Raw genomic sequence first — 115,343 nt, forward strand, 5'->3', positions numbered from 1 at the left:
CGCTGCGCCTCGCCGCCGGACAGCGTGCCCGAGGGCCGGTCCAGGCTCCGTCCACAGTGGACGGAGCGGCGGGAGGGCTCACAGCGCCGAGTAGTGCGCGGCGTCGCCCTTGCGGACCACGCTGGGGGTGCCGTCGATGCTCACCGGGACGTCGCCCGCGAGCGTGATGCGGTGCAGCCGGCGCGCCTGGTCGTCGTAGTCGGCGATCGCGTAGTGCTGGGTGGCGCGGTTGTCCCAGATCGCGACGTCCCCGTCCTCCCACTGCCAGCGCACGGTGTGCTCCAACCGGGTCACCCTGGCCTGGAGCAGCTGGAACAGCGCCTGCGACTCGGTGGAGGACAGGCCGACGAGCCGCTTGACGAAGTGGCCCAGCAGCAACGCGCGCTCGCCGGTCTCCGGGTGCACCCGGACCACCGGGTGCTCGGTCTCGTACAGGTCGGAGACGAACTCCTTGCGGTACTCCTCGGTCTTGACGTCCACGCCGCCGATGCGCAGCTCGTCGATGTTGGCCGCGTAGTCGTAGGAGTTGGTGTGCACCGCCCACAGCTGGTCGACCAGCGCCTTGAGCGAGGGCGGCAGCGTCTCGTACGCGGTCACGGTGTTGGCCCACGTGGTGTCGCCGCCGTACGGGGGCAGGTGCACCGCGCGCAGGATGCTGATGGCGGGCACCCGGTCCACGAACGTGACGTCGGTGTGCCAGCTGTTCGCCTTGCCGTAGTCCGAGTCGATCGGCAGCACGTTGACGTTGTCCTTGCCGCGCACGGTGGGGTGCGCGAGCGTCGGTGTGCCGAGCAGTCCGCCGAACGCGAGTTGGCCCGCGTCGTCCAGGTGCTGCTGCCGGCGGAAGAAGATCACCTTGTGCTCCAGCAGCGCGGCGCGGATCTTGGCCACGGTGTCCGCGTCCAGGTCGCCGCCCAGGCGCACGCCGTCGATCCGGGCGCCGATGGCGGAGCCGAGCCGGGCCACCGACACGTCGGTTCCCACGTTTTCCACAGACAGGCTCACGGTGTTCCTCCGGGTGTGTGTGCCGCGGACCCGCGGCGGACGGCGGGGTCGACCCGCCCGACGACGGTACGAACGGCCGCTCGCGGCCAACAAGCTTCCGCAAAGCACTGAAAAAAACTGCGGCCCGCCGTTCCATATCCCGGACGTCGTTGACTTCCCATGTGGACACACGGATTCTTCGGCTGTGCGCCACTGTTGTTGACCTTCGCCGTCAGCCCCCTCCCCGTCCTCGTGACTTCTTTGCCCGCCGAACAAAAGCGGGTGATCTCCCGTGCCCCGAGAGGTTCGAACCACCGTGACCGAACACCCGCGTGCGCCCCGCCCGAGCGTCCGCGCCGCCAACGCCGCCGCCGTGCTGGCGGCCATCCGCCGCGAGGGACCGCTGTCCCGCGCGGCGATCGGCGAGCACACCGGGTTGAGCCTGCCGACGGTGAGCAGGCAGGTGGCCGCGCTGATGGAGGTGGGCCTGCTGCGCGAGTCGCTGGACCTGGTGCCGCACGGCGCGATCGGCCGACCGCGGGTGCCGATCGGCTTGGACGACACGGTGTTCGCCGCGTGCGGCGTGCACATCGGTGTGAGCACCACCACGTACGGACTCGCGGACCTGCGCGGGAACCTGCTGGACTCGGACGAACTGCCCACACCGGGCGGCAGCGCGGAGGACGCGCTGGCCTACATCGCGGGCAAGGTGCGGGCGTTCCTGCGCCGGTGGCCGCGGCGCACGGTGGTCGGCATCGGCCTGGCCAGCGGCGGTCTGGTCGACTCGGCGCGCGGTCTGCTCGACCACGACCGGCTCGGCTGGCACCGGGTGCCCGCGGCCGACCTGCTGCACCGCGCCACCGGCTACCCCGTGCACCTGGACGGGCACGTGGCGGCGATGGCCAACGCGGAGCTGCTCTTCGGCCGCGGATCGCCCAGCATGCTGTACTTCTACGCCCGCGAGGTGGTCGGCATCGCGCTCGCCGTCGACGGCAGGCTGCACCGCGGTCCCGGTGGCGGCGGCAGCATCGCGCACCTGCCCATCGGTGGCGACACGCGATGTCCGTGCGGCGCGACGGGCTGCCTCGAGGCGAGTGTCGCGGACCGCACGGTGGCCGAGGCCGCGGTGCGCGCCGGCGTCGTCGCCGAACCGGACATCCGGCTCGTCCGCGCCGCCGCCCAGGGCGGGGACCCCAGGGCCGGCCGACTGCTCTCCGACCGCGCCACCGCGCTCGGCCGCGCCGTCGGCCTGCTGCGCGACGCGCTCAACCCCGACCGCGTCGTGCTCGGCGGCCAGGCCATCACCGATCCCGCCGAACGACTGCCCGACCTGCTGCGGGCCTACGCCACGACCACCGCGCTGCCCGGCGCCGACATCGTCTCGGTGACGACGCTCGGCCCGACGCTCCAGGCGACGGCGGCCTGCACCGGTCTGCTCAACCGACTGTTCGACCACCCGCTGGACCTGCTCGACGACGCCAGAAAGGCACCGGCCCGATGAAGACCACCCTGACCAGACGCGCGCTGTTCACCGCACTCGGCGGAGCGGCGCTGCTGCTCGCGACGTCCGCCTGCCAGTCGGCCGTGGACGCGCAGACGTCGACCGGCGCCACGTCCGCCGCCCCGAAGGCGGGCGGTGTCGCCGAGGTCGGCGTCAACATCGACCTCGTGCCCGCCAACGTGTTCACCAACAGCAACGCGTCCATCACCACCCTGGTCGGCCTGGTGTACGACACGCTGGTGCGCTACGACCTGTCGGGCGTCGAGCCCAAGCCCCGGCTGGCGACCGAGTGGAAGGCCGCCGACGACGGCCGCACGGTGACCCTCAAGCTGCGCTCCGGCGTGAAGTTCCACAGCGGCCGGGCGTTCTCCTCCGCCGACGTCAAGTTCTCGCTCCAGTCCTACGCCGACCCGAAGTGGAACGGCCAGCTGCTGAGCACCGCGAAGACCATCACCGGCATCGACACGCCGGCCGCGGACCAGGTGGTGCTGCACCTGGAGCACCCCGTCGCGAACCTGTACGACCTGCTGGAGACGGTGCCGATCATCGACTCCGACACGGCCGCCGACATCGGCACCGGCAAGAAGTTCGTCGGCACCGGCGCGTTCCGGTTCGAGGAGTGGAAGCCCAACACCGAGCTGAAGTTCACCCGCAACGACGACTACTGGGACGGCAAGCCGTATCTGGACGGCGTGCACGTGCGGATCATCCCGGACGCGCAGTCGCTGCTCGCCGCGGTGAAGTCCGGTCAGGTGCAGCTCGCGCGCGGCATCGGTTACCGGGACGCGGAAACCGCCGGCACCACACCGGGTCTGCACGCGACGAACCTCGAGGGCGCGGAGCTCCAGGCGTACGTGGGTCTCAACGTGACCGCGCCCGGCCTGGAGGACCCGAAGGTCCGGCAGGCGGTGGCGTTCGCGCTGGACAAGGAGCGGATCATCAAGGAGGTCTTCCGCGACCGCGGCTACCCGACCTCCCTGCCGTGGCCCAAGACCAGCCCGGCCTACGACAAGGACCTGGACGGCCGGTACCACCACGACGTGGCGAAGGCCAAGTCGCTGCTCGCCGAGTACGGCAAGGAGGTGCCGGAGATCCCGCTGACCTACGTCGGCAACGACCAGGTGTTCACCGCCATCGCCCAGATCGTGCAGAACAACCTCGCCGAGGCCGGTATCAAGGTCAAGCTGGACCCGGTCGACTCGACCCAGTTCGTCAAGCAGCTCATCGGCGCGCAGTTCCCCGGCCTGTGGACCACGAACCACTCGTGGGCGCAGTTCACCCCGTCCACGCTGACCGTCAGCGCCTACCCGTTCAACGCCCGCCGCAACGCCTCGAAGTTCTCCTCGCAGACCTACACCGACGCCGCCGAGAAGGCCTGGCAGCTGCCCGCGAACGGGGACGCGAAGGCCGCGTACAAGGAGCTGTCGAACCAGCTGCTGGACGGCGCGTTCCTGGCCGAGATCGGCGTGGTGTTCGAACAGGTCGTGACGCGCGACCAGCTCCAGGGCTTCACGTGGTCCAAGCGGCGGGAGCTCGACCTGTCGAAGGCGCACCTGACGTGACCCGCTACCTGCTGCGCCGCGCGCCGTCGGCGCTGATCGTGCTGTGGCTCGCCTCGGTGCTGATCTTCCTGGTGATCCGGGCGATCCCGGGTGACGCGGCGTCGGTGCTGGCGGGCGCGGACGCCTCGCCCGAGGTCGTCGCGGGCATCCGGGCCGACCTCGGCCTTGACCGGCCGGTGGTGGAGCAGTACCTGCACTGGGTCGGCGGGTTGCTCACCGGCGACCTCGGCCGGTCCTACCTGATCGGCGGCGACATCGCGTCGCTGGTCGCGGACGGCCTGGGCAACACGGTGGCGCTGACGCTGGCCGCGCTGGTGTTCGCGGTCGTGGTGGCCCTGGTGCTGGGGCCGCTGTGGGCGTCGACCCGCCGGGCGTGGGTGGACCGGGTGCTGACCGGGTTCCACACCGCGTCCGTGGCGCTGCCGACGTTCGTCACCGGGGTGCTGCTGATCATCGTGTTCGGCGTGCTGCTGCGGGTGCTGCCGACCGGTGGCGTGCCGCCGGACGGGTTGTTCGCCCGACTGGACTTCACGCTCCAGTACCTCGCGCTGCCCGCGCTGTGCCTCGGGCTGCCGGTGGCCGGTGTGCTGACCGGGTTCCTCGCCGAGACGCTGCGCTCGGAGCTGCGGCAGGACTACGTGACGACGGTGCGGGCGGCCGGCGTGCGTCCGCGCGAAGTGGTGGTGCGCCACGCGTTGCGCGGCGCGCTGCCGGTCGCGGTGACCACGCTCGGCCTCCAGACCGGTGCGCTGCTGGGCGGCGCGGTGCTGGTGGAGTCGATCTTCGCCTGGCCCGGGCTCGGGCTGCTGGTGGAACAGGGCATCACCCGCCGCGACTACCCGGTGGTGCAGGTGCTGCTGATCCTGTCGGTGGCGGTGTTCGTGCTGGTGCAGCTGCTGACCGACGTGGTGCACGCGTACCTGGACCCGAGGATCAGGTTGGGGGGCACGTCATGACCGCGATCGCCGAACCGGTCGAACCCGTCGAGGTCGCGATCGCCCGGCCGCGCGCGTTCCGCCGGGGCAAAGGACTTGTCGGGCTGGTGCTGGTCGCGCTCGTCGCGGCGGCCGGGCTGATCGGACCGCTGCTGGTGTCCTGGGACCCCTACGAGCAGATCGCCGGCGCCAATCTGCTCGGCCCGTCGGCCGCCCACCCGCTGGGCACCGACGACCTCAACCGGGACGTGCTGGCCCGGTTGCTCAGCGGCATCCGGGTGGACCTGCTGATCAGCTTCACGGCGGTGCCCGTCGGCGCGCTGCTCGGGTGCGCGATCGGCGCGCTGGCCACGTTCAACAACGCCTTGGACGTAGCCGTGCAGCGGTTGTTCGACGTGCTGCTGGCGTTCCCGCAGCTGATCCTGGCCATCGGGCTCGCGGCGGTGATCGGTCCCGGCACGTCGTCGGTGATGATCGTGGTGATCGCGGTGGAGGTGCCGATCTTCGGCCGGCTGCTGCGTGCCGCGGTGCTGAAGGTGCGCGAGGCGCCGTACGTCACGGCGGCCGAGGTGATCGGCGGCGGCCGGCGGCACGTGCTGTGGACGCACGTGCTGCCCAACTCGCTGGAACCGGTGCTGGTGCAGCTCGCCCTGTCCATGTCGGTGGCGGTGTTCATCGAGGGCGCGATGAGCGTGCTCGGCATCGGCGTGAGCCCGCCCGAGCCGTCGCTGGGCGCCGTGCTCACCACCTCGTTGCACTACCTGGACCTCAACCCGCTGTTCGCCGTCGGACCGCTCGCCGTCACCGCCGTGCTCGTGCTGGGCTTCCAGCTCGTCGCGCAGGCCGCCAACGCCGCCCGCGCCTGAGAAAGGACTCCACTCCCGATGACACTCCCACCACACGCCCGGGGTTACCGCGACTTCGCGGGCGAGGTCGGGCGCACCTTCGGCGAGTCGCGCCCGTCGTGGCCGGCCGAACCGCGCCGAGGCGGACCGAACATCGTGCTGGTCCTGGTCGACGACCTCGGGTACGCCGACATCGGCCCGTTCGGCGGCGAGGTCGAGACACCGACACTGGACGCGCTGGCGGCCGGCGGCCTGCGGTTGACCAACTACCACACCACCCCGCTGTGCTCGCCGTCCCGCGCGGCGCTGCTCACCGGGCTCAACCCGCACCGCGCCGGTTTCGCCTTCCCGGCCAACGCCGACCCCGGCTACCCGGCGTACTCGTTCCAGCTGCCCGACGACGCGCCGTCGCTCGCCGAGTCGCTGCGCGCGTCCGGCTACGCGACGTTCGCCGTCGGCAAGTGGCACCTGACCCGGGACGCGGCCTCGCACGACGCCGCCGACCGCGGCTCGTGGCCGTTGCAGCGCGGGTTCGACCGGTACTTCGGCAGCCTGGAGGGGTTGACGAACCTGCACCACCCGCACCGGCTGGTGTGGGACAACAGCCCGTACGACGTCGGCGACTACCCCGACGGCTACTACCTCACCGACGACCTGACCGACCGGGCCGTCGGCATGATCGACACGTTGCGCGCCAACGATCCCGACAAGCCGTTCTTCCTGTACTTCGCGCACCACGCGATGCACGGTCCGTTGGGCGCCAAGGAGTCCGACCTCGAGCGGTTCCGCGGCCGGTACGACGAGGGCTGGGACGTGGTCCGCGAACGCCGGTTCGCCAAGCAGCTCGCCGAGGGCCTGTTCCCGCCGGACACCGTGCTGCCGCCGCGCAACAGCGAGCCGCACCGCGACGTGCCGGCGTGGGACGACGTGCCCGAGGACCGGCGCGCGCTCTTCGCCCGGTACCAGGAGGTCTACGCCGCGTCGCTGTCCAATGTGGACCAGAGCCTCGGCCGGATCGTGGAGGCGCTGCGCAAGCACGGCGAGCTGGACAACACCATCATCGTGTTCACCTCGGACAACGGCGCCACCGCCGAGGGCGGCCCGGAGGGCACCCGCAGCTACTTCAGCCAGTTCGTGCACGTGGACGGCGTGCCGGGGGACTGGGACCGGGACGTGGCGCGGGAACTGGACCTGCTGGGCGGCCCGCAGACCACGATCCACTACCCGCGCGGCTGGGCGCAGGCGTCCAACACCCCGTTCCGGCTCTACAAGTTCGACACCTTCGCGGGCGGCGTGCGGACGCCGTTCGTGGTGCACTGGCCCGCCGGGCTGGACACCGGGTTGCGGCACCAGTACGTCTACGTCACCGACGTCGCGCCCACGTTGCTGGACCTCGCGGGCGTGCCGCGGTTGGCCGACCGCCAGGGTGTGGCCGCCGTCGAGGAGGACGGCGTGAGCGCCGTGCCGGTGCTGCGGTCGGCGGACGCGGAGAGCGCGCACACCAGCCAGTACACCGAAACCGGCGGCAACCGGGGCTACTACGCCGACGGCTGGAAGGTCGTCACCCGGCACCGGCCCGGAACCCCTTACGACGACAAGGAATGGGAGCTCTACCACGTCGCGGTCGACCCGACCGAAACCACGAACGTCGCGGCGGAGCACCCGGAGAAGCTGGCCGAGCTGGCGGCGGCGTGGGAGCAGGCGGCCTGGCACAACGCGGTGTTCCCGTTGACCGACCACGGTCCGGGCGCGAACCTGCGCCGACCGTCGGACGAGCGGTTCGAGCGGCCCGTGACGCTGTACCCCGGCACGCCGCTGCTGGAGCGCTACCGGTCCGCGCAACTGGTGCAGTTCCGGGACTTCACGGCGGTGGCGAGCGTCGCGCCCGCGCCCGGCGACCGCGGTGTGCTGTTCGCGCACGGCGACCAGGGCGGCGGGTACGTGGTGTACGTGGAGGACGGGTCGGTGTTCCTGACCTACAACGCGTACGGCGACGTGCACCGGGCGGGTCCGGTGCCGCTGGGCGACGGCGAGGTGCGGCTGTCCGCGCGGGCGTTGCCGGAGTTCCGCTGGTCCTTCACGCTCGCGACCGACGCCGGCTCGGCGGAGCTCGGCCCGGTGCCGCAGCTGATCGGGATGGCGCCGTTCACCGGGATCAGCGTCGGCGCGGACCGGGGCGGACCGGTCGACTGGGACCTGCACGCGCGGGAGCGCACATTCCCGTTCACCGGCGTGCTGCGGCACGTCCGGTACGAGCCCGGCGCGCAGGCCGACTACGACCCGAAGCTGCTGGCGCGACTGTGGGCGGAGGCCGAGCGTGTCTACGACTGACCTGTTGCGCGTCAAGGGGTTGACCGTGTCGTTCGGCGCGGTCGAGGCGGTGCGCGGTGTCGACCTGACCGTGGCGCCGGGCGAGATCGTGGCCCTGGTCGGCGAGTCCGGCTCGGGCAAGTCGGTGACCGCCCGCGCCGTGGTCGGCCTGCTCCCGCCGACCGCGGCGGTCACGGGCAGCGTGCGGCTGGGCGACCAGGAGCTGGTCGGCGCGGACGAGGAGGCGCTGCGGTCGGTGCGCGGCTCGCGGATCGCCATGGTGTTCCAGGAACCCGCGACCGCGCTGAACCCCGTGCACACCGTGGGGTGGCAGATCGCGGCCGTGCTGCGGGCGCACCGGTCGCTCACCAGGGCGCAGGCGCGCGCGGAGGCGGTGCGGCTGCTGGACCTCGTGGGCATCCCGGAGCCCGGACGGCGCGTGCGGCAGTACCCGCACCAGCTCTCCGGCGGTCAGAAGCAGCGCGTGGTGATCGCGCTGGCGCTGGCCAACGACCCCGAGCTGATCATCGCCGACGAGCCGACCACGGCGCTGGACGTGACGGTGCAGGCCGGGATCCTGGCCCTGCTGCGCGACCTGCGCGACCGGCTGGGCACCGCGATCCTGGTGATCACGCACAACATGGGCGTGGTCGCGGACCTGGCGGACCGGGTGGCGGTGATGCACCGGGGTGAGCTCGTCGAGCAGGCGCCCGTGGAAGATCTGTTCGCCCGCCCGACCCGGGCCTACACCAGGGAGCTGCTCGCCGCCGTGCCCCGTCTGGGCCACCGCGCGCCCGCGTCGCCGCACACCGCCGACGACGCGCTGCGCCTGGACGGCGTGACGGTGCGCTACGGCGCCTTCACCGCGGCCGCCGACGTGCGGTTGCACGTGGCCCGCGGCGAGGTGGTCGGCCTGGTGGGGGAGTCGGGTTCGGGCAAGTCCACGCTGGGCAAGGTCGCGGCGGGGTTGCTGCGCCCGTCCGCGGGCACCGTGTCCGTGCTGGGCGGCGACCCCCACGACCGCGAGGTGCGCAAACGCCTGGGCTTCGTCTTCCAGGACCCGGGCGGCTCGCTGAACCCGAGACTGTCCATTGAGGACTGCGTCGCGGAACCCCTGAAGGTGCACGGAGTCCGCTCTTCAACCCGGGTGGCCGAACTCCTGGACGCCGTCCGCCTGCCCGCTTCCTACGCCTCCCGCCGCCCGCGCGAGCTCTCCGGCGGCCAACGCCAACGCGTGGGCCTGGCCCGTGCCCTGGCCCTGGAACCGGACCTGCTGATCGCGGACGAGCCGACGAGCGCGCTGGACGTCTCGGTGCAGGCGTCGATCCTGGAGTTGCTGACCGAACTCCAACGAGCCCGCGAGTTCGCCTGCCTGTTCATCAGCCACGACCTGGCCGTGGTCGACTCCCTGGCCCACCGGGTGGCCGTCCTCCACGAGGGCCGAGTGGTCGAACAGGGTCCACACCACGAGGTCCTACGCGCCCCGAAGGCGGAGTACACGAAGAACCTGGTGGACGCCGTCCCCCTGCCGGACCCGGTGGCCCAACGCGCCCGCCGCGCCGAGGTACCGGAACTGTCCCAGGTGGTGGGCTGACCGGGCAACGGTCGGTGGGAGCGGAGACGGGTTCGGCTCCCACCGACCGCGGTCCGAGGTCCTGATCAGGGCATCGGGAGGTGGGCGAGCGCGCCGTACTCCAGGGCCACCCACAGGCCTCCCGGGCCGGTGCACAGGCCGTGTGGTTCGGAGGACGGGGTCGGCAGGGGGATGGTGGTGACGGTGCCGTCGGTGGTGATCCGGCCGATCCGGTTGCCCGCCCACTCGGTGAACCACAGCGCGCCGTCCGGGCCCGTGGTGATGGCATGCGGCCGGGTGGTGGTGTCCGGCAGCGGGAACTCGGTGATGACGCCGTCGGTGGTGATGCGGCCGATCACGCCCGCCAGGATGCCGACGAACCACAGTGCGCCGTCGGGGCCGGCGCAGATCCCGACCGGGCCGGTGCCCTTGGTCGGCAGGGGGAACGTGGTCACCTCTCCGTCGACGGTGACGCGGCCGATCGCGTCGGCCGCGTTGAGGGTGAACCAGAGCGCGCCGTCCGGGCCGGCCGTGATGACCGCCGGGTAACCGGGTGCCGGGAACTCGCGGGCCACGCCGTCGCGCACGCGGCCGACGGTGCCCGAACCCGAAGCGGTGTACCAGAGGGTGACGTCCGGGCCGGTGGTCAGGCCGTAGGGGGCGGTGCCCGGCAGTGGCAGGCGGGTGACCTCGCCGTCGACCGTGACGCGGCCGATCGCGTTCGCCGCGTTGAGGGTGAACCACAGCGCGTCGTCCGGGCCGGGGGTGATCACCATCGGGCCGGTTCCGTCGCCGAGCGCGATCGTGGTCGTGCGGCCGTCGGTGGTGGTGCGGCTCAGCAGGCCCGCGTGCACGTGGGTCGCCCACAGCGCGCCGTCCGCGGCCGCCGCCACGCCGTACGCGCCCGCGGGCACCGGGAACTCGATGATCGACACGTCCCAGGATAAGCCGCACGCACCGAAGTCGGCGACCGCGCTCTCCGTCCGAAGACGAGGATTCGCACTAGCCTCGGGAAAGACCGGATCATGTCGGGACTCACCGAGGTGCTTGTGAACGTGTCCGCGGGACCTTTGTCGCACACGCGCCGGTGGAACCTGGACGTCGTCCAGGCCATGGCGGAGCCCGGTGTGGTCGATCTCGCGCCCGGCTACCTCGACCCGGACCTGCTGCCGGTCGACCTGCTGCGGGCCGGGTACTCGCGGGCGCTGGTCGAGTTCGGGTCGGCGGCGCTGTCCTACGGCGCGATGCCGGGTGCGCTGGCGTTGCGGGAAGCGGTGGCGGCGCGGATCTCGGTGGCGGACGGGATCGGGTGCGGTGCGGAGCAGATCGTCGTCACGGCGGGCACGTCGCACGCGTTGTACGTGCTGGCGGCCAGCACCACGAAGCCGGGGCAGGTCGTGTTCGTGGACCGGACGTCCTACGACTTCGGGCGGCAGATCCTCACCGACCACGGGTTGCGGCTGCGCGAGGTGCCCGGTGACGGGCGGGGGATGGACCCGGAGGCGCTCGCGCGGGCGATCCGCGCGGAGCCGGATCCGGCGTTCGTGTACTTGACGCCGACGTTCCACAACCCGACCGGGCGGTTGGTCGGCGCGGTGCGGCGGCGGGAGTTGCTCGCGGTGACGGGTGCGGCCGGGGTGCGGGTGGTCGAGGACGACGCGTACGCCGACCTGCACCTGGACGACCAGCGGTTGCCGCCGTCGATGGCCGGGCTCGCCGGGTACCGCGGCGTGATCCGGCTCGGCACGTTCTCCAAGACGATCGCGCCCGGGTTGCGGCTGGGGTGGCTCGCCGCCGACCCGGACACCGCGCGCTGGGTCGCCGACCGCGGTGTGTTCGTCAGCGGCGGCTCGGCGAACCACGTCACGTCGCTCGCGGTGGCCGAGTTGGTGCGCAACGGCGACTACGAGCGGCACCTGAAGTGGTTGCGGGACCGGTTGCGGGACCGGCGGGACGCGCTGGTCGGCGCGGTGCTGGCGGGGTTCGGGGACGCGGTCCGGGTCGACCGCCCGGGCGGCGGGTTCTTCCTGTGGCCCACCTTCACCCGCCACACCGAGCCGGAGTTGCTGGAGGCCGCCGCGCGAGCGCGGGTCCAGGTCGCGGCGGGCTCCCGGTTCGGCACCGCGGACGGCGCGCTACGCCTGTCCTTCAGCTTCAACCCGCCGGAACGACTCGCGGCGGCGGTCACGGCCTGGGCGGCGGAACTCGGCTGAGGGCACGCCGAAGCCGGTCACCCCGCCGGACCGCCCCGCCCGCGAGTGGATCAAGCCATCGGGTGCCGGCCGGAGGCACGCGGGTCCGCAGAAGTGCGGGTGGGCTGGGGAAAAGGGGGCGACCGGGCGGTCGGCGGGTCCCGCCGTCGCAGTAGTCTGCCCGCTCAGGCGAGACGAGGGGTGACCCGATGGTCGCGGGGGATTCCGCCGATTTCGGACCGTACCTGGTGCACGAGCTGCTCGGGCAGGGCGGCATGGGCGTCGTGCACCGGGCGTACGACACGGTGCACGGCCGGGTCGTGGCGTTGAAGAGGTTGCCGTCGTCGGTGACCGACCGGGAGTTCCGCTCCCGGTTCCAGCGCGAGGCGCGGTTGGCGGCCGCCCTCAAGCACCCGAACGTGGTGCCCGTGCACGACTTCGGCGAGATCGACGGCAACCTGTTCCTGGACATGGAGCTGATCGACGGCGTCGACCTGCGCCGCGCGCTCGCCGGCGGACCGCTCGACCAGGAGCGGGCGCTCGGGTTGCTGAGCCAGGTCGCCGAGGCGCTCGACGCCGCGCACGCCGAGGGCCTGGTGCACCGGGACGTCAAGCCCGCGAACATCCTGATCGGGCCGGACGACCACGTGTACCTGGCGGACTTCGGCATCGCCCGGGAAACCTCGCCCGAGGCGACCGCGCTGACCCTGTCCGGCGACCTGATCGGCTCGTGGGACTACATGGCGCCGGAACGGCTGTCCGGCAACCGGGTCGACGCCCGGTCGGACCAGTACTCGTTGGCGTGCGTGCTGTTCGAGTGCCTGACCGGTCGGCTGCCCTACCCGGCGTTGGACCCGGCCGCGAAGGTCGCCGCCCACCTGCTGCACCCGCCGCCCGCGCCGTCGGTGTTCAGCCCGACCATCACCCCCGCGCTGGACACCGTGGTGCTGCGCGGTCTGGCGAAGGAGCCCGAGCGCCGGTTCCCCTCCGCCACCGCCCTGCTCGCCGCCGCCCGCGAGGCCGCGCGGTCCGGCGGCACGGTGAAGGTCGCCGCGGACACCGCGCCCGGTCCGTCCAAGGAACGCGACCAGGGTCGGATCGTGCGGGCCATCCTGCGGTCCACCGCGGTGGGCAAGCCGCGCACCCTGGTGCTGCCCGAGGGGTACACGCCGACCTCGCCCTACCCGGGCCTGAGCGGGTTCGACCTGGCCGACGCCGGGTTGTTCCACGGCCGCGACCCGGTGGTCACCGAACTGCTCGTGCGGCTGGCCGAGCAGCTCGACGTCGGCGAGCCGGTGGCCCTGGTCGGCGCGTCCGGTTCGGGCAAGTCCTCGGTGCTGCACGCGGGTCTGCTGCCCGCGCTCGCCGCCGGCGACGGGCCGGACGGGACACCGTGGCCGCGGATCGTGCTGACGCCGGGTCGCGACCCGATCGGCAACCTGGCGATGGCGATGGCCCGCAACACCGCCGGCACCACGACCGGCGAGTGGCTGCGGTCGATCCGGGACGCACCGGCCGAGTTCGGCGCGCGCGGCGCGGCGTCGTTCGACGAGCGCGGCCGACCGGTGATCGTGGTCGACCAGTTCGAGGAGTTGTTCACCCACGGCGCGCCGGAGGCCGACCGGCTGGCGTTCGCGACCGCGCTGGCCAACGCCCGTCCCGCGCTCGTCGTGCTGTCGATCCGGGCCGACCTGGTCGACCGGTGCATCGACCTGCCGCCGCTCAAACCCGCGCTGACCGCGCCGGTGCTGCTGGGCGCGATGGACGCGGTCGAGCTGCGCCAGGCGATCGTGACACCGGCACGCGACTTCGGCGTCGACGTGGAACCCGGCCTGCCCGAACGGCTCATCGCCGACCTGGGCGTGCGCGGCGAGATCGGTTACGACCCGGGCGCGCTGCCCCGGCTCGCGCACGCGCTGCGGGAGACGTGGAACCACCGCGAGGGCCCGGTGCTCACGCTCGCCGCGTACCGCCGCGCGGGCGGCATCGACGGCGCCGTCGCGCGCACCGCCGAGGAGATCCACCAGGCGCTCGACCCGGCGGGTCGGGACGCGCTGCGGGCGTTGCTGCTGCGACTGGTGACCGTGGTCGACGGCGGCGGCGTGGCGCGGCAGCGGGTGGACCCGACGGAGCTCGGCCGCTCCGCGGTGCTGGACCGGTTGATCGCGGCCCGGCTGGTGACCGTGGACGCCTCGGGCGCGCGGCTGAGCCACGAGGCGCTGCTGACCGCGTGGCCCCGGTTGCGCGACTGGATCGACGAGGACCGCGCGGGTCTGGTGCAGCACCGCCGGTTCGCCGACTCGGTGCGGGCCTGGACCGAGTCCGGGCAGCACGACGACGACCTGTACCGGGGCGTGCGACTGGCCGCGCTGACCTCCTGGCTCGACTCCGCGCGGGACCGGGTCGCGCTCGCGCCCGTCGAGCAGGAGTTCCTGCGCCGGTCCGACGCGGCCGAGCACGCGGGCCAGATCGCGGCGAGGCGGCGCACCCGGCGGTTGCGCACCCTGGTGCTGGCGCTGAGCCTGCTGCTGGTGGTCGCCTCCGCGGCGACCGGGATCGCGGTCGTGCTCCAGCGGTCCGCGCAGGCCGCGCGGGAGCGGGCGGACACCTCGCGGCAGCTCAGCCTGGCCGGCCGGTTGGCGGCGGAATCGGCGCTGGCGCGCGGGGTCGACCCGCGGCGCACCGCGATCCTGGCGCTGGCCGCGTGGCAGGCCGCGCCGACCGCGGAGAGCCGCAGCGCGCTGCTGGAGGCGAGGGCCGAGTCCTACCGGGGTCGGATCTCCGGCCACGAGGGCGCGATGTCGTCGGTCGCGGTGAGCGCCGACGGCACGGTCGCGGCCTCCGGCGGGCGGGACGGCACGCTGCGGTTGTGGGACGTGCCGGGCCGCAGGCAACTCGCCGAGCTGAAGCGGGTGACCGGCGAGAACTCCTGGTACCGCACGGTGTCGATGAGCGCCGACGGGAAGCTGCTGACCGCGGCGAACCTGGCGGAGAAGGTGGTCGAGCTGTGGGACGTGCCGGGGCGCAAGCTGCTCAAGGCCTTCCCCGGCGGCATCGACACCGCGATCGCGGCGGACGGCAAGACCGCCGTGGGCTACACCGACCGCGGCGTCGTGGTGTGGGACACCGCGACCTTCGCGGAACGCGTGCTCTACCGCGGCGGCACGTCGATCACCATGGCCTACAGCCCCGACCACTCCCTCGTCGCGACCTCGGACCAGGAGAAGATCGACGTGCACCGGGTGTCGGACGGCGGGTTGGTCAAGACGCTGGTCGGGCACACGGACGCGGTCATGTCGCTGGCGTTCGACCCGAAGGGCCCGACGCTCGCAAGCGCGTCGATGGACGGCACGGTCCGCTTGTGGGACACCAACACCATGGACAACCGGCTGACGCTGTCGCCGTCCATGGGCAACTTCAACACGGTCTCCTACAGCCCGACGGGCAACGGGCTCGTGGCGGGCGGCCCGGCCACCTCGGTCGTCGTGTGGGACCGGACGACGGGCGCGCTCCAGGCCGCCCTGCACACCGGGTCGGCGGGCACGATCGGGTCGGCGGTGACCGGCGACGGCCACACGGTGCTCGTGGCGGACGCGAACGGCTCGATGACGCTGTGGGCCTACAAGCGCGGCACGCTGGACAACCAGGACTACTCGGTCATCGGGATGGACTTCGCGCCGGACGGCTCGGGCTTCGCGGCGGCGCACGGCGGCGGGCTGGTCCGGGTGTGGAACGACAAGAACGAGATGGTGCACGAGTGGAAGGCGCACGAGGTCAACACCTTCGCGGTCGCCTACAGCCCCGACGGCAGGCACCTGGTGACCGTCGGCTCGGACGGCGCGGTGGTGATGTGGTCCACCGAGACCTGGAAGGAGGAGAAGCGGTTCTCCCGACCGGGCACCGAGTTCGGCGCGGTGGCCTACAGCCGGGACGGCACCATGATCGCGGTCGCCGGTCGCACGCCGGTGGGCGCCGAGGTGGACCGGGACGAGGTGCTGTTGCTGTCCGCGGAGGCGCTCAGCGTGGTCGAACGCCGCGCCACCCGCGAGGAGCCGACCAACAAGCAGAACAACGAGGTCAAGTTCAACCACCCGACGGCGGTCGAGTTCAGCCCGGACGGCCGCACCCTCGCGGTCACCCTGTCCGGCGGCAAGATCGGGCTGTGGAACCTGGCCGACCTCGGCTCGGCGTGGAAGCTCCTGCCCGGGCACGACATCCTGGCCACGGACGTCAAGTTCAGCCCGGACGGCACGATCCTGGCCTCCGGCGGCGCGGACCGGCTGATCCGGCTGTGGCGGGCGTCCGACGGGCAACCCGTCGGCGAGCTGACGGGCAGCGACTCGACGGTGCGGATGGTCGCGTTCAGCCCGGACGGGAAAACCCTCGCGACCGCGAGCCAGGACACCGTGGTGCGGATGTGGGACGTGGCGAGCAGGCAGCCGCTGGCCCGGCTCGACCGGCACGGCGACGACCTGAACGACGTCGTGTTCGACCCGAAGGGCGGCCGGCTGGCGAGCACCGCGTCCGACGGCACGCTGCGGCTGTGGTGGCTGAGCACGGACGACGCCGAGGCGATGCTCTGCGGCCTGCTGGACAAGGACCTGCTGGCCGAGGAGTGGCGCGCCCTGGGCGGCGACCGCGGCGACCCGCCGAAGTGCCCGTGACGCTGCGGCCCGCCCACCGGGGTCGGGTCGGCGGCCGGCAGGCTGCCCGTGGCACGCGGGACGGACGCCGCGTTCGGGAAGGCGGTGCGGCGTGACGCGGGTGGTGGTGCGGAGCGCGGGTGTCGGCGCGGTCGGGCTGCGGGCCGGTGAGGCGCTGGTGTTCGGCCGGGCGCCGCACTCCGCCGTCGGAGCGGAGGCGGGTCGGGTGGTGCTGGCGCTGCCGCAGTGCGCGCCGCACGTGTCCCGGGTGGTCGGTGAGCTGGTCGTCGGCGAGGACACCGTGCAGCTGAACTGGCTCGGCGCGGGCGAGGCGCAGTTGTCGAGCCTGTTCGACGCGCCCGGCGGCGCGCGGCGGGTGGTGCTGACCCGGTCCATGTCCGCGCTGCTGGACGTCGGCGAGAACCAGCTCGTGCTGCTGCTGGGCCGGATCGACCCGCGCGGGTTGACCGACCTGGTCGTCACCGTCGAGGTCGAGCCGTCGCGGGCGGCGTTCTTCGCGCTCGCGGGCGGTGGTGCCGACGACGGCGACGAGACCAGGACCGGACCGTTGCTCCCGCGCGGCAGTCGCGAGTGGTTCGTGGCGCTCGCGCTGTGCGAGCCGTGGCTCAAGGGCGAGGACGACTACCCGCGCCCGCCGTCGAACAAGGAGATCCACGACCGGGTGCTGGGCTGGTACGGGTACGCCTGGAACCTCCAGCGGGCGCAGCGGGTGGACGACGCGATCCGGGTGGTGTCGGCACTGGCGTTCGGCGTGCGCGACGACCCGTTCGCGGCGCCGCACGAGGGTCGGTTGCAGAACGTCCGGTTCGCCGTCGCCCGCCGCGCGGCCGAGCTCAGGCTGGTCACCGCGGCCGACCTGGACGAGGTGGAACGGGCCGCCCGCAAGCGGAGAGCCGGCGAGCAGGCCTGACCCCTCAGTCGTCCACTGTGGACACCAGGGCGGGTTTCCGGCCGGCCCGCGAGCGTTCCACGACCATGCCGACCGCGCCCGCGAGACCCGCCAGCCCCAGGCAGCCGCACAGCACCGCGAGCAACCCGAGCGTGCCCGGTGACGTCGCCGCGCCGCCGCGGCCGAGGGCCGACTCCCGGTACTCGGCGGCCCGCGGGTGCCCGGCGGCCAGCGCGGCGTCGAACGACTCCACCGCGCCGTCGTAGTCGTCGGCGAAGTACCGCTCCACGCCGGTCCGGTAGGCGAGGTCGCCGGGACCGGGCACGAGCTGGATCCCCTTGCCCCGCACCAGGTCCGCCAGCGTCGACGCCGAGGCGGCCACGGTGTGGGACTCGGCCGACACCCGTCCGACGACGCCGACGAGCGCGCCCGTGCCGTCCACCACCGGCCCGCCGCTCTGACCGCGGGTGATCGTGCCGGCGAACTCGAGGTACGGCTTGCCGTTCTGCTCGCGCCGGCCCGCGATCGCGCCGCCGCGGTGGTCCACCTCCAGGTCCTCGGTGGACGAGTGGCCGAGGACCGTCACCTCGGTGCCGACCTCCGGCGCGTCGGGCCGGATCGCCACGGTCGGCAACCCGGTCCGCTCCACCTTCAGCACCGCCACGTCGCCCGCGTCCGGCGCCGTCAGGTCCACGACGGTGGCCGGCGCGACGTCCCGCCCGTCCCGGTCCCGCCGCTCGACCCGGATGTCCCGGTCGAGCGGTCGGTCCGGCGAGGCGCCCTCGGCCACGCCGTGGTCCGCGAACTGGGCCGCCGCCTTGCCCTCGTCGCCGACCCGACCGGCCTTCTTCAGCTCCGCCACGGCCGCCGCGAACAGCGCGCCCGCGCCGCCCAGCGGTCCGGTGTGGACGCAGTGGCTCGCGGTCGCCACGTACCCGTCGGCCGAGATCACCGTGCCCGCGCAGGTCACCGCGACGTCGTAGCCGGTCCGGCCGCCGAACACCTCGCCGGTGCGCGTGTCGCGCACCCAGCCGTGCCACCCGACCGTCACCAGCACGACGGCCGGTCGCGCGGTCGCCGCCGCCCGGGTGTCGTCCGAGGACTGCGCGAACGCCGTCGCGGGGAACAGGACCAGCGCGACGACCGCCAGCGCGGCCCTCACCCGTACACCCCGTAGGCGGTGGTGCGGTTCCACACCGACCGGTACTCGACGTCGCGTCGGCTCTCCACGGCCCGCCCGCGCTCGCAGGTGAAGTCGTTGGTGTCGTAGAGGTCGCCGGGACCGGCCGCCGGGTGGCTGTCGAGCAGGCCGCGCTGGTCGTAGTAGGAGTACACGAGGGTGGAGGACGTGCGGGTCAGGTAGGTGATCGTGCCGTCCTTGGTCGTCCAGGTGAAGTCCTGCGCGCCGTTGCTGACGATGCGGATCTCGTTGCCCTCGAACGTGGACTTGAGCACGTGGTTGTCGTGCTTCTCGGTCCCGGTGCCGTCCGGCCGGAACTCGAACAGCCGACCCGAACCGGTGAACGTCGTGGCGTCCGCGTCGGTGTAGAACTTGATCTTCACCGTGTCCTCGGCGACCTGCCACGACCCGATCACGCAGAGCGGCGGACCCGGTTCGCGGGTGGACGACGACCGGGGTGTGGGCGACGGCCGGTCGCCCTCCTGCGCGGCGGCGGGCCGGCGCGGCAGGTGCCGGACGGTGGCGGCGGTCAGCAGGACCGTGCCCGCCAGCGCGCACAACGCCGTCAGGAGGACGATCAGAACGGTGGGCTTGCCCGGCAACCGGGACGGATCGGTCACCCGGGCATCGTATTGAGCGGGCCCGTGCCGGTGGTATCCGCCGATCCGGAAGTTTCCGCGCCGGAGGGACCACCCGGTCAGCCCGCGGACTTCTCCAGGTCGACCAGCGCGGCGGCGGCGCGGAAGTACTTGTTGGCGCCGAGGTCGCGCACGGTCTTGATGTTGAACGCCTCGCGCAGCTTCTCCGCGTCGGAGTCGCTCACGCCCGCGAGCCCGGCGACCGGCGCGTCGAGCACCTCGGAGAGCGTGAGGTTCTCGTACTGCTTGTCGAGTGCCTTGTCCAGGTTGGCCGAAACCGGCATGACTGCTCCTCGGTCGTGGGGGCGGACATCCCGAATGATGACCCCCGCGACGGCCGGGCGCGAGGTGATCACGCGGGCGCGCCGTGCCGATCGGGCCGGGTGCGCGCGTAGTGGCGGTGCGCTTTGGCCCGGTTGCCGCAACCGGTCATCGAGCACCAGCGCCTGCGGCCGTTCTTGGACGTGTCGTAGAAGTGCAGCACGCACGACGGCCCCGAGCACGCCCGGATCCGGTCCGGGCCGCGGCGCAGCAGGTCGAGGTAGTCGCGGGCGGCCAGCCAGCCGGGCAGGTGCGCGGGCGCGGCCTCGACGTCCTCCGCCGGCACGCCGTCACGCAGGCACAACCGCAGTCGGCCGTGGTCGAGCACCTCGTCCAGGGCCGTGCCGTCGCCCGCGACCGCCGCGGCGAGCGCGTCCCTGGCCCGGCGCACGGCCCGCAGCGTCGCGTCGTCGGCGACGCACCGGTGCAGGCCCGCGCTGCGCAGCCACGTCGCCAGGCCCGCGGTGTCGGAGAGCAGGTCGCGCGGCGTGCCGTCGACCCACCGGGTGTTGAGCAGGTCGAGCGACAACGGCTCGCCGATCAGCGGACGCGGGTCCGGTCGCGTCTCGGACACGGCGCACCTCCTCGCGACTCGTCCGACCGGCGCCAACCTACTTCGTCCCGGCCGACGGGGTTGACCCGACGCTCTCTAACTGGCTAACGTAATTTTACAGGTTAGAACATCGGACAGGGGGACGACGGGATGACGATCGAAGCGGTGCGGACCGGCCACGTCGGCCTGAACGTCACCGACCTGGAGCGCTCGCTGGCCTTCTACCGGCGGGTGTTCGGGTTCGAGGTGCTGGAGTCGGCCGACGGGCACGCGTTCCTCGGTCGGGACGGCCGGCTGCTCGTGACGCTGTGGAAGCAGGGCGAGGGGGAGTTCCCGACCGCGCGGCCCGGGTTGCACCACCTCTCGTTCGAGGTCGACACGGTCGAGGAGGTGCGCGCGGCCGAGGGGGTGCTCCGCGGGTTGGACGTCCGGTTCGCCCACGACGGCGTGGTGCCGCACGGCGAGGGCGCGACCTCGGGCGGGATCTTCTTCACCGACCCGGACGGGATCCGGCTGGAGATCTTCACCGCGTCCGGAGTGTCCGGCGACGCGCCCACGCCCGGCGCGCCGACCTGCGGGTTCTTCTGATGGCCGGCTACCACCGGGGTGAGCGCGCGGTGCAGCGACGGGCCGGCGCGCTCGACGCCTCGGAGCACGTGCGGCGCGCCATCCGGGACACCGTGCCCGCCGTGGCGGCGGAGTTCCTGGCCCGCCAACCGGTCGTGTTCGTCGGCGCGGAGGACGCCGAGGGCCGGCTGTGGTCCACCCAGCTCACCGGCCCGCCCGGTTTCCTGGACGCGCCGGACGAGCACACCGTGACGGTGGCCGCCCACCCCTCGTCCGTCGACCCGCTCGCGGACGCGCTGACCCGGCCGACGCCGGTGGGGATGATCGCGATCGAGCCCGGCAGTCGGCGGCGGATGCGGGTCAACGGCGTCGCGCAGCCGGACGGGCGGGGGTTCGCGGTCGAGGTGGCGCAGGTGGTGTCCAACTGCCCGAGGTACATCCAGCAGCGCTCGCCGAGCGCCGGGTCCGCGCCACCCGAGGCGCGGGCGTGCCGGACCGACGAGTTGACCGCCGCGCAGCGGGAGCGGATCGGCGCGGCCGACACGTTCTTCGTCACGACGGCGGGCGAAGGCTCGGTCGACACCTCGCACCGGGGTGGCAGCCCGGGTTTCGTGCGGGTGCTCTCGCCCACCGCGCTGGAGTGGCCGGACTACCCCGGCAACGCGATGTTCCTGACCCTGGGCAACCTGGAGGTCGACCACCGCGCCGCGCTGCTGTTCCCCGACTGGGGCACGGGCTCGGCGATCCACCTGTCCGGCACCGCGCGCGTCGACTGGTCGGCCGAGCACGCGGCCACCCACCCCGGCGCGGAACGCGTGGTGCGCTTCGAGGTGGCGCGCGTGGTGGGCCTGTCCGGCGCGAGTCCGCTGACCTGGACCCCGCCGACGCCGTCCCGGTTCAACCCGGTGCTCCCGGGAGGTTGATCACCGGGCGGCGTCTCGGGTAGGCATGTCGCCATGCGGCAGGCGTTGCGGGCAGGCCTCTGGTGGTTGCTCACGGCGGTGTCCGTGGTCGGCCTGGTCGCCGTGGTCCGGTGGCTGTGGACGGTGCCCGGCGGGGACGGTGACTCGCTCCTCGACCTGCTGGACAAGCGGGCGAGCGTGATCGGCGCGGTGTCCGCCGTGCTCGCGCTCGCCGGCACCCTGCTCGCGCCGGTCATGGCGGTCCGCGAAACCCGCCGGGACACCACCGAGGACCTCGCGGCCGCGGCCCGGCGGCTCGCGGACCGGGTGCGTGCGCAGTGGGTCGAGGAGGCGGTGCTGCGCCGGGTCCGCCAGCCGCTGCCGCTGCGGCTGAGCTGGTCGTCCACCACCCGTCCGGTCGCGGCGTCCCGCGCGGTGGTCGCGGGTGACGGGGTGCCCGGCGACTGGGAACTCCTCCCGCTGGAAGGGGATTCGACCACCCTGGTGGCGAGGTGGCGCGACCTGCCGCTGCGCCAACTCGTCGTGCTGGGCGAACCCGGCGCCGGCAAGAGCGTGCTGGCGATGCTGCTGACCCTCGGCCTGGTCGAGCACCCCGAGCCCGGCGAGCCGGTGCCGGTGCTGCTGGCGATCAACTCGTGGAACCCGACGACCGAGCCGCTGGACCGGTTCCTCGCGCGCCGGCTGGCCGAGGAACACCCCTTCCTGGCCGCCGGCGGCCGGCGCGCGGAGTCGACCGCGGCCCGGCTCGTGGCGGACGGCCTGGTGTTCCCGGTGCTCGACGGCCTGGACGAGTTGGCGCCCGAGCAGCGCGTGGAGGCGATCCGGCTGCTCGACCACCGCGCCGCCGCCGGCCGGCCGTTCGTGCTGACCTCGCGCGGACGCGAGTACCAGTGGGTGGTGGAGGACAGCGGCGTCGTGCCGTCCCGGGCCGCGGTGGTCGAGCTCCACCCGATCGACGTGGCCGCGGTGAAGGCGTTCCTGAGCCACCCGGCACCCGCGCAGGCCCGCTGGGAACCGGTGTTCGCCCACCTCGACGCCCACCCGGACGGCCCGCTCGCGCAGGTGTTCTCCTCACCGCTGATGGTGTCCCTGGCCCGCGCCGCCTACACCGACCCGCGCACCCGTCCGGCGGACCTGCTCGACCTGCCCCGGCGGAACACGGTGGTCGACCGGCTGATGAAGGCCTACCTGCCCGCCGGGTACGCCACGAGCTCCCGGCGGACCCGGTCGCGCGCCTCCCGCTGGCTGGGCAACCTGGCCACCGGCCTGCACCGCGCGGGCACCCGCGACCTGTCGTGGCGGCACCTGAGCTGGGACGCGCTGGCCCACCGCCCGGCACTCGGCAGGGTCCTCGTGGTCGGCCCGCCGGTGCTGGTGATCCTGGTGGGCTTGGGCGCGCTGGCGATCACCCTGTTCGCCCCGGGCATGGCGCCGCTGATGGTCGTGTTCGCGGCCGCCGCCGCGGGCTGGTTCGTCGCCACCACCAGGGGGTTGTCGAAGGAGGTGTGGATCGGGGGCGAGCCGCCGCGCCGACCGTCCTCGACGGCCGCGTCCCGGATGGGACGTGCCGCGATCGGCTTCGGCTTCGGCCTGGTCTTGCCCCTGTTCTCCTTCGCGGACTTCCAGTCGGCGGGCGGCGGGCTGCCGTTCCACGTCGGGTGGCCGCTGTACCTGGCCGCCTGCGCGTGCGGGCTCGTCACCGCGTTCGTCCCGCCCCGGGTCCGGGAGAACCTCCGGGAGCCGAGCCGACCGCCCCTCGGCTACCCGCTGCTGATGGCGCTCGGCCACGGGTTGCCGGCCGGGGCGGCGGTGTACGCGGGCGCGGTCCTGGCCGTCGGCGCGCAGTCGCCCCGTCCCGGCGCGATCGGGATCTTCACCGGCGCGGTGTTCGCGGTCGACGCGTTCGCGTGGGCGGGCGGCTGGGTCTGGACGGGGTACTGGATCCAGCGGGTGCTGCTGGCCGCGACCGGTCGACTTCCCTGGCGGCTCGACGGTTTCCTGGCCGAGTCCCACCGGCTCGGCACGATCCGGCGCGCGGGCCGCGTCTGGCAGTTCCGACACGCGCTGCTCCAGGACCACCTCGCCCGCGCCGCCCGAGTCCGCCTGCTCCAGGCCCGGGCCGACCTGGGCGACCCCGAGTCGGCGGTCCGACTCGGCGCGCTGCTGGCCGCGACCGACGAGGTCGACCTCCTGCGCGCCAGGACCGACCCGGAGAGCCGGCGGCGCTACGCGGCGACACTGGCGGCCGCGGGCCGGGTCGACCGGCTGGTCGAACTCGCCGACGCGGGCAGCACCGAGGCGGCCCGCCGACTCGCCGCGATCCTGTCGGCGCGCAACGAACTCGCCGAGTTGCGCGCCCGGTCCGCCGCCGGTGACCACGAGGCGATCGCAGCGTTGGCCGAACACCGGATCGACCGGGGTGACTTCCCGGGCGCGCTCGCGCTGCTGCGGCCCCTGGCCGCGCGACCGGCCGAACCCCGGCTCCCGTTGCCGGAACTGGTGGCGCTGCACGACTCCCGGGTTCGCGCCCAACCAGGAACGCCGCGTCTGTCCGGGCCCGGTCGGCACACCCGGCGGGCCGCCGAACTGCTGGAGCACCTCGGTGCACCCGTCGAGGCGATCGTGCTGCTGCTCGCGGCCGACGACCTGGCGTCGAGCGACCTCGCCGTGGAGATCATGGGGCGGCACCACCAGGTCCCGGCGTTGCGCGAGATCCGGTCGAAACCCGGGCGCGCGGTCGAACTCCTCGCGCGCAACGGAGGCCTGATCGACCCGCGCGACACCCGCCGGTCCTACAACAGCCGGTTCCAGAAGGACCCGATGACCCCGCAGATGCGGCGGATGATCCCGTGGTTCGCGGAGTTCCTCGCCCTTCACAGGTGCGCGGACGACCTGGCGGCGTGGGCCGACGGCGACAGCGTCGGGGCGCGGGAGGCGGACGCCCGGCTCGTGCGGCTGCTGCTGGACACCGGCGACCTGGCCCGGCTGGAGGAGCGCGCGCGGTCCGGGAGCAAGCCGGCCCGGATCGCGTGGGCACCGCTGCTCGCCGCACGGGGCGAGGTCGAGGAGGCTCTGCTGCTGGTGCGGCCCCTCGCGGAGTCCGACCCGACCTACGCGCGACTGCTCGCCGAGCACGGCCGGGTCGACACCCTCCGCGCGCTCGCCGAGGCCGGTGACGTCGCGGCGGCGGAACTGCTGGTCCCGCTGGTCGACTCCGCCGAGGCCGAGGACCTGTTGCGCCGCTTGACCACCGCGGGCGACCCGCGCGCGGCGCGCGTCCTCGCGTCGTTCCTCGCGGACCGGGATCGGGTGCCGGACGCGGTCGCGGTGCTGACCGCGCGCGGCGACGCGGGTGACCGGCACGCGTCGGCGGATCTGGTCCGCCTGCTGGCGCGGCACCACCGCGAGGACGACCTGCACGCCCGTGCCGACGCCGGCGACGAGGTGGCGACCGAGCACCTCGTGGCGCTGCTGGTCGAGCAGGGTCGCACGACCGAGGCCCTCGCCCTGCTGCGGGAACGGGTGGAGGCGGGCGACCCCACCGCGACCGACCGCCTGGTCGACCTCCTCGCCGCCGACGGCCGGTGCGCCGACCTCGAGGCCCTGGTCCGCCAAGGTGACGACCACGCCGCCCGGCACCTCGTGCTGCTCGCCACCGCCCGCCGGGACACCGCCACCCTCGCCTGGCTCGCCGACATCGGCGTGCCCGCGGCCCGTCCACTGTCCTAAGAGGACTGTACGGGGCGTCCCGACGGGTGGGACACCCACGGCACGGATCGGCCCGACAAGCAAGGGTTTTCCGCGAAGGTTTCCACTCCTCGGGACACGGCCGAACGGCGGGTGCGCTTCGGTACATTCGGCGCGAACTCGCCCGTCCCCGGCCAGCGCGGAGCCCCCAGATGCCTCACGTCGACACCCGAACGGCGCTGTCCGCCTCGCGTTCGGTCCTCGTCCGGGTGGCGGCCGTGGTGGTGCTGCTCGCGATCTGGGAACTGCTGGTGCTGGCCGAGTTCTGGCCGCCCGCGATCCTCCCCGGACCCGGTCAGGTGTGGAACCAGCTGCTGGCCACCTCCGACGCGGGCAACGGCCAGGGCGGCTACGCCGGGTCCACTGTGGTCGAACGGCTCGGGGTGAGCCTGCGCCGGGTCGGCTACGGGTCGGCCTACGGCGTGCTGATCGGCGTCGGGCTCGGGCTGGTGATGGGGCTCGTGCCGCTGGTGCGGGCGGTCACCGAGCCGTTCGTGACGTTCCTGCGCGCGCTGCCGCCGCTCGCCTACCTGAGCCTGCTGGTCATCTGGTTCGGCATCGACGAGGAACCCAAGGTGTACCTGCTGATGGTGGCCGCGTTCCCGCCCGTCGCGGTGGCCACGGCGGCGGCCGTCACCGGCGTCAACCGGCAGTACGTCGAGGCCGCGCACGCGCTCGGCGCGAGTCGGGCGAACGTGGTCACCACGGTGATCCTGCCCGCGTCCGCGCCGGAGATCCTGACCGGCGTGCGGTTGGCCGTCGGCATCGCGTACAGCTCGGTGGTCGCCGCCGAGACCGTGAACGGCGCGGACGGCATCGGGGGCATGGTCCTCAACGCCCAGCGCTACAACCAGACCGCGGTGGTCATGCTCGGACTCGTCGTCATCGGCGTGACCGGCCTGCTCATCGACACCGCCATCCTCGCCCTCCAGCGCGCCCTGTCGCCCTGGCGCGGACTGGCCTGATCCGCACACGACACCAGGAGCACGCATGTCCGTCACCCGCAGATCGCTGCTGTCCCTGCTCGCCGCCGCGCCGGTGCTGGCCGCGTGCGGTGTCGGCGGCTCGTCCTCGGGTTCCGGCGAGCGGACCAAGGTCCGGATCGCCTACCAGAGCTTCGCGGACAGCACGCTGCTGCTCAAGGACCAGGGCACGCTCGAGAAGGCGTTGCCCGACCACGACATCACGTGGACCTCGTTCGACTCGGGCGGCAGCATCAACACCGCGTTCCTCGGCGGCGCCATCGACCTCGCGGTGATCGGCAGCAGCCCGGCCGCGGCGGCCCTGTGCCCGCCGCTGAACATCCCGTACCGGGTGATCGAGCTGCTCAACGTGATCGGCGACAGCGAGGCCCTCGTGGTGCGCAAGGCCAGTGGTGTCACCGACATCAAGGGTCTCGTCGGCCGCAAGGTCGCCGCGCCGTTCAGCTCGACCGCGCACTACAGCCTGCTGGCCGCGCTGCGCCAGGCGGGCGTCGACCCGGCGTCGGTGACGCTGGTGGACCTGGAGCCGCAGAACATCCAGGCCGCCTGGCAGCGCGGCGACATCGACGGCGCGTACGTCTGGACGCCCGCGTTGAGCGTGCTCCAGAAGGACGGCCTGACGTTGACCGACAGCGCGAAGCTGGCCGCCGCCGGCAAGCCGACGCTGACCTTCACCGTGGCGCGCACGGAGTTCATCGACCGCAACCCGGTCGTGATCGACAAGTGGCTGGCCGCGACCGACGACGCGCTCAAGAAGATCAAGACCGACCCGAAGGTGGTCGCCGAGGCGGTCGCGCGGCAGATCGGCGCGAGCGTGGACGACGCGCTGTCGCAGCTCAAGCAGAACATCTACCTGGACCACGCCGAGCAGCGCACGCCGGAGTACTTCGGCACCGCGGACGCGCCGGGCAAGCTGGCCGAGCAGTTGCGCGCGGCGGCGCAGTTCCTCCAGGAGCAGAAGAAGGTCGAGTCGGTGCCGGACCTGGACGTGTTCCGCAAGGCGCTGCGGGTGCCCGGTGCCTGACGCGCTGGTCGAACTCCTCGGCGTCGCGCACAGCTACCGGACCCGGGGTGGCGCGGTGCCCGCGCTCGGCCCGCTGGACCTGCGGGTCGACCCGGGCGAGTTCGTGGTGGTCGTCGGTCCGTCGGGCTCGGGCAAGAGCACGTTCCTGCGCGTGGTCACCGGGTTCGAGCGGCCGTCGGAGGGCGAGGTCCGGCTGCTCGGCCGCCCGCCGGTGCCCGGCCGCGACGTCGGCATCGTGTTCCAGCAGCCGAGGCTGTTCCCGTGGCGCACCGTCGCGGGCAACGTCGACACCGCGCTGAAGTGGGCGGGCGTGCCGCGCGCCGACCGTCCACAACGGACTCTGGAGCTGCTGGGCCAGGTCGGTCTCGCGGAACTGGGCCCGCGCCGCACCTGGGAGATCTCCGGCGGTCAGCAGCAGCGGGTGGCGATCGCCCGCGCGCTGGCCGCACGTCCCCGGCTGCTGCTGATGGACGAGCCGTTCGCCGCGCTCGACGCGCTGACCCGGGAACGCCTTCAGGAGGACGTCCGGTCGCTGACCGCGGGCGGCAGTCAGGGCGTGGTGTTCGTGACGCACAGCGTGGACGAGGCGGTGTTCCTGGCGAGCCGCATCGTGGTGCTGACCGACCGCCCGGGCCGCATCGCCCTGGACCTCCCGGTGCCGTTGCCGCGCGAGGGCGTGTCGGCCGACGAGCTGCGGGGTTCGGCGGAGTACGCGGCCCTGCGCGGCGAGGTGGCCGCCGCCGTCCGCTCGACCGTGCTGGAACCGTCGTGACCACCGCGCGCCGCGCGACACCGGTACCGCCTCGCCGACCGCGCTTCCCGTCGGCGGGCACGCGGGTGCCGGCTCCACCGAGCCGCGCGGAGTTCGGGCCGCCGGTCGCGAGGCTCGCCGCCCTCCGCCGGGAGCCGTCGTGACCGCCGCCGGCGAGGACGCCGCGCTCGGGGGCCTGGTGGCCGCCTCCGGCCAGGACACGCTCGTGGGGGCGCCAGGACCGCCTCCGACCAGGACAGCGCAGTGGGAGGCGTCGTGACCGCGTTCGAACAGCTCACCACGACCATCGGCGCGCGGGTCACCGGCGTCGACCTGAACGACCCCGGCGACCAGGTGCCCGCCCTGCGCGCGGCGCTGGTGGAGCACAAGGTGTTGTTCTTCCCCGGTCAGGACCTGACGCCGTCGGCGCACCGCGCGTTCGCCGCCGCGCTGGGCGAGCCGACGCCCGCGCACCCCGTCGTGCCGGGCCTGGACGCCGAGCACCCCGAGATCTACGTGCTCGACAGCGGTGACGGCGGCAAGTCGCCGGTGTGGCACACCGACGTCACCTTCATGGCCCGGCCGCCGCTGGGCTCGGTGCTGCGCGCGGTCGCACTGCCGCCCACCGGCGGCGACACCTGCTGGACCGACCTGGAGGCCGCCTACCTCGCGCTCTCGCCGCCGGTGCGCGCGCTGGCCGACGGGCTCACCGCGCTGCACGACGGCCGCCGGGACTTCGAGGAGTACCTGCGCGACCGGCTCGGCGGCGAGGGCAACACCTGGGAGGGCGAGCGGATCCGGTCGTTGGAGCCGGTGGCGCACCCCGTCGTGCGGGTGCACCCGGAGTCCGGGCGGCGCGCCCTGTTCGTCAACCCCGGCTTCACCACGCGGGTCCTGGGCGTGACCGAGCACGAGAGCCGGGCGCTGCCGGAGGTGTTCTTCGCGGTGATCGGCCGGCCGGAGTTCACCGTGCGACACCGGTGGAGCCCGGGCGACGTGGTGGTGTGGGACAACCGCAGCACCGCCCACTACGCCGTCGACGACTACGGCGACCAGCACCGGGTGATGCACCGGATCACGCTGCGCGGCGACGTGCCGGTCGGCGTCTGATTTGTCAACCGCGTTCAGCGGGTGGACGCCGGAACGTTCCCCTTGCCGTTGTGCCGCAAGGGTTCCTAACGTGGGTGTCGACGGGTTCGACGGTAGACCGGTCAGGCGGTCGGCGGTCGGACGCGGGTGCCGAGTGGTGCGGCGACAGGGGAGAGAAACCGAGCCCGCGAGGGGCGGCGACCGGGAGACCGGCGCCGATCCCTCGCGGGTCGGCCGCGTTCCGGAGCGGGAACTCCCGGCGCGGCGAGGATCAAGCCAGGAACCCGGCCAGCGCGGCCACGAAGGCGGCGGCGGAGAAGTCCGGTCGCGGCGGTTCCGGTGTGCTCGGCAGTTCCACCGCGCCCGGCACGAGCCGCAGTAGCGCGTCGGCGGTCCGGCGCTGGTGTGCCGGGTTGTCCGGCGCAGGCAGCACGGCGACCGGCATCGTCAGCGCGGCCAACTCCTCGTCCGCGACACCCCGCAGCACACCGCCCGCCAGCAGGGACGCGGGCGCGGCGCTGCGGGCGTCCACGCGCGGGTCGTGCGCGGTGGCGGGCCACGCGAGCACCAGCCGGGTCACCAGCGAGGGCGCGGCGAGCGCGAGCCGGACCGCCGGCGTGACCCCGTTCGACCCGGCCACCAGCACCGACCGCGGCAGGTCCGGCAGCAGGTGCGCGACCTCGGCCTCCCAGGTCGGCGGCCGGCGCGGGCGGTCCGGCGCGTGCACGGCGAGCCCGGACGCGCGCAACGCCGCCACCACGCCGGGAACGTGCCAGAACCGGTGTGCGTCCAGGTCTTCCCAGAGGCCGCCGTGCAGCAGCGTGACGGTGTCCACAGTGGACACTTCGGGGTGAGGTGCGCGCGGGTCCACATGGTGAGCGAACCACAGGTGGACGTCGTTGACACGCGAATCACCTGTCCTTACGTTCAGTACATGGTGGGTGGGCGCAGTGTCACGCGGACGTGGGGAGTGCACTCCGGTCGGGCGGACCGCTGTTGCTGAACGTGTCGTTCAGCGAGCCTTTGCCCCCTGCCTGGAGGAGTTGACCCCCGATGCGCGCCGAATCCTCGGCCGATCTCGCCCGCCTGCTCGCCGAGGGACCGTTCCCGGACGCCCTGCGCGCCGCGATCGACGCCAGCGGCCTGTCGCTCGACCGGGTGCGGCACCGGCTCGGTCAGCGCGGCGTCTCGGTGAGCGTGCCGACGCTGAGCCTGTGGCAGTCCGGACGACGTCGCCCGGCGCGCCCGGAGTCGTTGCGCGCCCTGGCCCACCTGGACCAGGTGCTCGGCCTGCCGCCGGGCTCGCTGACCGCGCTGCTCGGTCCGCGCGACCGGGACGGGGTGACGCACCTGAGCCAGCAGGACCGGGTCGAGGTCGACGGCCGGCTGCTCGTCGCGCACAGCCGCACCGTGCTGCGCGGCGGCCGCGCCGACCGCTGGCAGGCGAGCTGGGAGTTGGGCGAGGGCCCGCCGCCCGCGATCGAGGCCCGGCGCAACTGCCGGGTGGGCCGGGTGGAGCACGATTTCGACCGCGGCACCGCGACCGCCGAACTCGTGCTGGACGAGCCGATCGAGGAGGGCGCGTCGGTGATCCTGGAGTACGTGGCGGTGTTCGACGACCCGACCTCCGGCCGCTACCTGCGACTGCTCGACCGCACCGCACGCGACTACCTGTTGGAGGCCAGTTTCGCGACGCCGCCGCGGGTGTGCGTCCGCGAGCCCGACGCCCGCGCGCTGACACCCGACCCGACCGGCGCGGTGCACTTCGTCGCGGCCGACGTCACCGGCCGGGTCGGCATCCGCTGGGCGCACTGAGCAGACGGGTGTGGCGGCCCCCCCCCCCCCGGGGCCCCCCCCCCCGGCCGGGCCCCGTCCCCCCCGGCCCGCCCGGCCGGGCCCCCCCCCGGGGGTAGGCGCCCCCGGCCTCCCACGGCCGTGCGCCGGGTGCGTTTTCAGTGCGCGTCCTCCGGTCGGGCCCGGCGGGGGAGCAGGAAGCCGAGGGCGGCGGTGGCCACCACGAGGCCCGCGGTCGCCCACAGCACCGTGCGCAGCGCGTCGACCTGCTCGCCCTTCTCGAAGAGCTGGAAGAACACCGTGCCCAGCACCGCCACGCCCGCCGCGCCGCCGAGCTGCTGCACCGCGTTCAGCACCCCCGACGCCGAGCCCACCAGCGGCAGCGTCACGCCCGCCATCACGATGTCGAAGAACGGCGCGATCAGCAGGCCCATCCCCAACCCGCACACCAGCAACCCCGGCACGAGCCGCCACGCGGTGACCGGCCCGGTCAGGTCGAGGGTGACGATCAGGCCGACCACGCCCGCCGCCATCACCAGCGCGCCGACCTGGAGCACCGGACGGCCGTACTTGCGCCCGAGCACCGCGCCGGACAGGGCCGCGCCGATCGCCACGCCCAGCGCCCACGGCGCCTGCGCCAACCCCGCGTCCAGCGCGCTGAACCCCAGTCCCAGCTGGAGGTACAGGCCCAGCGCCAGGACCAGGCCGCTGATCGCGCCGAAGAAGATCACCCCGACCGCCAGCCCGCCGGTGAACGCCCGCGACCGGAACAGCGCGGGCTCGACCAGCGGCGACCGGCCCGACCGCGACCGGCGCACCTGGTGCACCCCGAACGCGGCCAGCACCGGCGCGGACGCGGCGAGCATCGCGAAGCACCACCCGGGCCACCCCAGCTCGCGGCCCTGGACCAGCGGGTACACCAGCAGCACCAGGCCGAGGCTGACCAGCGCCACGCCCACCGGGTCCGGGCGGGGGCTGTCCGACGCCTTGGACTCGGGCATCACCTTCGCGGCCAGCGCGAGCGCGGCCAACCCGATCGGCACGTTGATCAGGAACACCGTCCGCCAACCCGCGCCCCCGAGGTCCCAGCTGATCAGCGCGCCGGCCAGGATCGGCCCGCCGACCGCGGACAGGCCCATCGCCGGCCCGAACGCGCCGAACACGGTGGGCAGTTCGCGCTGCGGGAACATCGACCGGATCACGCCGAACCCCTGCGGGATCAGCGCCGCGCCGAACAACCCCTGGAGCACCCGGCTCACCACCAGCATCGTGGGCGACACGGCGAACCCGCACAGCACCGAGGCCAGCACGAACCCCGTCAACCCGAACAGGAACATCCGTCTACGCCCGTAGAGGTCGCCCAACCGCGCCCCGGTGATCAACCCGACCGCGAACGCCAGCGTGTAGCCGGCCGCGATCCACTGGATCACCGTGCTGCCGCCGCCGAGGTCGCGCTGGATCGACGGCGCGGCGATGCCGACCACCGTCCCGTCGAGCAGGTCCATGATCTCCGCGGTCAGCACGGCGACCAGCGCCCACCACCGCCACCGGTACGCGACCGGCTCCGCCGCTTCCACCACCTGGGTCATGTGCCCCACCCCTTGTCGAACACTGTTCGTTGACGAACGCTGTTCTACTTACGAACGGCGTTCGTGTCAACTAGGCTGTGGCGCATGTCCGACGTCGAGCCCCCGTGGTGGACCCCGCGCAAGACCACGACGCGGCGCAGCCTGAGCCGGGAGGCGATCGTCGACGCGGCGCTGAAGCTGCTGCGCGCCGAGGGCGTCGAGGGGTTGAGCATGCGGCGGGTGGCGGGCGAGCTGGGCACCGGCCAGGCGTCGCTGTACGCGCACGTGGCCAACAAGGACGAACTGCTCGAGCTGCTGTTCGACCGCGTGGTGGCCGACGTGCCGCTGCCCGAGCCCGACCCGCAGCGGTGGTACGAGCAGACCTTCGAGCTGTGGACGGCCGCGCACGCCGCGTTGTTGCGCAACGGCGACATCGCCCGGGTCGCGCTCGCCCGGGTGCCGCTGGGCCCGAACGCGCTGCGACTGTCCGAAACCGCGATGACGATCATGCTCGGCGGCGGTGTGCCGCCGCGGGCGGCGGCGTGGGCGCTCGACGTGGTCGGTCTGTTCGTCTCGGCGAGCGCGGTCGAGGACGCGATCGGCGCGGAGCTGAACAAGCGGGGCCGCGACCCCGGCGAGTACTACGCGGCGGTGGCGGGCTACTTCGCCGACCTGCCCGCCGAGCGGTTCCCGAGGTTGGTGGAGCACAGCGCCGAGCTGGCCTCCGGCGAACGCGACGCGCGGTTCCGCTTCGGACTGTCGATGTTGCTCGCCGGGCTGGCCGCGCAGGCGCGCCGGGACTGAGCCGGTACCGCGCCGGGACACCGACCGGCACGCGCGGCGCGGGTGGCGGTGTGGTTGGGTGGCACCCCGTGAGCGATGGGCACGCTGCCGCCGAGCGGCACGCAAGCTGGCTGGAGCTGTTCTTCGACCTGGTCGTCGTGGTGGCGGTGGGCCAGCTCGCGCACTTGGTGCACGGCGAGGCGCACCACGGACCCGACGCGCTGTCGATCGTCACGTTCTTCGCGCTGTACCTGGCGATCTGGCTGGTGTGGACGACGTTCACGCTGTACGCCAACGTGGTCGCGGACGCGGTGCGGCAGCAGGCGATGTTCGTCGGCATGGCGGGCATCGCGCTGATGGCCGCGACCGTGCCGCACGGCATGGGCGAGCGGTCGACCGTGTTCGCGGTGGCCTACCTGGTCACGGCCGGCGTCGGCGCCTCCGCGTTCACCCGCTCCGGGCAGGTGCTGCTGTCCTGGGGCGCGGCGACGCGGAACGCGGGCCTGGTGCCGTGGGTGGTGTCGTTCTGGGTGCACGAGCCGTGGTGGCGGCTGGGTTTGTGGCTGCTCGGCCTCGCGATCACGGTGGCGTTCAGCGTGTTCGGCGGTCGCGACGACGAGCGGCAGCTCGCCGAGCTGAACCAGCGGATCGAGCAGCGGTTGGAGCAGGTGCGCGACGAGCGCCGGCGCGAGAGGGCCCGGCGCGAACACCCCCTGCTCACCGCGGCCCGGCTCGACCCGGCGCACCTCGGCGAACGGCTGGGGCTGTTCGTGATCATCGTGCTGGGCGAGGCGATGCTCCAGCTGATCGGCGCGATGTCCGAGGTGGAGGACTGGTCGCCGGGCCGGGGTGTCGGCTGGGTGCTGCTGCTGACCGTGGCCGGCGGGTTCGTGCTGCTGGTGTTCCTGTGGGCGCTCAACGTCCGGCACGGCTTCGCCGAGAGCACGTCCCTCGCGCCGGGCGCGCTGCTGCCCGCGCACTTCGTCGCGATCGCGTCGATCACCACGATCGCGACGGGCCTCGGCGCGGCCGTCACCGACTCCGCCGAGCACCTGCCGACGGGCACCGCGTGGCTGCTGTGCGGCGGGGTTTCGGCCTACCTGCTGGTGATCACGTCACTGGCGCGCCGGCCGCGGTGGGCGTGGAGCGCGCTCGCCGCGGCCCTGCCATTGGCCGCCGGCGTCGCCGCGCCGGTGCTGCCGGCCGCGGCGGTGGTGGGTGTCGTGCTGCTGGCGGCGGCCGGGCAGACCTGGAACCTGGGCCGGGCACGCGGCTGAGCGTTCGGGGAGCCGCCGACACCCGTGCGGGGTCGGCGGCCTCGTGCGTCAGAAGCGGAACACCGCGCCGGTGGCGGCGTCCAGGGCGCACGAGTTGCGGTACGTCCTGGTCCACGACACCAGCGCGTCGGCGAACAGGCCCTGCGCGGTCGCGACGACCGGGTCGCGCTCGCACGTGCAGAAGTGCGGTGTGCCGCGCAGGTGGTCGAAGTCGCCGTCGGCGTCCAGCAGGTCGGCGCACGCCTGGTCGCCCGCCGGGTGGTAGTGGCCCTCCTCCCCGGCCGGACAACTCAGGAAGATGGCGCGGCTCCAGGTGTCGTCCGAGCCGGACACGGACAGGAACAGCGCGCTCGGTTCCGCGGCCTGGGCGGGCGCACCCGTGCCGGCGAGCACGAGGACGACGGCGGACGCGGCGGTCAGGACGGACTTTCCGGTTCTGCGCATGGGATGCCTCCGGTGATCGGTGTCCGGAGTGGACACATCTCGGAGGGTTCCCCCTTTGGTCGCTTCACAGGACCCTCGGCACGCCGAGATCACCCGGACGTGTGCCCGTCCGCCGGTTCCGGTGTCACGGCGTGGCCAGCGCGAACGCGAGCACGAGGTCCGCCTTGTGGGTGATCGACACCCGGACGTCGAGTCCGGCGGCCACCTCGGCGGCACGGCCCGTCAGCAGCACGACGGGCCCGCCCGCCGCGTCCCGCAGCACCGAGACCTGGTGCGGCCGCACCCCGAAACCGGTGCCCAGAGCCTTGAGCACCGCCTCTTTCGCGGCGAACCGACCCGCGAGGAACTCCCGCCGCCGGTCCGCGCCGAACCCGTCGGCGACGGCGAGCTCGGCGGGGGAGTAGGTGAACGCGCGGAACCACGGCCGGGTGAGCAGCGCGTCCAACTCGTGCGCGCGCAGCAGATCCACCCCGATGCGCACGCCGTCACCGATCCGTGGAGTCGAACACCGCCGCGTGGCTCACGCCCGTGCGCGGATCGGTGTCGCACAGCACGACGCGACCGCCGCCCTCCCGCCACCGCGCCCAGTTCTCCGCCAGGGCCAGCCACACGCTGGTGCAGTACGAGCCCGGCGGCACCCGGTGCGCTGGCACGTCCGGCAGGTCGACCCACGGCCCCAGCACGACCACGTCGTCCGGCCGCCGGTCGCGCACCAGGTCCGCGGCCGCGCCGGAGGACACCCCGACCAGGCGCGGACCACCGCCCGGCGCGAACACCAGCACCGCCGCCGAGTCCACCGCCGGCGGGTGCGACACGGGCGCGGGCAGCGTGGTCTGCTCCAGCACGGCCAGCACGACCTCGTCGGTGTGCCCGGTCCGCTGGTGCGCCGCCGCGATCCGCAGCGCGGTGAACGGCGCGGCCAACCCCTGCTGCGTCACGGAGAACGCGGTCGCCCGCACACCCAGCCGGTGGGCCAGGTACGGCGCGACGACGGTGAACGGCAGCACGTCCGGCAGCGCGTGCGCCACCAGGACGAGCCCCGGCCGGGCGTCGCCGACACCGGGCAGTGCCAGCAGCAGGTCGGTGAGCGCCTTGTGCGTCACGTGGTTCCCGCTCCGGAACAGCTCCTCGTCCACCTTCTCCCCGAACGGCTCCAGCAGGTCGCGCAGGAACCCGTCGGCCACCGCGTCCGGCCGGTGCCCCGGTCCGGGCGGCGCGACCACGCTCCCGGCCGCGCGCAACGCCAGGCCGCTCATCGCACGGCCTGCCGCGACTCGACGTAGTCCGCGAAGGACCGCACCGACCGCAGGTAGTCGATGTCCAGGTCCTCCGGGTCCACCGTGATGCCGGTGGCGTCCTCCACGATCATCAGCAGCTCCAGCACCGACGACGAGTCCAGCCGCAGGTCGTCGAACAGCCGGGTCTCCTCGGTCAGCGCCACCTCCCGCTCCAGCACGTCGGCCAGCGCGGCGCCGATGGCCGCCACCACCTCCTGCCTGCTCACGTCCCCTCCCGGTGGGTGATCACCATCGCGCCGAACGTCGCGCCCAGGCCCACCGACACCAGCACGTAGTGCCCGCCGTCGACCAGCGACCCCGCGTCGCGCATGGTGGTGTAGTTGACGAACACGTCCGAGGCGTAGGTGTGGCTGTACCGCTTGACGTTGTCCAGGAACACCTTCTCCGCCGGCACGCCGAGCGCCTTGATCGTCTGCTTCCAGGCCAGCCCGTTGACGTTGTGCGGGATGATCCGCTCGACGTCGTCCAGCCCGACACCGGCCCGCGCCAACGCCTCCGCGACCACCTCGGCGAGCACCGGCCCGTACAGCTGCCCGAACTCCGTGCTCCGCTCGGGTGTCAGCGCGAGCCAGTCCGCGTACTCGCCGAGCGTGCGGGTGGTGAACGAGCGCACCACGTCGCCGCGCCCGTCCGCCGCGACCAGGCACGCACCCGCCGCGTCGGCCATGATGGCCATGTTCGGGATCAGCTGGGTGGCGGGGGAGAACGCCCGTTCGCCGGTCACCACCAGCGCGTACCCGTCGGTGCCCGCGAGCAGCCGCGCCACCACGTCGATCGCGCCCAGGCTGCTCACGCACGCCTGCTGGCTCAACCCGAACGCCTCGCCGGACAGGCCGAGCTCGGCGCGCAGCACCTGCGCCGCCTCGACGTCCGGCGGTGTCACGGCCTGCGTGGTGTGCGCGTAGACCAGGTAGTCGACGCGACCGCCCTCGGGCAGCGCGGCGAGCGCCCGGCGCGCGGCGGGCAGCGCGAGGTCGAACAGCGTGAGGTCGGGGTCGTAGCGCAGTTCGTCCAGGCCGTAGAACTTGCGGAACACGCCCAGTTCGGCCCGCCGCAACCCCAGCCGCTCGCCGAAGTCCTCGATCCGCGCGACCTTGGCCGGCACGAACGACTCGACGCGCTCCAACGTCGTCATCCGCGCACGACCTCGGCCCGGATCAGCCAGTGCCTGCTCGCGCCGCGCCGCGACCGGGGGTGCACCTCGTAGGGCCACCGCCGTTGCCCCACACCGGGTTCGCCGGGCTCGCGCAGTTCCACGACCTTCCAGCCGTGCGCGGCCAGGAACTCCTCCGGCTCGTCGGTGCCGAACAGCCACGGCGTGCCGTCGGCGGCCAGCGCGTCCAGGAACGGCTTCGAGAACGGGTTGCGCAGCAACGCCTTCCCCATGATGTCCACGGCCAACCCGCTGCCCGGCGCGCTGGCGCCCCGCAGCACCGCGAGCAACCCGGCCACCTGCTCCTCGGTGAGGAAGAACGTCAAGCCCTCGGTCACCCACAGCGTCGGCCGGTCCGGCGCGAACCCGGCGGCCACCAGGTCCGGCAGCCACTCGGTGGTCAGGTCGGCCGCGACCGCGTGCCGGGTCACCGTCGGCACCGCGCCGAGCGCGTCGAGCCGGCGCTGCTTCTCCGCGATCAGCGGCGCGTGGTCGACCTCGAACACCTCGACGCCGGCGGGCCAGGTCAGCCGGAACGCGCGGGTGTCCATGCCGGCCGCGATGAGCACGACCTGCGCGACGCCGTCGAGCCGGCCGATCAGGTCGTCCAGGAACCAGGTCCGGATGGCCACGAACTCGCGGAGCCCGCCGCCGCCGTACCGGTCGATCAGCTCGAAACCCTGCGGCGCGGCCAGGTCGCGGGCCAGCGGGTCCACCACCAGGGGGTCCTCCCGCTCGGACTCCAGCGCCCTGGCCGCCGCGGTCCACTGCGCGGTGTAGGAGACGGCGTGCACGGCTCAGCCCTCCCCGCGGGCGAAGAACGCCCGGTCGATCGCCGCGATGGTCTGGAAGTCGGCCAGGTCGATCGCGTCGAAGTCGATCTCCACGCCGCTCGCGTCCTCGATCACGTAGACCAGTTCCACGAACGACAGCGAGTCCACGAGCCTGCTCTCGATCAGGTCCTCGTCGCGACCGATCGACGTGCGGTCGGGGTGCCTGCCGAGGATCCAGTCCTGGACCTTCGCCACGCCGGGTGTGCTCATCTCGCCTTCCCCATTCCTCAGGTGACGGCGGCGGCCACCGCGATGGCGCACGCGTCGTCGTGGGTGATGCTGACGGTGATGTGCTCGATGCCCGCCTCCGCGGCGAGCCGCGCCGCGCGGCCGTGCAGCCTGACCTCGGGCCACCCGCCCGCGCCGCGCAGGATCTCGGTGTGCAGCCACGGCATCGTCTCGCCGGTGGCGTGGAACAGCTTGAACACCGCCTCCTTGGCGGCGAGCCTGCCCGCGACGCCCGCCGCGTCCACACCGTCCGAAGTGGACGACAGGAGCAGCTCGTCGGCGGAGAGCATGCGGCGCAGCGCCGGTTCGCCGATCAACCGCCGCGCCCGGTCCAGCGGCACGACGTCGACCCCGATCCGGCCGATGCCCACCCGGTCGACCACGTCAGCGCGCGGCGACGACGGCCGCGCGCGCCGCGTCCAGGTCGCCGCCGTGCAGGTCGCCCAGCACGGCGAGCCAGCGTTCCAGGCCGAACGCGACGCACGCGGTGTAGGCGTGCTCGCCGGTGTCGCGCAACCGGATGTCGCACCGCTCGCCGAAGAAGTTCCGGTGCGTGTTCACCGAGGCGATCGCGAGGCCGTCGTGCACGAACTCGTGCTTGACCGGCTTGAGCTTCTGCAACAGCGCCCGGCCGCCGTCGGCGGTGAAGAACGGGTCGACCGCGGCCTCCCGGTCCAGGTGCAGGCCGATCGCCGCGGCGAACTCCCCGATCCGGGTGGTGAACCGGGCGAGCACGTCCTGGGTGTGCCGGAAACCGCCCAGTGCCACGATCTCGCGCATCTGGAAGCTGGCGAGCCTGCGCAGCCCGCCGTAGCGCTCCTCGTTGCGGAAGCACCGGTTCACCAGCGTGACCAGGGCGTCGTCGGCGACCACGCCGCCCTCGTGGAACAGGTACGCGCCGAAGCACGTCGCGTGCGGCAGCCCGTAGCGGCCGTCGACCAGGTCCTGGCGGGCGAACCGGCCGTCCTCGGGTTTGGCCGCGCCGCCCAGTTCCAGCGGTCCGGCGACGAACGCCAACTGCGGGAAGTTGGTGTAGACGTCGAACTTCTCCAGGTCCGCCACCGGGTACAGCGGCGGCACGCTGATCTCCTCCGCGCCCGCCTCGACGCCCCAGCCGGCGAACGTGTCGTCCAGCGCGCGCACCAGCCTGGTCTCGGCCGGTCCGAGCAGGGCCAGGGCGGGCGCCGCGTCGACGCCGGTCGTGCGGGTCATCGGACGAGTCCCGTCTTCTCCAGGTACCGGCGGGTTTTGCGGAACACCTGCGCCTCGGCCTCGGCGCGGGCGGGCGACTCGAGCAGCGCGCGCCGCACCTCCAGCGGGTTCGCGATACCGGCGTCCTTGTAGGACTGCGGGTTGTACAGCGACTCGAAGCTGTAGGTCAGGTACCGGCGCAGGTAGTCCGAGATGCCCTGGAGCTCCTGCTCGGTCGAGGTCTTGCGGACCTCCTCGAACAGCAGCTCGACCAGCTCACGGCCGAACGCGATGTGCCGCGACTCGTCCTGGTGGTGGATCCGGTTGATCGCGCGGATCGTCTCGTGCAACCGCTCGTCGGCGGCCATCTTGGCGTTGTAGTGGTCCACCAGCTCCTCGAAGATCAGGATGCGGGTGAACACCAGCAGGCTCTCGACCGCGGGCGACTGCTCGGAGGGCGAGGCGACACCGCCGCCCGGCTGGCGGTAGATCCGGCCGCCGTAGCGCAGGCAGAACTCGGCGAAGAACCACATGTGCTCGTTCTCCTCACCGATGAAGTGGTGGAAGAACTCCGACGGCGTCTCGAAACCCGTCGTGTGGATGCGGCGCACCACCTCGATGAGCAGCTCGCGGATGCCGTGCACGTTCAGGCTGTAGAAGTTCATGCTCTCATGGCGGGACAGCGCGTGCAGCTGCTCCTCGCCCAACCCGGCCGCGATGTCGGTGCCGTGGGTGGTGGTCAGCTCGGGGCTCATCCACCACATGTCGGCCGGCAGCGCGTCCGGCCACTCGAACAGCCGGTACGGGTTGTAGTAGTCGTCGATCGACTTGGACGACAGGCGGTCGAGGATGCCCCGGAAGCGGTCGTCGCGGTCGATGAGGTCGCTGATCATGGCGAAGCCCTCCTGCGCCGTTTTCCTTGCCCTGCAACCGAAGCTAGGCACCCCGGGGCACGGCTTCAATGTCCACAAGAGGCATGTCCGGCCCCGGTCAGTCGCTCGGTGGCCCGGATCGGCGCGGCACGGCCGGACCCGCGCGGTCCGGTGACGCGGGGGCGGGGCTCGGGGGCGCGCTGTCGCGGCACAGGCGGAACCGCGTCCGCGGTGGGTCACCCGCGGTGTGCTCGGCGGGCGGCCCGGCGTGATCGCCGGCGGGCGGGCGGGTGCGGTGCGGTCACTCGGGGAGCGCCGCCAGGAGGTGGGTGGTTTCGGTCGAACCGCAGCCGCGGATCAGGTCGATGGCCTGGCGGAGCAGGGCTCGGCCGCCCGGCACGTCGTCCTGGGCCAGCGCGATCCGGCCCAGGACGCCCAGGGTGCGGCTCTCGCCGATGCGGTTGCTGGTGCGGCGGTGCAGGTCCAGAGCCAGGTGTGCCTCGGTGCGGGCCTGGTCCGGGCGCCGGCACGCCAGGTGCGCGTTCGCGGCGAGCATGTGCGCCTTCGCCTCGGGCAGGCGCAAGGTGTGCCGGGCGGCCAGGTCGGCCGCCGCGACCGCGGTCGACAGCGCCTCCTCGAACCGCCGGTCGCGCAGGTGCGCGGCCGCCAGCGCCAGCAGCGCCTCGGTCTCGGCACGCGGGTAGTCGATCTCCCGGGCCAGCCGCAACGCCTGGCCCGCCAGGGTTTCCGGGTCCGGGGCGCCGTCCAGCCCGGCCAGCGCGGCGAGCACGGACGCCTCGGCGCGCCGGTCGCCGGTTTCCCTGGCCAGCTCGAGCGCCGTCCGTCCGCACGTCGCGGCCTCGGCGTGGTCGCCGGTTTCCGCGTGCACGGCCGTCAGCGAGACCAGCGCGGTGATCTCGCCGTACCGGCCGCCGGTGTCCCGGTGCAGCCGCAACGCCTCGCGCAGCGAGTCCCGCGCGTCGGACAGCCTGCCGAGGTCGAAGAACGCCTCCGCCATGTTCGCGTGCGCGTGCGCCGCGCCGCTCTTGGACCCGATGCGCTCCTGGATCTCCAGCGCCAGCGCGTGCTGCTCGGCGGCCTCGTGCGGTCGGCCCAGCTCCCGGTACAGGGTGCCGAGGTTCAGCAGGTTCGTGCCGAGCCCGGGCTGCCACCCGGTGCGCCGGTTCAGCTCGATGGTCCGGTTCAGCTCGGCCACCGCGTCGTCCAACCGGCCCAGTTCCCAGTACAACCCCGCGACGTTGCCGCGCGCCGCCGCCTCCGCCTCGGTCCAGCCGTCCTGCTCGGCCAACCCCACCGCGCGGGTGTAGTGCACGATCGCCCGCGCGTGGTCCCCGACGCCGCGGTAGGCCTGCGCGAGGCTCTGCTCGGCGGAGATCAACCCGCGGACCGCGCCGTCCGCCCGGGCCGCCGTCGCGCCGAGATCGGCCACCAGCAACCACTCCGCGGCGTGCCGGCGCAGCCAGAAGTACCCGCGCAGCGCGTCGGCCAGCAGCCACGCGATGGGGCGCGGCCCGCGTTCGGCGGCGTCCCGCACCACGGCGACCAGGTTGGCGCGCTCGGTTTCCAACCAGGCCAGCGCGGCGGCGTCCGCGTCGAACTCCACGGCCTGCGGCGGGGTCGGCCGGGGCAGCCGCAGCATCTGCGGCGTGAGCCGGGCGCTGGCCGCGGTCGCGGTGTCCCGGTACCGGTCGTAGAGCCGCCCGCGCGCCTCCTCGCGGTCCTCGTCCGCGACCGCCGCCAACTCCGCCGCGTACAGCCGGAGCAGGTCGTGGCAGTGGTGCCGGCCGTCCGCGTCGACCTCCAGCAGGTGCGCCCGCACGAGGTCGCCCAGCCCGCGCCGGGCCACCGCCACGTCCGCGTCCAGCAGCACGGCGGCGGTCTCCTCGGTGACGTGGTGCGTCGGCACCGACCCGATCAGCCGGAACAACCGCCTGGCCGCCCCGTCCAGCGTCCGGTAGGACAGCTCGAACGCGGTCCGCACGGTCGCCGACGGGTCACCGGGCACGCTGAGCCGGTCGAGCCGGTCCGCGCCGCCCAGCGCGGCCACGCACTCGGCCAGCGTCCGCTCCCGGCCGGACGCCAGGTGGGCCGCCGCGATCCGCAGCGCCAGCGGCAGCCGGGCGCACAGCCGCACCAGGTCCAGCGCCGCCGACCGCTCGGCGGCGACCCGGTCCACGCCGACCACCCGCTCCAGCAACCGGGTGGACTCGGCCGAGGTCAGCACGTCGAGCCGGAGCACGGTCGCGTCGTTGCTCACCGCCAGCCCGCGCAGGTCGTCCCGGCTCGTCACCAGCACCAGGCTGCCGGGCGTCCCGGGCACCAGCGGCCGCACCTGGTCCACCGAGCCCGCGTTGTCCAGCACCACCAGCAGCCGCTTGCCGCGCACCGTCGAGCGGTACAGCGCGGTCAGCTCGTCCAGGTGCGCGGGCACCCGCTCGGCCGGCACGTCCAGCGCGCGCAGGAACCGCGCCAGCACCTCGGCCGGCGTCGTGGCGGACGCGGTGCCGTAGCCGTGCAGGTTCACGTACAGCCGGCCGTCGGGGAACAGGTCGGCCACCCGGTGCGCCCACCGGACCGCGAGCGCCGTCTTGCCGACACCCGCCGTGCCGGTGACCACCACGATCGGCACCGCGTCGCCGGGCGCCACCGGGTCGACCAGGTCGGCCGCCGCGTCCAGCGCGCGCAGCGTGGACTCCCGGCCGGTGAACGTCGCCACCCCCGGCGGCAGCTGGTCCGGCGGCGGCGACACGGGCCGCCGGGACACCGGGTCGAGCCACCGGTCCGACCGCAGGATCGCCTGCGCCAGGTCGCTCAGCTCGCTGCTCGGCCGCAGCCCCAGCTCGCTCGCCAGCACGCCGCGCACCCGCCGGAACACCTCCAGCGCCTCGGCCTGGCGCCCCGACCGGTACAGCGCGAGCATGAGCTGCGCGTGCAACCCCTCGCGCAACGGGTGCTCGGCGACCAGTTCGCGCAGCCGCGGCACGACCTCCTGGTGCCTGCCCAGCTGGAGTTCCGCCTCCAGGTGCAGGCCCAGCACCGCGAGCCGGCGCTCGCCGAGCCGCTCGGCCTCGGTGCGCAGCGCGCGCACGTCGTCGGCCAGTTCGCCGAACGGGCTGCCCTGCCACATCGCCAACGCCTGCCGCGACACGGCGTCGGCGGTCAGGAAGTCCTCGCGCTCCGCGGCGTCGCGGGCCTGCGCGGCGAGCACCTCGAACCGCTCGGCGTCGAGCTCGCCGGGCAGCACGGTCAGCGCGTAGCCGCCCGCGCGCAGCGACACCCGGTCCGGCTCGCCGAGCGAGCGTCGCAACTGATGCACGTAGAGCTGGAGGTTCTTGGCCGCCGACCGGGGCGGGCTGCCCGCCCACAACCCGTCGACGAGCGTGCCGACGGGCACGGGCTCACCCGGTCGGCACAGCAGGAGTGCGAGCAACGTCCGCACTTTGGGTGCGCCGAGTGGCCGCTCCCGGACTCCGTCACGAACCGCGAGCGTGCCGAGGATCGAGAAATCCACCGTCGTTCATGTCCCCCAGTAGACGGAACGCGGATTGTTCGCCGCACACGGTTCGTGCACCCCGTGGTGGTCTATACCAAGTATATACCGGGCCTCAGCATGATTTCGGTAGCCGGGATGTGGACACGGTGACCGAATGCCTGTGGGGAGGCCTTTTTCATGATCACCGGATTTCGTCGGGCCGGCCCGGAACCGGTCCGTGAGGTCGACCGGGCGAGGGTGCTGGAACTGGTTCGCGGCGCGGATCGGGAAGTGTTCGCGACGGGCGGCGGCGCGCCGTCGGACTTCCGCGACACGCTGCTGCGCGCGGTGCGCGGCGGGGTGTGCGGGCCGCAGGTGAAGGTGCGGTTCCTCGGCGGTCGGGCCGAGGACCGCGACTGGGTGCGGGAGGCGTTGCGGCACCGGGTCAGGGTTCGGGTCGCCGAAGCGTCGTCGCACGGGTCGTTGCTGGTCGACCGGTCGGTCGCGGTGGTGCCGTCGGGTCGGGCGGACGGCCTGCTCGTGGTGGTCGAGCCGTCGCTGGTGACCGCGCTGGTCGAGTCGTTCCTGTCGAGGTGGAGCGTCGCGACCTCGTGGGTGGGCGTGCACGGCGTACCGGACGAGTTCGAGCGCTCCGTGCTGCTCTGCCTGGTGTCCGGCATGACCGACGACGTGGCGGCGGGCAGGCTCGGCGTCTCCGCGCGCACCGTCCGCCGCCACGTGAACGGCATGATGGACCGGGTCGGCGCGCGCAGCAGATTCGAACTGGGTTTCCGCGCCGCCGAGTTCGGGTGGCTGGAGCCGGGAATTCCGCCCGACGGCGGGACCGCCGCCCGGGGTGGTCGGGTACCGGCCGGCTAAGCGGGCGGGTAATGCCCGTCGGCGGCGGCGGAGAACGCGCAGAGAACCGCGGTCGCGTCGTCGTGCGGTTTGCCGGCTAAAGGGGAGTCGCGTTCGGCGGAACGGGTCAGCGCGACCAGTTCCGCCGGACCACCCCGGTGCAGCACGGCGAGCAGTTCCGGCCACGTCCAGCCGTACTTGTCCACCAGCCGAGTCGCGCCGTCGGTGAGCAGCGCGGCCGACCGCACGTCGGCGAGGCGAACGCTGCCGGTGACCGCGTGCCGGGCCGCCTCGGGCACCGCGCCCGCGATCCAGAACCCGCCGGGCACGTTGCGGATGTGCCGCAGCCCGGACCACGGTCCGGTGTAGCGGGCCAACCGGTCGTCCACGATCGGCAGCGGGGTGCCGTCGACGCGGGTGAACACGATCGGCGAGTCGCCCAGCACGAGGTAGTCGAGCCGGTCGCCGGCGCGGCGCAGGACGGCCGCGGTCGCCGTGGGGCTGCACGGGTTCGCCAGGTCGCAGGTGTCCACATGGGACAGCGCGACGGCGGTGATCGCGTCGTGCAGGAGGTCGGTCAGCGCGCCGCCGGCGAGCAGTCGCGCGGCCAGGTGGCCGGCCAGCCGGCGGGCGAACCAGGCGACACCGTGCACGCAGCCGCTGTCCGTGTCGGGCTCGGCGGTGGCGCCGTCGAGCACCACCGCCCACCCGTCGCCCGCCACGACCGCGTCCTCGTTGTCCGCGCCGACGCCCTGATCCGTGGTGAACGAGATCCGCACGCCCTCACCCCGCCTCGTAGGCGAGCCACTGGGCCAGCAGCCGGATGCCCTCGCCCAGGTCCAGTTCCGGCCGCCACGCCCAGCGCCGGCCGCGCGGCGGGTCGCCGTCCCGCGTCGTGACCGCGGACAGGTCCACCTCGACCCGCCGCACCACCGACCCGATCAGGTCCGCCAACTCCTGCGGCTTGGGCGTTTCGTCGTGCCACACGGCGAGGTCGCCGGACGAGGTGGGATCGTCCAGCACGTGCTCGATCGCGCCGGCGACGTCCCACACGTGCGTCCACCGGGTTTCGGTCGCGAGCACACCGCCGACCCGCATCGGGTGCCGTTGCAGGGACTGGAGCACGAGCGCCGGCAGCGGCCCGTCGGCCAGGCCAGGCCCGTAGGGCGTGCCGAGCCACAGCACCGCGTCGTGACACCGCACCCGGTCGTGCTCCACCACGACCTCGACCCCGCCGCCGAGGTCGTGCCCGCGGTCGCGCAGGTCGTCGGCCACGAGGGAGCGCACCGCGGAGTCGTTGCCGGACAACGAGATCCGGTGCTGGCGCCGCTCGACCGGTGGCGCGGCGGCACCGGCCCGCAGGGCGCGGAACGCCCACTCCCGCCAGGCTTCCTCCAGCCGCCGCAACTCGTGCGCGCCGAGCGACGTGCAGAGCAACCCGGGCCCCAACGACGCCACCGCCGACCGCACGAGCGGGTCGGCCTCGTCGTGGTCGGGCTGGAGCCTGCCCAACGCGAAGGCGTTGCGCCACAACGCGACCGCGCCCGGCAGCCCGCCGGCGGGTCCGGGCCGCCGGCTCTGGTCGGCGCCGGGGGTCGAGGCGCGGGTCAGGTCGGCGGGGCGCACGTCCGGGGCAGATTCGCCGAGGAACGCCGGGGGAGCGGCTCCCGGGGGTGCGTCGTCCGACCCGCTTCGGGCGGTGAGCGCCGATGGTTCCGCCGTCGAGACCCCGCGCGCCACGTCGCCCGGCTCGCCGTCGGTCGTCGGTCCAGCCTGCGCGAGCACGTCGGCCGGCGGTTCCGGCACTCCGAGCAGGCGGTCCAGGCGGGCCGCGCCCACGGTCGACCACCCGCCCTCCCGGCGCACCGTGCCCAGCGCCAGGCCGAACTTGACGAACGGCACCGCGGTCGGCGTGACGATCCGGTCGGCCGACCAGTCGTCGTCCGGCGGCACGCCGAAGCACGCCGCCTGCCGCAGCCCGTGCAGGTCGTTGCCCGACACGCTGGGGAACTCGCCGTGCTGCACCAGGTTCGGCACGGTCAGCAGCGTCCGCACCCCCGCGTGCCGCAGGTACCGGGCCAGCACCACGTCGTCCGGCCACGAGCCGCCGGAGGCGCGGGCGAACGGGCCGAAGCGCGCGGCCACCGCGGCCGGCAGGACGAGTGCCACGTTCGGCGTGTACTCGGTCGGGGGCACGGCCCAGCGCGCGCCCGCGAGCGCGCCCAGCCGGACCGCCGCGCCCGCCCGGGAGTTCCAGTTGGTGTACAGCGCGATCGCCGCGTCCGGCGCCTTCGCGACCGCCCGCTCCAGGTGCGCCACGAAGTCCGGCGCCAACCGGGCGTCGTCCTCCAGCACCAGGTGGTGGGTCGAGCCGGCGGGCACCGTCGACCAGGCCGCGATCGAGGTCCGCAGCCCCGACGGCGGTCCGCCCGGGTCGGGGTCGCGGACCAGGTCGAGGAACCCCGGCGGCGCGGAGGCGATCAGGGCCCGCGCCGCGTCCGCCCGCCGGGGGTGCGCCATCACGGCGCCGGTCAACCGGATCACGGCGCCACCACGTCCAGCATCCCGCGCAGCTCCTCGACCGACAGCCACTGGTCGTTGGTGTCCGAGCGGTAGCTGAAGCCGACCGTCACCGGGCGGCAGTCCGGCGCCGGCTCGTACTCCACGGGCGTCGTGGGCAGCACCAGGTAGCGGTCGTCCAGGCGGTAGGCCCGGCTGCTGTCCTCGGCCGCGATCATCTCCTCGTGCAACCGCTCGCCGGGTCGCATGCCCACCTCGTAGCTCGGCCAGCCGGGCGCGACCGCCTCGGCCAGGTCGGTCACCTTCATGCTCGGCAGCCGGGGCACGAACAGCTCACCGCCGCGCATCGCGTCGAACGTGTCCACGATGAACCGCACCGCGTGCTCGCCGGTGATCCAGAACCGGGTCATCCGCTTGTCGGTGATCGGCAGCTCGCCGCCCTGCGCGACCAGTCGCCGGAACAGCGGGATCACCGAGCCCCGACTGCCCATCACGTTGCCGTAGCGCACCACGGAGAACAGCGTGCCGTGCCCCTGCGCGGAGGTGAACAGCTTGTCCGACACCATCTTCGTGGCGCCGTAGAGGTTCGTCGGGCTGGACGCCTTGTCCGTGGACAGCGCCACCACCCGGCGCACACCCGTCTCGACCGCGGCTTCGATCACGTTGCGCGAACCCACGATGTTGGTCCGGGCGAACTCGTAGGCCTGGTACTCGGCGGTGTCCACCTGCTTGAGCGCCGCCGCGTGCACCACGTGGTCGACCCCGCGCATCGCGCCCACCAGGCTGTCCAGGTCGCGGACGTCGCCCAGCACGAACCGGATCCGGGAGTCGGCGAACTCCCGGCGCATCTCGTACTGCTTCTGCTCGTCGCGGGAGAACACCACGAGCCGCGCCACGCCGAGGTCCTCCAGCGCGTGCCGGGCGAACGCGGTGCCGAGCGAGCCGGTGCCGCCGGTGACCAGCACGGTCGAATCGCGCAGGACGCTCACGCCCGACCACCGACCTCGGCCGCGTGCGCGTGCACCCGGCGGATCGACTCGGCGATGCCGTCGACCACGTGGTCGGGCATGTGCGAGTGCAGCGGGAGGGTGAGCGCGGTGCGGGACAGCTCCTCGGTGTGCGGCAACGACTCCTCCACGGCGGTCGGCAGCGCCCGGTAGGCGGTCTGGCGGTGCAGCGGCGGGTTGTAGTAGTCGCGGGTCGCGATGCCCTCCGCCTTCAGCGCCCGCCCGAGCGTGTCGCGGTCGACGCCGAACGCGGCCGCGTCCACGGTCACGCAGAAGTCCTTGTACGTGCTCACCGCGTCGTCCGGGATCCGCTGGAACCCCAGTCCGTCCACTTCGGACAGTGCGGCCAGGTAGCGGCCGGCGAGCACCTGCCGGCGCGCGATCAGCTCGGGCAGCAGCGGCAGGTGGTGGTTGCCGACGGCGGCGGACAGCTCGGGCATCCGGGCGTTGAGGCCGAACGCCACGCTGTCGTAGTCGCCCGGGTTGCCGTACTCGCGCAGCACCCGCAGCTCCTTGGCCAGCGCCCGGTCGTTGGTCGCCACGATACCGCCCTCGCCGGTGGTGAACGGCTTGGTGGGGCTCAGGCTGAACACCTCGGCCACCCCGCGGGTGCCGACCTTCGTCCCGTCGGGGTAGCTGCCGCCGAACGCGGGCGCGGCGTCGAGCACCAACGGGACGTCCCACCGCGCCGCCACCTTGGCCAGCGCCTCCGCGTCGCACGGCGAGCCGAACGTGTGCACGCCCAGCACGGCGGCCGTCCGGTCGCCCACCACCTCCTCGACCCGGTCCGGTGCCACCGCGAACGTGTCCGGGTCGATGTCGGCGAACCGGGGCGTCAAGCCGTTCCACGCCGCGGCGTGCCCGCTGGCGATGAACGTGAAGCTGGGCAGCACCACCTCGCCGCGCAACCCCAACGCCCGTAACAGGAGGATCAACCCGCTGGTGCAGCTGGACAGCGCCACCGCGTCCTCGACGCCGAGGAACGCCGCCACGCCGCGCTCGAACGAGTCCAGGTGCCGCCCCTTGGTCAGCAGCCCGGACGCCAGGATGTCGCCGAACGTGGCCAGCAGGCCCGGGTCGACGTCGAGCGTCGGCCTGGCCAGCGGCACGCCCTCGGGCAGGATCGGCTCGCCGCCGAGCACTACCGGTCTGTTGGTTGACACTGGAGGTCTCCTTGGGTGTGCGTGGTTCGGGAACGGAGCAGACCCGCCTCGGCGGCGGCGAACCCGGCCTGGAATCGGCTCTCCGCCGACATGTCCCGCATGATCGCGGCGATGTGCCGGCGCAGCGTCCGCTCCGAGATGCCGACGCGGCGGGCGATGACGTCGTCGGTCAACCCGGAGGCCAGCAGCCGCAGGATGCTCGACTTGAGCGCGCCGAGCGCGCTCCCGTACCCGGTCTGACCCGGGCTGAAGCGCAGCGCGGACTGCCACACGTGGTCGTGGATGCGGTGCAGGAACCGGGCGAGCACCGGCTGGTCGACCACCGCGCCCGCGTGGTCGACGCCGTCCTCGCCGAGCAGGAACGCGATCCGCCGGTCGAACACCACGAACCGGTCCGGCACCTCGCCGGAGGTCCGCACCTCGCCGCCCGCGTCGGTCACGTCGCGCAGGTACGCGCGGGTCACCGTGTCGCCGCGACCGGTGTGCGGGAACAGCAACCGCACCGGCACGCCCCGCTTGGCGGCGGCCACCACCAGCGGGCGGACGAACCGGGCCCGCGGCGTCTCCTGCGCGACGCAGGTGTGCATCACCACGATCTCGGTCGCGCACGACCCGGCGACCTCGGCCAAGCGCGACCCGAGGTCGTCCGGCGCGGCGCTCCGGGTGCGGTGGAACGCGTCCTCGAACGGCCGCAGCCGCCGGTCCCGGTCGTCCGCGACGCGTCGCAGCTCGGCCTGCGCGACCTCGGGGTCGACCGCCTCCCAGCCCTCGCCGCGCGGCCGCACCAGCCGCAACCCGCGCAGCACGTCCACCGCCCGGTCGAGCTGCTCGGGCGCGATGGCGGGCGCACCGCCCGGTTCGGCCAGGATCCGTTCGTACACCTCGACCACGACGTCGTCGACGTCCATCGACCCTCCCCTCAGTTGGCGCGGCGCAGTCGGCGGATGGCGGGTGTGACCAGCAGCAGCCCGGTGCACACCAGTCCCAGCGCGGTCGACAGCAGCATCAGGGTGCGCGGTCCGACGGCGCCCGCCAGCGGACCGGCCAGCGTGCGACCGAGCGTGAGGGCCAGCAGCGAGCCGGACACGTCGTAGGCGTACACCCGGTTCAGCAGGTGCTCGGGCACGTGCGTCTGCACGGTGGTCGCCCACACGACTCCCCAGTACGCCAGGCCGAACCCGGCGACCAGCCAGCCGGCGTGCAGCAGGATCGCGGGCGGCCCGAACACCGGCGTGAACGGGTAGACCGCGAACAGCGCCCAGCCGATGCTGCCCGCCACCAGCGGTCGGGCCGGTTTCGCGCGCATGGCCACCAGACCGCCCAGCACGCCACCGCCGCCGAACGCGCCCAGCGCGATGCCCAGCGTGGTCGAGCCGTAGTCCGCGTTGACCAGCTCGGCGGTCACCGGCAGCGACACGCCGGGCACGAAGCACCCGTACACCAACCAGATCGCGATGACGCCCCACAACCAGTTGCGGGACCGGAAGTCCTGCCAGCCCTCCACGAGCTGCCGCCAGTACGACTGCGCGCGGTCGGCGACCGGCGAGTCGCCCAGCCGCAGCGCGGCCAGGCACAGCGCGCTCACCGCGTAGGTCGCCGCGTCGATGCCGAACACCACGGCCGCGCCGAACAGGCTCACCAGCAGACCGGCCACCGCCGGACCCAGCACGCCGGTGATCGCCTCGGCGATCCGCAGCACGCCGTTGGCCTTCTGCACGTCCTTCGCGACCTTCGGCACCATGCTCGCCACGCCGGGTTGGAACATCGACGTCGCGACACCGCTGAGGAACTGGAGCACGACGATCAGCCACAGCGCGGGCGCGCCCAGGGCGAAGGCGACCGCGATCCCGGCCTGCACGACCAACCGGATCAGGTCGGCGAGCACCATCATCCGGCGCGGGGTGAACCGGTCCGCCAGCACGCCGCCCATCAGCGTGCACAGCGCCATCGCGGCCATCCACGCGCCGAGCGCGTAGCCGATGCCGGTGATGCCGTGCCCGGCCGCGAGCACGCCGACGGACAGCGCCACCGGCAGCATCGCGTCGCCGAGCAGCGACGTCGCCCGCGCGCCCAGGTAGAGCCGGAAGTTGGCGGACCACAGGGAGGTCCGGGGCAGGGTGTCGGTGGTCATGCTTCCTCCTCGCGCACCACGTACTCGTGCGGTGCGACCACGGTGGGACCGAGCGCGTTCAGGAACCGCTCGCGGATGTCGGCCACCTCGCCCGCCAGGTGGCACACGAGCCGGTGGCCCAGCACGGCGTCGGGCACCGCCTCCAGCCCGCGGAACCGGTCGCCGAGCAACGCGGTGGCGGTGGCGCGCGCCGCGTCCAGGTCGACCCAGCACGAGTCGACCAGCCGCCACCGCCCGTCGCGCGCGACCGGCCGCAGCGCGGTCGACCCGACCAGCTCGGTCAACGGCACGTCCCGCGCCGCCGCCGCGCGCAGCACGGCCAGCAGCGCGCGGGCGAACTCGGCCAGTTCGTCCTCGTCCAGGCACGCGGTGTCGGCGTGCAGGGCCACGTCCACCTCCGCGTCCAGCCGGTAGACGAACGCGATCAGCCGGCACGGCACGGGTTCGGCCGGCAGCCGCTCGAACTGCGCGTCGCCGTCGTTCGGGGCGAACGGCGTGCCGCCGGGCACCCACACCGCGGGCAGCCGGCGTCGCGCACCGCGGTCCACCACCTCGTCGTCGGCGCCCGCGAGCGGGCTCATGTCGTTGAACACCAGGTCGCGCGCGTACCGGATGCCCCGCCGGTCGCTCGCCGCCGAGATCGCCTTCCACACCTGCTCGGGGTCGAACCACGCGGCCCGGTACGCGGGCAGGGTCGCCGCGCGCACCGCCGCCACCAGCGCGTCGAACGTGCCGTCGGCCGGAACCGGCACCCACACCAGGGAGTCCTGCGAGACGGTGCCGAAGTAGTTCCGCAGCTGCTTGAGGTTCCGGTTGCCGGACAACGAGGTCGTGACGCACGACGAGTGGCCCGTCCGGTGCGCCACCAGCGCCTTGATCGCGGCCAGCAGCACCGTGGAGGCGCTCGCGCCGGTTCGCGCGGCGATCGCGGCGAGGTGCTCGGCCGCCCGTTCCGAGCGCACCCGCAGCCCGGGCCTCGGCGCGTCGCCGCCGGTGGTGAACATGGTTTGCGGCACCCGGTCCAGCAGCGACTCCCAGTACCCGACGGCGGCCTGCCGAAGCCGCGCCACGGCGGGTTTGCGCTCCAGCTCCACCAGGTCCAGCGGCTGCGGCGCGGGGTCGGGCAGGGGAGTGCCCGCGGTCAGCGCGGTCCACTCGCGGAACAGCAGCTCGCACGTCGCCACGTCCATCGCGAGGTGGCTCACCACCCACACCAGCCGCCGCCCGACCCCGCCCGAGGTGACCACCGCGATCCGCAGCGGCGGCGCGGCGGCCAGGTCGAACTCCACGCCGCGCCACCGCTGGGCCAGCGCCTCGGCGGCGGGCAGCGGCTCCTCGGCCTCGACCACGTCGACCGCGATCGCGCCCTCGCCGCGCACCCGCTGCACCGGGCCGGGGTGGTAGGTGGTGCGCAGCGACTCGTGCCTGGCCAGCACCACCTCGACCAGTTCGACCACCCGCGCCGGCGGCAGGTCGGGCACCGGGAACACCATCGCGAGGATGTCCCTGGTCTTGTCGGTGTCGGCGTCGATCGCGCGCAGGATGTTCGCGTGACCGGACGCCAGCGGCCCCGACCTCTCGTGCTGCCGGGGGAAACGCGCGGGGATCTGCGTCATGTCCTCACCTCGTGCGCGGCCGGGGAACTGCCGGACGTGACCGAAGCTAGCTCCGCGCCCGCGCCGTCGACCACCGTCTGACCGGAAGCGGCCCGCGCGCCGCGGCCACCCGCCGGGAAAGGGGACTCGACCGTCCACAGTGGAGCGGCGGGGAGGCCGGATCCGGCCGACGTCGGACGTCCGGTCCTCTTGCGGTCATTGAACCGCGTTCGCGCGCCGCCCTACTGTGCCGGATCGACAAGTGTCTTGACGATCGGGCGGTGGGGTGTGGAGGTCACCTTCGCGTCGCGGTCCGGCGCGGTGGACGGCGACTTCGTCCTCTCCGGCGACCGGTTCGTGGCGGTGCTGCGGGGTGGGCCCGCCCTCGCGCCCCACCTCGACCTCCTGCTGCCGTCCGACGAGCCGCTGGACGCGGTGGTGGACGAGGCGCTCCGGCACACCCGGCCGCACCCCGACGGCGTCGCGATCGTGCGCGACCGGTACGACGTGGTCGACTACCTGGTGCGCGGCGACCTCGTCGTGCTGCTGGACCACACCGACGGCCGGTTCGAGCACCTGACCGGTCGACGCGCCGGCAGCGCGACCGCCCTGCGCCGTGCCGCCCTGCTCACCCCGGGCGCGACCGCGCCGGCCGACCGCGGCCGCTCGTGGCGGGAGGTCCTGGACCTCGCCGACCACCTCGGCCCGGTCCGGCTGATCGCCCGCGCCCGCGCCGGCGCCGGTCCGCACCCCGACGCCGCGGTCGCCGTGTGCCGCTTCCGCCGCTGACCGCTCCCGGTCCACAATGGACGAAAGGCGATTCCGGGTCGCGTGGCGTGGAAAGCCTTTGGGTGCAAGGACATTCCCGGTGACTACCCGTGTCGGGCCGGTAACGCGGAGTCCGAACCCGTCGACATAGCCGGTGCGGTTCCACGTCGTCACGTCCCGTGGGGAGACCATGAAGCAGACCTGCACAAGACTTCTCGTGATCCTGACCGCCCTGTTCGGCGCCGCCGCGCTCGTCGGCACGCCGGCGAACGCGCTGCCCGGCACGCCCACCCAGCTGACCGCGACCGCCTCCGCCACCGAGGTGGACCTCGGTCAGCAGATCACGGTCGGCGGCACGCTCCGCTCCCAGCGGCCCGACGGCTCCTGGGGTGGCGTCGGCGGCGGCCTGATCCGCGTCCGGGTGTGCCGGACGACCGGCTGCGACGAGATCTGGGGCGGTGAGGACGCGGTGACCATGGGTGGCGACTGGAGCGTCACCTTCCGGCCGGGCCGCACCGGCTACCTGGTGGTGCGCTTCGACCCGTTCGCCAGTGAGCGGACCTGGAGCCTCGACGGCGCGTCCGCCGTGCCGGGGAGGATCGTCACCTGGCAGTACAACAGCACCTCGGTGTTCTCGATCCAGCGCTCGACGCCCACCGGGGTGTCGATCGTCGGCGGCACCACGTTCCCGAACAAGATCCTGCCGCCCGCCACACCGACCCTGCGCGTCGAGTTCTCCCCGGACGGCACGACGTTCACCACCGTCAAGACCGTCGACCAGGAGTACCTCCAGGCGGGCGGCTACTGGGCGCACATCGGCGTCACCGCGCCCGATCCCGGCTACTGGCGGCTGTCCTACGACGGGTCGCCGGAGTTCGCCAAGCCGACCTCCAGCGGTACCTACTTCATCGCCTGACCACCGGTGCGCGGCGGCCGACGCGGGTGTCACCGGAGCCGCCCGCGTCGGAGAGGGGCGACCGGGCGCGCCGGTCCGCGATGACCTGCGCGCCCGGTCCGGTGATCACGTGTACCAGGTGGGCTCGGGCAGTGCGCCCAGCAGCGCGAACCTCCCGACCTCGGCCCGCTTGTACGCGATCGGGTCGTGCAGGCTGTGGGTGCGGATGTTGCGCCAGAAGATGTCCAGCCCCACCGCGTTCGCGCTGGCCCGCGCGCCGGTCACCTCGAACACCCTGGTGCCGATCTCGAGACCCGCGTCCACCGCCCGCTGCTTGGCCGCCGCCACGACGACCGCCGCCTCACCGCGCTCCTCCGGCGTCACCTCGTCCGGGTGCGCGTTGATCCTCTCGATCAGCCCGGCCGCGCGGTCGGCCAGCGCCTCCGCCGCCCACAGCTTGGACTGGAGGTCGCCGTAGGTCTCCAGGACGTGGAACTCCTCGGCCGCCGACTCCTTGTTGTCGCCGCCGTAGGGCCACGGCCGGGTCCGGTCCCGGGTGTAGGCGGTCGCGGTGGTCAGCGCGCCGCGCGCGATGCCGAGGTAGAAGTTGGTGAACACCAACTGGATCAGCGGCACGTTCAGCGTGTTGTACGTGCGGGGCGCGAACTCCTTGTCCACGTACCCCGCCGCCTGCTCCCACGGCACCCGCACCCCGCGCACCTCGACGCTGCCGCTCTCGGTCAGCCGCTGGCCGAGGTTGTCCCAGTCGTCGTGGTAGACGATGCCGTCCTGCGCCGACGGCACGATCGCGAAGACGTGCTTGTCCGTGCCCTCGACCACGCCCTCCAGCACGGTCACGTCGGACACCCGGCCGCCGGTGGAGAAGGACTTGCGCCCGTTGAACACGATCTCGTCGCCCTCGTCGGTGATGACCAGGTCGCCGTCGCGCGGGTTGACCGCGCCGCCGTAGAACCACCGGCCGCGGGTCGCCTGCTCCTCCACGACCGCGATCTGCTCCGGGGTCGCGACCAGTCGCGCCGCCCACGCCCACAGGTAGTGGTAGCCCAGGAGCTGCCCGATCGACCCGTCGCCGACGGCGACCTCACGGATCACCAGGTAGGCGGTCGTCCAGTCCTGCCCGCCGCCGCCGTGCTCGACCGGACCCAGGAGCGTGACGAGCCCGGAGTCCTTGAGCAGGGCCACCTCGGCGTGCGGGGTGGCGCCGGCGCGGTCGCGCTCGACGGCGTCGGTGGCGAGCAGCGCGGCCACCTCGGCCGCACGGGCGATCCACTCGTCGGAGGTGGTGGGCGTGCCGGTCCAGGCGCGCCGGGTGTACGTGGTCACGGTCGGACTCCGATCGGCTCGGGGGTGGCGGCGGTGCGGTCCAGGGACGCTTCGAGGTCGCGGACGATCGGCAGCACGTGCCGGCCGAAGTAGGCCACTTCCTCGTGGTAGTGCAGGAAACCGAGCAGCAGCAGGTCGACGCCGCGCCGCCGGTACTCGACGATCCGGTGCGCGATCTGCTCGGGCGTGCCGATGAGCTTCGACCGGAAGCCGTCGTTGTACTGCACGAGGTCCTCGAACGACGAGTCCGCCCACATGCCCCGGTGGTCGCCGGTGGACGCACCGGCCTGGCGCACCGCGTCGCGGAACCCGTGCACCGCCTCGACGTCGGCCTTGGCCACGATCTCGCGCAGCGTCTCGCGCGCCTCCGACTCGGTGTCGCGGGCGATGAGGAACCCGTTCAGCCCGAACCGGACGGTCCGGCCGTGCTCCCGCGCGGTGCGGCCCACCTCCTCGACCTGCTCGGTGATCCCGTCGAAGTCCTTGCCGTTGCTGAAGTACCAGTCCGACACCCGACCGGCCATCGCGCGCGCCGCCGTCGAGTTGCCGCCCTGGAAGATCTCGGGGTGCGCCCGTCCCGGCACCTCCACCGGTTTGGGCTTCAGGTCGTACCCGCGCAGCCGGTAGAAGTCGCCCGCGAACTGCGCGGACTCCTCGGTCCAGCCGGCCCGCAGCACCCGGATGAACTCCTCGGACCGCCGGTAGCGCTCGTCGTGCTCCAGCCACGGCTCGCCCAGCGCGGTGAACTCGCCCTTGAACCACCCGCTGACCACGTTGACCGCGGCCCGGCCGCCGGAGAGGTGGTCCGCGGTGGCGATCAGCTTGGCCAGCACGGCCGGGTGCCACAACCCGGGGTGCACGGCCGCGATCACCTTCAACCGGGTGGTGGCGAGCAGCAGCGCGAGGCTGAACGAGGTCGACTCGTGCTGGTAGGACGCGCCGTAGCTGGCCAGGTACCGCACCTGGCTGAGCGCGTACTCGAACCCGTTGTCCTCCGCGAGCACGGCCAGCTCGCGGTTGTACTCGTACGACCAGTCCGTGCGTTGTTCGATGGTGCTGACGACGAGACCGCCGCTGACGTTGGGCACCCAGTAGGCGAACTTCAGCGGCTCCCGTTCCCGTTCCTCGGGCACGACGGGACTCCTGGTGTGGGCTGACTGTCCGAAGAGGACAGACGGTGAACGCTGTCGTGCCCACTCCAGCAGCGCAGAGCGACCGAGTCAACACCGAGCGTGACTCGTCCAAATGCTGAGCCGCACTTGCCGAACGTCCGCTCCCGTGCGTAGCGCCGCCCGAGCGCCCGTGCTCCGTTCAGCCGCTGCCACACCCGCGCGCGAAGAGGGTGCTCCCGCCCCGCGGTGCGGGACAGGAGCACCCTCTTCGGTTCAGCCGGTCGACTCGCGACCCGTGCCGCGGCGGGCGGTCACGCCGCGCTCGGCGGAGCTAGTCGACGCCCGACCTCCTGGCCGCCGACCTTCGCCTGAGCAGGACTTCGACCAGGGCGGTGGCGGCCGCCGCGACCAGGGCGACGATCGCCAGTTCGACCACCCCCACGTTGCCGACCTGCGCCACGACGAGCGAGAGGACGAGGATCGATGCCAGGAAGACGAGCAGCGTGCGGATGATCGTCATGAGCAGTCCGTTTCGCCGATTCAGTGCCCCCACCCGACACTGGTGTCCCCGTTACCGTACAGGTAAATCCGGCTCCACGGGTAGTTGGTTCGAATGCAGCCGTACTTCAGGACGCAGTTCTCGATCGCGCCCTGCATGAACGACTGGGCCTCCCAGTTCGGCGTCGGGGTGGCGGAATTGCCGACCAATCCCCGCCAGTACATGTTGCCGTCCAACTCGCTGGGCCACGCGTTGCGGTAGTGCATGCCCAGCACGGTGCTGCCGTTCGTGCACCAGTGCACCTCGTGGTGGAAGACGTAGGCGACAAATCCCAATACGGTGTAGCCGTACACCTTGTAGTCCCAAGTCCAGCACCCCGCTCCGAGGGCGTGCGGACCGCCGCCGGCGACGACCGGTGCCTCGGTGGTGTCGGCGACCTGCGGGCCCGTCGACTCGACCGTGGCCCGATCCGGGTCGAGAACCTGCGCGGCGACCTCCGGATAGGAGACCAATACCGCGCGGTCGGCCGCGTCGAGTGGGTTGCCCGCGGCCAGTCTGTCGAGCACGGCCGTGACGGGGCCGGGCAGTTCCGGGGCGGGCGCCGCGGACGCGACGGGTGTGAGCAGTGCGAACGCGGCCACGATTGCCGCGAGTAGGGAAAGAACAGCACGAAGACCGAACTGCATGGCACTCACCTTTCTTGTGCTCAGCATGGGATGGGCCGAACCGGACTCCCCGGTGCGCGCCCGCCCGGACGGGTCGGGGCGCGTCACCGGAACCGCCGGTGCGCGACCGTCAGTCGCAGGTCACCTGGACGAACTTGAACCCGAACAGGTTCGGCACCTTGTAGTAGTCGAGGTGATGGCCTCCGACGACCGCGCTGCCGAGGTACTCCCCGTCCTGGGGCGCCGCCTCGGGGCAGTAGGGGACCTCCAGGACGTCCGCCGGTCGCCCCGTCGCCGGCTGGGCACCCGCGACGGCCTCGGCGGCCACCAGGGCACCCGCCGTCAGGACCACGGCCACGACCGCACTCCGCAGAACTCTCATCGAGATCACCATGTTTTCCCCCTTGTCCCGGTACTCGACACCGGACCGGCCGCGTCGGACACACTACTTCGACGTAGCGTCAGAATTTTCCGGCCCGCCCATTGTTCGGGCGCCGCCGGTCGGTACTCGCAGTCGGTCCGGGCACCGACCATAGGGGAAATTCGGGTAATTGGGCAACGGCATAAGGAACATCGCCCGACCGATCTCCCGAGCAGTCTCCCGACCTGCGACTCAACGTGACCCGACCTTGTCGAAGCGGCTGGATACGTGGCAGTGGAGTGAAGTTCGAATTGTCTCGCCGAGCAAAGAGCTAGCCTATTCGGAGCAGGCTCGAATGATCTTCCGGAACACATTTGTGCACCGGGGTGGGTGCACCGGTAGGGTGCGCCCGTGGGGGAGCGAGAGCTGGTCGAAAGCCAGGCGAGAAGAGCTGAATCAGAGATTGCGGAAGCTCTGCGCGAGCGATTTCCCGAGCCTGTTCTCGCGCGGTTGTGGGCAGCCGAGCAGGTGCGCCGCGCCGCCGACGACCACGTCGGTGAACTGCTCCAGGAAGCTCACGACGGCGACACGCCGCAACATTTCACCTGGGAGGAACTCGGCATGGTGCTGGGCATGTCCGCTCAAGGCGCCCGTCAACGAATGCTGCGGTGGCGCGCCGTCAAGCCGCCGCCGTGACGCCGTCCCCGCCGGCCGCCTGGCCGGGCCGCGCGACGACCGGTGGCGTCGTCACCGGAGAGTGCCGAGCGTGACCCGGCACGACCGGGTCAGGCGTGGTCCGCGTCGTAGGCCCGACGGGCGGCGTGGATCGTGGTGCGGTGGCGCTCGGCCCAGTCGGTGAGGCCGAGCAGCGAGGCGTGGAGTTCCACGGCCATCGGGGTCAGGGCGTACTCGACCTTCGGCGGCACCGTCGGGTGGACGGTTCGGGTCAGCAGGCCGTCGCGCTCCAGGTTGCGCAGCGTCAGGGTGAGCATCCGGCGGCTGATGCCCTCGATCGCCCGTTCCAGCTCGGTGAACCGCACCGGGCCGCGCGCGGCGGCGACCACGATCAGGATGCTCCACTTGCCGGCCACCCGGTCGAGCACCTCGCGCACCGGGCACGCCTGCGCGATGACCTCGTCGGACACACCGGTGTTCCTCGGTGACATGGAAGTGCCTCCTTCCGCACCGGGTCATGGTCACAGACGATGACCCCCGTTACAAGGAGTGCACTCAAGGAAGGTCGACCCGATGGAACACCGGTACCGCGCCCTCGCGGTGTTGTGCGTCGCGACGCTGATGATCGTGGTCGACCAGACCGTGGTCGGCGTCGCGCTCCCCGTCCTGCGCGCCGACCTCGGCTTCACCGACGCCGGTCTGGCGTGGGTGGTCAACGGCTACGTGATCCCGTTCGGCGGGTTCCTGCTGCTGTCCGGCAGGCTCGGCGACCTGCTCGGCCGCCGTCGGGTCTTCCTCGCCGGGCTCGCGCTGTTCACCGCCGCCTCGCTCGCCGCGGGGCTCGCGACCGACGCGGGCACCCTCGTCGCCGCGCGGGTCGCGCAGGGCGTGGGTGGCGCGCTGGTGTCGGCGGTGACGCTCGCGATGCTCGTGCCGCTGTTCCCCGATCCCGCCGAACGGGCGCGGGCGCTCGGGGTGTTCAGCTTCGTGCAGGCGGCCGGCGGGTCGCTCGGCTCGGTGCTCGGCGGCGTGCTGACCCAACTCGCGTCGTGGCCGTGGATCTTCTACGTGAACCTCCCGATCGGCGTCGCGGCCGGGCTCGGCGCCCGCTACCTGACCCGCGACCGGCGGGGCGAGGGCGCGGCGGACGTGCTCGGCGGCGTGCTGGTGACCACCGGCGTGCTGGCGCTGGTGTACGCGATCGTGCAGGACGCCCGGGTCGCGGTGCCCGCGGTGCTGCTGCTGGCCGGGTTCGTGGTGCGGGAGGCCGCGGCCCGCGACCCGCTCCTCCCGCCGCGCACCTTCCGGTCCCGCGCGGTGGCGGGCGCCAACGGGGTGCTCGCGCTGCTGACCGCGGCCGTGTTCGGCTTCCTGTTCTTCGGGGTGTTGCACCTCCAGTGCGCGCTCGGCTTCGACGCCCTGCGCACGGGTTTCGGCCTGGTGCCCGTCGCCCTGTGCATCGGCGCGGTGTCCCTGGGGCTGTCCGCGCGGGTGGTCACCCGGTTCGGCGCGCGGCCGGTGCTGCTGGTCGGGCTCGCGCTGGTCGTGGTCGGCTTGGCGCTGTTCGGCCGGGACGCGTCGTACACCCTCGGCGTGCTGCCGTCGACGCTGCTCCTCGGCGTCGGTTTCGGGCTGGCCATGCCGGCCCTGATGGGGCTGGGCATGGCCGAGGCGACCGAGCGCGACGCCGGGCTCGTCTCGGGGGTGTTCAACACCAGCCAGCAGGTCGGCGGCGGGCTCGGACTCGCGGTCGCCACGGCCGTCGCGGGCGCGGACCACTCCGCTGCTTTCCTGGTGTGCGCGGGGTTCGCGCTCGCCGCGCTGGTCCTCGCCGCGGTGGTGACCCGCCGGGACCGTCCGGTCCGGACGGCCGCACCGTGATGTCGTTTTTCTGCCGGCTCCCGCTCCGCGCGACGGCCATGATGGGTGCATGCACACCGACGTCGACCGCTGCGTCCGCGCCGTCCGGTCCCAGGACGCGCGGTTCGACGGCTGGTTCTTCACCGCCGTCCTGACCACCCGGATCTACTGCCGGCCGAGCTGCCCCGTCGTGCCGCCGAAAGCCCGGAACATGACGTTCTACCCGAGCGCGGCGGCGGCGCAGCAGGCCGGTTTCCGGGCGTGCAAGCGGTGCCGGCCCGACGCCAGTCCCGGGTCGCCGCGGTGGAACGAGCGCGCCGACCTGGTCGCCCGCGCGATGCGGTTGATCGCGGACGGCGTGGTCGACACCGACGGGGTGCCCGGCCTCGCGAGCAGGCTCGGCTACAGCGTCCGGCAGGTCGAACGGCAGCTGCGGGCCGAGCTGGGCGCGGGTCCGCTGGCCCTGGCCAGGGCCCAGCGCGCGCAAACCGCCCGGCTGCTGATCGAAACCACCGCGCTGCCGATGACCGAGGTCGCCGCGGCGGCCGGGTTCGCGGGCGTGCGGTCGTTCAACGAGGCGGTCCGCGAGGTGTTCGCGCTGACCCCGACCGAGTTGCGCGCGGCCGGGCGGCGGGACGGCCCGGTGACCGGCACGGCGCTGACCGTGCGGCTGCCGTTCCGCGCGCCGCTGTGCCCGGACAACCTGTTCGGGCACCTGGTGGCCACCGGCGTGCCGGGCGTGGAGGAGTGGCGCGACGGCGCGTACCGCCGCACGCTGCGCCTCCCGCACGGACCGGGTCTGGTCGCGCTGCGGCCGCGCCCGGACCACGTCGCGTGCGAGCTGACGCTGGCCGACCTGCGCGACCTGACCACCGCGATCAACCGCTGCCGGGTGCTGCTGGACCTGGACGCGGACCCGGTCGCGGTGGACGGTCAGCTCGCCGCCGACCCGGTCCTGGCGCCGCTGGTCGCCGCGCACCCCGGCCGCCGCGTGCCGCGCACGGTCGACCCGGCCGAGTTCGCGGTGCGCGCCGTGCTGGGCCAACAGGTGTCCACCGCCGCCGCGCGCACCCACGCGGCCCGGCTCGTCGTCGCGCACGGCGAGCCGGTCGAGGACCCGAACGGCGGGTTGACCCACCTGTTCCCCTCGCCCGCGGCACTGGCCGAGCTGGATCCCGGGTCGCTGGCCATGCCCGGCGCCCGCCGGCGCACGCTGACCACCCTGGTCGGCGCGCTGGTCGACGGGCTGGAACTGGGACCCGGCGGCGACTGGGACCGGGCGCGGGCCGAACTGCGCGCGCTGCCGGGGTTCGGGCCGTGGACGGTCGAGGTGGTCGCGATGCGCGCGCTGGGCGACCCTGACGCGTTCCCGGCGGCCGACCTCGGCGTGAAGCTCGCGGCGCGCGACCTCGGCCTGCCGGAAGCGCCGAAGGCCCTGACCGAGCGGGCGCGGGCCTGGCGACCGTGGCGCGCCTACGCCGTCCAACACCTGTGGGGCACCAGCGACCACCCGATCAACACCATGCCCGCTTCGAGCTGAAGGAGAGCGACTCCCGTGGCACGCGTCCACACCACCATCGACAGCCCCATCGGCGATCTCACCCTGGTCGCCACCGACGGACTGCTGTCCGGCGTCTACATGGTCGAGCAGCGGCACCGGCCCGCGCAGGACACGTTCGGCACGCCCGACGCGACCCCGTTCGCGGCCGTCACCGAGCAGCTCGGCGAGTACTTCGCGGGCGAGCGCACCACGTTCGACCTTCCGCTCTCCTTGGCGGGCACCGAGTTCCAGCGCCGGGTCTGGGACGCGCTGCGCGACATCCCCTACGGTGGGACGGTGACCTACGGCGAGTTGGCGCGGCGGCTGGGCAACCCCACCGCGTCCCGCGCGGTCGGCCTGGCCAACGGCAAGAACCCGGTGAGCGTGGTCGTGCCGTGCCACCGGGTGGTCGGCTCGACCGGCGACCTGACCGGCTACGGCGGCGGCCTCGAGCGCAAGCGGTTCCTGCTCGACTTCGAGCGCGGCGCGCCGGCCGTCCACAACGGACTGTGGTGATGCTGGAAGCGTTACACGTCAAGGACTTCCGCCTGCTGTGGGGTGCCCGCTCGATCAGTCAGCTCGGCTCGTGGCTGCTGGTCGTGGCGGTGCCCGCGCAGGTGCTGGCCCTGACCCACTCGCTGCTCGCGACCGGGTACGCGCTCGCCGCCGAGTTCCTGCCGCCGGTGCTGCTCGGCCCGATCGCGGGCGTGCTGGTGGACCGCTGGGACCGGCGGCGGGTGATGATCGCGGCCGACCTGCTGCGCGCGGTCGCGGTGCTCGCGCTGTTGCCGGTGCGCGAACCCCGGCACCTGTGGCTGGTCTACGTCGCGCTGGTGGTGGAGAGCGTCGGCACGCTGGCCTTCCGCCCGGCCGCCCAGGCCCACGTGCCCGCGGTGGTCGGCACCGGCCGGCTGCTCGGCTCGGCGAACGCCCTGAACTCGCTGACCGACGGCGCGGTCCGGCTGATCGGCGGCCCCCTGGGCGGAGTCCTGTTCGCCACGGCGGGTTTCCACACCGTCGTCTGGCTGGACGCGGCGACCTACCTGATCTCGGTCCTCGCCCTCACCCGCACCACCCGCCGCCCCCGCACGGACCTCACCGACCCCGCCACCACCGACCCCAACCCCGACCCCGACCCCGCCACCCCGACCGCGCCGGGCACCGCCGATCCCGTCGCGACGCCCGGCCGGTCCGCACCTGCCGCCGCCACCCCGCCCGCGTCGTCCGCCCCCGTCCCGACTACGGCCACGACCACCGGTACTGCCGCCGACTCGACCGCGGCCACCACCGCGCCCGTCGGAACCCCCGTCGGCGTGCGTGGCGTCTTCGCGGACCTGGTGGCGGGGTGGGGTTTCCTGCGCCGGTCGGCGACGCTGTCCGCCCTGTTGGTGGTCACCACGCTGTTCCTGGGCGCGAACGCCTCGCTCACCGCGTTGCTGATGCCCTTCGCCGTCGAGTCGCTCGGCGGCGCGACCCAGGGCGGCGTGCTGATGTCCGGGCTCGGCGTCGGCTTCCTGCTCGGCGCGCCGGTCGTGCGGTGGGCCGTCGACCGGGTCGAGGTGCGCGCCCTGCTGGGCGTCGCGCTCGTGCTGACCGGCCTGGGTTTCGCGCTGCTGTTCGGCTCCGCCTCGATGCTGGCCGCGGTGCCGTCGGCGGTGCTGATCGGGATGGCCGGCTCGACGGTCGTGGTCGGCACGCAGACCGCCGTGCAGCGGGCCACCCCGGACGCCGTCCTCGGTCGGGTGAGCGCGGCGCTGTTCACCGGCGAGGCGGCCGCGACGCTGGTCGGCGCGCTGGCCGGACCGGCGCTGGCCGAGGCGACCTCGATCCGGGTCGTCGCGCTCGCCGCGTGCGGGTCGACGCTGGTGGGCGCGCTGTCGGCGGCTCTGCTGATCCCCGCACCGAGGAGGGCGACGTGAACCACCCCACCACCCTGACCCTGCCCGACGGGTTCCGCCCCGAGGGCATCGCGATCGACGACCGGTACGCCTACTTCGGGTCCATGGGCACCGGCTCGATCTTCCGGGTCGACCTGGCCGACGGCACCGGCGCCCACCTGACCCGGACCGCGGACGCCGCCGCGCTCGGTCTGAAGATCGACCGGCACGGCAGGCTGTTCGTCGCGGGCGGTGGCGGCGGGGACGCCCGGGTCCTCGACACCCGCACCGGCGCGCTCCTGGCGTCCTACCGCTTCGCCACCGAGGCCACGTTCGTCAACGACGTGGTGCTGGCGCCCGACGGCGCGTGGTTCACCGACTCGACCACACCCGTCCTCCACAAGATCCCCCGGACCGCGGACGACACCCTGCCCGCCCACCACGAGACGCTCCCTCTGTCGGGGGACATCCGCTTCCGTCCGGGTACCAATTCCAACGGCATCGAGACGACCCCCGACCTCCGGGCCCTGATCGTCGCGCAGCACAACACCGGCGTCCTGTTCCGCGTCGACCCGACCACGGGCCGCACCGCGGAAATCCCGATCACCGGCGGCCCGCTGTCCAACACCGACGGGATCCTGCGCGCCGGCACGACCCTCTACGTCGCGGAGAACCGGGACGACCGCGTCGCCGTCGTCACCCTCGACCCGACCGGGTCCCGTGCAACGCTGGTCGCGCGGGTGACCGACCCGAGGTTCGACGTGCCGACCACGATCGCCCGCCACCGCGACCGCCTCTACCTGCCCAACGGCCGCTTCACCACCACGCCCACCCCGACCACCACCTACACCGCCGTGGCGATACCCCTGCCCTGACGGCTAGTACCGGGCGGGGATCGCGGTGTGGCCGTTGGACAGGAACGTCCGCAGCCTGGCGAGTTCGGCGGGGGAGACCGCGAGCTCGAGGTCCGGGAAGCGGTCGAACAGGGCGGGGAGCGCGATCGCCGCCTCCAGGCGGGCCAGGGGAGCGCCGATGCAGTGGTGCACGCCGTGGCCGAACGAGTGGTGCTGCTGGTGCGGCCGGCCCGGCTCGAACACGTCGGCGGTGTCGCCGTGCAGCGCGTGGTCGCGGTTGGCGGCGGCGTAGGCGGCCAGGATGGCGTCGCCGCGCGGGATCGTGACCCCGTCGATCGCGATGTCCTCGGTGGCGTAGCGCAGCGGCAGGTACGGCACGGGCGCCTGCCAGCGCAGCGTCTCCTCCACGACGTCGGACCACGTCAGGTCGCCGGCGCGGACCCGGCGGAGCTGGTCGGGGTGGGTCAGCAGCGCGGTGATGGCGTGGTCGAGCAGGTTGACCGTCGTCTCGTGGCCCGCGGTGAGGAACAGCCGCAGGGTGTCGATCAGCTCGGGCTCGGTGAGCGCGCCGTCGTCCTCGTCGCGCGCCGCGATCAGCGAGCTGGTCAGGTCGTCGCCGGGCCGCTCCCGCTTGTGTGCCACCAGTTCCTCGAACAGCCCGTACATGCGCTGTGCGTTGGCCACCGCCACCTCGGGCGTGGCGGCGCTGTCGAACACCACGTCGACGGTTTCCTTGATGCCCGCGCGCAGGTCGTCCGGCACCCCGAACAGCCGGCAGATCACCTCGATCGGCACCGGGTACGCGTAGTGCGCGCGCAGGTCGGCCGGGTTCGGCAGCGCGTCGAGCAGGTCGGCGGTGATGCGCTCGATCTCGGGGCGCAGCGCGGCCGTGCGCCGGGCGGTGAACGCCGACGCGGTGAGCGACCGCAACCGCCGGTGCTCCGCGCCGTACGCGGTGAACATGTTCCGCACGCTGACCCACAGGAACAGCGGCCACTCCTCGGACACCTCGCCCCGGGCGAGCGCGCCCCAGTGCCGCCTCGCGTCCTTGGACACCCGCGGGTCGGCCAGCAGCGCCCGCAACGTCGCGGCCTCTCCCACCGCCCACGCCCGCACCCCGCCGGGCATCTCCACCAGCGCGATCGGCCCCCGGGCCCGGATCCGGGCCCCTTCGCCGTGGATGTCGACGCCCTCGGCGTCCAGCACGATCGGTTCCACGAAGCGCCCCCACCCCTGAGCGGCAATCCCGTGCCCGGACGGTAGCAGCGCCCCGCGACCCGCCCGGAAAACTCACCTGCGCGGCGGAACCCCGTTACCCGTTCGGTCGCGCCCCGAGCGCGTCCGCCGGCGCGTCCCGGACCTCGCCCTCGGCGGGCACGAGCCGCCCCTCCCGCTCGGCGATCCGGCGCAACGACGTCATCGACCCGTCCATCCCGCAGGCCACGAAGTGGTCGTACACGGCCATGTCCGGATCCACGTCGACCGCGAACCCGTGCGTGCTCACCCCACCCCGGATCCGCATCCCGATCGACGCCACCTTCAGGTCGTCGGCAGTCCACACCCCGACCAGGCTCGGCCCACCTGGCTCGGTGTCCCGCCGCCGCGCGGTGAACCCCAACGCGCCCAAGGCGTCCACGATCCCGTGCTCCACCCACCGCACCACGTCCGCCGGCCCGCGCTCGCGCACGTTGGCCACCAGGTACCCCACGACCTGCCCGGGCCCGTGGTAGGTCGCCTGCCCACCCCGGTCCACCGCGACCACCTGGAGCCCGGCGGAGGGCGTCGGCAGATCGGCGGGGTCGGTGCGCTTGCCGTAGGTGACCACGGGCGGGTGCGACAACAGGAACAACCGATCGCCACCCCCGGCCCGGCACTCGTCGGCCCACCCACTCATCGCCTCGACCGCCTCGACCGCCTCGACCGCCTCGACGTACGGAACCTCGCCCAGGTCGACCCGCGCCAACGCCGCAAACCCCACCACACCACCATGCCACGCCCGCGAGTTCAGCCGGCGTGGCGGGGCTCCGGGTGCGCACCGCGACGAGAGGCCGGTGCCGCACGTCCGGGTGGCCCGGTGGCCACGGGCTGTCCTCATCGGACGGTCGCCGGTCGGCGTTCGGATGAACCCGTGGCACGTCCAGGTGGAGTAGTGCCGGCGCGGCTAAGGGGGTTCGGGTTTCGGCACGACACCACTGGAGGCCAGGTCGAACGTCGGCGGAGGGTTCTCGATGGGTGCAGCACCAGCACGTGCGGTCGCGCTCGCGGCGGTGCTGATCGTGCCGTTCGTGGTGGGGGTGGCCCGGGCGGCCGCCGCGGAACCGGTGGTGTTCGGGGAGGACTTCGAGTACGGGCAGGCCCGGCTGCTCACCGACTACACCGGCGCGACCGGGCAGACCTACGCCGCCGACGCGGAGTGGCGCGGCGGGTGCAACGGGGTGCTCGTCACCGGTGACGCCCCGGACGCGCCCGCGCCGGGATGCCGGCCGTCGAGCTGGACGGCGTTGCGCGGGCTCGCCGCCGAACTCGGGTCGTGGTCGGGCCAGTCGAACCGGGTGGTGGGCGCGTACACCGAGCGCGATCCCGGGCCCGACCGGGTGGTGCTGGAGACGCGACGCCCGATCCCGGTGGCGCCCAACCGGTTCGTGGCCTTCGGGATCGACGTGGCCGCCGCCAACTGCTTCGCCGACCACGCGAAGCTCGCCTTCCACCTCGTGCAGCACGACGTCGCCATCCCCGCCACCACCACCCCGATCGACGCCTGCGCCGCGCCACAGCGGTTCGAACGGGGTGTCGCCGTCGGCACCTACCTCTCCGACACCCCGGTCCTGTTCGGCGGCACGGGTCTGGGGGTCAGGCTCACCAACGCCCAGGGCAGCGGCGTCGGCAACGACTTCGCGTTCGACAACCTGCGGGTGTTCGACGTGACGCCGAAGCTCGACGTGGCCTACGACGGACCCGCCGAGGTCGGCCGAACGGCGACGCTCGCCTTCACCGTCACCAACACCCCCGAGCGCGCGCCGAAGAACGGCTGGTCCTTCCGCGGCCAACTGCCCGTCGGCCTGACCGCCACCGCCGACCCGAGCACCGACTGCGCCGACGCGACCACCGGTTTCGACGAGGGGGCCGTGGTGGCCATCGCGAGCCTGGCCGCCGGCCGGGCCTCGTGCACCGTCACCGTGCCGGTCCGCGCGCGCCGGGCGGGCACCTACACCACGTGCGCCGCCGACACCCAGCTCACCGGCCTCGACGCGCCCGGCTGCGCCGCGGTCCGCTTCACGCCGCCCACCCTGTCGTTCGACGCCCACGCCTACGGCGCCCGACTCGGCGGACCGGCCCTGGACGCGCGTCCCGTCGCGTCCGCCGACCTGACCTGCACCCCGACGCCGGGCACCGACCAGAACCGGCGGTTCGGCGCCGGGTGGCCGGGCGTCGGGTCGGTCGGCGTGCTCACCGCCGGCGTGGTGGGCGCGGTCGACGCGGCGGGCCTGCGCACCTCGACCGCGTTCGCCCGCTCCGCCGGCGTCGTCCTGCTCGGCGGTCTGATCACCGCCGACGAGATCGGCGCCGCCGCGCAGGCCAGGGACGACGACACGGGCGCGGTCAGCACGGCGGACTCGGTCGTGCTGACCGGGTTGCGGGTGCTCGGCCGCCCGGTGAACCCCGGCACCACCACGCTCACCCTCGACCTGCCGGGCGTCGGCACGGTGGTGGTCAACGAGCGGGTGCCGCTGGCCGACGGCGTGCGGGTCACCGGGCTGAAGGTGACGCTGCGGTCGGGCGTGGTGCTGGAGGTGGCCCAGGCCAGGGCCGTCCTCGCCACCCCGTGCACGCCCTACCCGGCTCAGTAGGCGACCGGGCGCAGTCGTCCCGCCGGCGGCAGCACGCCGGTCGCCAGGTACCCCAGCCAGTCCGCGGGCCGGAACGTGCAGTTGCCGGTGCGGACCTCGGTCAGGTCGCGCACCCCGCTCACCACGGTCCGCACGGCCCACCACAGGTCCGCGCCGGCACTGGACCGGTGGAAGCTGCGGGCCCGCCCGACGTGCCGCGCGTGCCACACGCCGCCGGAGGTCGTGTCCAGGTCGGCGGCCAGCTGGAGGAAGCAGCCGTCGGGGTCGAGCCCGGCCGGTCGCGCGCCACCGCCCAGAGCCCGCCACACCACGGGCGCGCCCAGCAGCGCGCCCACCGCGTCGACCCAGAACCCGTCGTCCCGCTCGGTCGCCAGCACCGCGGTGAACCGGTCGTCCTGCACGGACGGCGCGGTCCGACGCTCCACTGTGGACAGTTCACGGACCTGGAAAGCGGGTGCCTCCAACCGGAACGTGCCGGGCGCCCAGGTCTCCACGAACAACCCGCCGGCCGTCGCGCCGCCCTCGACCTCCTCCAGGAAGTGCGCCGGGTACAGCGGAACCGGCTCGGTGCACGCGGTCGGCGCGGCGGCGGCCAGTTCGCGCACCGCGACGACCAGCCGGTCACCGGGCAGCGGACCGTGCCGCAGGTAGTGCTCGAACCGGGCCGCGACCCGACCGGAGGGCACCCTGCCGACCGCCGCGAGGTGCCCGTCCACGAAGTGCCCGCACTCGGCCAACCACGCGTCCAACGCCTCGGGCGTGGCGATCCGGTGCGCGCTCATCCGCCGAGGAAGTCCAGCACGAGCGGGCCGGCGACGTCGTGGAACTCCTCGAAGTACGCGTGCCGCGCGTCCTCGACCAGGTGCAGCCGCGCGCCGGGGATCCGCCCGGCGAGCAGCGGCGCGTTCGCGGTCGGGTTGAACAGGTCGTCCGCGCCGTGCACGACCAGCGTCGGCGCGCCGATCGACGGCAGCACGGCCCACGCGTCGTGCCCGGCGCTTGCCGACAGGTGGGCGCGGCGGGCGTGCGGCGGCATCGTCGGGTCGCCGAGGGTGGTGAACGGGCCGTCGTGCCGGGCGAGCCACGCGGGCGTGTACATCAGGTCCAGCAACGCCTTCCGGGCCGCCGCCTGGTCCACCTGCGCCAACGACTTCCGCACCCGCGCGTCGCGTTCGAACCCGTGCGCCCCACCCGGCGAGGTGCACCCGAGCACCAGCCGGTCGACCCTCCCGGGGTGGTCGGCGGCCAGCCACTGCGCGACCCGACCGCCCATCGACGTGCCGTAGACGTGCGCCCGCGCGACGCCGAGCGAGTCCAGCACCGCGACCGCGTCTTCGGCGAACCCGCGCGTGCGGTACTCGGCGTCGGGCTTGTCGCTGCGCCCCGTGCCCCGGTAGTCGAACGCGATGGTGGTGAACGCCGCCGCGAAGTCGTCCCGCACGGGATCCCACCAGTGGTGGTCGTTGGCCTGCCCGCCCAGCAGGAGCAGCGGCGCGCCCGTGCCGCGGACGTCGACGTGCAGCGCGACGCCGTCCGTAGTTCTCACGCCCGGCACCTTAAACCCCCGTGCCGTCGATCATGGTCGTGACTATCGTGACCGGATGCCCGAACCCGTCGCGTACCTGCTCACCGGCCTGCCGGGGGCCGGCAAGTCCACCTACGCGCGCGCCCTGGAACGCGCCGGCGTCACCCGGCTCTCGGTGGACGACCGCCTCGTCGCCGCCCACGGCCGCCTCGGCAAGGACTACCCCGAGGAGGACCACCTCGAGCTGCTGTGCCCGGTCGTGGCGCGGGTCCGCCGGGACCTGGCCGACCTGCTGGAGGCCGGCGTGTCGGTGGTCCTCGACCACGGCCTTGGCCGGCGGGCCGAACGCGACGACTACAAACGCCTCGTCACCGCGCACGGCGGCCGTTGGCGACTGGTCCACTTCCCGGTCGACCACGACGAACTGCTGCGCCGGCTGGCCGTCCGCAACGCCGATGCCACCGTCGGCCGGATCACCCCCGAGGTCCTCGCCTGGATCGCGGAGCGGTCCGAGGACCCGGTGGGCGAGGGCGAGGAGTTGCCGGACCCGTCCCTGACCGCGCGCCGTGACTAGGGCCGGTCCCGGGGGCCGACCGGAACGCGCGTCGCGGCTGGTCGGACAGGGTCGGTGGACGTGGCGAGTCCACCCGGCGACCTCCCGAGTGCGGGTGACCACCGAGTGACCGGCGCGCCGGCGAGCGTCACCCGGTGGGTGGACGACGGCGCACGGCGGGGTCGGGGTGGTTGTCCGGGCGCGGGAACGGTGGTTTGGCTTCGGGTGACGCGCTCCCGCTCAAGGAGGTTCGGCCATGACCCGCCAACTCGACTCCCGGACGACACTCGGCGTGCTCGACGGGCACGACGTCGCGCGGCTCGCCCGGATCCCCGACGAGGAGCAGCGGGGTCTCGCGTTCCGCGAGCTGCTGCGCAGGCGCGGCCGGACCGAGGAGATCGCCGACCTGTCGATCGCGGAGAACGCGCTGCTGTACCCGTCGCTGTCGGCGAAGATCTTCGCGGGCCTGCCGCACCCACTGCCCGTCCACTCGACCCGGTACGTGCCGCCCCAGGACACCCAGCGGCTGACCACCGCGATCGCGGGCCAACTGGCCGCGTCGTTCCACGCGCCGGTCGACCCGAAGGACGTCTACGCGACCGCCGGCGTCTCCTCCGCGCTGGAGATCATCGCCCTGGCCCTCCAGACACCGGCCCGCGGCGGTGTGCCCGCGCCGCGCGGCGTCGACGCGGTACCGGTGCCGCGCGGCAGCAGCGTGCTGATCCCCGCGCCCTACTGGCAGGGGTTCAACTGGTCGTTCGAGGAGGTGCCGGCGCTGCGGTGCGTGCCGGTGCCGACCTACAAGAAGGGCGCGCGGCCCGAGGACGACACGTTCGAGCTGACCGTGGAGGACCTGGAGAAGGCCTACCTGGCGTGCGCCGAGCCGCCCCGGCTGCTGGTGCTCACCAACCCGCACAACCCGTTGGGCGGCAACTACCCGCCGGAGCTGCTGCACGAGGTCTACGCGTGGGCGCTCGCGAAGTCGCCCGAGATGCACGTGATCTCCGACGAGATCTACCGGCACTCCCAGCTGCCGCACACCACCGACCGGTTCGTGAGCGGCCTGCGGCTCGCCGCCGAGCACGGCGCCCCGGACCGCGTCCACGTCGTGTGGGGTTTCGCCAAGGACTTCGGCCTCTCCGGCTTCCGCACCGGGTTCGTCGTGTCCCGGTCGCCCGAGGTGCGGCAGGCGATGACCGACGCGGGCGACCCGCTCGAACGCCACCGCCCGCTGTCCTGGTTCAGCCAGTTCGACGCGCTCAAGCAGTTCTACGTCGAGCCCATCGCGACGCTGCCGGTCGCCGGGTGGCACGACCTGATGGCGGGCTACGCGCTCGACCTCCAGGTGTCGTTCCGCGCCGTGAGCGACACCTTGACCACGAACGGGATCCGCTTCCACCGCCCGGAGGGCACCAACTGCGCCCAGTTCTTCTGGCTCGACCTGCGCGAGTACCTGCCCCTGGCCCCACCGCCGAGCGGCCCGGAGGCGGTCCTGTTCGGCGACGACCCGACCGACCGCGAGCAGAACCTGGCCACCTACCTGCTGACCGAGGCGAAGGTCAAACTCCTCACCGGCGCGACCATGTTCCAACTCGACCCGCGCGGCTTCTACCGCCTCTGCTTCACCGCCGCACCCGCCGCCGTGGTGGTCGAGGCCGTCGAACGGCTGTGCGCCGCCCTGCGCAAACTCCTCCCGCGCCCCTGACCGCCGCCACGTGCCCGCGGCGGAGGACCACCGCCGCCACGAGTGAGTGAGGCCACCACCGCCGCATCGGATCTCCGTTGAGCAGACCACGCCTTCGGGTGCGAACATCACGCTAGCGAGAACAACGTGGTGACCGAAGGTGACCAGTAGGGGGCGGTCAGCCCCGGCTGGGCGGAGCGAAACCCGAGGGTGTGACGCGTGCCATCCACGCCGGATGTTGAAGTTTCAACCTCCAGGGACGACCCTGATGATTGAGACTTCAAGTTCCGGAGGTGGCCATGACGACCAGCAGTCCGCCGGCGGCGGTGCGCGCACGGGTCGAGGTGCCGCTGACCTTCCCCGACGGCTTCGCCGTGACCGCCGAGGTGATCACCTTCCGCGGCCTCGCCGACGGCCGCGAGCACCTCGCGCTGGGCCTGGGCGACTGGCGCGCCGCCGCCACACCGCTCGTGCGACCGCACAGCGAGTGCCTCACCGGCGACGTGTTCGGCAGTGCCCGGTGCGACTGCGGGCCGCAGCTGCGCGAGGCCGTGGAGCGGATCGCCGGGCACGGCGGGTTCCTGCTCTACCTGCGCCAGGAGGGTCGGGGCATCGGCCTCTACGCCAAGCTCGACGCGTACGCGCTCCAGGACACCGGCCTCGACACCTTCCAGGCCAACCTCGCGCTCGGCCACGGCGAGGACGAGCGCGACTACACCCCGGCCGCCCAGATGCTGCGCGCCCTCGGCGTCGACCGGATCGCGCTGCTCAGCAACAACCCCGACAAGGCCGACCAGCTCGCCGCGCTCGGCGTGGACGTCGTGGAACGGGTCCGCACCGGCGTGCACCTGTCCGAGTCCAACGCCCGCTACCTGGCCGCCAAGGTCGACCACACCCACCACACGCTCGACCTGCGCCTGGCCGGCTGAGCGAGGAGGACACCATGAGCACCAGCACCGCCCGCGCCGACGCGCTGATCCCCGCGAGCCACCCGTTCCGCCGGCACCTCGACCTGGTCGCCGCGAAGGCCGGGCACCGGGCGTGGACCCCGGACGACGGCCCGCTGCCGAGCCTCTACATCAGCCACGGCGCGCCGCCGCTGTTCGAGGACTCGCCGTGGATGGCCGAGCTGCACGCGTGGGCCCGCGACCTCCCGCGACCGCGGGCGATCCTGATCGTGAGCGCGCACTGGGAGTCCGCGCCGCTCTCGATCAGCGGCAGCGCCGCCGGCACCGGCCTGGTCTACGACTTCGGCGGCTTCGACCCGATCTACCACCGGATGCGCTACGACACCCCGGACGCGGGCGACCTCGCCCGCCAGGTCGCCGCACTGGTGCCCGGACCCGTCCACGAACACCGGGGGAGAGGCCTGGACCACGGCGCGTGGGTGCCGCTCAAGGTCATGTACCCGGAGGCGGACGTGCCGGTGCTCCAGCTGAGCATCCCGACCCACGACGCCACCACGCTGCTCGCGCTCGGCGAGCGGCTGCGCCCGCTGCGCGAGCAGGGCGTGCTCGTCATCGGCTCCGGCTTCATGACGCACGGCCTGCGGTTCCTCACCCGGGAGATGGTCGTCGAGGGCAAGGTCCCCGGCTGGTCGGCCGATTTCGACGCCTGGGCCGCCGACGCCCTCGCGCGCGGCGACGTGGACGAGCTGGCCGCGTTCCGGGATCGCGCGCCGGGCATGCCCTACGCGCACCCGACGGTCGAGCACTTCACCCCGCTGTTCGTCACGCTGGGCGCGGCGGCCGACCCGACGGCACCGGTCACGACCACGATCGACGGCTACATGATGGGTTTCGCCAAGCGCTCGTTCCAGGCCAGGTGACCGTGGAGCGGACACCCGCGCCCCGGTGGCTGGACGACCGGGAGATCGACGTGTGGCTGGACCTGGTCCGGCTGCTGGTCGTGCTGCCGACGGCACTGGACCGGCAGCTGCGCGAGGACACCGGCATCCCGCACGTCTACTACCAGATCCTCGCGATCCTCAGCGAGCACCCGGACCGGGCCGCGCGGATGGCCGAGCTCGCGCGGCTCACCGGCACCACGCCCAGCAGGCTCTCGCACGCCGTCGCCAGCCTCGAGCAGCGGGGCTGGATCCGCCGCCAGGCGTGCCCGACCGACAAGCGCGGCCAGATCGCGACGCTCACCGACAAGGGCATGGGCGTCCTGGAGTCCGCCGCGCCCGGTCACGTCGCCGAGGTCCGCCGGTTGATCTTCGACCACCTCACGGCGGACGACATCGCGACGCTGCGCGCCATCACCGGCAAGATCGTGCCGCACCTGCCGCCCGCCGGCTGACCCCTCAGCACACCGGTCGCGGCGGCAGCCCGGCCAGCGCGTCCAGGCAGCGCGCGGTGGCCGCGCCGTCGCCGTACGGGCAGCCGCCGCGCGTCATGCGGGCGTGCTCGGCGGGGTCGTGCAGCAGCCGGGTCGCCAGCGCCACGATGTGCTGCTCGCAGGTGCCGACCAGCCGGGCCGCGCCGGAGTCGAGGGACTCGGTGCGCTCGGTGGCGTCCCGCAGCACGAGCACCGGCGTGCCCAGCGCCGGCGCCTCCTCCTGGAGCCCGCCGGAGTCGGTCAGCACCAGGTGCGCCTCGGCGACCAGCCGCACCGTGTCGTGGTAGCTCAGCGGTTCGGTCAGCAGCACGTTCGGCACGCCCAGCAGCCGCGCGCACAGCACGTGCCGCACCACGGGGTTGCGGTGCAGCGGCACGACGAACACCACGTCGGGCTCGAGTTCGGCCAACGCGCGCACCGCGCGGGCGATCCGGTCCAGCGGCTCGCCCCACGACTCGCGCCGGTGCGCGGTGACCAGGACGTGCCGGCGCGCCGCGAGGACGCCCAGCACGGGATCGTGGTAGGCGCCGAGCCCGGTGGCGACCGACCACAGCGCGTCCAGCCCGGTGTTGCCGGTGACCGCGATCCGGTCCGCGGGCACGTTCTCCCGCAGCAGGTTGTCCCGGTTCGCCGGGGTGGGGGCGAGGTGCAGCGCGGCCAGCACGGTGATCAACCGCCGGTTGGCCTCCTCCGGGAACGGGTCGGGCGCGTGCGACCGCAGGCCCGCCTCCAGGTGCGCGACGGGCACCCGCGCGTAGTGCGCGGCCAGCGCGGCGGCGAACGCGGTCGTCGTGTCGCCCTGCACCACCACGACGTCCGGCTTGAGCGCGTCGAACCGGGGCACCAGCGCGCGCACCACGTCGGCGGTGAGGCTCTCCGGGGTTTGGCCCGGCGCGCACAGGTCGAGGTCCTCGTCCGGCTGGATGTCGAACAGCCGGTTCACCTGGTCCAGCAGTTCCCGGTGCTGCCCGGTGACGAGCACCGTCGAGCGGAACCTCGGGTCCGCCCGCAGGCCGGCGATCAGCGGCGCGGTCTTGATCGCCTCGGGTCGGGTGCCGTAGACGGCGAGGACGTGCCGCATCAGTCCTGTCCCGAGCGGACGCGGCGGCGGGTGGCGCGCACCAGGAACAGGCCGGCGACCAGGCAGGCCACCCCGAGCGCGAGGTACCAGGCGAGCTCGGAGCCGGTGAACGCCAGCACGCCGCCGACGCCGAGCGTGGTCCCGCCGACGGCGGGTGGTCGGTACACCTCCGTCACCGGGTGGTGAGGCGACGGCGGGCCAGCACCGCGACGACCACCAGACCGCCGAGGCCGAGCCACAACCCGAGCCCGGACGCGAGCGGGATCGGCGGCGCGGCCGGTCCGCAGGTCGCCGAGGAGAACACCACGTCGCCCTGGCCGACCAGCGTGCCGATGATCGAACCCGGCAGCACGCGCAGGTGCAGCGCGTTCACCGTGAGGCTGCCGTCGGGGTTGGTGGTCTGCTCGTTCAGCGTGATCGACCCGATGGTGATCGGCCCGAGCGGTCCCGGCACGGAGACGCTGCGCACCGTGTTGGGCGCCGGGTTCGCGGCCAGGGTTTCGCCCAGCACGACCAGGCTGCCGAACGTCGACGTGCCCGTGTTCCCGGACTGGGTGGCGGTGCAGGTCGCGTCGAGCGAGCCGGCGGACAGGCCGAGCGCGCCGAGCGTCAGACCGACGTCCTTGATCGTGGCCTGCGACTGGACCACGCCCGTCGAGTCGTCGCGGACCGCCGAGGTGGTCGCCAACCCGGCCGACAGCAGCGTGTTCGCGGGCAGCGACGCCAGGCTGCCGGTGGTCGGACCGTCGGCGTCGGCCGGCGCGATGGGGCCGAGGTTGACCGTCGGCACGCCCAGCGGGCCGGACAACGTGGCCCGCGCGGCGTACGCGGACCCGTCACCGGGAGCCGCCGACGCGGACGTCGCGGACAGGACGAGTGTCGCGGCCACCGCCGCGCCCACGAGGAGTTTCGTGCCGTGCCACCTGGGGATCACCCCGGCACCCTCCGTCCGATCACCCGTCCGCGCCAACCGGAACCGGTGATTCACTCCACAGTGGACGAACTCGGCGGCGGGTGGCGGGGTGCGCCTAGGGTGGCGCGTTGTGACCCCGGAACCGCTGCTGAAACGTTGGTGCGCCGGGGTGTTCGCGGCCCTCGCGGTCGCCCTCGTCCTCGCCCAGACCTGGTACCGCACCGCGGAGGTGCGCCTGGCCGGCGTGCTGGTCGACGCGGTGACCTCGACCGGCGTGCACGTGGCGGCCCGCCGGCAGACCGTCTACTTCGGACTCGGCGGCGACACGCCGTTCGGCCTGCGGATGACACCGGAGTGCACGTCGGCGTTCCTGCTGGTGCCGCTGCTGCTGGTGGCCGCGCTGATGGTGGGCCTGCGGCCCGGGGTGACCGGTCGGGTCGCGGTCGCGCTGCTGGCCGCCGCGGTGGCCGTGGTCGTGGTGAACCAACTGCGGGTGCTGACGCTGGTCGGGCTGATCGGGTGGTTGGGCACGGATCGCGGCTACTACTGGGGGCACACCCTGTTCGGGTCGATGGTGAGCGTGTTCGGCGGCGCGGCGGCGCTGGTGCTGTTCGTGGCGCTGGCCACCCGGGCGGCGCGGTGACCGTCGAGCTGGTGCTGGGGTTGACCCAGGCGCTGGCGCTGACCATGAGCGTGGCGTTCGTCAGCTACGTGTGCGTGATCGTGGTGCCCTTCCTGCGGCACCGGCCGCGCCCGGACGGCGACCCGGCCGCGTTCCGCTGGCACTTCCTGGTGCCGTGCCTGGACGAGGAGGCCGTCATCGGCGACACCGTCCGGTACCTGCGGCGCGAGTTCCCGCAGGCCGACGTGTGGGTGGTGGACGACGATTCGTTCGACGGCACCGTCGCCGAGGTGACCCGGCTGCGCGACGACCGGGTGCACCTGGTGCGCCGCCGGCTGCCCGCGGCGCGGCGGGGCAAGGGCGACGCGCTCAACGCCGGGTACCGGGCGCTGCTCGCGTCGCTGGACGACTTCGCGGATCCGGACCTCGTCGTGGTCGCGGTGGTCGACGCGGACGGGCGGCCGGCGGCGAACTGCCTCGCCGCGTGCGCGGCGGAGCACCTGTTCGGCGACCCGGCCGTCGGCGCGGTGCAGATCGACGTCCGGATGGGCAACCGGGACGCGGGCGGGTCGTGGTTCGGCCGGGCGCTGGTGCGCATGCAGGACCTCGAGTTCCGCACCGCGATCGCCGCGATCCAGCTGTCCCGCCGGTACTCCGGCACGATCTCGATGGGCGGCAACGGCCAGTTCACCCGGCTGACCGCGTTGATGACCGTGGACGACGGCGACTCCGGCGCGCCGTGGCGCGGCTCGCTGCTGGAGGACTTCGAACTCGGCGTCCACCTGCTCACCGCCGGGTGGCGCACCGCGTTCACCGTCGACACCCACGTCGACCAGGAGGCGCTGCCGCACCTGCGCCGGTTCCTCGCCCAGCGGACCCGCTGGGGTCAGGGCACGATGCAGTGCGCCCGCTACCTGCGGCGGATCTGGTCGTCGCGGCACATCAGCACGCTGGGCGCCGCCGAGATGCTGTACTACCTGGCCCAACCGTGGCTGCAACTGCTCGGCACGCTGGTCTACCCGGTGCCGTTCGTGCTGCTGGCGGTGCGCGCGTCCCACGAGCCGGAGGTGGTGTGGGGCTGGCTGACCGGCGGCGCGTGGATCCTGTTCGTCCTCTACGGCACGTTCGGCCTGCTGCCCTTCCTGATCTGGGGTCCGATCTACCGGCGGCGGTGCGAGCACCGGAGCGGCGTGCTGCGCGGACTGGGCTACGGCGTGCTGTACGCGCTGTACATCCTCTCCTTCTACCTCACCTCGTGGCGCGCGCTGTGCCGGCTGGTCCGCGGGCACGACGGCTGGGTCAAGACCGCGCGCAACGCGTCCACCGAGGCCGGCCCGGTGCGGGCCCCCTGACGTCGGGGAGCGGCTCCGTGCGAAGGTGGCGGCACCGTCGACACCGCCCGAGGAGACGCCCGCGTGACCCGCATTCCCGGCTTGGCCCTGACCGAACACCGCCTCACCGTGCCGCTGGACCACCACGACCCCGCGCGCGGGGAGATCGAGGTGTTCGCCCGCGAGGTGGTCGACCCGGCCCGCGTCGAGGACGACCTGCCGTGGCTGCTCTACCTCCAGGGCGGTCCGGGCGGTCAGTCGCCGCGGCCGGTGGACCGGGGCGGGTGGCTCGGCCGGGCGCTGCGCACGCACCGGGTGCTGCTGCTCGACCAGCGGGGGACCGGGCGCAGCACGCCGGTCACCGCGCGGGTCGCGGCCCGGGCCGACGGGGAGTACCTGGCGTGCTTCCGGGCCGACTCGATCGTGGCCGACGCGGAGGCGTTCCGGCGCGCGCTGCTGGGTGACCGGCAGTGGGAGACGCTGGGGCAGAGCTACGGCGGTTTCGTCACGCTCACCTACCTGTCCCGGGCGCCCGAGGCGCTGCGGGCGTGCTACGTCACCGGCGGGCTGCCGGGTCTCGACGTGACCGCGGACGACGTCTACACCCGCGCCTACCCGCGCGTCCGGGACAAGGTCGCGGGCTACTACGCGCGCTACCCGGAGGACGAGGAGTCGGTGCGGCGGATCGCCGAGCGGGTCGACGCCGAGGAGGTGCTGCTGCCCGACGGCGACCGGCTGACCTCGGACCGGTTGCGCAGCCTGGGTTTCGCGCTCGGTCAGGGCAGCGGCGCGGAACGCGTGCACTGGGTGCTGGAGCAGGCGTTCGACGGCCCGGAGCTGTCCGACGCGTTCCGGTACCGGGTGATGGCCGCGACCGGGTTCGTGGACCGACCGCTGTACGCGGTGTTGCAGGAGTCGATCTACGGTCAGGGCGCGCCGACCCGGTGGGCCGCCCAGCGGACGCGTCCCGACGGCGGCGACCCGGCCCGGTTCACCGGCGAGATGGTGTACCCGTGGATGTTCGAGGAGCAGGGCGCGCTGCGGCCGTTCGCGCGGGCCGCGCACGAGCTGGCCGAGCGGTCCTGGGCGCCGCTCTACGACCTGGACCGGTTGGCGCGCAACGAGGTCCCGGTCGCGGCGGCGGTGTACCACGACGACATGTACGTCGACACCGGCCACTCGCTGGACACCGCGCGCCGGGTCGGGTCGGTGCGGGCGTGGGTGACCAACGAGTGGGAGCACGACGGCGTCAACGCCTCCGGCGGCAAGGTGCTGAGCCGGTTGATGGACCTGGCGGCCGGGCGGGCCTGAGTCAGTCCCAGTGCGCGTGCGGGCGCGCGTCGCCCGCCGCGTACTCCAGCAACAGCACCGAGGTCACCGGTCCGTCGACCGTCTCGTAGATGTGCGGCCCGGCGGCCGGGAAGCTCACGTAGTCGCCGGGTCCGACCTCGTAGGGCGCCTCCGGCGGGCCGACCCGCAGCACGCCCTCGGTCACCAGCACGTGCTCCCGGCCGGGGTGGCCGGTCGAGCGCTGCACCTCGCCGGGGCGCACCCGCTGGTCGTAGACCTCCACGACGGTGGCGGTGAGGTCGAGCCGGCGCAGCATCCGCAGGTCGACCGCGTTGCTCGACAGCACGTCCACGTCCGCGCCGCGCACCAGCACCACCTCGGTGCGCGGTGTCGCGGTCAGCAGGTCCGACACCGGCACGCCGAGCGTGCCCGACAGCGTGAACACGGTGTCGATGGTCGGGTTGCCCTGGCCCGACTCCAGCTGCGACAGCGTGCCCTTCGCGATGCCGGACCGCCGGGCGAGTTCGGACAGCGACATGCCCGCCTGCTCGCGGATCGCCCGCAGGTTGGCGGCCAGCACCTGCCCGGCCTGTTTGCTCTGCACGTGGCCTCCCGTTCGGTGCCGTCAACCTACGCGTTCATCTTATTGAACGTCTAGACCAAAAATCTGGGCGTTGACGTGGCAAGACAGGCCTCCTAGTGTTCGGCTCGCTGAACGGAGGTGGTCGGTGGAGCACGTCGTGGTGGTCGGTTCGGGCATCATCGGCGCCGCCTGCGCGGAGGCGCTGTCGGCCGCCGGGGTGCGGGTGACCGTGCTCGACCGCGGTCCGCTGGCCGCCGGCACCAGCGCGGCCGGCGAGGGCAACGTGCTGGTGTCGGACAAGGCGCCCGGGCCCGAGCTGGACCTGGCGCTCGAGTCGCTGCGGCAGTGGCCGGTGGTGCTCGACCGGATCGGTCGGGACGTCGAGTGGCAGCCCAAGGGCGGTCTGGTCGTGGGCACCGGCGTGCCGCTGGACGCGTTCGCGGCGGGGCAGCGGGCGGCGGGCGTGGACGCGCGGACCATCACGCCGGCCGAGGCGTTCGAGCGCGAACCCGGGTTGACCCGGGAGGTCACCACCGCCGTGCACTACCCGCAGGACGCGCAGCTGCACCCCGTGCTGGCGACGACCGCGCTGCTCGACGCGGTGCGCGGGCGCGGCGGGTCGCTGCGCCCCGGTGTCGCCGCGCGGGGGCTGGACGCGCGCGGGGTGGTCACCGATCTCGGTGTCGTTACGTGCGACGCGGTGGTGAACGCGTGCGGGCCGTGGGCCGGTGAGGTGTCCCGGCTGCTCGGCGCGCCGATCGACGTGCGCCCCCGGCGCGGTGTCGTGCTGGTGACCGCGCCGGTCGCGGAACCGGTGCGGCACAAGGTGTACGACGCGGACTACGTGGGCGCGGTGGCCAGTGGCGACGCGGACCTCCGGACCTCGACGGTGGTCGAGTCGACGCCCGCGGGCACCGTGCTGATCGGGTCGAGCCGGGAGCGGGTCGGGTTCGACGCGGCGATCCGGGTGGTCGTGCTGCGGGAGTTGGCGCGCAAGGCGGTCCGGTTGTTCCCGGGGTTGGCGGCGGTGCCGGTGCTGCGCGCGTACGGAGGGTTCCGGCCGTACGCGCCCGACCACCTGCCGGTGATCGGCCCGGACCCGCGCCGGCCCGGGTTGTGGCACGCGACCGGGCACGAGGGCGCGGGCGTCGGCCTGGCCGCCGCGACCGGCGCGCTGCTCGCCGCGTCGATGCTGGGCACCCGTACCGCCGTGGACCCGGCGCCCTTCCGGGTCGACCGGCCGGGGGTGGCGCTGTGCGGGTGACGGTGGACGGCGTGCCGCTGTCCGTCCGGAGTGGACAGACGGCGGCCGCGGTGCTGGTGGCGCGGGGGCAGGTGTCGTGGCGCACCACGCGGCACGGCGGCCGGCCGCGCGGGGTGTTCTGCGGCATCGGGGTGTGCTTCGACTGCCTGGTGCGGGTGAACGGCGTGCCGGACGTGCGGGCGTGCCGCCGGGTGCTGGTCGACGGCGACGAGGTGGTGACGTCGTGAAGGTCGTGGTGGTCGGTGGCGGACCGGCCGGGATGGCGGCGGCGGACGCGGCGGTCGCGGCCGGTGCGGACACCACGGTGGTGGACGGCGAACCCGTGCTGGGCGGTCAGTTCCACCGGGGCGACCCGCGTCGCGTCGACCCGCGCGTGCGGCACGTGGCGGACGCGACGGTGTGGGCGGTGGAGGGCACCCGGCTGCACGTGCGGGTCGGCCCGGACGGGGCCGGGCGGCGGGGGCTGGTGCTGGACGCGGACGCCGTCGTGCTGGCGACCGGCGCGCACGACCGCGTGGTGCCGTTCCCGGGGTGGGACCTGCCCGGCGTGTACACCGCCGGCGCGGCCCAGGCGTTGGCCAAGGGGCAGGGAGTGGCGGTGGGGAAGCGGGTGGTGGTGTCCGGCACCGGGCCGTTCCTGCTGCCCGTGGCGCGGTCCCTGATCGGGGTCGGCGCGCGGGTGCTCGCGGTGTGCGAGGCGAACCACCTCACCGGCTGGCTGCGGCATCCCGTGGTGGATCCGGGGAAGCTGGCCGAGCTGGCGGGGTACGCGGCGGTGCTGGCTCGGCACCGGGTGCCGTGGCGACCGCGGACGGCCGTCGTGGCGGCGCACGGCGAGGACCGCGTGACGGCGGTGACCCTGGCCCGGTTGAGTCCGGAGTGGACGGTCGTGGCGTCCCGCCGGGTCGAGGTCGACGCGGTGTGCGTGACGCACGGGTTCACCCCGAGGCTGGAACTCGCGGTCGCCGCGGGGTGCGCGCTGGACGGCGGAGTCGTCCGGGTGGACGACCGCGGCGCGACCTCGGTGCCGGGGTACTACGCGGCCGGCGAGATCACCGGCGTCGGCGGCGCGCGCCTCGCGGCGGCGGAGGGCGCGCTGGCCGGCGCGGCGGCGGCGGGTGCCCGGTGGGTGACGGGGGAGCTGAAGCCGGGCCGGAGGTTCGGCGCCGCCCTGGCCGCAGTCGGTTCGTCGGTGCGCGCGGGGGCGAGCCGCGCCTCCGCTGACGAGGGTTTGTCGGTGGGTGGGGTGTCGGGTGGGCTGGGGTCTGCGGCCTGGAGCGATGGCCGGTCCTCCTCGGGCGCGGCGACGGGGAGGCGCGCCCCCGCTGACGGCGGTTCGTCGGTGGGTGGGGTGTCGGGTGGGCTGGGGTCTGCCGCCTGGAGCGATGGCCGGTCCCCCTCCGGCGAGGCGACGGGTGAGGCGGCGGGACGGCGTGCCGTTGCCCCGGCCGAGGACAGGCTGCCCGCAGGTGAGGTGGCGGCCGGGCGGACGTTCGCCGGCGCGTGGGCGGAGTCGCGGTCGTCGGCGCGGGAGCTGAGGTCGGGTCGGAGGTTCGCTGGCGCGTGGGCGGGGTTGCGGGCGTGTGCGCGTGAGCTGAAGCCGGGTCTGAAGGTCGGTGTCGCGTGGGCGGGGTTGCGGTGGTCTGTGCGGGAGCTGAGGTCGGGTCGGAAGGTTGGTGTTGTACTGGCTGCCGCCCGGTCGTCGGCGCGTGCAGTGCCGCGCGGGCAGGGGTTCGCCGGCGCCGAGGCGTTGCTGCGCGAGGTGCGCCGGGGTCGGAGGTTCGCCGCCGCGTTGGCCGCGGTCCACCCGGTGCGCCCCGGTTGGCGGACGTGGCTCACCGCGGAGACGCTCGTGTGCCGGTGCGAGGAGGTGCCGCGGTGCCGGTTGGACGACCTCGGGCCGGTCGGCGTCCGCACGCTCAAGCTTCGCACCAGGGTCGGGCTCGGCTGGTGCCAGGGGCGGATGTGCCTGGTCAACGCGGTCGAGTTGGCCGACGTGCGTCCCGACGAGGCGGCAGTGCACCGCCGACCCGTCGCCGGGCCCGTGCGGCTCGGCGAACTCGCCGACAACCCGGAGGAGAACCCGTGACCGAACGACTGGACGGCGTCGTCGTGGCGACCGCCCTGCCCTACCTGGAGGACCCGGCCGCGCCCGCCGGGTTGCGGCCCGATCTCGACCGGTACGCCGAGCACTGCCGGTGGCTGGTCGAGAACGGCTGCCGGGGCGTGGGACCCAACGGGTCGCTCGGCGAGTACTCGTCGCTGACCGACGCCGAACGCCGTGCCGTGGCGCGGACCGCGATCGAGGCGGTGGCCGGTGACGGGATCGTGGTCGTCGGCGTGCACGGCGCGGGCGCGCACCAGGCGCGGCACTGGGCGGAGGTGGCCGCGGAGGACGGCGCCGACGGGGTGCTGTGCCTGCCGCCCACGCAGTACCGGGCCAACCCCCGCGAGGTGCTCGACCACTTCGCCGCGGTGGCGTCGGTCGGGTTGCCGGTCATGGTCTACAACAACCCGATCGACACCAAGGTCGACCTGACTCCCGCGCTGCTGCGCGAGATCGCCGCGCTGGACAACGTGGTGGCGGTCAAGGAGTTCTCCGGCGACGTGCGGCGGGTGCTCGAGATCCGCGAGGTCGCGCCGGACCTGGCCGTGGTCGCCGGTGCGGACGACGTGGTGCTGGAGTCGTTGCTGGTGGGCGCGACCGGGTGGTTCGCCGGGTTCCCCAACGTGTTCCCGGCCGAGTCGGTGCGGTTGTTCGACCTGGCGGTGGCGGGCGAGGTCGCGGCGGCCCGCGCGTTGTACGAGCCGCTGGTGGCGGCGTTCCGGTGGGACTCGCGGACCGAGTTCGTGCAGGCGATCAAGCGCGGCATGGACCACGTCGGCCGGTACGGCGGGCCGTGCCGACCTCCGCGCGGGCCGCTGTCGGCCGAGCAGTCGGCGGTGCTCGACGCCGACCTGCGCCGGGCCGTCGCGTCGTTGGCGGTGTGAGGTGCGGTCGGTTCGCTGTCTGCACGCGGTCGACTCGCACACCGAGGGCATGCCCACGCGGGTGATCACCGGCGGGGTCGGGGTGATCCCCGGCGACACGATGGCCGCGCGGCGCGAGCACTTCGTGGCGAACCTGGACCACCTGCGGGAGTTCCTGGTCAACGAGCCGCGCGGGCACCCGGCGATGAGCGGCGCGATCCTCCAGCCGCCGACCAGGCCGGACGCCGACTTCGGGGTGCTGTACGTGGAGGTGTCGGGCTGCCTGCCGATGTGCGGGCACGGCACCATCGGGGTGGCCACCGTGCTGGTGGAAACCGGGATGGTGCCGGTGGTGTCGCCGGAGACGGTGGTGCGGCTGGACACGCCCGCCGGGTTGGTGCACGCGCGGGTGCGGGTGGTCGACGGGCGGGCCGAGTCGGTGACGCTGGAGAACGTGCCGTCGTTCGCCGTGGAGCTGGACGCCTCGGTCGACGTGCCGGGGTTTGGCCGGGTCCGCTACGACCTGGCCTACGGCGGGAACTTCTACGCGATCCTGCCGATCGCCGACCTCGGGATCCCGTTCTCCCGCACCGAGAAGGGGCGGATGCTGGCGGCCGGACTGTCCATCATGGACGCGATCGACGCCCGCGCCCGGCCGGTGCACCCGGAGAACCCGGCGATCGCGGGGTGCAAGCACGTGCAGCTGGTCGAGGAGGGGCCCGAGGGGTCGCGCAACGCGATGGTGATCCACCCGGGCTGGTTCGACCGGTCGCCCTGCGGCACCGGCACGTCGGCGCGGCTGGCCCAGCTGCACGCGCGCGGCGAGTTGGCGCTGGGCGTCGACCACGTCAACGAGTCGTTGCTGGGCACCAGGTTCGTGGGTCGGCTGGTGCGCGAGACGGTGGTGGCGGGTCGGCCGGCCGTGGTGCCGACGGTGACCGGGCGCGCGTGGATCACCGGCACGGCGCAGTACCTGCTCGACCCCACCGACCCCTTCCCGAACGGATTCGTGCTGTGACCGTGCTGTCGACCTCGCCGCAACGCCCCTCGGACGTCGTCGTGGAGGTGGGCGAGGGGAACGTGGGCGCGGCCGTGGACCGGGCCCGGGTCGCGCAACGGGAGTGGGCGGCGGCCGATCCCGGCGTTCGGGCCTCGGCGTTGCACGCGATCGCGGACGCGGTGGCCGCGTCCGACCTGGCGGACCTGGTGGTGCGCGAGGTCGGCAAACCGGTGGTCGAGGCGCGGGGCGAGGTGGCGCGGGCGGCGGCGATCCTGCGGTACTACGCGCAGCAGGTGTACGACCCGGTCGGGGAGACCTACCCGGGCGGGTTGTCGTTCACCGTCCGCCGCCCGCACGGGGTGGCCGGACTGGTGACGCCGTGGAACTTCCCGCTGGCGATCCCGGTGTGGAAGGCCGCGCCGGCGCTCGCGTTCGGCAACGCGGCGGTGGTGAAGCCCTCGCCCGAGGCGACCGGGTGCGCGCTGGCGCTGGCCGACCTGATGACGCCGCACCTGCCCGACGGGCTGGTCGCCGTCGTGCCCGGCGGTGCCCCGGAGGGCGCGGAGTTGGTGGCGCGGGCCGACGTGGTGTCGTTCACCGGGTCGGGCGCGGTCGGTCGCCGGGTGGCGGCGGACGCGGTCGGGCGCGGCGTGCCGGTGCAGTGCGAGATGGGCGGGTTGTCGGCGTCGATCGTGCTGCCCGACGCGGACGTCGAGGCGGCGGTGGCGGACATCGCGTGGGCCGCGATGGCGTTCGCCGGGCAGAAGTGCACCGCCACCAAGCGGGTCGTCGCGGTCGGGGTCGACGTCGCCGAGGCGTTGACCGACGCGGTGGCCCGGCTGGTCGTCGGCGACCCGGCCGACCCGTCGACCGCGGTGGGTCCGGTGATCTCGGCGGAGGCGCGGGCCCGGGTGGTCGGGCACGGCGGTCGGGCGCTCGACCGGGACGGGTGGTACGCGCGGCCGACCGTGGTGGTGGACCCGGAGAGTCGGCTGCACCGCGAGGAGGTGTTCGGGCCGATCTGCGTGGTCGGGGTCGCGCCGGACGTCGAGAGCGCCGTGCGGGTGGCCGACTCGACCGAGTACGGCCTGGTGACCGCGTTGTACACCAGGGATCTCGACGCCGTGCTGTCCTATGTGGACACCGTGCGGTCCGGGCAGGTCAAGGTGAACCTGCCGACCGCCGGGGTGGACTTCCACCTGCCGTTCGGCGGTGAGCGGGCCTCCGGGTACGGCGGCAAGGAGCAGGGCAAAGCAGCGGCCGCGTTCTACACGCGCGGTCGCACGGTGCAGATCAAGGGGAACGCATGAACGACAACCGGACTCGTGGCGACCTGCCGAAGGTCGCCGAGGCGAGCGGGTTCCGCTCGGTGATCGCGGACGGCTGGGGTCCCGCCGTGCCCGGACCGGACCCGACGCCCGGCGCCGCGGAGGCGGCCGCGGCGCACCGGGCCCGGCTGTCCGCCGCGTTCCCGGGGCGGCGGATCGTGCTGGCGGCCGGACGGGCCACCGTGCGGACGAACGACACCTACCACCTGTTCCGCGCGGACACCGACTTCGTGTGGCTGACCGGCTGCCAGGTCGAGGGCGCGGTGGTCGTGCTCCGGCCGTTCGGCTCCGGTCACGACGCGACGCTGTTCCTGCCGGAACCGGCCGCCCCGGACGAGGTCGACTTCTTCGGCGACCCCGACCACAGCCCGCTGTGGGTGGGACCGGCGGCGTCGCTCGCGGAGCAGGCGGCGGTGCTCGGCGTCGAGTGCCGCTCGCTGGAGGAGTTGCCGCGCGCGCTGCGCGGACGCCGACCCGAGCCGCTGGCGGTGCGGGGCGTCGACCCGCTGGTGGACGCGCTGGTCGGGGACCACAGCGCCGAGCTGCGGACCGTGCTGGCCGAGTTGCGGCGGGTCAAGGACGACTGGGAGATCGGCCAGCTGCGGGCCGCGGTGGACGCGACGGCGGTCGGGTTCGCGGACGTGCGGGGCGAGTTGGCCGAGGCGGTGCGCGGCGGCGGTGAGCGGTGGCTCCAGGGCACCTTCGACCGGCGCGCGCGGACGCTGGGCAACGGTCCCGGCTACACCTCGATCGTGGCCGCAGGCGCGCACTCGCCGGTGCTGCACTGGACCCGGTGCGACGGGCCGGTCGCGCCGGACAGCCTGCTGCTGCTGGACGCCGGTGTCGAGGTCGACACGCTGTACACGGCCGACGTGACGCGCACCTTCCCGGTGTCCGGCACGTTCTCGCCTGCCGAGCGCCAGGTGTACGAGCTGGTGCTGGCCGCGCACCTGGCGGCGATGGCCGAGGTCCGGCCGGGCAACGAGTACCGGGCGTTCCACGACACCGCGATGCGGGTGCTGGCGCAGGGGTTGGCCGACTGGGGCCTGCTGCCCGTGTCGGTGGACAAGGCGCTCGACCCCGACGGGCAGCACCACCGGCGCTACATCGTGTGCGGCACCGGGCACCTGCTCGGGTTGGACATGCACGACTGCGCCCAGGCCAGGCCCTCGGTGTACCAGGGCGGCGTGCTGTCGCCCGGCGTGGCGCTGACCGTCGAGCCCGGGTTGTACTTCCACCCCAACGACCTCACGCTGCCGCCCGAGCTGCGCGGTGTCGGGGTGCGGATCGAGGACGACCTCGTGGTGACCGGCGACGGGCACGAGGTGCTGTCGGCGATGCTGCCGATCGACGTCGACGGGGTGGAGGAGTGGGTGCGGGGTCGCTGACCGCTCTACGATCGGCGCCGTGGACTACTGCGCGGAGTGCGACTTCAGCTACGACGGTGCCTCGGTCGACGTGGAGTCGGTGGTGCGGGGCGGTGTCGAGGAGATCGGTGCCTGGTTGAGGTCGGCGGGGGAGAGCGCTCGTCCCCGCCGGCAGCCGGGCGTGTGGTCGCCGCTGGAGTACGGGTGCCACGTGCGGGACGTGCTGTTCGCCCAGCGCGAGCGGGTGCTGATGGCGTGGCGCGGCGATCTGCGCGACTGGGCGCCGATGGGCCGCGACGAGCGGGTCGAGCACGAGGGGTACGCGGAGCAGGACGTGGAGGCGGTGGCCCGCCAGCTCCAGGACGCCGCCTCGCTGTTCCTGAACGTGGTGGGGCGGCTGTCCGAGCGCGAACGCGCCATCGTGATCCGCTACCCCTACCCCGAGCCCCGGCCGCAGCCCCTGGAGTGGGTGGCCCTGCACACCGCCCACGAGGTGCGGCACCACCTGCTGGACGTGCGCCGGCAGGGCTGAGGGCCGCCCCGGTCCGGTACCGGCGCGCGGCGGCACGGTGTTTCGTCACACCCGATCGGCGGGCGCTGCGGCGTACCCCGGCCGTGATACTCGAGGTCGTGGACACCTCAACGGCCGACCGGTACCCGCCCGTCGCCGTCTTCGCGGATCTGCGACCCGGTGGGACCGTTCCGGACCTGGATCACGCCGCACGGGCCGGCGCACGGCGGGTCGCGGCGGTGTTGAACGCGGTGCCGACGCACGCCGGCCCGGTCGAGCGCACCGCCGCGCTTCGTCAGGCGGCCGCGGCCGCGGGCGGTCTGGTGGCGGGGTTGTCCGGCCGGGAGCCGGCCGTGGTGGGCGAGGACCTGGAGCCGGCGTCGATCAGCCAGTCGTTCTTCCGGGTGCGCGAGGTGGGGTTGTCCGACCACCAGGCCGCCCTGCACGGCGCCTCGGTGGTGTGGCGCGGCCTGGAGGACCTGGTCGAGGCGCCGCTCGCGGGTGCCGACCTGGCGGTCGAGGTCGCCGGGATGGCCCGGGCCGTGCTCGACCTGACCGGTGCCGCCGCGTCCGAGGACGTCGGTCCCGAGCCGGTGTCCGGTGTCGGGCCGGGTGCCGGGACGTCGCTGGAGGACCGGTGGACGGCGCGGTGGATCGTCGGCCACCAGGTGCACGTGCTGTTCAACGTGTGCGCGGCGGTGGCGGTGACCGACGCCGTGCACCACCTGCGCCGCGGGGCGCGCCCGGACGCGGTGCGCCGACTCGACCACGCCACCACCTTCGTGCGTGGGTTCCCGGCGGCCATGACCCACGCCGCCACGATCCCGTTCGACTACTACGCCGCCGCCGTGCGCCCGACCATGCGGCCGCCCGAGGTGGCGCGGCCGTTGAGCGGACGGCAGCACGGCGCCTACCGGACCTTCCGCGCCGCCATGAGGGACCTGCTGGCCGCGGTGCCCGAGCCCTACGGGCAGTTGGCCGACCGGGACCCCGACCTCGCCGCCGCCCGCGGCGCGCTGCTCGAAGCCGACCTGATCGACAGCGAACGGCACGTGACGCTCGCCTACTCGATGGTGCGGCTGCGGCGATCCATCGCGCAGTCGCCCGACGGCCCGGACAACGCCGTGGGCGAACTGCGCCTGATGCGCCACCGGCGGGCGGCCCGGTACGCGCCGCTGCTCCGCTTCGGCGACCACTACGTCGCGGACGCCGTGTCCGCGCTGCGGCACTGAACCGGCACCGAACCGGCACCGAACCCCGGGAGCGATCACCGATGCCCGAGCACCGCACCGTCACCGCCGCGCTGGAGTTGGCGCCGTCCGACACCGCCCTGGTCGAGCGCCTGGCGCGGGAGTTGTGCGCCGAGGACCGCCACGGGGTGGACGCGCCGGAGTGGGTCGCCCGCGCCCGCGACGCCTGGGACGAGGCACCGCTGCCCCTGCGGCGCGCGGTGCGCCGGTTCCGCCGGCACTCGGGCGACCAGGGCGTGCTGCTGGTCCGCGGGCTCCCGGTCGACGCGGGCGCGCTGCCCGCCACCCCGTCCGAACCGGACTCCGTGCAGCGCGGTGCGACGGTGGCCGCCGCGGTGCTCACCCTGGTGGCGTGCGGACTCGGCGACCCGGTCGCCTACCTCGCGGAGAAGTCCGGCGCGCTGGTGCAGGACGTCGTTCCCGTGCCGGGCAAGGAGAACTTCTCCGGCAACGCGGGCTCGGCGCTGCTGACGTTCCACAACGAGAACGCCTTCCACCCGCACGAACCCGACCACGTCCTGCTGCTGTGCCTGCGCGCCGACCACGACCGCGCCGCGGGCCTGCGCACGGCCTGCCTGCGCGAGGTGCTCTCCCTGGTGTCACCGGCCACCAGGGAGGTGCTGGCCGCGCCCGAGTTCCTGCTCCGGCCGCCGCCGTCCTTCGGCGTCGACACCGCCGAGCGCGTGCCGCAACCGGTGCTGTCCGGCGCGGAGGAGGACCCCGACATCCGGATGGCGCAGATCGCCTCGACGCCGGTGACACCGCGGGCGGAGGCGGCCCTGGCCGAACTCGGCCGGGCCTTCGACACCGCCGCGCGCACCACGCGGTCGGGTCCCGGCGACCTGGTGGTCGTCGACAACCGGGTCACCGTGCACGGCCGCACCCCGTTCCGGCCCCGCTACGACGGGGCGGACCGCTGGGTGCAGCGCACGTTCGCCGTCACCGACCTCCGCCGGTCCCGGGACCACCGACCGCACGACGGCTACGTCCTCACCCGCTGAACACGGGTGCGGACGTGGCCGCGCAAGGGGGTGCGGGCCCCGGCGAGGGGGACGTTCGCCGGGGGCGCCGCCGATTTCCCCTACGGTGTCGCGTAAGTACGCAGCGGGATCTCGAAGTGGACGGTCTGGTTGCTCATCAGGTCGCCGTCGCGGGCGTCGTGGACCTCCACGGCCACCGAGCGCCAGAACGGTTCCGCGCCCGGGACCCTGGTGTCGGTGTGCAGGTAGAGGGATCGGTAGGCCGGGGTTTCCGCGACGAAGCGGATCGCCCGGCTCACCAGTGCCCTCGCCAGACCGCACCGGCGGTGGTCGGGGCGGACGTAGACGCGGAAGAGCTGGGCCGTCGAGTCACCCGGGTAGCGCTCGGCCAGCCAGGCCGGGTGGGGCGGGCTCGACGGGCCCTGGGCCCGTACCGCGGTCGTGGCCACCACCTCGTCGTCCAGGGCGGCGACGAAGAGGGCGTGCCGGGGGTGGTCCAGGTACGTCCCGGCCAGGTCCACCACGTCCTCGTGCCACTCGGCCCGGTAGCCGTGGCCGAACTCGTGGTAGAAGGTGTCCAGCATGACGCTGCGGGCACCGGGCAGGTCGGCGTCGGTCGCCGCCCTGACCTGGTAGCGGCCCACGGCGTGGTGGTGCGGTGTCACGTCATCTTCTCCTTCGCTCCTTCTATCGCGGTCGACGCGGGGCCGTGGCTCACCACTCTTCCTTCGTGGAGCACGGTCACCCGGTCGGCGAACCGGGCCACGACCTGCGGGTCGTGGCTGATCAGGACGAGGGCGCAGGGCACGGTCGCCAGCACGGCGAGCAGGTCGGCTCGCGTGACGGTGTCCAGGCCCGAGGTCACCTCGTCGCAGATCAGGACTTCGGGGCGGGCCAGCAGCGCGCGGACCAGGGCCGCGCGCTGGAGTTCACCGCCGGACAGGGCGTGCGGGCGGCGGGCCGCCGTCTCCCCGGTGACGCCGACCGCGGCCAGTTCGGCCAGCGCCTCCGCCCGGGCGTCCGACTCCGCGAGGCCGCGCAGCCGCACCGCGGTGCGGGCCACCTGGTCGAGCACCGGACGGCGGGTGTCGAAGGAGGCCCGGGCGTCCTGGAAGACGTACTGGACGGCCGCCAGCTGCGCGGGGGTGCGACGGCGCAGCGAACGCGGGAGCGGGGTCCCGTGCAGCAGGACCTCGCCGGCGCTCGGCTCGTGCAGACCCGCGAGGCAACGGCCGAGGGTGGTCTTCCCGCTGCCGGAACGGCCGATCACCGCCAGCCGTTCCGTGACGTCCAGGGTGATGTCGCGCAGGACGGTGGTGGACCGGTGGTGCGCGGTCAGGCCGCGGACCCGGAGCCGCGGCGCGTCGGTGGTCGGTGGGGTCGGGTGCGGTGGCGTGGCGGCCAGAAGTGCCGCCGTGTAAGGGTGTTCGGGGTGGGTGAACAGCGCGTCGGCCGGACCCTGCTCGACCACGCGGCCCGCGCGCAGGACCACGATGTGGTCGGCCAGGGCCCGCACCACGTCCAGGTCGTGGGTCAGCAGCACCACGGCGGTGCCCTGCGCCACGACGGCGGACAGCTCGTCCACGACCTCGGTGCGGGTCAACGGGTCCTGGCCGGTGGTGGGCTCGTCGGCGACCAGCACGGCCGGGTCGCCGATCAGGGCCTGTGCCAGCACCACGCGCTGCTGCTGGCCGCCGGAGAGCTGGTGCGGGTAGCGGTGCAGCAGGTCCGCCGGTACCCGGGCGCGGCGCAGGGCCGTGGCGATCAGGTCCCGCGGGTCGCCGGGGTGGCGGTCGGCGATCTCCCGGAACACCGCGCCGACCCGGCGCACCGGGTTGAGCGCGGCGGACGGCTGCTGCGGCACGAATCCGACCCGGCCCCGGACGGTGACGGAGCCGGTGGCCGGTCCTTCGCCGAGCAGGGCCAGGCCGGTCGTGGTCTTGCCGCTGCCGGACGCGCCCACCAGCGCCACGACCCGACCGGCGTCGACGGTGAAGCCGACGCCGTCGAGCAGCACGTGCCCGTCGACGGTGGCGCCCAGGTTCTCCACGCGCACCACCGGGGTCACGGCCGGACCTCCTTCAACGCGCGGTCGAACACCAGGTTCACGCCGACGGACAGGCAGACGATCAGCGCCGCCGGCACGACCACCGCCCAGGGTTGGAGGAACAGGCCGACCCGGTTGCGGTCGACCATCACGGCCCAGTCGGCCGCGTCCGGCGGCACGCCGACGCCGAGGAAGCTCGCCGAGGCGACCAGGTACAGCGACGCGGTGAGCCGGGTGCCCAGGTCCGCGGCCAACGAGCGGGAGATCGACCGCCCGATGTAGCCGGTGCGCCGCCGCAGCGACTCGCCCTGCAACCGCATGGCCTCCAGGGCCGGGCGACCCGCGACCTCCAGCGCGGCAGCCCGGGAAATCCTGGCCACGTCGGGGAAGCCGACCAGGGCGACGACCACGATCAGCACGACCAGGCCGGGGCCCGCGATGGTGGCCACCAGGATCAGCACCAGCAGCGACGGCACCGCCAGCAGCAGGTCGAGCGGGCGCATCAGCACCTCGTCCACCCAGCGCCGCCGGGTGGTGGCCGCGGCCACGCCGTACGGCACGCCGATCGCATAGGCCAGCGCCGCCGCGACGACCGCGACCAGCACCACCGTCCGCCCGCCGCTCAGCACCTGGTACCAGACGTCCCGGCCGACGAAGTCGGTGCCCAGCGGGCCGGAGTCGGTGAACGGGGCGTGGCGCTGTTGGCGTTCCGGGACGAACAGCGGACCCAGCAGCGCCAGCGCCAGCGGCGCCAGCACGAGCAGCAGCCTCACGTGGCCACCTCCGTGCGGGGCGCGAGCCGGAACGCGATCACGTCCGCCGCGAGGTTCACCACGACGGTCGTCACCGCGAACACCACCGCCAACCCCTGCACCACGGGGAGGTCGCGGGCCGCCACCGCGTCGACCAGGGTGGTGCCCAGACCCGGCACGACGAACACCGCCTCCACCACGATCACGCCGCCCAACAACCAGTCCGCCGTGCGGGCGACCTGCTGCACGGCGGGCGCGAGCGCGTTCGGCAGCGCGTGCCGGTACCGGACCCGCGTCTCGGTCAACCCGAGCCGGCGCGCGTGCCGCACGTAGTCCGACGACAGCGCGTCGACCATGCCCGCGCGCACCAGTCGGCTGATCGTGCACACGGGCCTGGCCAGCAGCACGACCAGCGGCAGCACCAGGACGGCCGGGTTCGCGGCCAGGTCGACCCCGACCGCGGTCGGCGGCAACCAGCCCAACTGCACGCCGAACACCGCCACCAGGACCACGGCCAGGGCGAACTCCGGGATCGAGTGCAGGCCGGTGGTGAGCGAGGTGAGCACCCGGTCGAGCCGGCCGCCCTCGTTCAGCGCCGCCGTGACGCCGACGAGCACCGAGATCGGCAGCAGCAGCACCAACGTCGGCACCGCGAGCAGCAGGGTCGGGCCGACACCGGCGGCCAGGAACTCCGCCACGGGTCGGCCCGACACCAGCGAGACGCCGAAGTCCAGGCGCGGCAACCCGAGCAGCCAGTCCGCGTACCGGGCGGGCGCGGGCCGGTCGAGGCCCATCGCGGTGCGGATCGCGGCGATCCGGGCCGGGTCGGGCTGGTCGCCCGCCAGCGCCACGGCCGCGTCCCCCGGCAACGCCTGCACCAGCAGGAACACCGCGGTGGCCACGGCCAGCACCTGGACGAGGCCGAGCAGGAGCCGGCGGCTCGCGTAGGCGCGCAGGGTCACCTCAGCCACACCTTGTCGAACCGGGCCCAGTCCAGGGTGTTCGCGGGCGCGGTGGAGATGCCGCCCACGCTCGGCGCCGCGCCGACGATCCAGTCGGCGAACCCCCACATCAGGTAGCCGCCCTCGGCGTGCAGGGACCGCTGCATCTCCCGGTACGCCGCGTCCCGCGCGCCACTGTCCGAAGTGGACACCGCCGTGGCGTACAGGGCGTCGAACTCGGGACGCTGCCACTTGGTCACGTTCGTGCCCGCCCCGCTGAGCAGCCGCTGCGCGATGTGGGTTTCGATCGGCATCGCGCCGGACCGGAAGCTCGACAGCGCGCCGTTCTTCAGGATGTCCGACCAGTAGGTGTCCTTGTTGCCCATCGCGACCTCGATGGTCAGCCCGGAGCCCTTGGCCTGGTCGGCGAACACGGTCGCGGCCTCGACCATGCCGGCCGCGGCGGTCGACGTGTCGAGCTTGACGGTCAACCCCTCCGCGCCCGCCTTGCGGATCAGGAACTTCGCCTTGTCCAGGTCGCGGGCGCGCTGCGGGATGTCGTCCGCGTAGTGCTGGTAGCCCTTGCCGAACAGGTCGTTCGCGGGCTGCCCGCTGCCCGCGAGCACCGACTCCACCAGCTGCGGCCGGTCGGCGAGCAGGAACAGCGCCTCGCGCAGGTCCCGGTTGTCGAACGGCGGCCGGTCGAGCTTCATCGCGAACGCCTGCACGGCGCTGTTGGGCGCGCGGTGGATCGTCATCCGACCGCCCGCCTCGTTGGCCCGCGCGGTGGTGGGCGTCAGGTCGTGCGCGTACTCGACCTGCCCGCCCAGCAGCGCGTTGGTCCGCGCCGACTCCTCGTTCGCGATCACGAACTCCAGTTCGTCCAGCAGCGGCGCGCCCTCCCAGTAGTCCGGGTTCCGCTTGAGCAGCGCGGACTTGCCCGGTTCGAAGGAGACGAACGAGAACGGCCCGGAGCCGACCGGCTTGGTGAAGTCCTCCGCGCCCTCGGGCGTGATGTACGCGCCGAACGCGGCCAGCGCGTTGGGGAACTCCACGAACGGCCGGGTCAGCGCGAACTCCACGGTCCGGTCGTCCACCGCGCGGCTGTTCGCCAGGTCGATCAGCGCGAGGCTCGACTTGGCCCGGAACGCCCGCTTCGGGTCCAGGATTCGGGCGTAGCTCGCGAGCACGTCCGCCGGCCGCACCGGTTTCCCGTCGTGGAACACGGCCTTTCTCAGCGTGATCCGCCACCGGGTCAGGTCGGCGCTCGGCTCCCACCGCTCCGCGAGTCTGGGCTGCGGCGCGACGTCCGAGCCGAGGTCGGCGAGCTTGTCGTAGAGCGCCTTCGCGCGGGCCGCCTCCACGAACAGGTTCGCCAGGTGCGGGTCGAGCACCTCCTTCGCGCCACCGCCGGCGAACGCGGCGCGCAGCCGGCCGCCGGAGCGCGGACCGGTGGGCGCGGATGTGCCCGTGCCACATCCGGTGAGGAGGACGGCGGTGACGCCGAGGAGCGTGCGGCGGGTGAACGTCATCGTGCTTTCCTTCCGTGGTCGGCGCGCAGTCGCGCCACGAGGTGCAGGCGGTCTCCGGACAGGGCTCCGCTCAGCGGCGCGCCCTCGGTCCACCTCGGTTCGGTGCGGGGTCCGGGCCGGTCGAACAGGGCGAGCACGTCGAACCCGGCGACGTCCAGCAGGTGCCGCAGTTCCTGGGGGAACAGCAGTCGCCACGCGGAGGTCTGCACGAGCGGCTCGGCCCGGTCCGGCCACGTCCACTCGCGCCGCCGGCGCAGCAGCTGCTCGGCGTGGTCGATCCACAGCTCGGTGCGCGAGGTGTAGGGCACCCCGCGCCACTCGACGGTGCGGGTGCGCGGCCCGTCGAGGAGTTCGGTGCTGCCCAGGAAGAACGCGCCGTTGCGCATTTCGGCCAGCAGCAGGCCGCCGGGCGTCAGGTGCGCCCGGCAGCGGTCAAGGAACGCGGTCAGGTCGGCGTTGGTGTGGCAGTACAGCAGCGCGCTGTCCAGGCAGGTGATCACGTCGAACCGGCGGTCCAGCGCGAACTCCCGCATGTCGGCGACCGTCACGTCCACCGCCGGGTGCCGGCGCCGGACGTGCTCGGCCATCGCGACCGAGGAGTCCACACCGGACACCCGGTACCCGTTGCGGGACAACCACCCCGCGTCCCGGCCGGTGCCGCAGCCGATGTCGAGCAGGGTGGCGCCGCCGCCGAACCGGGTGATCACGTCGTGCGCGAACCGCGCGGCCACGTTCTCCGGGTCGGGGAACTGGTGCTCGTAGAGCTCGGGGTTGTCGGTGAGCAGGTTCACCGGGAGACCTCCTGTCGGGTCGGGTCGAGGAGTCCGCGCCGGTGCAGCCGCAGCACGCCGGCCGCGCCCAGCAGCCCGACCACCGCGCACAGCAGTGCCGCCGAGCCCGTGCCGTCCTCCATGACCCAGCCGATCGCGGTGTTGCCCACCGCCGCGACCACCCCGGACACCAGGTAGAACACGCCGTAGTAGGTGCCCGCGAGGCTGTCCGGCCCGAACGAGGGCACCAGGTCGTTGACGAACGGCTGCGCGACCACCACGCCGACCGCGAGCCCCGCCGTCGCGACGAGCACCGGCACCAGCCCGCCCCACAGCGCGGGCGCGAGGAAACCCAGACCCGCCAGGGCCGCGCCGGTCGCGATCGCGACACCCCGGGGCAGCCGGGACAGCCGCCTCGTCACCCGGACCTGGAGCGCCACGGTGAGCACCGTGGACACCAGGAACAGCAGCGCGACCACCCAGTCCGCGCCCACCGCGTCCCGCGCCCGCACCGGCAGCAGCAGGTAGAGCTGGTTCTGGAGCAGGAAGAGCACGCTCGTCACCGCGGTGAATGCGAGGAACCGGCGGTTGGCCAGGCACTCCCGCCAGTCGGCGGACACCGTGCCGCCGCGCCGTGCCGCCGGCCGGGCGGGCAGCACGAGCGCCTGCGCGACGGTGAGCGCCGCGAAGATGCCGGCCGACACCACGGCCGCGACCCGGAAGTCCCACAGCACCAGCAGACCACCGAGCACCGGACCGGCGAGCGCGCCGGCCTGGGCGTAGACGTTGAACCGGGCGAACGCCTCGGTGCGGGCCGCGCCCGCCTCCAACGCCACGTACGCCCGCACGGCCGGGTTGAACAGCGCGCCCGCCAGTCCACTGAGGACGGACGCGGCGAGCACCACGGCGAGCGAGTCGCCGAACGCGAACAACCCGAACCCGACCGCGCGCAGCGCGCAGCCCGCGATGATCACCCCGCGCGGACCGAGCCGGTCCGACGCGGTGCCGCCGACGACGAACATGCCCTGCTGGCTCAACGTGCGCACGCCGAGCACCACGCCGACCACGGCGGCGGACAGGCCCAGGTCGCCCAGGTGCTGGGCCAGGTAGGGGATCAGCAGGTAGAAGCCGGTGTTGACGGCGAACTGGTTGACCAGCAGCAGTCGCACCGGCGCCGCGAACCGCGTCATCGGCGCACCTCGTCGCGCCGTGACACCCGGTCGGAGCGGCGGAGGCCCGGCCGGGGCAACGAGGTCATCGGGGCACCACGACCGGATCCGGGGTCGTGGTCCGGGAGGTCGTCATGGTTGTGATTCCTGGTGGTCCGGGTGCGGTCGCACGGGTCGGGGGTCGGGGCACGGGAACGGGGGGAGCGGGATCGCCCGGGGTGGAGCGGGTCATCGGCGCACCACGCCCCACCCGCGCGCGTCGGAGAGCCGGAGGGTGCCGTCCTCGCCGGAGATGCCCGACCACGGGTCGTCGGCGAGCAGCAGGTGGCCGTCCAGGTCGACCCAGCGGGCGTGCCCGGTCAGGTGCACGGCCGGCGCGATGCCGAGCGAGGACGCGACGAGGCAGCCCAACATCACGTCGAGGCCGACCTCCCGCGCCGCGGCGATCAGCTCCAGCGCGGCCGTGACGCCGCCGCACTTGGCCAGCTTCACGTTGACGCCGTCGACCACGCCCGCGAGGGCCCGCACGTCGGCCACCGTCGCCGCGTCCTCGTCGGCCACCAGCGGGAACGCGCACCGGGCGCGCAGCCAGGCCGACGCCTCGAGGTGACCGGGCGCGAGGGGTTGCTCCACCGCGTCCAGCCCGACGCCGGCGGCGCCGATCGCGTCGAGCACCCGTGCCGCCTGCTCGGCGGTCCACCCGCCGTTGGGGTCGAGCACCAGCCTCGCCTCCGGCGCGGCGGCCCGGACCGCGCGGACCACGGCCACGTCGTGGTCGCCGCCCGCCTTCACCTTCAGCACCGAGAAACCCCGGTGCGCCAAGGAGGCCGCCTGGCTCGCGGCCTCGCCGGGCGAGGTGAGGCCGATGGTGTACGCGGTCGCCACGTCCGTCCACTCCGGACAGTCGAGCGCGACCCGGGCCGGCACGCCGGCCCGGCTCGCGACCAGGTCGTGCAGCGCCGCGTCGACCGCCGCCCGGACCCCGGACGGCAGGTCGGTGATCAGGTCGAACGCGGCCGCCGGCTCGCGCACCCCGGCGAACGCGGGGCGCAACCCGGTCAGCAGCTCCAGGATCCGCGGCACGTCGAGCCCGTAGTAGACGCTGGTCACGACCTCGCCGTGACCGCGCGTGCCGTCGCACTCCACGACCACGCGCACCGCGTCCCGCCTGCTCATCACCGACCGCGAGATCCGCAGCGGGGTGCGCAGCTCCAGGCCGTAGACCTCCCAGGTCACCCTCACGCGGGCACCGCCAGGCGCGGGTCGACCACCGAGCGGCAGCGCGCCCACCCGGTCACCTCCACGGTGTCCGCGTGGCCGATCTCGACCGGCCGGTCGGCCGAGGGGCCGAGCAGGCCGCGCGCGGTGCAGAAGCCGTCATCGAAGATCGTGCCGAGGTAGCGGTGCGGACCGTCGGGGAAGATCGTCGCCACTACAGCGCCCGGTTCGACCCGGGACGCCCACGCGGCCACCAGGGCGACCGCGCCGGTGCTCCACCCGCCGGTGACGAACGCGTCGCGGGCCAGCCGCCGGCACGCGTCGACCACCTCGACGGGCCCGAGCCAGTGCACCTCGTCAAATTCGGAGTAAGCGACGTTGCGGGGGTAGATGCTGCTGCCCAGGCCGCGCATCACCCGGGCCCTGGCCGGTTGCCCGAAGATCGTGGAGCCGACCGTGTCCACGCCGACCAGCCGGATCGCGGGCCAGTACCGGCGCAGCGCGGTGACCACGCCCGCGCTGTGCCCGCCGGTGCCGACGCTGCACACCAGCACGTCGACCCGGTCCAGCTGGTCGACCAGCTCGCGGGCCAGACCGGCGTACCCGGCGGGGTTGTCGGGGTTGTTGTACTGGTCGGGCCAGTAGGAGTCGGGGTGCTCGGCCAGCACGGCGGTGAGCCGGTCCAGCCGGGCCTGCTGCCAGCCGCCGGTCGGGTGCGGCTGTTCCACGACCTCCAGCCGCGCGCCGTGGGTGCGCAGCAGGGTCCGCATCGACGGTTCCAACTCGTCGTCCACGACCAGCACGACGGGATGGCCGAGCGCCTGGCCCGCGAACGCGAGGCCGAGGCCGAGGGTGCCGCTGGTCGACTCCACGACCACCGCGCCCGGCCGCAGTTCGCCCCGGTCCCGGGCCGCGCGCAGCATCGACACGGCGGGCCGCGCCTTCATGCCGCCCGCGCCGAGGCATTCGAGCTTCGCCCAGAAACCGCCGTGGCGGTGGGGGAGTGGCGTGTCGATCCGCGCCACGGGTGTGTCGCCGAGCAGGTCGAGCAGGTGGTGGTTCCTCCGGGTCACGACGGACGCTCCGTGTAGTGGTGGGTGGTGGTCGGTCCGCCGTCGAGCCAGAAGAACGGGTAGGGCTCGGCGGCCACCGCGCGCACCCCGGATCCGATGAACCACGGCAGCACGGCGCTCGCGGTCTGCGCGAACGCCACGACCGGTGTGCCCGCCGCGCGCGCACCGCGCAGCAGGGGTTCGAACGTGCCGTTGCCGACCGTCATGCCGGACGCCAGCACGAGGTCGCACCGGTCGAGCGCGGCGGTGGCGTCGGTGGTGACCGCCTCGCCCCACTCGGTCCGGCCGCCGCGCAGGTCGCACGCGACGTAATCGGTGCCGCGCTCGCGCAGGTGGTGCAGCAGCGAGTTGACGACGCCGACGACCAGCACCCGCTCGCCGGGCGCCGGGTCCAACAGGTCCACCACGGCCTCGGCGCGGCGCAACGACTTCACCAGTGAGCTGCCCGGACCGACGGTCACCGTCCGGGCGTCGGAGGCGGCGTGCGGGCGCACGTGCCCGAGGTAGGCGTCCAGCACGGCGGTCCGGATCGCCGGGTCCGGGTGGTCGAGCAGCTCGCCGACGGTCCGGCCGACGCACTCGTGCACGTCGGCGTCCGCGATCTCCTCCACCGAGCACGACCCGACGGACGCCTCCACGCGCAGGCTCACCACCGTGTTGCGGTAGGTCTGGTCGCGGGTGGCGTGCCGGGCGCCCTGCCTGGTGGTGAACGCGACGCTCACCTCGCTGCCCGCCGGGTCCGGCCCCAGCTCGCCGCGCCGGACCAGCGCGACCAGGTCGTCCAGCGTCACGCCTGCTCCTCCGCGTACCGCACGGTCAGCGCGCCCACCAGCCGCTCGGCCTTCGCCCGCGCGCCGCGACCGGCGGTGTCGGTCACCACGACGTGCCCGAGGTAGCTGTTGTTGCTGGTCGGGTCACCCGCCCGGTGGCCCTCGCCCTTGAGCGCCCAGTCCACGACGTCCGGCGCGCCGGCCAGGTCGCCGTCGACGCCCGCGAGCAGACCGGCGCGCGGCGGCAGCAGGAACGAGACGGCCGCGCTGCGCACGCCGGTGTCGGCGGGCCGCAGGTCGGGCTTCTCGCCGACGGCCAGCTGCGCGTACACGGCGGGCAGGTCGACCCCGGTGACCCGGCGGACCAGCTCGGTGATCCGGTTGCCCGCCGGCCGCGGGTTGACCTCGATCAGCCGAGGTCCGTCCGGGGTCAGCTTGACCTCGGTGTGGGCGACCGCGTCGTCCAGCCCGAGCGCGGTGATCGCCCGCACCGCGACCTCCTCGGCCGCGGCGGTGTCCAGGTCGGCGGGGAACATGTGACCGCTCTCCACGAACCACGGCGAACCCGCCAGGCTCTTGTCGGTGACGCCGACGACGTGCGTCGTGCCGGCCACCGTCACGGTCTCCACGCTCACCTCGGGTCCGGTGAGCAGTTCCTCCAGCAGCACGGTCCGCACCCTCGGTTGGGCGCGGGCGTTGACCGGGAACGCCTCGATCGCGGCGAACGCCTCGCGCAGCTGGTGCTCGTCGGCGACCTTGCGCACGTGCATGCCGGCGCACAGGTCCACCGGCTTGATCACCAGCGGGTAGCCGAGCGCGGTGGCGGCGCGGGCGGTCGCCGACCAGTCCTCGGCGAGCGCGAACCGGGGCCCGGGCACGCCCGCCTCGGCCAGCGCGGTCCGGGTGAGGTCCTTGCGGTAGGCGCGTTCGACGGCGCGCGGGTCCGGTCCGGGCAGACCCAGCCGCGCGGCGACGTGCGCCACGGTGGCCAGGTAGTAGTCGCACGACGAGATCACGCCGTCGAACCGCAGCACCTCGTGCAGCGCGGCGACGTGGTCGAGCAGCGCGGGCAGGTCGTTGGTCTCGGCGGTGAGCACGTTGTCCGCCGCCAGCAGCGGGTGCGGGTGCGCCGGTGCGCTGCGCAGGTAGTGGTGCAGGTCGCGGGTGATGAACGTGAACCGGTGTCCGGACTCGTGGATCGCCCGGGGCAGCAGCGAGCTCATCGCGCCGACCCAGCTCTCGACCATCAGCAGGTGGGCCACTCATCCCCCTTGTTCGACAACGACAACGACAACCACGATCATGAAGTGGGCAACATGGTAATCATTGTCAATCGAAGCGCGGTACCGCCCCCCGGTTGATCGTCTCTGGGCCGCTTGGCGGACACCGTTCGATCGATCGCCGATCGAAATGTCGCCGATCGTTCGATAGCCGAACAGCGTTGGTACAAGCGAGTGGAAAGGCTGGCTGACCAGGCACGTCTCGTGTGAACCTTCGGGGAATTCCTACTCGCGAGGGGTGTCCGATGAGACGTGCGCAAGGGTTACTGGCGGCCGTGCTGGCACTCGGGGGTGTCCTGGCGGCCGGCGGCGCCGCGCAGGCCGACCCGTGGTGGGCGCGGTACTACGTGGGTCCGTACGCGGACCAGACGAGTTGCGACGCCGACTCGACCGCGTGGCGCAGCCCGCCCGAGTTCCAGACCTGGCCGTGCCACTACTTCACCAGCGCGCCGCAGGGCGGCTCCCGCGGACCCGGCTGGTACTTCTACGTGGTGGCCGACATCCGCTGACGGCCACCACGCCCGTCATGGCCGCACGACCTGCTCCGCGCCCCACGCGGCGCCGCGCACGACCGCCTCGACGCCCTTCGCCTTCGCCAGCAGCAGGGGCACCTCGCCCCCCGGCACCGCGATCGCGACCAGACCGGGCAACGTGTTCGGCTTGTCGGGCGGTTGGCTCACCTGCGGGCACCTCCAGGTGTCCGGCGTCCCCTCCGCCACGCACCTGTCCTGCGGGTAGTAGGACTCGCCGACGCGCACGAACGAGACCACCACGGAGGTCGGATCGGGCAACGGCACCACCGCGGTGCCGGTGGCCTTCCCGGCCGGCGGCGCCTCCGTGGTGGTCGGCACGACGGCCTGGGGCGCGGGCTCCGAGGTGCCCGTCGTCGGCACGGCCGCGGCGGTCGGTCGGCCGACCGCCCAGCCGAGCCCGAACACCAGGCCCAGGAACAGGACCACCGCGGCGATCGCGACGGCCGTCAGCCGCCGGCTGCGCCGCACCGCCTGGGCCACCCTGGCCGCCTGCCCGGTCGGCCGCGCGGGCAGGCGGCCGTTCGCCGTCCACCGGTCGTAGGCCTGCATCGCCAACGGCCCGTCGTCGCGCACCGCGGCGCCCAGCAGCATCGCCAGCTGCTCGGACTCGCACCGCGCCAGCAGTTCCGCCGCGTGCCTCCGCGCCCTGCTCCGCTCGTCGCGCAGGTCCTCCAGCTTCGGCCCGTACAGCACGGTGAGGAACGTCCGCAGGAACTCGTCCCGGATGCCGTGCTCGACCAGCGCGGTCACCCGGTCGATCTCGGGCACGTCGAACGCCTTCCGGATCCCCTCGCGCGGGTTGTGCCGCTCCTGCTGGAGCTGGTTCAGCAGGGCCTGCGCGGACGGGCCGGAGAGCAGCAGGGACCGGCCCGCGGTCACGACCGGCGGCGGCAGGGTCGGCGGGCGGACGGGGTTCGGCGGCGGGGTCCTCGGCGGTTCCGGCGGCACGGGCGCCGCGTGGTTCTCGACCGGCACGCGGCTGGGCCTGGCGTTGACCTGCTCGCCGAACAGCAGCGCGACGAGCTGCTCGGCCTCGGGCGCGCGGACCCGGACCGCGTTGGAGCGCAGGTCGACCACGGTGCGCTCGACGGCGCCGCCGGAGGGGCGCAGCGGCGCGAACACCAGACCGGGCTGGCCCACGTCGTGCCGGTGCTCGTAGGTGGAGAACGAGGACACCCGGTCGGCGAACCGGCGGTCCTGGTGCAGCGAGAGGCACGCCCACACGCCCCACGCCATCACCAGCCGCTCCCGCTCCGGGAACCCGACGACGGTCACCGACTGGTACGGGTTCTCCAGGAACCGGGACAGCACCTCGACCAGCTGACCCCGGAACGGCGCCAGTTCGGGCAGCGGTCGCGGCTCGGGCAGTTCGTTGAGGAACACCGGTGCCACCGTGGACATCTGCTCGTTCGGCGGCGGCTCGTCGGACCACACCGTGCCGGCGCCGGACAGCTCGATGGCCACCGCCCGGTCCACGTCGAGCAGCGAGTCCGGTCCGATGAGGACGGTCGCGTCGTTGCGGCCGTCCGAGTGACCCCGCCGGATCCGCCGGACCAGCGCCGCCGTGTCGTCGGTGAACCGCAGCAGCGTCAGCGCGGACGCCGGTGGCGGACCCGCGGTGGTCGGCTGGAGCCGCACGTGGTCGCGCAACCGGTTCACCCACTTGCGGCGCTGGTGCTCGCTGTCGAACGACGAGCTGACGATGGTGTGCTGCTGGTTCGTCTCCGACCAGGCGAAGTACGCCCGGTGCAGTCCTGAGCCCATCACGGCGCACCCACCCGTTCCGCCTCCGCGCCCGCGATCATGCCGGTCATCGCCAGGATCGACACCAGCGGCTCCAACACCCTCGTCGGCCGGAAGCCGCGCGGGAAGTGCCGCACCGCCGGGTCGCCCCGGTCGACCGGCTTCGCGTCGCCGCCGCTGGCCGACACGAAGTGCAGCGCGCACCGGGTGAACGCCTCGAACGGCCGCAACGACGCGCCCGCGCCCACGTGGTGCAGGTAGGCGAACACGTCCCGGCTCTCGGCGCGGATCCGGGCCGCGTCCACGGTCCGCTCGTCGCCCCGGTGCAGCCACCGGTCCGCGGGCGGCACGTACCGCAGCCGGTCGGACTTGGTCACCGCGATCACCGCGGGCAGCCGCGCGCCGTCGGGCAGCGCCAGAAGTCGTTCCACGGCGAGGTGGAACGACCGGTTCTCGCTCCGCGGCGTCGGCCGACCGGTGTCGAGCGGGTCCTCCGAGCCGTGCACGAAGACCACCGCCGTCGTGCCGGCCAGGAACTTCGTCGCCCGGTTGCGCGCCTCGGGGTCCTCCAGGTCCTCGCCCGCCACGTCGAAGAACGACACCGGCCGGGCGCCCGTCGGCCCGCGCAGCAGCAGGATGTCCGCCGCCTCCACCACGCCGGTGTCGGTGCCGGACAACGTGCCGCCCGCCTCGAACTTGCGCACGTAGTCGTCGTGGAAGTCGCGGTGCCGGCGGAAGTCCAGCGGCGCGGCGGTGATCCCGTGCGCGCCGAGGCCGTCGAGGTGGATCTGCCGGATCATCGCGGTCAGCAGGTGCGTCTTGCCCGACGCGGGCGCGCCGACCAGCCCGATCACCAGCGGCTCGCCGTGGTCGGCGTAGGTCGCGGGCAGGTAGTGCGCCGCGGTGTCGCCGCTCGGGTTGGGGCACTGGCGGTAGGCCAGCCGCTCCAGGTCGGCGCGCTTCTCCGGGGCCAACGCGGTCACCCGCACCGTCTCGTACCGGCTGTTCTCCACGTCCCACACCGACACCGGCGCGCCCGGCTCCCAGCTGATCCGGTCCGCGCACACCGGGCAGCGCACCGCGCGCCCGGTCACCACGGCCTCGTCCCGCGCAGGGCGACGACCGCGAGCGCCATCAGGGTGAACAGCGTCCGCAGCCAGCTCCGCGGTTTGCCGGCCGGTGGCGGTGGCGCGGCGCCGGTCTTGCGCCTGGCCACCTGCTCGAACAGCTCGCGACCGGCGGCGAGCGGTGCGTCCGGGTCCGCGAAGGGCGGCGGGGTCGCGTCGCCGTGCAGCCGGACCAGCAGGTCGGCCGCGGTCGGCCGGTGCTCGACGGGCCGGTCGAACACCGGGTTCAGCAGGTCCCGCAACAGGGTCGGGTCCTGGCCGCGGTGGCCGTTCACCCCCAGCCGGCCCAGGTGCAGCTCGCGGATCAGCACGCCCGCGCCCCACACGTCGTCGCGCCCGTCGACCAGACCGCCGCCGTGCTGCTGCTCCGGCGACCGGGCGATCGACCGCCGGCCCGGCCGCCGCGGCTCGCCCACCCGCTGCGCCCACTCGAAGTCGACCAGCTGGAGCCTGCCCTCGTGCCACCGGACGGTCTCCATCCCGACCGCGCCGTGCACCAGGCCCGCGATCGAGACCAGCTGGAGCGCCCGGAGCAGCTCGTGCTGGAACCGCAGCCGGTCGGCGGTCTCGAACCGGGTGGCCGGACCGGCCGCCGGCTCGCCGAAGTACTCGCGCAGCAACACGAACGGCTCCTCCAGATCGGTGTTGTAGGCGACCAGGCTCGCGAGCTGGCGCGGGTAGGCGTCCCGGAACACCTGGCCGAGCCGGGTGCCCGCGCGGACCTCGTTCTCCAGCAGGTCGTACAGGTGGGGGTTGCGACCGCCGGACGCGCGCGAGACGTACTTGCGCACGTACACCTGCCCCTTCACCCGCACCAACTGCTGGTCCAGCGCCGAACCGGGCGTGACGAACCCGGCCAGCTCCTCGATCTCCAGCTCGCCGAGCACGCCCAGCCCGTTGCGACAGCGCACGACCTCACCAGAACCCATCCACCGCACCCCGCTCGACGCCGCTCGGACCCTGCCACCCGCCGTCCCGCCCCGCCGTGCCGCACGCCCATCGTGGCACGTGCGTAGGAAGCCGGGAACCGTTGGCGGACAAGGGTTCCCGTAGTCCGTTCGGGGCATCCGCCATCTACCGCACCCCGCCGAGCGCGCGGGCGACCGACTCCGCCCGCAGCGGCACCAGGCGCAGCGCGCCGACGAGTTCGCCCGAGTCGCCCCACGCGACGCTCGGGTCCGCGACCGGACCGCGCGCCTCGCCCCGCGCCTCGAGCACCCGGCGCAACCGGCCGGGCGCGAACCGGATCAGACCCGGCACCGCGGTCGTGCTGAGGTAGCCCAGCTGGCCGCTGCGGCACAACTGGGTCATCTCGCCGCCCACGTCGGTGCGCAGCGCGGCGTGCGCGGCGGGCGACTCCGCCCAGAGCCTGGCCATCAGCGCGTCCCGGGCCCGGTCGACGTCCTCGCCGACCGCCAGCAGGCCCTCCCGGCGCACGGCGGCGTCGTACTCGACCAGCAACCGCTCCACCCGCTGCGCGTAGACGCCCTCCGGGGTCCGCTCGCCGTTCTCCGCGGCCTGCCACGCGGGCGCCAGCGCGGACCGGCACACCTCCACCAGGTCGGCGCGCACCACCGCGAGCAGTTCCTGCGGCACCGGCCGCAGCCCGTTGCCGTCGCGCGGACCGGGCAGCGCGCCGCTGAACAACACCGCGCCGTCGCGGGCCAATCCGGCGGCGACCTCGTCCAACCCGGCCGCGACCTCGGAGGCCGCCGACGCGGTCGTCCGCCGCCTGCGCACCGGCAGCCACTCGCGGGCCACGACGCCCTCGGTGACCCGGGCCGCCTCCTCGACCGCGAGGTGCAGTTCCGCGATCCGCAACCCGGCGCGCCACCGCCGCACCGCCGCCCGCCAGCCGAACACCGCGGCCGCCGCGGCCAGCAGCACCACGACCGCGGCCACCGACCGGCCGAGCCACGCCGGAACCGGCACCGGCACCTCGAGCAGGGCGCCGGCCACCGCGCCCAGCAGGCCCGGCGCCGCGTACCCGGCCAGCGCCCGGCCCAGCGCGGCCCGCAACCCGGGCTCGCCGTCGGCCAGCGGACGCCGACCCAGCAGCAGCCACCCGACGCCGAACCAGGCCAGCGCCAGCAGCACCCCCGCCAGCGGACCCGGCCACCCCGGCCCGAGCAGGAACGCGACCAGCGCGCACCCGAGCAGCACCGCGGGCGCCGTCCACAACCGCAGCGGCCACCGGCGGAACTCCGGCATCGCCAGCGCGTGCGGCCCACGACCGCGCACCGTCTCCAGCGCGCCCGCGCACCCCTGCGGCGCGGTGCGCGCGCCCATCAGCCGCAACCGGTGCGCCAGCGGCGGAAGTGACGCACCCGCCCGGAGTTCGCCGTCGACCACGTCCCGCAACCCGGCCGCGACCTCGCGACCGTCGCTCTCCCACGGCGGCGGCGCGCCGAGTTCGACCACCTCGCCGACCGACGGGCGCCCCACCTGGAGGTGGCCGTCGATCCGGTGCAGCAGCTCGACCACCACCCGCCGGTGCTGCTCCGCGGCCTGCCCGGCCCACCGCACGTGCGCGCCGAGCTGACGGGTCGGCCGGTCCGCGCCGAACAACGCGCCCGGCGACGACAACGCGCCCGCGAGCGCCACCACGTGGCCGAGCCGGCGCACCGCGTCCGCCTGCGCCTCGCGCACCCGACCGGACAGCACCGCGCCCTCGGACCCGACCGGCCGACCCCGGGCGAGCGCGGCGTCCAGGTCGTGCGGCAGCGGCCGGTCCTCCGCGCACAGCGTGCGGACCACCGTCGAGCCCGCGTGCGCCAGCTCGCCCAGGTCCGACGCGTTGGACACCAGCCGGATGCCCGGACTCGCCGCGGGCGCGCCCAGTTGCTCGGCCAACGCCACCACCCGGTCGAACAGCTGCGGCGCGCGCAACGCGGCCACCAGGTCGTCCAGCGCGACACCGGGCCGCTCCACGGGTTTGGGCGCGGTCCGCTCCGGCGCCCACTCCACCCCGCGCGGGTCGCCCACCCACAGCACGCAGGCGTGCCGGAGCGCGGGCGGCACGGTCAGCACCACGCCGTCGGTCCGGTCCGGCTCCTCGCCGACCGCCAGGCACACCACGCCGGTGACCATGTCCTCGCCCAGCAACCGCAGGTACACGTCGCCGTGCGCGACGAGCGAGCCCGCGTGGTCGAGCACCACGACGCCGCCCGCCACGTCCGCCGGCGGCGCGCCACCGCCGCGCAGGTCGACGACCACCACCCTCGACGTGCTCACGACCACCCACCTCCCGCGTCCGGACCGGGTCCGCCCGTCATGGCCGGTGCTCTCCGCCGAGACCGTGCGTCAGGTCGACGTGCTCGCGCAGTTCCAGCAGGCTCTTCGGGGTGGTCGACAGCCGCTGGTTGAGCGCGGCCGGCAGCGACTCGCCCCAGAACGACTTGAACACCGCGAGCTGGGCGTCCCGGCCGAGCACCGGGCTGCGCTCCGCCTCCCAGATCTTGGCCAGCTCCGACCCGCCCAGCGCCACCAGCGTGGTGAACTCCGGCGCGGGCGGCGACGGCGAGCGGTCGGCGCCCGCCGGCACCCACGACATCAGGCGGGCCGCGAACGCGCGCCGGTTGGCGTCGTCGTCGGTGAGGATCCACCGCTCGTAGGACTGGAGCACGCTCGCCCACGACGACAGGTTGCCCAGCGGCGCGAGGTCCAGCGTCATGGGCGAGGCCTCGCTGCTCACCGCCACCGTGATGTGGTCGGGGCTCTCCGGCTTGCCGCTCACCGACACCCGCCCGTCCCACGCCGCGCACAGCAGCCGGTGCAGCACCTGCCGCCGGTCGCGCTCGTCCATCAGCAGGTAGTCGGTGTCCTGGCTCAACCTCCGCCGCCACTGGAGCGTGTCCTGCGGGTGCGGCGCGCGCTGGGCGTCGGCCCACAACCGCACCACGCGGCGCAGTTCGGGCACCTCGGTCACGCCCATCGAGTTGCGGTTGAGCACCACGACCATCGAGTCCGCCTGCACCGCGCGGAACTCGGGCTCGCCGTGCATGTCGATCGGCAGCGACACCTCGCGGCGCAGGAACCGCTGCACGTCGTCGTCCTCGCGCGCCGCCGGGTAGGTGAACAGCGCCTTGAGCGGACCGTGGCCGTCGGGCGCGAACCCGCCGGGCACCAGCTCGGCCAGCTTCTGCCGGAACCGGTTGAGGTCGGCCTCGGTGACGCTGTTGTCCCGCCGCTGCACGGCGTTCGCCAACAGGTCGTCCATCCGCGGCACCAGCGCGGGCCTGCTGCGGTCGTCCGGGCGGACCCGCTCGGTGACCGCCCGCTTGATCCACTGCCGCACGTCCGCGACCGCCGCCTCCGGGTCCTGCCTGCCCTTGGCGAACGCCTGCGCCCAGCCGTCCCGACCCAGCAGCAGGTTCAGCACGTGACCCTCGTGCGGGTTGCGCGGCAGGTGCTGGGCGAGGTCTTCCTTCAAGCGCGCCAGCACGACCTGGTAGAAGCCCTCGAGCCCGTGGTCCTCGGGCGGCAGCAGGTAGGTCACGCCGACCCGGGACTTGTAGAGGTCGCGGGCGCGCAGGTCGAACTGGTGCTGGTCGCCGCGGGCGTGCGCCTCGAACTGGTCGCGCACCGCGCGGAACTCCTCGGTGAACGCGCCCCACGGCCTGCTCCACAACCGGTGGCTGTCGTTCCACGCGGTGTTCCAGATCCGCCGGGTCTGCCAGGCGTACCAGACGTTCTGCGCGTTGATCACGGCCTGCACCGACTCGTCGGCGATCCGCAGCCGGCGGGTCACGCTGCGCTTGAGGTCCTGGGGCAGCGGCGGGCTCGACGGGTCGAGGCCGGGCGGCGGCGGGGGAGGGGACCGCCACCCCTCCAGCAGCGACCGGAAACCGCCCTTGTCCAGCGGGTCGGCGAGGTCGCGGTGCCCGAAGATCGTGCGGTCCAGCCGGAACAGGTCGACGTCGTGCAGCAGCACGTCCGCCGCCGAGGTCGGGTCGAACTCCTGCGCGAGCGTCGCGATCGGTCCGGCCAGCGCGTCGTGACCCCGGTCCGCGTTGGTCTTCATCGCCGACGCCCGCTCGTTCAGCACCGCGGTGACCGGCCCGTAGCCGACCGGGTTGCCCGGCGGCGGGATGCGCGCCGGCGTCGCCTCCAGCAGGCGGTCGAGACCCGAGGCGGTGATGAAGCGCCGGATGTGCGGCTTGTTCGTCTCCGCCGCGCCCGGCGGCACGAGCAGCTCGTCCACCGCCCGGGCCAGCAGGTGCGAGCTGATCACGTCGGTGAGCTCGAGCAGCGGCGTGGTCAGCGCGGCCACCGCGCTCGTCGTCACGCCCCGCCGCCCGACACCGGTGTCCGCGGTCGCGTGCCGGTCCACCTGGTTGTTGATGAACCCGTCCGCGAACGACTGGTACGGCCGGTTCGCGCCGTCCTCGTCCTCGTCCTGGTCGCTCGGCCCCGCGCCGATCAGCGAGGTCATCAGCGACACCATCGAGCGGTTCAGGTCGTCCCGGCGCACCCCGCCGACCGGACGGCCGAACAGGAACGCCGTCTGCACCGTGTTCGGCCGCAGGTGCACCACGTCGAGCTTCGGGTAGCGCACCGACAGGGCGCCGCGCGCGCCGTGGGAGTCCAGCCGCTCGGCCGCGCCCTGCGCGTTCTGGTCGTCCACGAGCCGGAACAGGTCCACCAGCGCCGAACCCGCGTTGAGGTCGGCGGGCCGCCCGCCGCCCTGCCCGTCGTCGAACGCCGAGGGCATCATCACCAGCGGGTAGATCTCGGCCCGCTTGCCGCCGCGCTGCATCAGGTCGCCGACCAGGTGCAGGTAGTCGTAGTAGATCCCGCTGCCGGTGCCGCCCGCCACCGAGAACACCACGAACACGATCACCGGGTCGAGCCGCTGCGCGCGCTTGCCGCTGACCACGAAGAGGTCGCCGGCCGACTCGTTGATCCGCGCCATGGCCTCCTTGACGCCCAGCAGCGCGGTGTCCGGGTTGCGCCGGAGCGTCTCGAACAGCACGCCGCGACCCACCGTCGGCAACTGGCCCGCGCCGCGCACCAGCGGACCGATCAGCGGATCGGTCTCCCGGCCGGGCAGCCAGTCGATGACGTCCTCGTCCAGGTTGATCCGCAGGCTCTGCGCGACGTCGGCCGAGTTGCCCAGCCGCGCGGGCACCAGGTCGCCGATCAGGTGCATGGTCTTCTGCGCCGCCAACTCGTGCTCGCGGCCGGGCACCACCTCGCGGCGCACCCGCTGGAGCTCGTTGGAGCTCAGGTCGGCGTAGACGAACTGGAGGCACGCGGGCAGCTGGTAGGGCAGGTAGCCGCGGTCCTGCATGTCGGTCATCAGCCGGGTGCCGTCGGGACCGCACAGCTCCTCGCGCAGCCGCTTCTCGAACTCGGCGCCGACCTTGCACCCCGTCCCGCCGAGCCCGACGAACATCATCGGTTGGTAGATCCTCACTGGGCACCGTCCTAGTGGTCCTGACCGCGGGCACGCCGCGGTCCTCGTCGGGTCAGTCGAACGGGTTGTGGGGATCGGTGTGGAAGTCGCCCGGCCCCGCGGTCGCGGTGGGCGGCGAGGTGGTCGCGAACGGCTCACCGGGCGGTGGGCCGACGCTCCCCGGGCTGAACGGGTCGGGCGGCCCTCCGACCACGCCGCGCTCGTCCAGCACCTCGACGGCCAGGTCCGGCCCGATCTCGTGCCGCTCGCCCAGCGCCAGCACGACCGGTCGACCGCCGGGCGCGGTCAGGGCGACACCGCGGCCGGCGCGCCGCACCTCGTAGGCGCCCGGCTCGCCCGGTCCGGCCTGGTGCAGCTGCAAACCGGTGAAGTCCTCGTGCAGCACGAAGCCGAACACCTTCGACTCCGGGTCGCGCGGCACCACGTCGGAGGTGGTGAACCCGCCGCGCCACAGCTGCGCGCGCAACCCGCGGACCCGGGCGGACCGGGAGTTCGCCTGCGACCTGATCAGCAGCCAGCCGAGGAAACCCAGCAGCAGCACCACGACCGGGATCCACAACCACAGGAACCGCTCCACCACGCCGGGTCTGGCCACGACCTCGGTGGAGAACAGCCGCTCGGCGACCACCGCCGACGGGTCGTCCGCCTCGACCAGCCGCAGCTTCGCGCCGTGCACGCCGAGCGAGGACCCGTCGCCGAACCGGAGTGTGAACGGGGTTTCGCTGGTGCCGGTGCCGGCCTCCACCTCCGCGTCGTCGACGGTCAGCTGGGTGCCGGGTGTCGGCTCGGCCAGCTGCACGAGCAGCCGGGCGGGCGAGCCGGAGTCGTTGCTGACGGACACCTTCCCGGTCACCGCGTCGCCCGGCGACGCGGTCGCGCGGTTGGTGTCGAAGAGGAACCGAGCCCGCACCTTCGGCGCCTCCCGCTGCACGGCCGCGCGGAACACCCTGGTGTCGCCGCCGACGCCGATGCCCGAGACCTGACCGGTGAACGTCAGGTCGCCGGTCGCGTCCGCCGGCACGGTGAAGGAGCCGGTGAACGTGCCGTCGCCGTCCGGGTCGGTCAGCGTGACCCGCTGCGGCGGGAAGTTCGAGCTGCCGGTGAGCGTGGTGACGAAGGACAGCCCGGCCAGCGCGTCCTTGTCGATCACCGCCTTGCCGCGCGCCCAGATCTGCATGGCCACCTCGACGCTCTGCCCGGCGGCGGGTTGCGGCGGTCCGGAGATGTTGGCCCGCACCGCCGCCTGGTAGACCACCGTCGCGGCCACGTCGTCGGCGGCCACGTCGGCCGAGGACAGCCGGATGGTCCACTCGCCCGGCTCGGGATCGGTGATGCGCAACGACTCCGTCTCGGTCGCCTGCCCGGCCAGCTCGAACGCCGAGCCGCCCTGCTCGGGCGCGGGCTTGGACGCGCCCGGCGCCCGGTACTCGACCTGCACGCGCGGGTCGCGCTTGTAGACCACGATCGAGGCGTCGCTCGCGGCCGCGGGCACCGAGACGTGCAGGTCGGTCGAGCCGCCCTTGGGCACGCTGCCGGTGTCCTTCGCGCCGAACTTGATGCAGCCGGCCGAGGAGAACGCCTCGGACACGGCCTGGGTCAGCTCGGCGGCGTTGGGCACCACCGACTCGTGCGGGTCGGCCG

Annotated in this window: 105 protein-coding genes (1 of these 105 running past the window's edge); 48 read left to right on the top strand and 57 right to left on the bottom strand. The window is 73.9% G+C overall.

The features are described from left to right. Window positions 1–78 precede the first annotated feature (78 nt). On the bottom strand, window positions 79–1,005 hold the full coding sequence (locus AB0G50_RS15075; RefSeq protein ID WP_360107624.1) for a TauD/TfdA family dioxygenase: 927 nt from the start codon (window positions 1,003–1,005) through the stop codon (window positions 79–81). A gap of 295 nt (window positions 1,006–1,300) precedes the next feature. Here AB0G50_RS15075 and AB0G50_RS15080 point away from each other — a divergent pair, with 295 nt between their 5' ends. From AB0G50_RS15080 to AB0G50_RS15105, 6 genes are read left to right on the top strand one after another with little or no spacing between them, the layout of a single operon-like run. Further along, window positions 1,301–2,485, top strand: a complete 1,185-nt coding sequence (locus AB0G50_RS15080) for an ROK family transcriptional regulator (RefSeq protein WP_360107627.1) — start codon at window positions 1,301–1,303, stop codon at window positions 2,483–2,485. Then, on the top strand, window positions 2,482–4,047 hold the full coding sequence (locus tag AB0G50_RS15085; protein ID WP_360107630.1) for an ABC transporter substrate-binding protein: 1,566 nt from the start codon (window positions 2,482–2,484) through the stop codon (window positions 4,045–4,047). Before AB0G50_RS15080 ends, AB0G50_RS15085 begins: the two co-directional genes overlap by 4 nt. Next, window positions 4,044–5,003, top strand: a complete 960-nt coding sequence (locus AB0G50_RS15090) for an ABC transporter permease (protein WP_360107633.1) — start codon at window positions 4,044–4,046, stop codon at window positions 5,001–5,003. Before AB0G50_RS15085 ends, AB0G50_RS15090 begins: the two co-directional genes overlap by 4 nt. After that, window positions 5,000–5,848, top strand: coding sequence for an ABC transporter permease (locus tag AB0G50_RS15095; RefSeq protein ID WP_360107636.1), 849 nt, complete (start codon window positions 5,000–5,002; stop codon window positions 5,846–5,848). The genes AB0G50_RS15090 and AB0G50_RS15095 overlap by 4 nt, the downstream gene beginning before the upstream one ends. Window positions 5,849–5,866: 18 nt before the next feature. After that, window positions 5,867–8,158 (top strand): arylsulfatase, encoded by a 2,292-nt coding sequence (locus AB0G50_RS15100; protein WP_360107639.1) that lies wholly within the window; start codon window positions 5,867–5,869, stop codon window positions 8,156–8,158. Then, entirely contained in the window at window positions 8,145–9,731 is a 1,587-nt protein-coding gene (locus tag AB0G50_RS15105; RefSeq protein WP_360107642.1) for an ABC transporter ATP-binding protein, read from the top strand. The genes AB0G50_RS15100 and AB0G50_RS15105 overlap by 14 nt, the downstream gene beginning before the upstream one ends. A 65-nt stretch (window positions 9,732–9,796) precedes the next feature. Here the strand turns inward: AB0G50_RS15105 and AB0G50_RS15110 are convergent, their stop codons facing one another. Further along, the gene (locus AB0G50_RS15110; protein ID WP_360107645.1) at window positions 9,797–10,645 is read right to left on the bottom strand and encodes a virginiamycin B lyase; all 849 of its coding nucleotides are present in this window, start codon (window positions 10,643–10,645) and stop codon (window positions 9,797–9,799) included. Between the two features lie 120 nt (window positions 10,646–10,765). On the opposite strand from AB0G50_RS15110, the gene AB0G50_RS15115 reads away from it, so the two are divergent. The 3 genes from AB0G50_RS15115 (at window position 10,766) to AB0G50_RS15125 (ending at window position 17,476) form a co-directional block, all read left to right on the top strand. Next, window positions 10,766–11,923, top strand: a complete 1,158-nt coding sequence (locus AB0G50_RS15115; protein ID WP_360107648.1) for a PLP-dependent aminotransferase family protein — start codon at window positions 10,766–10,768, stop codon at window positions 11,921–11,923. Window positions 11,924–12,111: 188 nt separating this feature from the next. Beyond that, the gene (locus AB0G50_RS15120) at window positions 12,112–16,566 is read left to right on the top strand and encodes a protein kinase (RefSeq protein WP_360107651.1); all 4,455 of its coding nucleotides are present in this window, start codon (window positions 12,112–12,114) and stop codon (window positions 16,564–16,566) included. Between the two features lie 91 nt (window positions 16,567–16,657). Then, on the top strand, window positions 16,658–17,476 hold the full coding sequence (locus tag AB0G50_RS15125; protein WP_360107654.1) for a hypothetical protein: 819 nt from the start codon (window positions 16,658–16,660) through the stop codon (window positions 17,474–17,476). Between the two features lie 4 nt (window positions 17,477–17,480). Here the strand turns inward: AB0G50_RS15125 and AB0G50_RS15130 are convergent, their stop codons facing one another. The 4 genes from AB0G50_RS15130 to AB0G50_RS15145 form a co-directional block, all read right to left on the bottom strand. Beyond that, window positions 17,481–18,617 (bottom strand): serine protease, encoded by a 1,137-nt coding sequence (locus AB0G50_RS15130; RefSeq protein ID WP_360107657.1) that lies wholly within the window; start codon window positions 18,615–18,617, stop codon window positions 17,481–17,483. Next, the gene (locus tag AB0G50_RS15135; protein ID WP_360107660.1) at window positions 18,614–19,255 is read right to left on the bottom strand and encodes a hypothetical protein; all 642 of its coding nucleotides are present in this window, start codon (window positions 19,253–19,255) and stop codon (window positions 18,614–18,616) included. The genes AB0G50_RS15130 and AB0G50_RS15135 overlap by 4 nt, the downstream gene beginning before the upstream one ends. A 77-nt stretch (window positions 19,256–19,332) precedes the next feature. Then, a complete protein-coding gene (locus AB0G50_RS15140; protein ID WP_360107663.1) occupies window positions 19,333–19,557 on the bottom strand; it encodes a hypothetical protein in 225 nt (74 codons plus the stop codon). 68 nt (window positions 19,558–19,625) lie between these two features. Then, window positions 19,626–20,168, bottom strand: coding sequence for a CGNR zinc finger domain-containing protein (locus AB0G50_RS15145; protein ID WP_360107666.1), 543 nt, complete (start codon window positions 20,166–20,168; stop codon window positions 19,626–19,628). A gap of 129 nt (window positions 20,169–20,297) precedes the next feature. On the opposite strand from AB0G50_RS15145, the gene AB0G50_RS15150 reads away from it, so the two are divergent. From AB0G50_RS15150 to AB0G50_RS15180, 7 genes are all read left to right on the top strand, one after another. Next, entirely contained in the window at window positions 20,298–20,735 is a 438-nt protein-coding gene (locus AB0G50_RS15150; RefSeq protein ID WP_360107669.1) for a VOC family protein, read from the top strand. Then, entirely contained in the window at window positions 20,735–21,637 is a 903-nt protein-coding gene (locus AB0G50_RS15155) for a pyridoxamine 5'-phosphate oxidase family protein (RefSeq protein ID WP_360107672.1), read from the top strand. Before AB0G50_RS15150 ends, AB0G50_RS15155 begins: the two co-directional genes overlap by 1 nt. A 33-nt stretch (window positions 21,638–21,670) precedes the next feature. Continuing rightward, window positions 21,671–25,366 carry a hypothetical protein gene (locus tag AB0G50_RS15160; RefSeq protein WP_360107675.1) on the top strand — a complete coding sequence of 1,232 codons (3,696 nt, stop codon included), beginning with the start codon at window positions 21,671–21,673 and terminating at the stop codon, window positions 25,364–25,366. A gap of 170 nt (window positions 25,367–25,536) precedes the next feature. Further along, a complete protein-coding gene (locus AB0G50_RS15165) occupies window positions 25,537–26,349 on the top strand; it encodes an ABC transporter permease (protein ID WP_360107679.1) in 813 nt (270 codons plus the stop codon). A gap of 25 nt (window positions 26,350–26,374) precedes the next feature. Then, complete coding sequence (locus AB0G50_RS15170; RefSeq protein WP_360107682.1) at window positions 26,375–27,391, top strand: glycine betaine ABC transporter substrate-binding protein; 1,017 nt, start codon at window positions 26,375–26,377, stop codon at window positions 27,389–27,391. Beyond that, on the top strand, window positions 27,384–28,163 hold the full coding sequence (locus tag AB0G50_RS15175) for an ABC transporter ATP-binding protein (RefSeq protein ID WP_360107685.1): 780 nt from the start codon (window positions 27,384–27,386) through the stop codon (window positions 28,161–28,163). The genes AB0G50_RS15170 and AB0G50_RS15175 overlap by 8 nt, the downstream gene beginning before the upstream one ends. 255 nt (window positions 28,164–28,418) lie before the next feature. Next, window positions 28,419–29,252 (top strand): TauD/TfdA family dioxygenase, encoded by an 834-nt coding sequence (locus AB0G50_RS15180; RefSeq protein WP_360107688.1) that lies wholly within the window; start codon window positions 28,419–28,421, stop codon window positions 29,250–29,252. 250 nt (window positions 29,253–29,502) lie between these two features. Here the strand turns inward: AB0G50_RS15180 and AB0G50_RS15185 are convergent, their stop codons facing one another. Beyond that, entirely contained in the window at window positions 29,503–30,066 is a 564-nt protein-coding gene (locus AB0G50_RS15185) for an alpha/beta hydrolase (RefSeq protein ID WP_360107691.1), read from the bottom strand. Between the two features lie 218 nt (window positions 30,067–30,284). On the opposite strand from AB0G50_RS15185, the gene AB0G50_RS15190 reads away from it, so the two are divergent. Continuing rightward, window positions 30,285–31,046 (top strand): hypothetical protein, encoded by a 762-nt coding sequence (locus tag AB0G50_RS15190; RefSeq protein WP_360107694.1) that lies wholly within the window; start codon window positions 30,285–30,287, stop codon window positions 31,044–31,046. Between the two features lie 137 nt (window positions 31,047–31,183). Here the strand turns inward: AB0G50_RS15190 and AB0G50_RS15195 are convergent, their stop codons facing one another. Beyond that, window positions 31,184–32,614, bottom strand: a complete 1,431-nt coding sequence (locus AB0G50_RS15195; RefSeq protein ID WP_360107696.1) for an MFS transporter — start codon at window positions 32,612–32,614, stop codon at window positions 31,184–31,186. An 84-nt stretch (window positions 32,615–32,698) separates the two neighbouring features. On the opposite strand from AB0G50_RS15195, the gene AB0G50_RS15200 reads away from it, so the two are divergent. Both AB0G50_RS15200 and AB0G50_RS15205 read left to right on the top strand, forming a co-directional pair. After that, the gene (locus AB0G50_RS15200) at window positions 32,699–33,397 is read left to right on the top strand and encodes a TetR/AcrR family transcriptional regulator (RefSeq protein WP_360107699.1); all 699 of its coding nucleotides are present in this window, start codon (window positions 32,699–32,701) and stop codon (window positions 33,395–33,397) included. Between the two features lie 68 nt (window positions 33,398–33,465). Next, the gene (locus AB0G50_RS15205; RefSeq protein ID WP_360107702.1) at window positions 33,466–34,653 is read left to right on the top strand and encodes a low temperature requirement protein A; all 1,188 of its coding nucleotides are present in this window, start codon (window positions 33,466–33,468) and stop codon (window positions 34,651–34,653) included. 48 nt (window positions 34,654–34,701) lie between these two features. On the opposite strand, the gene AB0G50_RS15210 is transcribed toward AB0G50_RS15205, so the two are convergent. From AB0G50_RS15210 to AB0G50_RS15260, 11 genes are all read right to left on the bottom strand, one after another. Continuing rightward, complete coding sequence (locus AB0G50_RS15210; protein ID WP_360107705.1) at window positions 34,702–35,097, bottom strand: SSI family serine proteinase inhibitor; 396 nt, start codon at window positions 35,095–35,097, stop codon at window positions 34,702–34,704. A 124-nt stretch (window positions 35,098–35,221) separates the two neighbouring features. Beyond that, on the bottom strand, window positions 35,222–35,578 hold the full coding sequence (locus tag AB0G50_RS15215) for a 4'-phosphopantetheinyl transferase superfamily protein (protein WP_360107708.1): 357 nt from the start codon (window positions 35,576–35,578) through the stop codon (window positions 35,222–35,224). 4 nt (window positions 35,579–35,582) lie between these two features. After that, a complete protein-coding gene (locus AB0G50_RS15220; protein ID WP_360107711.1) occupies window positions 35,583–36,353 on the bottom strand; it encodes a hypothetical protein in 771 nt (256 codons plus the stop codon). Beyond that, on the bottom strand, window positions 36,350–36,601 hold the full coding sequence (locus AB0G50_RS15225) for an acyl carrier protein (protein WP_360107714.1): 252 nt from the start codon (window positions 36,599–36,601) through the stop codon (window positions 36,350–36,352). Before AB0G50_RS15225 ends, AB0G50_RS15220 begins: the two co-directional genes overlap by 4 nt. After that, window positions 36,598–37,530, bottom strand: a complete 933-nt coding sequence (locus AB0G50_RS15230) for a 3-oxoacyl-[acyl-carrier-protein] synthase III C-terminal domain-containing protein (RefSeq protein ID WP_360107717.1) — start codon at window positions 37,528–37,530, stop codon at window positions 36,598–36,600. The genes AB0G50_RS15225 and AB0G50_RS15230 overlap by 4 nt, the downstream gene beginning before the upstream one ends. Then, window positions 37,527–38,342, bottom strand: coding sequence for an SAM-dependent methyltransferase (locus tag AB0G50_RS15235; protein ID WP_360107719.1), 816 nt, complete (start codon window positions 38,340–38,342; stop codon window positions 37,527–37,529). The genes AB0G50_RS15230 and AB0G50_RS15235 overlap by 4 nt, the downstream gene beginning before the upstream one ends. A 3-nt stretch (window positions 38,343–38,345) precedes the next feature. Then, a complete protein-coding gene (locus AB0G50_RS15240) occupies window positions 38,346–38,591 on the bottom strand; it encodes a phosphopantetheine-binding protein (RefSeq protein WP_360107722.1) in 246 nt (81 codons plus the stop codon). Between the two features lie 17 nt (window positions 38,592–38,608). Then, window positions 38,609–38,992, bottom strand: a complete 384-nt coding sequence (locus AB0G50_RS15245) for a 4'-phosphopantetheinyl transferase superfamily protein (RefSeq protein WP_360107725.1) — start codon at window positions 38,990–38,992, stop codon at window positions 38,609–38,611. 1 nt (window position 38,993) lies between these two features. Further along, window positions 38,994–39,821, bottom strand: a complete 828-nt coding sequence (locus AB0G50_RS15250; RefSeq protein ID WP_360107728.1) for a hypothetical protein — start codon at window positions 39,819–39,821, stop codon at window positions 38,994–38,996. Next, a complete protein-coding gene (locus AB0G50_RS15255) occupies window positions 39,818–40,693 on the bottom strand; it encodes a diiron oxygenase (protein ID WP_360107731.1) in 876 nt (291 codons plus the stop codon). Before AB0G50_RS15255 ends, AB0G50_RS15250 begins: the two co-directional genes overlap by 4 nt. A 280-nt stretch (window positions 40,694–40,973) precedes the next feature. Continuing rightward, complete coding sequence (locus AB0G50_RS15260; protein ID WP_360107734.1) at window positions 40,974–44,204, bottom strand: BTAD domain-containing putative transcriptional regulator; 3,231 nt, start codon at window positions 44,202–44,204, stop codon at window positions 40,974–40,976. Window positions 44,205–44,423: 219 nt separating this feature from the next. Here AB0G50_RS15260 and AB0G50_RS15265 point away from each other — a divergent pair, with 219 nt between their 5' ends. Next, window positions 44,424–45,044 (top strand): LuxR C-terminal-related transcriptional regulator, encoded by a 621-nt coding sequence (locus tag AB0G50_RS15265; RefSeq protein ID WP_360107736.1) that lies wholly within the window; start codon window positions 44,424–44,426, stop codon window positions 45,042–45,044. On the opposite strand, the gene AB0G50_RS15270 is transcribed toward AB0G50_RS15265, so the two are convergent. Genes AB0G50_RS15270 through AB0G50_RS15300 form a run of 7 tightly spaced genes read right to left on the bottom strand, consistent with a single transcriptional unit; the run spans window position 45,041 to window position 53,460 of the window. Next, a complete protein-coding gene (locus AB0G50_RS15270; RefSeq protein WP_360107739.1) occupies window positions 45,041–45,802 on the bottom strand; it encodes a protein phosphatase 2C domain-containing protein in 762 nt (253 codons plus the stop codon). The two genes, AB0G50_RS15265 and AB0G50_RS15270, sit on opposite strands and share 4 nt — an antisense overlap. A 4-nt stretch (window positions 45,803–45,806) precedes the next feature. Then, window positions 45,807–47,567: a hypothetical protein gene (locus AB0G50_RS15275; protein ID WP_360107742.1), complete on the bottom strand. Its 1,761-nt coding sequence runs from the start codon at window positions 47,565–47,567 to the stop codon at window positions 45,807–45,809. Further along, entirely contained in the window at window positions 47,564–48,532 is a 969-nt protein-coding gene (gene pseB, locus AB0G50_RS15280) for a UDP-N-acetylglucosamine 4,6-dehydratase (inverting) (protein WP_360107745.1), read from the bottom strand. Before pseB ends, AB0G50_RS15275 begins: the two co-directional genes overlap by 4 nt. Beyond that, the gene (locus tag AB0G50_RS15285) at window positions 48,529–49,713 is read right to left on the bottom strand and encodes a DegT/DnrJ/EryC1/StrS family aminotransferase (RefSeq protein ID WP_360107748.1); all 1,185 of its coding nucleotides are present in this window, start codon (window positions 49,711–49,713) and stop codon (window positions 48,529–48,531) included. Before AB0G50_RS15285 ends, pseB begins: the two co-directional genes overlap by 4 nt. Next, window positions 49,692–50,621, bottom strand: a complete 930-nt coding sequence (locus AB0G50_RS15290; protein WP_360107751.1) for a LuxR C-terminal-related transcriptional regulator — start codon at window positions 50,619–50,621, stop codon at window positions 49,692–49,694. Before AB0G50_RS15290 ends, AB0G50_RS15285 begins: the two co-directional genes overlap by 22 nt. Before the next feature lie 11 nt (window positions 50,622–50,632). Continuing rightward, window positions 50,633–51,844, bottom strand: coding sequence for an MFS transporter (locus AB0G50_RS15295; RefSeq protein ID WP_360107754.1), 1,212 nt, complete (start codon window positions 51,842–51,844; stop codon window positions 50,633–50,635). Then, window positions 51,841–53,460, bottom strand: coding sequence for a condensation domain-containing protein (locus AB0G50_RS15300; RefSeq protein ID WP_360107757.1), 1,620 nt, complete (start codon window positions 53,458–53,460; stop codon window positions 51,841–51,843). The genes AB0G50_RS15295 and AB0G50_RS15300 overlap by 4 nt, the downstream gene beginning before the upstream one ends. A gap of 246 nt (window positions 53,461–53,706) precedes the next feature. On the opposite strand from AB0G50_RS15300, the gene AB0G50_RS15305 reads away from it, so the two are divergent. Then, complete coding sequence (locus AB0G50_RS15305) at window positions 53,707–54,228, top strand: hypothetical protein (protein ID WP_360107760.1); 522 nt, start codon at window positions 53,707–53,709, stop codon at window positions 54,226–54,228. A gap of 169 nt (window positions 54,229–54,397) precedes the next feature. Then, a complete protein-coding gene (locus tag AB0G50_RS15310) occupies window positions 54,398–55,123 on the top strand; it encodes a hypothetical protein (protein ID WP_360107763.1) in 726 nt (241 codons plus the stop codon). 105 nt (window positions 55,124–55,228) lie between these two features. On the opposite strand, the gene AB0G50_RS15315 is transcribed toward AB0G50_RS15310, so the two are convergent. The 5 genes from AB0G50_RS15315 to AB0G50_RS15335 all read right to left on the bottom strand — a co-directional run bounded on the left by AB0G50_RS15315 (window position 55,229) and on the right by AB0G50_RS15335 (window position 59,104). Further along, on the bottom strand, window positions 55,229–56,446 hold the full coding sequence (locus tag AB0G50_RS15315) for an acyl-CoA dehydrogenase family protein (RefSeq protein ID WP_360107766.1): 1,218 nt from the start codon (window positions 56,444–56,446) through the stop codon (window positions 55,229–55,231). Further along, on the bottom strand, window positions 56,443–57,579 hold the full coding sequence (gene sfnG, locus AB0G50_RS15320; protein ID WP_360107769.1) for a dimethylsulfone monooxygenase SfnG: 1,137 nt from the start codon (window positions 57,577–57,579) through the stop codon (window positions 56,443–56,445). Before sfnG ends, AB0G50_RS15315 begins: the two co-directional genes overlap by 4 nt. Before the next feature lie 310 nt (window positions 57,580–57,889). Further along, entirely contained in the window at window positions 57,890–58,078 is a 189-nt protein-coding gene (locus tag AB0G50_RS15325; protein ID WP_360107771.1) for a hypothetical protein, read from the bottom strand. Between the two features lie 20 nt (window positions 58,079–58,098). Continuing rightward, complete coding sequence (locus tag AB0G50_RS15330) at window positions 58,099–58,743, bottom strand: hypothetical protein (protein WP_360107774.1); 645 nt, start codon at window positions 58,741–58,743, stop codon at window positions 58,099–58,101. Window positions 58,744–58,852: 109 nt separating this feature from the next. Continuing rightward, window positions 58,853–59,104 carry a hypothetical protein gene (locus AB0G50_RS15335; protein ID WP_360107777.1) on the bottom strand — a complete coding sequence of 84 codons (252 nt, stop codon included), beginning with the start codon at window positions 59,102–59,104 and terminating at the stop codon, window positions 58,853–58,855. Window positions 59,105–59,494: 390 nt separating this feature from the next. On the opposite strand from AB0G50_RS15335, the gene AB0G50_RS15340 reads away from it, so the two are divergent. Then, entirely contained in the window at window positions 59,495–59,779 is a 285-nt protein-coding gene (locus AB0G50_RS15340; RefSeq protein ID WP_360107779.1) for a hypothetical protein, read from the top strand. An 89-nt stretch (window positions 59,780–59,868) separates the two neighbouring features. Here the strand turns inward: AB0G50_RS15340 and AB0G50_RS15345 are convergent, their stop codons facing one another. Beyond that, entirely contained in the window at window positions 59,869–60,249 is a 381-nt protein-coding gene (locus AB0G50_RS15345) for a helix-turn-helix domain-containing protein (RefSeq protein ID WP_360107782.1), read from the bottom strand. Window positions 60,250–60,331: 82 nt separating this feature from the next. On the opposite strand from AB0G50_RS15345, the gene AB0G50_RS15350 reads away from it, so the two are divergent. The 5 genes from AB0G50_RS15350 to AB0G50_RS15370 are packed head-to-tail and all read left to right on the top strand — an operon-like array spanning window position 60,332 to window position 65,910. Continuing rightward, window positions 60,332–61,639, top strand: a complete 1,308-nt coding sequence (locus AB0G50_RS15350) for an MFS transporter (RefSeq protein WP_360107785.1) — start codon at window positions 60,332–60,334, stop codon at window positions 61,637–61,639. A 49-nt stretch (window positions 61,640–61,688) separates the two neighbouring features. Beyond that, on the top strand, window positions 61,689–63,158 hold the full coding sequence (locus AB0G50_RS15355) for an AlkA N-terminal domain-containing protein (protein WP_360107788.1): 1,470 nt from the start codon (window positions 61,689–61,691) through the stop codon (window positions 63,156–63,158). Between the two features lie 15 nt (window positions 63,159–63,173). After that, the gene (locus tag AB0G50_RS15360; RefSeq protein WP_360107791.1) at window positions 63,174–63,674 is read left to right on the top strand and encodes a methylated-DNA--[protein]-cysteine S-methyltransferase; all 501 of its coding nucleotides are present in this window, start codon (window positions 63,174–63,176) and stop codon (window positions 63,672–63,674) included. Beyond that, complete coding sequence (locus AB0G50_RS15365; RefSeq protein ID WP_360107793.1) at window positions 63,674–65,077, top strand: MFS transporter; 1,404 nt, start codon at window positions 63,674–63,676, stop codon at window positions 65,075–65,077. Before AB0G50_RS15360 ends, AB0G50_RS15365 begins: the two co-directional genes overlap by 1 nt. Continuing rightward, on the top strand, window positions 65,074–65,910 hold the full coding sequence (locus AB0G50_RS15370; protein WP_360107796.1) for a superoxide dismutase: 837 nt from the start codon (window positions 65,074–65,076) through the stop codon (window positions 65,908–65,910). The genes AB0G50_RS15365 and AB0G50_RS15370 overlap by 4 nt, the downstream gene beginning before the upstream one ends. Before the next feature lie 3 nt (window positions 65,911–65,913). Here AB0G50_RS15370 and AB0G50_RS15375 read toward each other — a convergent pair whose 3' ends face one another. Both AB0G50_RS15375 and lipB read right to left on the bottom strand, forming a co-directional pair. Beyond that, window positions 65,914–67,107 (bottom strand): cytochrome P450, encoded by a 1,194-nt coding sequence (locus tag AB0G50_RS15375; protein ID WP_360107799.1) that lies wholly within the window; start codon window positions 67,105–67,107, stop codon window positions 65,914–65,916. A gap of 94 nt (window positions 67,108–67,201) precedes the next feature. After that, the gene (gene lipB / locus AB0G50_RS15380) at window positions 67,202–67,870 is read right to left on the bottom strand and encodes a lipoyl(octanoyl) transferase LipB (RefSeq protein WP_360107801.1); all 669 of its coding nucleotides are present in this window, start codon (window positions 67,868–67,870) and stop codon (window positions 67,202–67,204) included. Between the two features lie 247 nt (window positions 67,871–68,117). Here lipB and AB0G50_RS15385 point away from each other — a divergent pair, with 247 nt between their 5' ends. Beyond that, window positions 68,118–69,737 (top strand): choice-of-anchor P family protein, encoded by a 1,620-nt coding sequence (locus AB0G50_RS15385; protein ID WP_360107804.1) that lies wholly within the window; start codon window positions 68,118–68,120, stop codon window positions 69,735–69,737. Here the strand turns inward: AB0G50_RS15385 and AB0G50_RS15390 are convergent. Next, window positions 69,731–70,519 carry a hypothetical protein gene (locus AB0G50_RS15390; RefSeq protein WP_360107807.1) on the bottom strand — a complete coding sequence of 263 codons (789 nt, stop codon included), beginning with the start codon at window positions 70,517–70,519 and terminating at the stop codon, window positions 69,731–69,733. The genes AB0G50_RS15385 and AB0G50_RS15390 overlap by 7 nt on opposite strands. After that, window positions 70,516–71,292, bottom strand: coding sequence for an alpha/beta fold hydrolase (locus AB0G50_RS15395; protein WP_360107809.1), 777 nt, complete (start codon window positions 71,290–71,292; stop codon window positions 70,516–70,518). Before AB0G50_RS15395 ends, AB0G50_RS15390 begins: the two co-directional genes overlap by 4 nt. A gap of 46 nt (window positions 71,293–71,338) precedes the next feature. Here AB0G50_RS15395 and AB0G50_RS15400 point away from each other — a divergent pair, with 46 nt between their 5' ends. From AB0G50_RS15400 to AB0G50_RS15420, 5 genes are all read left to right on the top strand, one after another. After that, window positions 71,339–71,836 carry an ATP-binding protein gene (locus AB0G50_RS15400; protein ID WP_360107812.1) on the top strand — a complete coding sequence of 166 codons (498 nt, stop codon included), beginning with the start codon at window positions 71,339–71,341 and terminating at the stop codon, window positions 71,834–71,836. A 235-nt stretch (window positions 71,837–72,071) separates the two neighbouring features. Beyond that, window positions 72,072–73,520 carry a pyridoxal phosphate-dependent aminotransferase gene (locus tag AB0G50_RS15405; RefSeq protein WP_360107815.1) on the top strand — a complete coding sequence of 483 codons (1,449 nt, stop codon included), beginning with the start codon at window positions 72,072–72,074 and terminating at the stop codon, window positions 73,518–73,520. 278 nt (window positions 73,521–73,798) lie between these two features. Next, window positions 73,799–74,428: a GTP cyclohydrolase II gene (gene ribA, locus AB0G50_RS15410; RefSeq protein WP_360107818.1), complete on the top strand. Its 630-nt coding sequence runs from the start codon at window positions 73,799–73,801 to the stop codon at window positions 74,426–74,428. Window positions 74,429–74,442: 14 nt separating this feature from the next. Then, window positions 74,443–75,327: a class III extradiol ring-cleavage dioxygenase gene (locus AB0G50_RS15415; protein WP_360107821.1), complete on the top strand. Its 885-nt coding sequence runs from the start codon at window positions 74,443–74,445 to the stop codon at window positions 75,325–75,327. Window positions 75,328–75,329: 2 nt separating this feature from the next. Continuing rightward, window positions 75,330–75,800, top strand: a complete 471-nt coding sequence (locus AB0G50_RS15420; protein WP_360107824.1) for a MarR family transcriptional regulator — start codon at window positions 75,330–75,332, stop codon at window positions 75,798–75,800. A gap of 4 nt (window positions 75,801–75,804) precedes the next feature. Here the strand turns inward: AB0G50_RS15420 and wecB are convergent, their stop codons facing one another. Genes wecB through AB0G50_RS15435 form a run of 3 tightly spaced genes read right to left on the bottom strand, consistent with a single transcriptional unit; the run spans window position 75,805 to window position 77,854 of the window. Next, window positions 75,805–76,920 carry a UDP-N-acetylglucosamine 2-epimerase (non-hydrolyzing) gene (gene wecB, locus AB0G50_RS15425; RefSeq protein WP_360107827.1) on the bottom strand — a complete coding sequence of 372 codons (1,116 nt, stop codon included), beginning with the start codon at window positions 76,918–76,920 and terminating at the stop codon, window positions 75,805–75,807. Continuing rightward, on the bottom strand, window positions 76,920–77,087 hold the full coding sequence (locus AB0G50_RS15430) for an LPXTG cell wall anchor domain-containing protein (protein ID WP_360107830.1): 168 nt from the start codon (window positions 77,085–77,087) through the stop codon (window positions 76,920–76,922). The genes wecB and AB0G50_RS15430 overlap by 1 nt, the downstream gene beginning before the upstream one ends. A 5-nt stretch (window positions 77,088–77,092) precedes the next feature. Then, on the bottom strand, window positions 77,093–77,854 hold the full coding sequence (locus AB0G50_RS15435; protein ID WP_360107833.1) for a choice-of-anchor P family protein: 762 nt from the start codon (window positions 77,852–77,854) through the stop codon (window positions 77,093–77,095). Window positions 77,855–77,963: 109 nt separating this feature from the next. Here AB0G50_RS15435 and xrtP point away from each other — a divergent pair, with 109 nt between their 5' ends. The 3 genes from xrtP to AB0G50_RS15450 all read left to right on the top strand — a co-directional run bounded on the left by xrtP (window position 77,964) and on the right by AB0G50_RS15450 (window position 81,097). Then, window positions 77,964–78,476 (top strand): exosortase P, encoded by a 513-nt coding sequence (xrtP, locus tag AB0G50_RS15440; RefSeq protein ID WP_360107836.1) that lies wholly within the window; start codon window positions 77,964–77,966, stop codon window positions 78,474–78,476. Window positions 78,477–78,520: 44 nt separating this feature from the next. Continuing rightward, window positions 78,521–79,807 (top strand): glycosyltransferase, encoded by a 1,287-nt coding sequence (locus AB0G50_RS15445; protein ID WP_360107984.1) that lies wholly within the window; start codon window positions 78,521–78,523, stop codon window positions 79,805–79,807. A 63-nt stretch (window positions 79,808–79,870) separates the two neighbouring features. Further along, window positions 79,871–81,097: an alpha/beta fold hydrolase gene (locus AB0G50_RS15450; RefSeq protein ID WP_360107839.1), complete on the top strand. Its 1,227-nt coding sequence runs from the start codon at window positions 79,871–79,873 to the stop codon at window positions 81,095–81,097. A gap of 1 nt (window position 81,098) precedes the next feature. Here AB0G50_RS15450 and AB0G50_RS15455 read toward each other — a convergent pair whose 3' ends face one another. Beyond that, the gene (locus AB0G50_RS15455) at window positions 81,099–81,680 is read right to left on the bottom strand and encodes a helix-turn-helix domain-containing protein (RefSeq protein WP_360107842.1); all 582 of its coding nucleotides are present in this window, start codon (window positions 81,678–81,680) and stop codon (window positions 81,099–81,101) included. Between the two features lie 124 nt (window positions 81,681–81,804). Here AB0G50_RS15455 and AB0G50_RS15460 point away from each other — a divergent pair, with 124 nt between their 5' ends. The 10 genes from AB0G50_RS15460 (at window position 81,805) to AB0G50_RS15505 (ending at window position 92,350) form a co-directional block, all read left to right on the top strand. Further along, complete coding sequence (locus tag AB0G50_RS15460; protein WP_360107845.1) at window positions 81,805–82,923, top strand: FAD-dependent oxidoreductase; 1,119 nt, start codon at window positions 81,805–81,807, stop codon at window positions 82,921–82,923. Next, a complete protein-coding gene (locus AB0G50_RS15465) occupies window positions 82,914–83,150 on the top strand; it encodes a (2Fe-2S)-binding protein (RefSeq protein WP_360107848.1) in 237 nt (78 codons plus the stop codon). Before AB0G50_RS15460 ends, AB0G50_RS15465 begins: the two co-directional genes overlap by 10 nt. Beyond that, window positions 83,147–85,012, top strand: a complete 1,866-nt coding sequence (locus tag AB0G50_RS15470; RefSeq protein ID WP_360107851.1) for an FAD-dependent oxidoreductase — start codon at window positions 83,147–83,149, stop codon at window positions 85,010–85,012. Before AB0G50_RS15465 ends, AB0G50_RS15470 begins: the two co-directional genes overlap by 4 nt. Next, window positions 85,009–85,914, top strand: coding sequence for a dihydrodipicolinate synthase family protein (locus AB0G50_RS15475; protein WP_360107854.1), 906 nt, complete (start codon window positions 85,009–85,011; stop codon window positions 85,912–85,914). The genes AB0G50_RS15470 and AB0G50_RS15475 overlap by 4 nt, the downstream gene beginning before the upstream one ends. A 1-nt stretch (window position 85,915) precedes the next feature. After that, entirely contained in the window at window positions 85,916–86,911 is a 996-nt protein-coding gene (locus AB0G50_RS15480) for a proline racemase family protein (protein WP_360107857.1), read from the top strand. Next, the gene (locus AB0G50_RS15485) at window positions 86,908–88,203 is read left to right on the top strand and encodes an aldehyde dehydrogenase family protein (protein ID WP_360107859.1); all 1,296 of its coding nucleotides are present in this window, start codon (window positions 86,908–86,910) and stop codon (window positions 88,201–88,203) included. Before AB0G50_RS15480 ends, AB0G50_RS15485 begins: the two co-directional genes overlap by 4 nt. Further along, window positions 88,200–89,609, top strand: a complete 1,410-nt coding sequence (locus AB0G50_RS15490; RefSeq protein WP_360107861.1) for an aminopeptidase P family protein — start codon at window positions 88,200–88,202, stop codon at window positions 89,607–89,609. Before AB0G50_RS15485 ends, AB0G50_RS15490 begins: the two co-directional genes overlap by 4 nt. Window positions 89,610–89,628: 19 nt before the next feature. Continuing rightward, window positions 89,629–90,120 (top strand): DinB family protein, encoded by a 492-nt coding sequence (locus AB0G50_RS15495; RefSeq protein ID WP_360107863.1) that lies wholly within the window; start codon window positions 89,629–89,631, stop codon window positions 90,118–90,120. A 98-nt stretch (window positions 90,121–90,218) separates the two neighbouring features. Further along, window positions 90,219–91,331: a hypothetical protein gene (locus AB0G50_RS15500; RefSeq protein ID WP_360107865.1), complete on the top strand. Its 1,113-nt coding sequence runs from the start codon at window positions 90,219–90,221 to the stop codon at window positions 91,329–91,331. A 41-nt stretch (window positions 91,332–91,372) separates the two neighbouring features. After that, window positions 91,373–92,350 carry a TauD/TfdA family dioxygenase gene (locus AB0G50_RS15505; protein WP_360107868.1) on the top strand — a complete coding sequence of 326 codons (978 nt, stop codon included), beginning with the start codon at window positions 91,373–91,375 and terminating at the stop codon, window positions 92,348–92,350. Between the two features lie 80 nt (window positions 92,351–92,430). Here the strand turns inward: AB0G50_RS15505 and AB0G50_RS15510 are convergent, their stop codons facing one another. The 11 genes from AB0G50_RS15510 to AB0G50_RS15560 form a co-directional block, all read right to left on the bottom strand. After that, entirely contained in the window at window positions 92,431–92,994 is a 564-nt protein-coding gene (locus AB0G50_RS15510) for a GNAT family N-acetyltransferase (protein ID WP_360107871.1), read from the bottom strand. Beyond that, on the bottom strand, window positions 92,991–94,397 hold the full coding sequence (locus AB0G50_RS15515; RefSeq protein ID WP_360107874.1) for an ATP-binding cassette domain-containing protein: 1,407 nt from the start codon (window positions 94,395–94,397) through the stop codon (window positions 92,991–92,993). The genes AB0G50_RS15510 and AB0G50_RS15515 overlap by 4 nt, the downstream gene beginning before the upstream one ends. Beyond that, window positions 94,394–95,149 carry an ABC transporter permease subunit gene (locus AB0G50_RS15520; protein WP_360107877.1) on the bottom strand — a complete coding sequence of 252 codons (756 nt, stop codon included), beginning with the start codon at window positions 95,147–95,149 and terminating at the stop codon, window positions 94,394–94,396. The genes AB0G50_RS15515 and AB0G50_RS15520 overlap by 4 nt, the downstream gene beginning before the upstream one ends. Next, window positions 95,146–96,090, bottom strand: a complete 945-nt coding sequence (locus tag AB0G50_RS15525) for an ABC transporter permease (RefSeq protein WP_360107880.1) — start codon at window positions 96,088–96,090, stop codon at window positions 95,146–95,148. Before AB0G50_RS15525 ends, AB0G50_RS15520 begins: the two co-directional genes overlap by 4 nt. After that, window positions 96,087–97,601 (bottom strand): ABC transporter substrate-binding protein, encoded by a 1,515-nt coding sequence (locus AB0G50_RS15530; RefSeq protein ID WP_360107883.1) that lies wholly within the window; start codon window positions 97,599–97,601, stop codon window positions 96,087–96,089. Before AB0G50_RS15530 ends, AB0G50_RS15525 begins: the two co-directional genes overlap by 4 nt. Then, window positions 97,598–98,392 carry a class I SAM-dependent methyltransferase gene (locus AB0G50_RS15535; protein WP_360107886.1) on the bottom strand — a complete coding sequence of 265 codons (795 nt, stop codon included), beginning with the start codon at window positions 98,390–98,392 and terminating at the stop codon, window positions 97,598–97,600. The genes AB0G50_RS15530 and AB0G50_RS15535 overlap by 4 nt, the downstream gene beginning before the upstream one ends. Further along, window positions 98,389–99,561, bottom strand: coding sequence for an MFS transporter (locus tag AB0G50_RS15540; protein WP_360107889.1), 1,173 nt, complete (start codon window positions 99,559–99,561; stop codon window positions 98,389–98,391). Before AB0G50_RS15540 ends, AB0G50_RS15535 begins: the two co-directional genes overlap by 4 nt. A gap of 207 nt (window positions 99,562–99,768) precedes the next feature. After that, a complete protein-coding gene (locus AB0G50_RS15545) occupies window positions 99,769–100,782 on the bottom strand; it encodes a dipeptide epimerase (protein ID WP_360107891.1) in 1,014 nt (337 codons plus the stop codon). Further along, entirely contained in the window at window positions 100,779–101,831 is a 1,053-nt protein-coding gene (locus AB0G50_RS15550; RefSeq protein WP_360107894.1) for a PLP-dependent cysteine synthase family protein, read from the bottom strand. Before AB0G50_RS15550 ends, AB0G50_RS15545 begins: the two co-directional genes overlap by 4 nt. Continuing rightward, entirely contained in the window at window positions 101,828–102,622 is a 795-nt protein-coding gene (locus tag AB0G50_RS15555; RefSeq protein ID WP_360107896.1) for a DUF364 domain-containing protein, read from the bottom strand. The genes AB0G50_RS15550 and AB0G50_RS15555 overlap by 4 nt, the downstream gene beginning before the upstream one ends. Then, window positions 102,619–103,863 carry an ATP-grasp domain-containing protein gene (locus AB0G50_RS15560; protein WP_360107899.1) on the bottom strand — a complete coding sequence of 415 codons (1,245 nt, stop codon included), beginning with the start codon at window positions 103,861–103,863 and terminating at the stop codon, window positions 102,619–102,621. The genes AB0G50_RS15555 and AB0G50_RS15560 overlap by 4 nt, the downstream gene beginning before the upstream one ends. 263 nt (window positions 103,864–104,126) lie before the next feature. On the opposite strand from AB0G50_RS15560, the gene AB0G50_RS15565 reads away from it, so the two are divergent. Then, window positions 104,127–104,390, top strand: a complete 264-nt coding sequence (locus AB0G50_RS15565) for a hypothetical protein (RefSeq protein ID WP_360107902.1) — start codon at window positions 104,127–104,129, stop codon at window positions 104,388–104,390. A 15-nt stretch (window positions 104,391–104,405) separates the two neighbouring features. Here the strand turns inward: AB0G50_RS15565 and AB0G50_RS15570 are convergent, their stop codons facing one another. From AB0G50_RS15570 to AB0G50_RS15595, 6 genes are all read right to left on the bottom strand, one after another. Further along, window positions 104,406–106,178, bottom strand: coding sequence for a hypothetical protein (locus AB0G50_RS15570; RefSeq protein WP_360107905.1), 1,773 nt, complete (start codon window positions 106,176–106,178; stop codon window positions 104,406–104,408). Beyond that, window positions 106,178–107,251 (bottom strand): ATP-binding protein, encoded by a 1,074-nt coding sequence (locus AB0G50_RS15575; protein ID WP_360107908.1) that lies wholly within the window; start codon window positions 107,249–107,251, stop codon window positions 106,178–106,180. Before AB0G50_RS15575 ends, AB0G50_RS15570 begins: the two co-directional genes overlap by 1 nt. After that, window positions 107,248–108,213 carry a hypothetical protein gene (locus tag AB0G50_RS15580; protein ID WP_360107910.1) on the bottom strand — a complete coding sequence of 322 codons (966 nt, stop codon included), beginning with the start codon at window positions 108,211–108,213 and terminating at the stop codon, window positions 107,248–107,250. The genes AB0G50_RS15575 and AB0G50_RS15580 overlap by 4 nt, the downstream gene beginning before the upstream one ends. A 145-nt stretch (window positions 108,214–108,358) precedes the next feature. After that, complete coding sequence (locus tag AB0G50_RS15585) at window positions 108,359–110,518, bottom strand: hypothetical protein (RefSeq protein WP_360107913.1); 2,160 nt, start codon at window positions 110,516–110,518, stop codon at window positions 108,359–108,361. Window positions 110,519–110,555: 37 nt separating this feature from the next. Beyond that, window positions 110,556–113,702 (bottom strand): tubulin-like doman-containing protein, encoded by a 3,147-nt coding sequence (locus tag AB0G50_RS15590; protein WP_360107916.1) that lies wholly within the window; start codon window positions 113,700–113,702, stop codon window positions 110,556–110,558. A 52-nt stretch (window positions 113,703–113,754) separates the two neighbouring features. Continuing rightward, window positions 113,755–115,343 carry the 3' portion of a vWA domain-containing protein gene (locus AB0G50_RS15595; protein ID WP_360107919.1) on the bottom strand. Its footprint extends 643 nt past the window's final position, so only the last 1,589 of its 2,232 coding nucleotides appear in the window; its start codon lies off the right edge, out of view; the stop codon is at window positions 113,755–113,757.

The sequence above is a fragment of the Actinosynnema sp. NPDC020468 genome (assembly GCF_040642015.1).
Taxonomy (GTDB): domain Bacteria; phylum Actinomycetota; class Actinomycetes; order Mycobacteriales; family Pseudonocardiaceae; genus Actinosynnema.

Excerpts from the sequence above, each read along its gene's own strand:
- AB0G50_RS15085 (WP_360107630.1), top strand. The coding sequence starts at position 2,482 with ATGAAGACCACCCTGACCAGACGCGCGCTGTTCACCGCACTCGGCGGA.
- AB0G50_RS15095 (WP_360107636.1), top strand. The coding sequence starts at position 5,000 with ATGACCGCGATCGCCGAACCGGTCGAACCCGTCGAGGTCGCGATCGCC.
- AB0G50_RS15100 (WP_360107639.1), top strand. The coding sequence starts at position 5,867 with ATGACACTCCCACCACACGCCCGGGGTTACCGCGACTTCGCGGGCGAG.
- AB0G50_RS15120 (WP_360107651.1), top strand. The coding sequence starts at position 12,112 with ATGGTCGCGGGGGATTCCGCCGATTTCGGACCGTACCTGGTGCACGAG.
- AB0G50_RS15140 (WP_360107663.1), bottom strand. The coding sequence starts at position 19,557 with ATGCCGGTTTCGGCCAACCTGGACAAGGCACTCGACAAGCAGTACGAG.
- AB0G50_RS15150 (WP_360107669.1), top strand. The coding sequence starts at position 20,298 with ATGACGATCGAAGCGGTGCGGACCGGCCACGTCGGCCTGAACGTCACC.
- AB0G50_RS15155 (WP_360107672.1), top strand. The coding sequence starts at position 20,735 with ATGGCCGGCTACCACCGGGGTGAGCGCGCGGTGCAGCGACGGGCCGGC.
- AB0G50_RS15160 (WP_360107675.1), top strand. The coding sequence starts at position 21,671 with ATGCGGCAGGCGTTGCGGGCAGGCCTCTGGTGGTTGCTCACGGCGGTG.
- AB0G50_RS15165 (WP_360107679.1), top strand. The coding sequence starts at position 25,537 with ATGCCTCACGTCGACACCCGAACGGCGCTGTCCGCCTCGCGTTCGGTC.
- AB0G50_RS15170 (WP_360107682.1), top strand. The coding sequence starts at position 26,375 with ATGTCCGTCACCCGCAGATCGCTGCTGTCCCTGCTCGCCGCCGCGCCG.
- AB0G50_RS15190 (WP_360107694.1), top strand. The coding sequence starts at position 30,285 with ATGCGCGCCGAATCCTCGGCCGATCTCGCCCGCCTGCTCGCCGAGGGA.
- AB0G50_RS15195 (WP_360107696.1), bottom strand. The coding sequence starts at position 32,614 with ATGACCCAGGTGGTGGAAGCGGCGGAGCCGGTCGCGTACCGGTGGCGG.
- AB0G50_RS15200 (WP_360107699.1), top strand. The coding sequence starts at position 32,699 with ATGTCCGACGTCGAGCCCCCGTGGTGGACCCCGCGCAAGACCACGACG.
- AB0G50_RS15210 (WP_360107705.1), bottom strand. The coding sequence starts at position 35,097 with ATGCGCAGAACCGGAAAGTCCGTCCTGACCGCCGCGTCCGCCGTCGTC.
- AB0G50_RS15220 (WP_360107711.1), bottom strand. The coding sequence starts at position 36,353 with ATGAGCGGCCTGGCGTTGCGCGCGGCCGGGAGCGTGGTCGCGCCGCCC.
- AB0G50_RS15230 (WP_360107717.1), bottom strand. The coding sequence starts at position 37,530 with ATGACGACGTTGGAGCGCGTCGAGTCGTTCGTGCCGGCCAAGGTCGCG.
- AB0G50_RS15240 (WP_360107722.1), bottom strand. The coding sequence starts at position 38,591 with ATGAGCACACCCGGCGTGGCGAAGGTCCAGGACTGGATCCTCGGCAGG.
- AB0G50_RS15250 (WP_360107728.1), bottom strand. The coding sequence starts at position 39,821 with ATGACCCGCACGACCGGCGTCGACGCGGCGCCCGCCCTGGCCCTGCTC.
- AB0G50_RS15255 (WP_360107731.1), bottom strand. The coding sequence starts at position 40,693 with ATGATCAGCGACCTCATCGACCGCGACGACCGCTTCCGGGGCATCCTC.
- AB0G50_RS15290 (WP_360107751.1), bottom strand. The coding sequence starts at position 50,621 with ATGGACGTCGACGACGTCGTGGTCGAGGTGTACGAACGGATCCTGGCC.
- AB0G50_RS15295 (WP_360107754.1), bottom strand. The coding sequence starts at position 51,844 with ATGACCACCGACACCCTGCCCCGGACCTCCCTGTGGTCCGCCAACTTC.
- AB0G50_RS15300 (WP_360107757.1), bottom strand. The coding sequence starts at position 53,460 with ATGACGCAGATCCCCGCGCGTTTCCCCCGGCAGCACGAGAGGTCGGGG.
- AB0G50_RS15310 (WP_360107763.1), top strand. The coding sequence starts at position 54,398 with ATGAAGCAGACCTGCACAAGACTTCTCGTGATCCTGACCGCCCTGTTC.
- AB0G50_RS15325 (WP_360107771.1), bottom strand. The coding sequence starts at position 58,078 with ATGACGATCATCCGCACGCTGCTCGTCTTCCTGGCATCGATCCTCGTC.
- AB0G50_RS15330 (WP_360107774.1), bottom strand. The coding sequence starts at position 58,743 with ATGCAGTTCGGTCTTCGTGCTGTTCTTTCCCTACTCGCGGCAATCGTG.
- AB0G50_RS15335 (WP_360107777.1), bottom strand. The coding sequence starts at position 59,104 with ATGAGAGTTCTGCGGAGTGCGGTCGTGGCCGTGGTCCTGACGGCGGGT.
- AB0G50_RS15345 (WP_360107782.1), bottom strand. The coding sequence starts at position 60,249 with ATGTCACCGAGGAACACCGGTGTGTCCGACGAGGTCATCGCGCAGGCG.
- AB0G50_RS15350 (WP_360107785.1), top strand. The coding sequence starts at position 60,332 with ATGGAACACCGGTACCGCGCCCTCGCGGTGTTGTGCGTCGCGACGCTG.
- AB0G50_RS15355 (WP_360107788.1), top strand. The coding sequence starts at position 61,689 with ATGCACACCGACGTCGACCGCTGCGTCCGCGCCGTCCGGTCCCAGGAC.
- AB0G50_RS15365 (WP_360107793.1), top strand. The coding sequence starts at position 63,674 with ATGCTGGAAGCGTTACACGTCAAGGACTTCCGCCTGCTGTGGGGTGCC.
- AB0G50_RS15385 (WP_360107804.1), top strand. The coding sequence starts at position 68,118 with ATGGGTGCAGCACCAGCACGTGCGGTCGCGCTCGCGGCGGTGCTGATC.
- AB0G50_RS15390 (WP_360107807.1), bottom strand. The coding sequence starts at position 70,519 with ATGAGCGCGCACCGGATCGCCACGCCCGAGGCGTTGGACGCGTGGTTG.
- AB0G50_RS15400 (WP_360107812.1), top strand. The coding sequence starts at position 71,339 with ATGCCCGAACCCGTCGCGTACCTGCTCACCGGCCTGCCGGGGGCCGGC.
- AB0G50_RS15405 (WP_360107815.1), top strand. The coding sequence starts at position 72,072 with ATGACCCGCCAACTCGACTCCCGGACGACACTCGGCGTGCTCGACGGG.
- ribA (WP_360107818.1), top strand. The coding sequence starts at position 73,799 with ATGACGACCAGCAGTCCGCCGGCGGCGGTGCGCGCACGGGTCGAGGTG.
- AB0G50_RS15415 (WP_360107821.1), top strand. The coding sequence starts at position 74,443 with ATGAGCACCAGCACCGCCCGCGCCGACGCGCTGATCCCCGCGAGCCAC.
- wecB (WP_360107827.1), bottom strand. The coding sequence starts at position 76,920 with ATGCGGCACGTCCTCGCCGTCTACGGCACCCGACCCGAGGCGATCAAG.
- AB0G50_RS15445 (WP_360107984.1), top strand. The coding sequence starts at position 78,521 with ATGAGCGTGGCGTTCGTCAGCTACGTGTGCGTGATCGTGGTGCCCTTC.
- AB0G50_RS15490 (WP_360107861.1), top strand. The coding sequence starts at position 88,200 with ATGAACGACAACCGGACTCGTGGCGACCTGCCGAAGGTCGCCGAGGCG.
- AB0G50_RS15505 (WP_360107868.1), top strand. The coding sequence starts at position 91,373 with ATGCCCGAGCACCGCACCGTCACCGCCGCGCTGGAGTTGGCGCCGTCC.
- AB0G50_RS15530 (WP_360107883.1), bottom strand. The coding sequence starts at position 97,601 with ATGACGTTCACCCGCCGCACGCTCCTCGGCGTCACCGCCGTCCTCCTC.
- AB0G50_RS15540 (WP_360107889.1), bottom strand. The coding sequence starts at position 99,561 with ATGACGCGGTTCGCGGCGCCGGTGCGACTGCTGCTGGTCAACCAGTTC.
- AB0G50_RS15565 (WP_360107902.1), top strand. The coding sequence starts at position 104,127 with ATGAGACGTGCGCAAGGGTTACTGGCGGCCGTGCTGGCACTCGGGGGT.
- AB0G50_RS15570 (WP_360107905.1), bottom strand. The coding sequence starts at position 106,178 with ATGGGCTCAGGACTGCACCGGGCGTACTTCGCCTGGTCGGAGACGAAC.
- AB0G50_RS15580 (WP_360107910.1), bottom strand. The coding sequence starts at position 108,213 with ATGGGTTCTGGTGAGGTCGTGCGCTGTCGCAACGGGCTGGGCGTGCTC.